General features: G+C 61.7%; 96 protein-coding genes (1 of these 96 only partly in view). 36 read left to right on the top strand and 60 right to left on the bottom strand.

Annotated elements, in window-relative coordinates; all coding sequences use genetic code 11:
* The coding region (locus tag CIW50_RS29375; RefSeq protein ID WP_207105015.1) for a hypothetical protein at positions 1-198 on the top strand (198 nt) is incomplete at its 5' end.
* A gap of 1,229 nt (positions 199-1,427) precedes the next feature.
* Complete coding sequence (locus tag CIW50_RS15325) at positions 1,428-2,255, top strand: NAD-dependent protein deacetylase (RefSeq protein WP_149532068.1); 828 nt, start codon at positions 1,428-1,430, stop codon at positions 2,253-2,255.
* 16 nt (positions 2,256-2,271) lie between these two features.
* Here CIW50_RS15325 and CIW50_RS15320 read toward each other — a convergent pair whose 3' ends face one another.
* Positions 2,272-2,493: a hypothetical protein gene (locus CIW50_RS15320; protein WP_092139391.1), complete on the bottom strand. Its 222-nt coding sequence runs from the start codon at positions 2,491-2,493 to the stop codon at positions 2,272-2,274.
* 319 nt (positions 2,494-2,812) lie between these two features.
* On the opposite strand from CIW50_RS15320, the gene CIW50_RS15315 reads away from it, so the two are divergent.
* Positions 2,813-3,691 carry a putative bifunctional lysylphosphatidylglycerol flippase/synthetase gene (locus CIW50_RS15315; RefSeq protein WP_149532067.1) on the top strand — a complete coding sequence of 293 codons (879 nt, stop codon included), beginning with the start codon at positions 2,813-2,815 and terminating at the stop codon, positions 3,689-3,691.
* A 2-nt stretch (positions 3,692-3,693) separates the two neighbouring features.
* On the opposite strand, the gene CIW50_RS15310 is transcribed toward CIW50_RS15315, so the two are convergent.
* Complete coding sequence (locus CIW50_RS15310) at positions 3,694-4,386, bottom strand: class I SAM-dependent methyltransferase (protein ID WP_149532066.1); 693 nt, start codon at positions 4,384-4,386, stop codon at positions 3,694-3,696.
* A 169-nt stretch (positions 4,387-4,555) separates the two neighbouring features.
* Between CIW50_RS15310 and CIW50_RS15305 the strand changes: the two genes are divergently transcribed.
* Positions 4,556-5,764 (top strand): BtaA family protein, encoded by a 1,209-nt coding sequence (locus CIW50_RS15305; protein ID WP_149532065.1) that lies wholly within the window; start codon positions 4,556-4,558, stop codon positions 5,762-5,764.
* Between the two features lie 58 nt (positions 5,765-5,822).
* Here the strand turns inward: CIW50_RS15305 and CIW50_RS15300 are convergent, their stop codons facing one another.
* The 5 genes from CIW50_RS15300 to CIW50_RS15280 all read right to left on the bottom strand — a co-directional run bounded on the left by CIW50_RS15300 (position 5,823) and on the right by CIW50_RS15280 (position 10,413).
* Entirely contained in the window at positions 5,823-6,530 is a 708-nt protein-coding gene (locus tag CIW50_RS15300) for an ABC transporter ATP-binding protein (RefSeq protein WP_089262171.1), read from the bottom strand.
* Complete coding sequence (locus tag CIW50_RS15295; protein WP_149532064.1) at positions 6,517-7,278, bottom strand: ABC transporter ATP-binding protein; 762 nt, start codon at positions 7,276-7,278, stop codon at positions 6,517-6,519. The genes CIW50_RS15300 and CIW50_RS15295 overlap by 14 nt, the downstream gene beginning before the upstream one ends.
* A complete protein-coding gene (locus tag CIW50_RS15290; protein WP_149532063.1) occupies positions 7,275-8,204 on the bottom strand; it encodes a branched-chain amino acid ABC transporter permease in 930 nt (309 codons plus the stop codon). The genes CIW50_RS15295 and CIW50_RS15290 overlap by 4 nt, the downstream gene beginning before the upstream one ends.
* A 1-nt stretch (position 8,205) precedes the next feature.
* Positions 8,206-9,060, bottom strand: coding sequence for a branched-chain amino acid ABC transporter permease (locus CIW50_RS15285; protein WP_149532062.1), 855 nt, complete (start codon positions 9,058-9,060; stop codon positions 8,206-8,208).
* A 129-nt stretch (positions 9,061-9,189) separates the two neighbouring features.
* A complete protein-coding gene (locus tag CIW50_RS15280) occupies positions 9,190-10,413 on the bottom strand; it encodes an ABC transporter substrate-binding protein (protein ID WP_149532061.1) in 1,224 nt (407 codons plus the stop codon).
* A gap of 265 nt (positions 10,414-10,678) precedes the next feature.
* Here CIW50_RS15280 and CIW50_RS15275 point away from each other — a divergent pair, with 265 nt between their 5' ends.
* Positions 10,679-11,092: a VOC family protein gene (locus tag CIW50_RS15275; protein ID WP_149532060.1), complete on the top strand. Its 414-nt coding sequence runs from the start codon at positions 10,679-10,681 to the stop codon at positions 11,090-11,092.
* Positions 11,093-11,405: 313 nt separating this feature from the next.
* Here CIW50_RS15275 and CIW50_RS15270 read toward each other — a convergent pair whose 3' ends face one another.
* The gene (locus tag CIW50_RS15270; protein WP_149532059.1) at positions 11,406-11,813 is read right to left on the bottom strand and encodes a hypothetical protein; all 408 of its coding nucleotides are present in this window, start codon (positions 11,811-11,813) and stop codon (positions 11,406-11,408) included.
* A gap of 230 nt (positions 11,814-12,043) precedes the next feature.
* Between CIW50_RS15270 and CIW50_RS15265 the strand changes: the two genes are divergently transcribed.
* A complete protein-coding gene (locus CIW50_RS15265) occupies positions 12,044-12,445 on the top strand; it encodes a hypothetical protein (protein ID WP_149532058.1) in 402 nt (133 codons plus the stop codon).
* Positions 12,446-12,500: 55 nt separating this feature from the next.
* Here CIW50_RS15265 and CIW50_RS15260 read toward each other — a convergent pair whose 3' ends face one another.
* The 4 genes from CIW50_RS15260 to CIW50_RS15245 are packed head-to-tail and all read right to left on the bottom strand — an operon-like array spanning position 12,501 to position 16,871.
* Entirely contained in the window at positions 12,501-13,790 is a 1,290-nt protein-coding gene (locus CIW50_RS15260; protein WP_149532057.1) for an ArgE/DapE family deacylase, read from the bottom strand.
* A 26-nt stretch (positions 13,791-13,816) separates the two neighbouring features.
* Entirely contained in the window at positions 13,817-15,094 is a 1,278-nt protein-coding gene (gabT, locus tag CIW50_RS15255; protein WP_149532056.1) for a 4-aminobutyrate--2-oxoglutarate transaminase, read from the bottom strand.
* 47 nt (positions 15,095-15,141) lie between these two features.
* Complete coding sequence (locus CIW50_RS15250) at positions 15,142-16,167, bottom strand: histone deacetylase family protein (RefSeq protein ID WP_149532055.1); 1,026 nt, start codon at positions 16,165-16,167, stop codon at positions 15,142-15,144.
* Positions 16,164-16,871 (bottom strand): GntR family transcriptional regulator, encoded by a 708-nt coding sequence (locus tag CIW50_RS15245; protein ID WP_149532054.1) that lies wholly within the window; start codon positions 16,869-16,871, stop codon positions 16,164-16,166. Before CIW50_RS15245 ends, CIW50_RS15250 begins: the two co-directional genes overlap by 4 nt.
* Before the next feature lie 129 nt (positions 16,872-17,000).
* On the opposite strand from CIW50_RS15245, the gene CIW50_RS15240 reads away from it, so the two are divergent.
* The 6 genes from CIW50_RS15240 to CIW50_RS15215 all read left to right on the top strand — a co-directional run bounded on the left by CIW50_RS15240 (position 17,001) and on the right by CIW50_RS15215 (position 23,857).
* On the top strand, positions 17,001-17,774 hold the full coding sequence (locus tag CIW50_RS15240; protein ID WP_092139360.1) for a class II aldolase/adducin family protein: 774 nt from the start codon (positions 17,001-17,003) through the stop codon (positions 17,772-17,774).
* Positions 17,775-17,840: 66 nt separating this feature from the next.
* Positions 17,841-19,388 carry an ABC transporter substrate-binding protein gene (locus CIW50_RS15235; protein ID WP_149532053.1) on the top strand — a complete coding sequence of 516 codons (1,548 nt, stop codon included), beginning with the start codon at positions 17,841-17,843 and terminating at the stop codon, positions 19,386-19,388.
* Between the two features lie 84 nt (positions 19,389-19,472).
* Positions 19,473-20,444, top strand: coding sequence for an ABC transporter permease (locus CIW50_RS15230; RefSeq protein ID WP_149532052.1), 972 nt, complete (start codon positions 19,473-19,475; stop codon positions 20,442-20,444).
* Complete coding sequence (locus tag CIW50_RS15225; protein ID WP_149532051.1) at positions 20,441-21,280, top strand: ABC transporter permease; 840 nt, start codon at positions 20,441-20,443, stop codon at positions 21,278-21,280. Before CIW50_RS15230 ends, CIW50_RS15225 begins: the two co-directional genes overlap by 4 nt.
* A complete protein-coding gene (locus CIW50_RS15220) occupies positions 21,280-22,899 on the top strand; it encodes an ABC transporter ATP-binding protein (RefSeq protein ID WP_149532050.1) in 1,620 nt (539 codons plus the stop codon). The genes CIW50_RS15225 and CIW50_RS15220 overlap by 1 nt, the downstream gene beginning before the upstream one ends.
* 4 nt (positions 22,900-22,903) lie before the next feature.
* Positions 22,904-23,857, top strand: coding sequence for a 2-hydroxyacid dehydrogenase (locus CIW50_RS15215; protein ID WP_246664279.1), 954 nt, complete (start codon positions 22,904-22,906; stop codon positions 23,855-23,857).
* A gap of 2 nt (positions 23,858-23,859) precedes the next feature.
* Here CIW50_RS15215 and CIW50_RS15210 read toward each other — a convergent pair whose 3' ends face one another.
* The 5 genes from CIW50_RS15210 to CIW50_RS29755 form a co-directional block, all read right to left on the bottom strand.
* Complete coding sequence (locus CIW50_RS15210) at positions 23,860-24,441, bottom strand: sarcosine oxidase subunit gamma (protein ID WP_172980339.1); 582 nt, start codon at positions 24,439-24,441, stop codon at positions 23,860-23,862.
* A complete protein-coding gene (locus CIW50_RS15205; RefSeq protein WP_149532048.1) occupies positions 24,434-27,400 on the bottom strand; it encodes a sarcosine oxidase subunit alpha family protein in 2,967 nt (988 codons plus the stop codon). The genes CIW50_RS15210 and CIW50_RS15205 overlap by 8 nt, the downstream gene beginning before the upstream one ends.
* Positions 27,397-27,657 (bottom strand): sarcosine oxidase subunit delta, encoded by a 261-nt coding sequence (locus CIW50_RS15200; RefSeq protein WP_149532047.1) that lies wholly within the window; start codon positions 27,655-27,657, stop codon positions 27,397-27,399. The genes CIW50_RS15205 and CIW50_RS15200 overlap by 4 nt, the downstream gene beginning before the upstream one ends.
* Before the next feature lie 6 nt (positions 27,658-27,663).
* The gene (locus CIW50_RS15195; protein WP_149532046.1) at positions 27,664-28,914 is read right to left on the bottom strand and encodes a sarcosine oxidase subunit beta family protein; all 1,251 of its coding nucleotides are present in this window, start codon (positions 28,912-28,914) and stop codon (positions 27,664-27,666) included.
* A gap of 109 nt (positions 28,915-29,023) precedes the next feature.
* Complete coding sequence (locus tag CIW50_RS29755; protein ID WP_283808840.1) at positions 29,024-29,149, bottom strand: hypothetical protein; 126 nt, start codon at positions 29,147-29,149, stop codon at positions 29,024-29,026.
* Between the two features lie 108 nt (positions 29,150-29,257).
* Between CIW50_RS29755 and CIW50_RS15190 the strand changes: the two genes are divergently transcribed.
* A complete protein-coding gene (locus CIW50_RS15190) occupies positions 29,258-30,076 on the top strand; it encodes an aldo/keto reductase (RefSeq protein ID WP_149532045.1) in 819 nt (272 codons plus the stop codon).
* 198 nt (positions 30,077-30,274) lie between these two features.
* On the opposite strand, the gene nikR is transcribed toward CIW50_RS15190, so the two are convergent.
* The gene (gene nikR / locus CIW50_RS15185; protein ID WP_149532044.1) at positions 30,275-30,715 is read right to left on the bottom strand and encodes a nickel-responsive transcriptional regulator NikR; all 441 of its coding nucleotides are present in this window, start codon (positions 30,713-30,715) and stop codon (positions 30,275-30,277) included.
* Positions 30,716-30,811: 96 nt separating this feature from the next.
* Here nikR and CIW50_RS15180 point away from each other — a divergent pair, with 96 nt between their 5' ends.
* Both CIW50_RS15180 and CIW50_RS15175 read left to right on the top strand, forming a co-directional pair.
* Positions 30,812-33,106 carry a TonB-dependent receptor gene (locus CIW50_RS15180; protein WP_149532043.1) on the top strand — a complete coding sequence of 765 codons (2,295 nt, stop codon included), beginning with the start codon at positions 30,812-30,814 and terminating at the stop codon, positions 33,104-33,106.
* A gap of 91 nt (positions 33,107-33,197) precedes the next feature.
* On the top strand, positions 33,198-34,364 hold the full coding sequence (locus CIW50_RS15175; protein WP_149532042.1) for a lactonase family protein: 1,167 nt from the start codon (positions 33,198-33,200) through the stop codon (positions 34,362-34,364).
* Between the two features lie 47 nt (positions 34,365-34,411).
* On the opposite strand, the gene CIW50_RS15170 is transcribed toward CIW50_RS15175, so the two are convergent.
* The 6 genes from CIW50_RS15170 to CIW50_RS15145 all read right to left on the bottom strand — a co-directional run bounded on the left by CIW50_RS15170 (position 34,412) and on the right by CIW50_RS15145 (position 41,220).
* A complete protein-coding gene (locus tag CIW50_RS15170; RefSeq protein ID WP_149532041.1) occupies positions 34,412-35,344 on the bottom strand; it encodes an MBL fold metallo-hydrolase in 933 nt (310 codons plus the stop codon).
* A 119-nt stretch (positions 35,345-35,463) separates the two neighbouring features.
* On the bottom strand, positions 35,464-36,363 hold the full coding sequence (locus CIW50_RS15165; RefSeq protein ID WP_149532040.1) for an NAD(P)/FAD-dependent oxidoreductase: 900 nt from the start codon (positions 36,361-36,363) through the stop codon (positions 35,464-35,466).
* Positions 36,360-36,827 (bottom strand): RrF2 family transcriptional regulator, encoded by a 468-nt coding sequence (locus tag CIW50_RS15160; protein ID WP_149532039.1) that lies wholly within the window; start codon positions 36,825-36,827, stop codon positions 36,360-36,362. Before CIW50_RS15160 ends, CIW50_RS15165 begins: the two co-directional genes overlap by 4 nt.
* Positions 36,828-36,948: 121 nt before the next feature.
* Entirely contained in the window at positions 36,949-38,160 is a 1,212-nt protein-coding gene (locus CIW50_RS15155; protein WP_149532038.1) for an acyl-CoA dehydrogenase, read from the bottom strand.
* Positions 38,161-38,299: 139 nt separating this feature from the next.
* Entirely contained in the window at positions 38,300-39,376 is a 1,077-nt protein-coding gene (ribB, locus tag CIW50_RS15150) for a 3,4-dihydroxy-2-butanone-4-phosphate synthase (protein WP_149532037.1), read from the bottom strand.
* Between the two features lie 116 nt (positions 39,377-39,492).
* Positions 39,493-41,220, bottom strand: a complete 1,728-nt coding sequence (locus CIW50_RS15145) for a cation:proton antiporter (RefSeq protein ID WP_149532036.1) — start codon at positions 41,218-41,220, stop codon at positions 39,493-39,495.
* Between the two features lie 173 nt (positions 41,221-41,393).
* Between CIW50_RS15145 and CIW50_RS15140 the strand changes: the two genes are divergently transcribed.
* The gene (locus tag CIW50_RS15140) at positions 41,394-42,638 is read left to right on the top strand and encodes an aminotransferase-like domain-containing protein (protein WP_149532035.1); all 1,245 of its coding nucleotides are present in this window, start codon (positions 41,394-41,396) and stop codon (positions 42,636-42,638) included.
* An 84-nt stretch (positions 42,639-42,722) separates the two neighbouring features.
* Here the strand turns inward: CIW50_RS15140 and CIW50_RS15135 are convergent, their stop codons facing one another.
* On the bottom strand, positions 42,723-43,568 hold the full coding sequence (locus CIW50_RS15135; RefSeq protein WP_149532034.1) for a DUF1499 domain-containing protein: 846 nt from the start codon (positions 43,566-43,568) through the stop codon (positions 42,723-42,725).
* Positions 43,569-43,768: 200 nt separating this feature from the next.
* On the opposite strand from CIW50_RS15135, the gene CIW50_RS15130 reads away from it, so the two are divergent.
* The gene (locus tag CIW50_RS15130; protein ID WP_149532033.1) at positions 43,769-45,379 is read left to right on the top strand and encodes an acyl-CoA synthetase; all 1,611 of its coding nucleotides are present in this window, start codon (positions 43,769-43,771) and stop codon (positions 45,377-45,379) included.
* Between the two features lie 82 nt (positions 45,380-45,461).
* On the opposite strand, the gene CIW50_RS15125 is transcribed toward CIW50_RS15130, so the two are convergent.
* The 3 genes from CIW50_RS15125 to CIW50_RS15115 are packed head-to-tail and all read right to left on the bottom strand — an operon-like array spanning position 45,462 to position 46,750.
* Positions 45,462-45,980 (bottom strand): SRPBCC family protein, encoded by a 519-nt coding sequence (locus tag CIW50_RS15125; protein WP_149532032.1) that lies wholly within the window; start codon positions 45,978-45,980, stop codon positions 45,462-45,464.
* Positions 45,981-45,990: 10 nt separating this feature from the next.
* Positions 45,991-46,443: an SRPBCC family protein gene (locus CIW50_RS15120; RefSeq protein ID WP_149532031.1), complete on the bottom strand. Its 453-nt coding sequence runs from the start codon at positions 46,441-46,443 to the stop codon at positions 45,991-45,993.
* A complete protein-coding gene (locus CIW50_RS15115; RefSeq protein WP_149532115.1) occupies positions 46,436-46,750 on the bottom strand; it encodes an ArsR/SmtB family transcription factor in 315 nt (104 codons plus the stop codon). Before CIW50_RS15115 ends, CIW50_RS15120 begins: the two co-directional genes overlap by 8 nt.
* Before the next feature lie 109 nt (positions 46,751-46,859).
* Here CIW50_RS15115 and CIW50_RS15110 point away from each other — a divergent pair, with 109 nt between their 5' ends.
* Both CIW50_RS15110 and CIW50_RS15105 read left to right on the top strand, forming a co-directional pair.
* Positions 46,860-47,477 carry a LysE family translocator gene (locus tag CIW50_RS15110; protein WP_149532030.1) on the top strand — a complete coding sequence of 206 codons (618 nt, stop codon included), beginning with the start codon at positions 46,860-46,862 and terminating at the stop codon, positions 47,475-47,477.
* A 69-nt stretch (positions 47,478-47,546) separates the two neighbouring features.
* A complete protein-coding gene (locus CIW50_RS15105) occupies positions 47,547-48,521 on the top strand; it encodes a DUF3592 domain-containing protein (RefSeq protein WP_246664278.1) in 975 nt (324 codons plus the stop codon).
* 48 nt (positions 48,522-48,569) lie between these two features.
* On the opposite strand, the gene CIW50_RS15100 is transcribed toward CIW50_RS15105, so the two are convergent.
* A complete protein-coding gene (locus CIW50_RS15100; RefSeq protein WP_149532029.1) occupies positions 48,570-49,373 on the bottom strand; it encodes an N-formylglutamate amidohydrolase in 804 nt (267 codons plus the stop codon).
* A 102-nt stretch (positions 49,374-49,475) separates the two neighbouring features.
* Between CIW50_RS15100 and CIW50_RS15095 the strand changes: the two genes are divergently transcribed.
* On the top strand, positions 49,476-50,384 hold the full coding sequence (locus tag CIW50_RS15095; protein ID WP_149532113.1) for a transglutaminase family protein: 909 nt from the start codon (positions 49,476-49,478) through the stop codon (positions 50,382-50,384).
* Positions 50,385-50,392: 8 nt separating this feature from the next.
* The gene (locus CIW50_RS15090; protein ID WP_149532028.1) at positions 50,393-50,788 is read left to right on the top strand and encodes a gamma-glutamylcyclotransferase family protein; all 396 of its coding nucleotides are present in this window, start codon (positions 50,393-50,395) and stop codon (positions 50,786-50,788) included.
* Here CIW50_RS15090 and CIW50_RS15085 read toward each other — a convergent pair.
* The 4 genes from CIW50_RS15085 to CIW50_RS15070 all read right to left on the bottom strand — a co-directional run bounded on the left by CIW50_RS15085 (position 50,785) and on the right by CIW50_RS15070 (position 53,566).
* Positions 50,785-52,002, bottom strand: a complete 1,218-nt coding sequence (locus tag CIW50_RS15085) for an MFS transporter (protein WP_149532027.1) — start codon at positions 52,000-52,002, stop codon at positions 50,785-50,787. The genes CIW50_RS15090 and CIW50_RS15085 overlap by 4 nt on opposite strands.
* A gap of 298 nt (positions 52,003-52,300) precedes the next feature.
* Positions 52,301-52,621 (bottom strand): BrnA antitoxin family protein, encoded by a 321-nt coding sequence (locus CIW50_RS15080; RefSeq protein ID WP_149532026.1) that lies wholly within the window; start codon positions 52,619-52,621, stop codon positions 52,301-52,303.
* Positions 52,563-52,892 carry a BrnT family toxin gene (locus CIW50_RS15075; protein WP_149532025.1) on the bottom strand — a complete coding sequence of 110 codons (330 nt, stop codon included), beginning with the start codon at positions 52,890-52,892 and terminating at the stop codon, positions 52,563-52,565. Before CIW50_RS15075 ends, CIW50_RS15080 begins: the two co-directional genes overlap by 59 nt.
* Before the next feature lie 116 nt (positions 52,893-53,008).
* A complete protein-coding gene (locus CIW50_RS15070; protein WP_149532024.1) occupies positions 53,009-53,566 on the bottom strand; it encodes a chlorite dismutase family protein in 558 nt (185 codons plus the stop codon).
* A 265-nt stretch (positions 53,567-53,831) separates the two neighbouring features.
* Between CIW50_RS15070 and dnaG the strand changes: the two genes are divergently transcribed.
* The 3 genes from dnaG (at position 53,832) to CIW50_RS15055 (ending at position 59,038) form a co-directional block, all read left to right on the top strand.
* Complete coding sequence (dnaG, locus tag CIW50_RS15065) at positions 53,832-55,868, top strand: DNA primase (RefSeq protein WP_149532023.1); 2,037 nt, start codon at positions 53,832-53,834, stop codon at positions 55,866-55,868.
* Positions 55,869-56,114: 246 nt separating this feature from the next.
* Positions 56,115-58,244 carry an RNA polymerase sigma factor RpoD gene (rpoD, locus tag CIW50_RS15060; RefSeq protein WP_149532022.1) on the top strand — a complete coding sequence of 710 codons (2,130 nt, stop codon included), beginning with the start codon at positions 56,115-56,117 and terminating at the stop codon, positions 58,242-58,244.
* A gap of 383 nt (positions 58,245-58,627) precedes the next feature.
* Entirely contained in the window at positions 58,628-59,038 is a 411-nt protein-coding gene (locus CIW50_RS15055) for a DUF4345 domain-containing protein (RefSeq protein WP_149532021.1), read from the top strand.
* Positions 59,039-59,368: 330 nt separating this feature from the next.
* On the opposite strand, the gene CIW50_RS15050 is transcribed toward CIW50_RS15055, so the two are convergent.
* A complete protein-coding gene (locus CIW50_RS15050) occupies positions 59,369-59,605 on the bottom strand; it encodes a hypothetical protein (RefSeq protein WP_149532020.1) in 237 nt (78 codons plus the stop codon).
* Between the two features lie 784 nt (positions 59,606-60,389).
* Between CIW50_RS15050 and CIW50_RS15045 the strand changes: the two genes are divergently transcribed.
* Both CIW50_RS15045 and CIW50_RS15040 read left to right on the top strand, forming a co-directional pair.
* Positions 60,390-61,214, top strand: coding sequence for a lytic murein transglycosylase (locus tag CIW50_RS15045; protein WP_172980338.1), 825 nt, complete (start codon positions 60,390-60,392; stop codon positions 61,212-61,214).
* 286 nt (positions 61,215-61,500) lie between these two features.
* Positions 61,501-62,730: a GGDEF domain-containing protein gene (locus CIW50_RS15040; RefSeq protein WP_149532019.1), complete on the top strand. Its 1,230-nt coding sequence runs from the start codon at positions 61,501-61,503 to the stop codon at positions 62,728-62,730.
* A gap of 18 nt (positions 62,731-62,748) precedes the next feature.
* On the opposite strand, the gene CIW50_RS15035 is transcribed toward CIW50_RS15040, so the two are convergent.
* Positions 62,749-63,255: a hypothetical protein gene (locus tag CIW50_RS15035; protein WP_149532018.1), complete on the bottom strand. Its 507-nt coding sequence runs from the start codon at positions 63,253-63,255 to the stop codon at positions 62,749-62,751.
* Positions 63,256-63,421: 166 nt separating this feature from the next.
* Between CIW50_RS15035 and CIW50_RS15030 the strand changes: the two genes are divergently transcribed.
* Positions 63,422-63,949, top strand: a complete 528-nt coding sequence (locus CIW50_RS15030; RefSeq protein WP_149532111.1) for a DUF4112 domain-containing protein — start codon at positions 63,422-63,424, stop codon at positions 63,947-63,949.
* A 40-nt stretch (positions 63,950-63,989) separates the two neighbouring features.
* Here CIW50_RS15030 and CIW50_RS15025 read toward each other — a convergent pair whose 3' ends face one another.
* The 6 genes from CIW50_RS15025 to CIW50_RS15000 form a co-directional block, all read right to left on the bottom strand.
* Positions 63,990-64,286, bottom strand: coding sequence for a hypothetical protein (locus tag CIW50_RS15025; protein ID WP_149532017.1), 297 nt, complete (start codon positions 64,284-64,286; stop codon positions 63,990-63,992).
* 245 nt (positions 64,287-64,531) lie between these two features.
* Positions 64,532-64,912, bottom strand: coding sequence for a hypothetical protein (locus tag CIW50_RS15020; RefSeq protein ID WP_149532016.1), 381 nt, complete (start codon positions 64,910-64,912; stop codon positions 64,532-64,534).
* A 166-nt stretch (positions 64,913-65,078) separates the two neighbouring features.
* Positions 65,079-65,492, bottom strand: a complete 414-nt coding sequence (gene msrB, locus CIW50_RS15015) for a peptide-methionine (R)-S-oxide reductase MsrB (protein ID WP_149532015.1) — start codon at positions 65,490-65,492, stop codon at positions 65,079-65,081.
* A gap of 91 nt (positions 65,493-65,583) precedes the next feature.
* Positions 65,584-66,243, bottom strand: coding sequence for a peptide-methionine (S)-S-oxide reductase MsrA (gene msrA / locus CIW50_RS15010; RefSeq protein WP_502707490.1), 660 nt, complete (start codon positions 66,241-66,243; stop codon positions 65,584-65,586).
* 274 nt (positions 66,244-66,517) lie between these two features.
* Positions 66,518-66,910, bottom strand: coding sequence for a BA14K family protein (locus CIW50_RS15005; RefSeq protein WP_149532013.1), 393 nt, complete (start codon positions 66,908-66,910; stop codon positions 66,518-66,520).
* A gap of 119 nt (positions 66,911-67,029) precedes the next feature.
* Complete coding sequence (locus tag CIW50_RS15000; protein ID WP_093759443.1) at positions 67,030-68,139, bottom strand: ATP-dependent DNA helicase; 1,110 nt, start codon at positions 68,137-68,139, stop codon at positions 67,030-67,032.
* Positions 68,140-68,329: 190 nt separating this feature from the next.
* Between CIW50_RS15000 and CIW50_RS14995 the strand changes: the two genes are divergently transcribed.
* Together CIW50_RS14995 and CIW50_RS14990 are read left to right on the top strand one after the other, a co-directional pair.
* Positions 68,330-68,716, top strand: coding sequence for a DUF4345 domain-containing protein (locus CIW50_RS14995; RefSeq protein ID WP_172980337.1), 387 nt, complete (start codon positions 68,330-68,332; stop codon positions 68,714-68,716).
* Positions 68,713-68,895, top strand: coding sequence for a hypothetical protein (locus CIW50_RS14990; protein ID WP_149532110.1), 183 nt, complete (start codon positions 68,713-68,715; stop codon positions 68,893-68,895). Before CIW50_RS14995 ends, CIW50_RS14990 begins: the two co-directional genes overlap by 4 nt.
* Here the strand turns inward: CIW50_RS14990 and flbD are convergent, their stop codons facing one another.
* From flbD to CIW50_RS14950, 8 genes are all read right to left on the bottom strand, one after another.
* The gene (flbD, locus tag CIW50_RS14985) at positions 68,896-70,281 is read right to left on the bottom strand and encodes a sigma-54-dependent transcriptional regulator FlbD (RefSeq protein WP_149532011.1); all 1,386 of its coding nucleotides are present in this window, start codon (positions 70,279-70,281) and stop codon (positions 68,896-68,898) included.
* A 53-nt stretch (positions 70,282-70,334) separates the two neighbouring features.
* Positions 70,335-70,679 carry a flagellar motor switch protein FliN gene (gene fliN / locus CIW50_RS14980; protein ID WP_149532010.1) on the bottom strand — a complete coding sequence of 115 codons (345 nt, stop codon included), beginning with the start codon at positions 70,677-70,679 and terminating at the stop codon, positions 70,335-70,337.
* 21 nt (positions 70,680-70,700) lie between these two features.
* The gene (locus tag CIW50_RS14975; RefSeq protein WP_149532009.1) at positions 70,701-71,321 is read right to left on the bottom strand and encodes a FliH/SctL family protein; all 621 of its coding nucleotides are present in this window, start codon (positions 71,319-71,321) and stop codon (positions 70,701-70,703) included.
* Positions 71,321-72,412, bottom strand: a complete 1,092-nt coding sequence (gene fliG, locus CIW50_RS14970; protein ID WP_149532008.1) for a flagellar motor switch protein FliG — start codon at positions 72,410-72,412, stop codon at positions 71,321-71,323. The genes CIW50_RS14975 and fliG overlap by 1 nt, the downstream gene beginning before the upstream one ends.
* A 5-nt stretch (positions 72,413-72,417) precedes the next feature.
* Positions 72,418-74,031, bottom strand: a complete 1,614-nt coding sequence (gene fliF, locus CIW50_RS14965; protein WP_149532007.1) for a flagellar basal-body MS-ring/collar protein FliF — start codon at positions 74,029-74,031, stop codon at positions 72,418-72,420.
* A gap of 171 nt (positions 74,032-74,202) precedes the next feature.
* Positions 74,203-74,478, bottom strand: coding sequence for a CtrA inhibitor SciP (sciP, locus tag CIW50_RS14960; protein ID WP_002714638.1), 276 nt, complete (start codon positions 74,476-74,478; stop codon positions 74,203-74,205).
* 145 nt (positions 74,479-74,623) lie between these two features.
* Entirely contained in the window at positions 74,624-75,337 is a 714-nt protein-coding gene (locus CIW50_RS14955) for a flagellar hook assembly protein FlgD (protein ID WP_149532006.1), read from the bottom strand.
* A gap of 10 nt (positions 75,338-75,347) precedes the next feature.
* A complete protein-coding gene (locus CIW50_RS14950; protein ID WP_149532005.1) occupies positions 75,348-76,856 on the bottom strand; it encodes a flagellar hook-length control protein FliK in 1,509 nt (502 codons plus the stop codon).
* Positions 76,857-77,173: 317 nt separating this feature from the next.
* On the opposite strand from CIW50_RS14950, the gene mnmA reads away from it, so the two are divergent.
* From mnmA to CIW50_RS29525, 3 genes are read left to right on the top strand one after another with little or no spacing between them, the layout of a single operon-like run.
* Complete coding sequence (mnmA, locus tag CIW50_RS14945; RefSeq protein ID WP_149532109.1) at positions 77,174-78,370, top strand: tRNA 2-thiouridine(34) synthase MnmA; 1,197 nt, start codon at positions 77,174-77,176, stop codon at positions 78,368-78,370.
* A 17-nt stretch (positions 78,371-78,387) separates the two neighbouring features.
* Positions 78,388-79,026: a class I SAM-dependent methyltransferase gene (locus CIW50_RS14940; protein WP_149532004.1), complete on the top strand. Its 639-nt coding sequence runs from the start codon at positions 78,388-78,390 to the stop codon at positions 79,024-79,026.
* A 51-nt stretch (positions 79,027-79,077) separates the two neighbouring features.
* On the top strand, positions 79,078-79,449 hold the full coding sequence (locus tag CIW50_RS29525) for a hypothetical protein (protein WP_149532003.1): 372 nt from the start codon (positions 79,078-79,080) through the stop codon (positions 79,447-79,449).
* Between the two features lie 14 nt (positions 79,450-79,463).
* On the opposite strand, the gene CIW50_RS14930 is transcribed toward CIW50_RS29525, so the two are convergent.
* The 8 genes from CIW50_RS14930 to CIW50_RS14895 all read right to left on the bottom strand — a co-directional run bounded on the left by CIW50_RS14930 (position 79,464) and on the right by CIW50_RS14895 (position 88,024).
* A complete protein-coding gene (locus CIW50_RS14930; protein ID WP_149532002.1) occupies positions 79,464-81,323 on the bottom strand; it encodes a bifunctional sugar phosphate isomerase/epimerase/4-hydroxyphenylpyruvate dioxygenase family protein in 1,860 nt (619 codons plus the stop codon).
* Positions 81,320-82,060, bottom strand: a complete 741-nt coding sequence (locus CIW50_RS14925) for an ABC transporter ATP-binding protein (RefSeq protein WP_149532001.1) — start codon at positions 82,058-82,060, stop codon at positions 81,320-81,322. The genes CIW50_RS14930 and CIW50_RS14925 overlap by 4 nt, the downstream gene beginning before the upstream one ends.
* 10 nt (positions 82,061-82,070) lie before the next feature.
* A complete protein-coding gene (locus CIW50_RS14920) occupies positions 82,071-82,814 on the bottom strand; it encodes an ABC transporter ATP-binding protein (RefSeq protein WP_149532000.1) in 744 nt (247 codons plus the stop codon).
* On the bottom strand, positions 82,811-83,806 hold the full coding sequence (locus tag CIW50_RS14915) for a branched-chain amino acid ABC transporter permease (protein ID WP_149531999.1): 996 nt from the start codon (positions 83,804-83,806) through the stop codon (positions 82,811-82,813). Before CIW50_RS14915 ends, CIW50_RS14920 begins: the two co-directional genes overlap by 4 nt.
* On the bottom strand, positions 83,803-84,678 hold the full coding sequence (locus CIW50_RS14910; protein ID WP_149531998.1) for a branched-chain amino acid ABC transporter permease: 876 nt from the start codon (positions 84,676-84,678) through the stop codon (positions 83,803-83,805). The genes CIW50_RS14915 and CIW50_RS14910 overlap by 4 nt, the downstream gene beginning before the upstream one ends.
* Before the next feature lie 209 nt (positions 84,679-84,887).
* Positions 84,888-86,030: an ABC transporter substrate-binding protein gene (locus CIW50_RS14905; protein ID WP_149531997.1), complete on the bottom strand. Its 1,143-nt coding sequence runs from the start codon at positions 86,028-86,030 to the stop codon at positions 84,888-84,890.
* A gap of 60 nt (positions 86,031-86,090) precedes the next feature.
* Positions 86,091-86,981, bottom strand: coding sequence for a shikimate dehydrogenase (locus CIW50_RS14900; protein ID WP_149531996.1), 891 nt, complete (start codon positions 86,979-86,981; stop codon positions 86,091-86,093).
* Between the two features lie 104 nt (positions 86,982-87,085).
* A complete protein-coding gene (locus CIW50_RS14895; RefSeq protein WP_149531995.1) occupies positions 87,086-88,024 on the bottom strand; it encodes a LysR family transcriptional regulator in 939 nt (312 codons plus the stop codon).
* 266 nt (positions 88,025-88,290) lie between these two features.
* On the opposite strand from CIW50_RS14895, the gene CIW50_RS14890 reads away from it, so the two are divergent.
* A complete protein-coding gene (locus tag CIW50_RS14890) occupies positions 88,291-89,502 on the top strand; it encodes a glycosyltransferase (protein WP_149531994.1) in 1,212 nt (403 codons plus the stop codon).
* 10 nt (positions 89,503-89,512) lie between these two features.
* On the opposite strand, the gene CIW50_RS14885 is transcribed toward CIW50_RS14890, so the two are convergent.
* Together CIW50_RS14885 and CIW50_RS29750 are read right to left on the bottom strand one after the other, a co-directional pair.
* Positions 89,513-89,935, bottom strand: coding sequence for a hypothetical protein (locus CIW50_RS14885; protein ID WP_149531993.1), 423 nt, complete (start codon positions 89,933-89,935; stop codon positions 89,513-89,515).
* A 95-nt stretch (positions 89,936-90,030) separates the two neighbouring features.
* On the bottom strand, positions 90,031-90,159 hold the full coding sequence (locus tag CIW50_RS29750) for a hypothetical protein (RefSeq protein ID WP_283808839.1): 129 nt from the start codon (positions 90,157-90,159) through the stop codon (positions 90,031-90,033).
* Between the two features lie 237 nt (positions 90,160-90,396).
* Here CIW50_RS29750 and CIW50_RS14880 point away from each other — a divergent pair, with 237 nt between their 5' ends.
* Positions 90,397-91,419: an NAD(P)H-dependent flavin oxidoreductase gene (locus CIW50_RS14880; RefSeq protein ID WP_149531992.1), complete on the top strand. Its 1,023-nt coding sequence runs from the start codon at positions 90,397-90,399 to the stop codon at positions 91,417-91,419.
* Here CIW50_RS14880 and CIW50_RS14875 read toward each other — a convergent pair.
* Positions 91,416-92,423, bottom strand: coding sequence for a helix-turn-helix domain-containing protein (locus CIW50_RS14875; protein ID WP_149531991.1), 1,008 nt, complete (start codon positions 92,421-92,423; stop codon positions 91,416-91,418). The two genes, CIW50_RS14880 and CIW50_RS14875, sit on opposite strands and share 4 nt — an antisense overlap.
* Before the next feature lie 205 nt (positions 92,424-92,628).
* On the opposite strand from CIW50_RS14875, the gene CIW50_RS14870 reads away from it, so the two are divergent.
* Together CIW50_RS14870 and CIW50_RS14865 are read left to right on the top strand one after the other, a co-directional pair.
* Positions 92,629-93,828, top strand: a complete 1,200-nt coding sequence (locus CIW50_RS14870) for a serine hydrolase domain-containing protein (RefSeq protein WP_149531990.1) — start codon at positions 92,629-92,631, stop codon at positions 93,826-93,828.
* A gap of 35 nt (positions 93,829-93,863) precedes the next feature.
* Positions 93,864-94,725 carry the 5' portion of an ABC transporter substrate-binding protein gene (locus tag CIW50_RS14865; protein WP_149531989.1) on the top strand. 731 nt of this gene lie beyond the right edge of the window, so only the first 862 of its 1,593 coding nucleotides appear in the window; its start codon is at positions 93,864-93,866; its stop codon lies off the right edge, out of view.

The raw sequence follows: 94,725 nt of genomic DNA, 5'->3' as shown, positions 1-94,725 counted from the left end.
CCGTGGCCGCCCACAGCCACCGCAAAAGCGTGCATCCAATTGCATCGTGAATCCGCAATACGCGCATTGGTTCGCGGTATCGTCCAGCAGGTTGTGCCCTTCTTTGGATGCCACCTTTCACCCTTTCTGGTGGAGCAGCAATCTATCCAATTGCGCGATCATGGCAATGTCGGGAGCTATGTCTATGTCTCAGGCTAGGGTGAGCGCGGTGTGATCTGGAAGGCATCGGCCAGTTGCGCCTATTACCAATCGGACGGTTCGATATCACCGCTGTATCAGCACCTGACGTTTACCGGCACAAGCTCCTGTTCGCGCGCCCCGACCAGCATGTCGCGTGGCGTGGCGACCAGATCCCTGCGGATCCGGAGGCGCTTGTCAACGCAATCCGAGGGGCAGGCAACATCCACGCCACTGAGTGACCGCTATTGGCGCATCGGACCCCCCTGGTAGATAAACGTCCCTTGCACGCAATACGGGGCGCCGACGTTCCACGCAGGTGTGCGACCCTGATCTGCGTCACCGACGATCACACGCCCCGTGGTACCACGCACAATGCGCCTTCAGCTTCGCACTGGAGACGTCACGACCTTGCCGACTGCAATTGAGATCGCTTCGATCTCAGGCAATACACCCTCGATCAGTCCGCCAGCCCCGTGGCCAAGCGCATGCCTCACTACGAGCGTGACGATTACACGAACCTCGGCGGTTGTGAGTGAAGCTCGTTCGGGAGATTTGGACTCGAGTTAAGCTGATAGAATGTCGGTCTCGATGTGCTCGGCGTCAAGCTCGCTGCCCTTGATCTGGCTCCGTAGCGCCCTCGCAGCTGCTTCTTGATTCGCGTCACAGCCATTGCAAGATCTGGGTAATGTCGGCGTTCGGTGGCATTTGTCAGCGCGGACCAATTGCCATCCCCGACTGGAATAATCGCAATCCGGGTATTGGGGAAGTTAGAGCCTGCAAGCTTCTCGTGAAAGAGCCAGATCAGCTCGTCGGCGGTCGCATTCTTTTTGGGCATGAAGTTCGGAAGTCTGGGAGCGTCCCAATGGACCGAGGCGACTGCCGCCGTTCTCTCTGAGAACGGCGCAACGAATCGGGTGAAACGACCGTGAACAAAACGTGGCGGCAGCACCTGTCACAGCGAGAAAAATCAATAACTTAAAGGATGTACACTGCGTTCGGGACCCAGGGGTCGCAGGTTCGAATCCTGCCACTCCGACCATAATTTCAATGGCTTAGCGCTCACTGGCAGCGCCCCCATAGGCCAGAATCTCCCGATTTTCATCGGGAAACGACCAGTGACCAGCGATGTCCGACGCGGCAGCGTGATCGCGCGGTGGAATCGCCGAGCTCCACCCCCACATATGCAGTCCCATGCGTCGCGCCGGCGCGCGCTTGGGATCATTTCTCGCCGAGATAAGCCTTCCCTGATGACCCGACCCAATGCCCTCCGCGATTTCGTCGATCGCCATGAACGTCTTTTTGTCCTGACCGGTGCGGGCTGCAGCACCAATTCCGGCATCCCCGATTATCGCGACACCGATGGGAACTGGAAGCGGACGCAGCCCGTGACCTTTCAGGCCTTCATGGGCGAGGAATTGACGCGCCAGCGCTATTGGGCGCGCAGTCTCATTGGCTGGCGGCGATTTGGCCAGGCGCGGCCGAACGATGCGCATCGCGCGTTGGTGGGCCTCGAGAAGCTCGGTAAATGCGAGATGCTGCTTACGCAGAATGTCGATCGTCTGCATCAGGCCGCTGGCAGCAAGAAGGTCATCGACCTCCATGGCCGACTTGATCTCGTTCGGTGCATGGGCTGCGAACGCCGGATCCAGCGCGATGACTTCCAGCGCGAGATGGGCCGCTTGAACACAGGTTGGCTGGATCTCGATGCGGCCGTTGCGCCCGATGGCGATGCCGATCTGGAGGGCGTCGATTTCGCATCCTTTGTCGTGCCGGCCTGCGAGATCTGCGGCGGCATCCTCAAGCCGGATGTCGTGTTCTTCGGCGAGAACGTGCCGCGTGAATTCGTCGATGCCGCGCTCGGTCACCTGCAGAAGGCCGACGCCATGCTGATCGCCGGTTCGTCTTTGATGGTCTATTCCGGCTTTCGCTTCGTGCAAGCGGCGGTGTGCGCGGAGATTCCGATTGCCGCGGTCAATCTCGGCCGCACGCGCGCCGACGAGTTTCTCAGCTTCAAAGTCGAAGATCGCTGCGAGGACGCGCTCGCATTTTTGCTTCAGCGGGCCGATGCGCCCTGACGGCGAAAGCCTCGGTTCAGGCCGCCAGATCCCACAGTCGCGGACAGCCGCGCAGAACCACGGCGCGGCCCGTGGGTGTCAGCGCCGGATCAGTGTCCGATAGCGCAACCAGCCCCATCGCAACCAGCTGATCGAGAACGTAACGGTTCAGCTTGGCCGGTGGCAGGATCGCGGGGCGAAGCATCCGCAATGTGTCCCACTGGTTTTCGGTGAGCTGATATTCGGTCTCGGTCGACATGGTGTCCTGCTTGGATGAATCAGTGCATTCAGTGCGCATGGCTTACGGAACCCGCATGACCTTGATGCGACATGGCGGGGCGAAATCTGGAAATCACCGGATTGTTGGATGACGCCAAAACGCTGCTTTTGCGCAGCTGTCACATGGACGTGCAACAGAACGCGCGAACACATGCGCGAATCATGGCGTGCTCAGACCTAATGAAAAGTAGAACAATGTGCCACCCGCATTGAAAAATATCATGCAGCTGATGCGTACGCGCCTCAGCTGGAGGTGGCTTGGCGCGCTCTTTAGCATAGCAATTGCTACGATTGCGTTTATGGCGCTGACTAGGGCGCTCAAGGGCGTGGATTTCGCCCACGTACTGCCTGCCATGCAAATGGTACCGCCGGGCAGCATCGCGCTCGCGCTGGTGTTGGTGGCGATCTCCTATGGCAGCCTGACGCTGTATGACTGGCTGGCCCTGCAGATGATCGGACGGGGGGACATTCCCTTCAGGATTGCAGCGCTGGCCAATTTCACCAGCTATCCGATTTCACACGGAACCGGCGCCGTGCTGCTGGTGTCATCGGCGGTGCGCTACCGAATCTATGCACCGCACGGCATCGGTCCTGCCGGCGTCGCCCGCATCTGCTTCCTGACGGGTCTGACCTTCTGGCTCGGCAATCTCACCGCGCTGGCGCTCAGCACCTTGCACGAGCCGGGCGCCATCAGCCGGATCGATCAGCTCTCGCCCGAGGTCAACCGGTTCATCGCGGTGGCCATTCTGGCGGGCATCATCGCCTATGTCAGCTGGACGTGGAACGGTATGCGGACACTCGGCGGTCGCAACTGGTCGGTGCCGGTGCCGAGCGGTCGCAACGTGTTCTTCCAGATCGGCATCGGTCTCGTCGATCTCGGAGCCGCGGCGCTGGCGATGTATGTGCTGATCCCCGAGACGATGGATGTCGGCGTCGCGCAGGTGATCGTCGTCTTCATCGCCGCTACGCTGTTGGGGTTCGCCAGCCATGCACCCGCCGGCATCGGCGTGTTTGATGCGACAATTCTGGTCGGGCTTGGCGGCGAACATACCGAGCAGCTACTGGCTGTGCTGCTGCTGTTCCGGCTGTTCTATCACCTGATCCCGTTCGTGCTGTCGCTGACGCTGTTCGGCGCCGTCGAAGCCTATCGGAACGTGAACAGACGCAAACTCGCCTGAATTTACTTCGGCAGCGTCAACACCGCAGACTGCGCGTAGCCGCGGAACGGGCGATTGAAATCGAGATTGGCGTGATGACGCTCCGCGAGCGCCTTCAGCACGTCGAGAAGCTCGCGGCGCGGCGTCACGTCGAACAGCGTCAGCCAGCGCAACAGCAGCTTGCTCGCGATCTTCGGTAGCCGCTCCTGATGGCCGAAATCGACAATGTGTAGTTTCCCGCCGGGTTTGAGCTGGGAGACAGCATGATCGAGCACATCCTGCCAGCTCGGAATCATCGAGAGGCTGTAGGAAATCATGACGTGATCGAATGACGGAACGGCGAAAATGCGCGCCGGATTGAAATTCGTCGCATCGCCATGGGCGACGCGGACGGTATCCGTGAGATCATTGCGGGCGATCGAGGCAATCGCTGTGGTCAGCATCTCGGTCGAAATATCGATGCCGTAGAATATCGCTTGTGGATATTTGCGGGCGGCCTGAACGAGGTTGCGACCGGTACCGCAGCCGATCTCCAGTACCGTCGCACCCGGCGCGGGTGCCAGTTCAGCGATGAGCTGGTCACGGCCGAGAAGATAGTACCGGCGCGTCGCGTCATAGATGAAGCGCTGCCAGCGATACATCCGGTTCATGCGATGCGTGGCTTCGTTCGACCATGCGGGCTGACCGCCGTCTTCGTATTCGGAGACAATCGTCATGGCGCACCTCGTCGCATCCGGATGAGCGATCCATTTCATCGCAACACGACAGCGGTGTGACAGTAGTTTCGTCGCGAGAATCGGCCGAAATTTAGAATGACTGTCGCAAAACCGCAGTCTGCGCTTGATAAAAATTTCAGATTGTCGATTCGAAGGGTCCAAGAAGCCGATGAATACGCATCTGATCGCCGACGCCGTTCGCAATAGCCGTGGTCGCGAGGAAACGACGATTTGGGACAGGCTGTTCGCCTTCTGGTTCCGTCGGCTGGTCTATACCCAGATCTGGGAAGATCCCGAGGCGGATATGGCGGCGCTGAAACTGGCGCCTGGTTCGACGATTGTCACCATCTCCAGCGGCGGCTGTAACGCGCTGTCCTATCTGTCGGCGAAGCCCGAGCACGTCTACGCGGTCGATCTGAATGAAGCGCATCTATCGCTGCTCAAGCTCAAGCTTGCCGGCTTGCGCGCACTGCCGAACTATCAAGACTTCTGGAAATTCTTCGGCGAAGGCGCCTCGGACACCAATGTCGGACTGTATCGCGAGCGGCTGCGCCCGCTGCTCGATGCCGACGCGCGTGGCTATTGGGACGAGCGCGATATCCAGGGCCGCCCACGCTACGGTTACTTCAGCGACGGCTTCTATCGTCATGGCGCGCTTGGCCGGTTCATCGGCTTCGCGCATACCCTGGCGAAACTTGCCCGGATCGATCTCAAGGCTCTGCTGCATGAAGATGCGCAGTCGCCGGCGCGCAAGCGCGCGCTGGAACGCCTGCACTGGCTGTTCCACTCCCGGCTGGCCCGCCTGATGACGAAGACGCCTGCTTTGCTGTTCAGCCTCGGCATCCCGCCGCAGCAGCGCACGCTGCTGGGTGGCAACCAGCCGCTTAACGAAGTGCTGCATCAACGTCTGCTCGCTCTGATCGACGTGCATCCGAACGCCCACAACTATTTCGCCTGGCAGGCGCTGAGCCGCAGTTATGTCGGCCCCGGCGATAAATGCCTGCCGCTCTATCTGCAACAGAGCCGTTACGCCGACACAGCAAGCCGTGCGGCCTTGGTCACGCCGGTCCACGTCAATCTGCGCGTGTTCATTGAGAGCCTGCCGGCTCGCCAGATCGATGCGGTTGTGCTCTTGGATTCGCAGGACTGGATGGCGCCGGATGAAATCCGTGCGCTGTGGGACGCGATCGACCGCGCCGGCAAGGATGGCATCCGCGTGATCTTCCGCACCGCCGGAGCTGAATCGCCGCTGGACGATCCGGAGCATGCGTCGCTGCGTCAGACATGGCAGCGCGATGAGGCGCGCAGTGTTGAAGGTCTGGCTGCAGATCGCTCGGGCATCTATGGCGGATTTCATCTGTATACGCGGAAGGCGTAAGCGCTGTGAGTCACCTCTCCCCGCTGGGGAGCGGTGACTCACACTGTCCGGCGGGCAGCTACACGCCCAGATAAATCTGCTGGATATACTTGTCGCCAGCAATCTCTGCGGACGTTCCCTCACGGATTGTCCGCCCATGTTCCAGCACATAGACCCGATCCGCGATCCGCAACGTCGATGTCGCGTCCTGTTCGACGATCAGGATCGCAGTGCCGTCTCTCCGGATCTGCTGGATCGAGTCGAAGATCAGCCCCTTCAGCCGCGGCGCGATGCCGACCGAGGGCTCATCCAGAAGCAGTAGCTCGGGTCGGCCCATCAGCGCACGGCCGATGGCCACCATCTGCTGTTCGCCGCCGGACAGCGTGCTCGACTGCTGCCATTGCCGTTCGCGCAGCACCGGGAATAGCGTGAAGACGCGCTCCAGGTCCTTCTCGACGTCGGCATTATTCTTGCGGAGGTAAGCGCCGAGCTGCAGGTTCTTCAGCACCGAGAGTTCCGAGAACAGCTTGCGCCCCTCGGGACAGTGGCAGATGCCCTTGGCGACGACGTTATAAGGCTCGATCGGATGCAGCGACGCATCCTTGAAATTCAGCGTCCCCTGGGAAGCAATGCTGCGCGAGATGGCCTTCAGCAGTGTGGTCTTACCGGCGCCGTTGGGGCCGAGCACGCCGATCAGCTCGCCCTTCTCGACCCTGATGGAAACGGATTCGATCGCCAGCGCCTTGCCATAGCTGACCTTGAGATCGGCGACTTCAAGCAGAGGCATGGGCTTCCTCCGTCTTGCCGATATAGGCTTCGATCACCTTCTCGTTCTTCACGATCTCTTCCGGTGGGCCGACGGCGATGATCTCACCGAAATTCATCGCGATCACGCGCGACACCAGCGCCATGAATTCGCGTAGCTTGTGCTCGATCAGAAGGATGGTCAGGTTCTCCTCGCGGTGCAGCCGGCGAATCAATTGCGCCAATTGTTCGATCTCGCTGCTCCCGAGGCCCGCGAAGGGTTCGTCGAGCAGTAACAGGTCCGGTCGGGTCGCCAACGCGCGGGCGATCTCGAGCCGCCGGAGGTCGCCGTAAGGCAGCGTCTCGACCGGCTCCTTGTCGCGCCCGCCGAGGCCGACCTGCGCGAGCAGATAGCTGGCGCGCTCCTCCTTGTTCTTGTCCTCGCTGGCGCGCGGCGACATGCAGGCGACCAGCACGTTCTCCAGGAGGTTCATGCCGACGAAGGGCCGCGTGAGCTGGAAGGTGCGCGCCATGCCGCGATTGACGACCTTATAGGGGGCGAGTTCTCGGACGAGATCGCCGTTGAAATGGATCGTGCCTGATGTCGGCTGCATGAAGCCGGTGAGGATGTTGAACAAGGTCGTCTTGCCGGCGCCGTTGGGGCCGAGAATGCCGGTGAATTCACCCTTCTTGAGCGTGAAGCTGGCGTTCTTGACGGCAGTGAGGCCGCCGAAGCGTTTGGTCACGCCATCTACTTTGAGCAAGTCGTGGACTTCCAGCGGATCAGTCATCGCAGGCGCTCCGTCAGCCGGCGCCAGAGCGGCGCGATCAGTCCATTGGGCAGGAAGAACAGGATCAGCATCAGCGTGAGCGTGTAGATCCAGAGGCGATACTCGCCGAAGCCGCGCAACATCTCGGTGAGCAGCGTCAGCAGGATCGCGGCCACGGCAGCCCCATAGATCGAGCCGATGCCGCCGACATAGACCATGATGATGACCGTGATGGAGACCACGACAGAGAATAGTGGCGGCGAGACCTGCAACTGGTAATGCGCATAGAGCGCGCCGCCCAGGCCTGCGAAGCCCGCGGATATCATCAGCGACACGATCTTGTAGAAGGTGACATTGATGCCGGCGGCCTGGCAGGTCGCCTCGTCGCCGCGGATCGCGCGTAACAGCAGGCCCCAATGGGACCGGGCCAGCAGGGTCAGTGTGATCACGGTGACCGCGAGAATCGCCAGCACGAACCAGTAGTAATGCAGCGGATTCTTCATGAGGGGATCGAGGCCGTAGATACCTTCCTCGCCGCCGGTATATTCCCAGAAGATCAGGCACAGCCGCTGCAGGATGGCCGAAGCGGAGAGCATCGCCAGCGCGAAGTAAGGTCCACGCAGCCGCAGCGTCGGGAAGCCGACCAGCAGGCTGAAGGCGATGGCGATCACCACGCCGAGCGGCAGGCTGACCCAGGGATTGGCCGACCAGATCGAGGACAGGAAGCCGGCAGTATAGGCGCCGGCGCCTATGAACAGCGAGTGGCCGAAGTTCTCGCGCCCCGTGAGGCCGGACATGAAGTCCCAGCTTGAGGCCCAGATGCCGTAGATCACGCAGACGGTGAGCACGCCGGTGAGATAGTTGCTGGCGGCGAACATGGGCAGCAGAGCGAGAAAGGCGACGACGAGGATGCCGCCTGCGATGTCGATGGGGGCGATGCGTTTCATGTCAGAATGCCGCCCGTCGCCCGAGTAGTCCCGACGGCCGTATCATCAGCGTGATGACGACGGCGACCAGCGACACCAGCTCGGTCCATGACGACGAGATCAGATAGGCGACGATGGTCTCGGAATAGCCGAGGATCAACGACGCGATGATGCTGCCGGGGATCGAGCCAAGCCCGCCGACGATGACGATGGCAAAGGCCTTCACCATCGGCAGCAGGCCCATGGTCGGCTGTACCGTGAGGAACGGCGACACCAGTACGCCGGCCAGCGCCGCGGTGCCGGCGGAGATCGCCATCACGATGGAAAAGATGCGGTTGGTCGGGATGCCCATATACTGCGCGGCTTCCGGATCTTGCGACACCGCGAGGATGGCGGCGCCGAGCCGGGTGCGCTGGATGAACAGCCAGAGGCCGAGCAGCACGAGGACGCCAGCAACGAGTGCCAGCAAGCGTTGGCCGGAAATATCCACGCCGCCGATCGAGAGCTTGTCAGCCACGAAAGAAGGAACGTTGCGATATTCGGATCCGAAGGTGATGAACAGCGCCTGTTCGACAGCGAGCGAGACGGCGAGGGTGATCATCAGTACGGCGAGCTGTGAGGAGCGCAGCGGGCGCACCAGAAATCGCTCCATCATCACGCCGAAGCCGGCAACGATCAGCACCGCCAGTGGAGCGGCGATGAACAACGGAACGCCAAGCAGCGAGGTGAGGACATAGGCCGCGTAGGCGCCGAGTGCGTAGAACGAGCCATGGGCGAGATTGAGGATGCGAGCGACGCCGAAGATCAGGGTGAAACCAACGGCGAGCATCGCATAGATGGCGCTGGAGACCGCGCCGTAGATTAGAATCTGAAGCATGAGAACCCGCTGTTGAGGACCGGACAGAAGAAGGCGAACGCCTGAAGGTTCGCGCCTTCCTTTTTCCGGCCGGCGAAAGGATCGCCGGCCGTGCGGTTACGCTGCGATCATAAAATCGCGATCAACAGGTCAGTTGCTCATCCAGGGCGGAGCGATCATCGGGCCGGTGGCGGCTTCCTTCGGCCACACCACGACACGTGCACCATCCTTCTGCCACTGCACAAACAGCAGGTTCTGCAGGCCGGGCCCGGTCTTCACGTCATGCAGTTCGTCGAAGACAAGTTTGCCCGCGATACCGACATGGTCGGTCTTTTCGAGCTCCTTAATGACCGCATCGGGTTCGACGGAGTTGGCGCGCTTGACGGCGTCTGCATAGACGTAGACGGAGTCATATGCGCCGATACCTGTATAGACAGGCGCTGTGCCGAAGCGCTTCACGAATTCATCCCAGAACGGAATGGTCTTTGGTGTAAGCGGCGCGCGGATCGCGAACATGCCGACGGTTTCGGCATTTGCCTTGCCGCTGACGCGGGTGAAGAAGTCGGCGTCCTGGCTCTTCACGTCGATGCCGCCGATCGGGATCGGCACCTGCGCGTCATGCCACTGCTTGACGAAGATGTCCGAAGAGGCATGCGAAAGCACGACGATCAGATACTGCGCACCTGAATTCTTCACTTTGGCGAACAGCGGCGAGAAGTCTGAGGTCGAGGTGTCGAAGAATTCCGCCAGCGTCACGTCGGTGCCGCCGTCGGTTGCGCCCTTTTTCAGGATCGGAACGAGATCCTGCACCCATTTGGCGTTCTCGCCGACAATGGCGATCTTCTTCAGGCCCATTTCGCCCTTCAGCTTGCCGTTGATGAAGTCGACCAGCGCGCGGGCCTGGTGGGCGGCGTTGATCGGGAAGGCGCGGAAGATGTATTTGTAATTATCGTAGTCGGACTTCACCTTGGCGGTGATCGCCGGCGATGCAGCACCGACGCCGATATAGATCGTCTTGGCGTTGGAGATGTGGGGCAGCTGGGCCAGCGTCACGCCTGACGTATAACCGCCGATCAGCACATTTACTTTGTCGTCTGCCGTGAGCTTCTTGATCGCAGCGATGCCCTGTTCGGGATTCTCTGTCTCGTCGGCGACAACCATTTCGAGCTTGCGGCCGAGCAACCCGCCCTTGGCATTGATCTCTTCGATCGCCAGCTTGGCGGCGTTCTGGGTGTCGCGGCCGACCTGCAGCTGGACTGAAGTCGGAATTCCGATCTTGATCGGTGCTTGCTGGGCAGATGCCGGAGCAGTGGAAGCAAGGGCGCCAGCAACAATCATACTCGCAGCCGCAAGCGGTCTCAGAAATGAGTCCATGGTGTCTCTCCCTAGGTGCATCTGGGTCGTTGCCCGATGCTTTTTGTGTGACGTCAGACTGCCAAGTGCGGCGAGAGCAAGTCAAGGAAGATTGCGCACAGCAACACTGTGTCGCGGATTAAATTGCGAGCATTCGCAACGCGTACTTCTGCTGCGTTGCGGTGACGCGCATGCGCAATTTGCCCTGCAGTTGTAGATGCGCAGCCAGCTGTGCGAGGCTTGATGCTGATAGATCATCTCGCCGGATGAGCATGGAGAAGCCGGGATGGATGAACAGGGTGCAGACACCAAGTCAGCCTTTCAAGCCATTCGCGCCATCGACTACACGGTCATCTTCGTCCGTAACATGGACGCGATGCGTCGCTTCTACGAGACGGTGCTCGGCTTTTCGCTGCAGCGCGTGCTGTCGTCCGGCTGGATAGAATTTCGCATCGGCTGCAACACGTTAGCTCTGGCCATACCAAGCCGCACCGCGTCGGATCATCCGGTCCCGGTTGGCGGTGCAGCACTTCAGCTTGCCTTTAAGGTTTCCGCTGCGGAAGTCGATGCCTGTGCCAAGGAGTTGGCGCGGAAAGGTATCGACCTTGTGTTACCGCCGACCGATCAATCCTTCGGACACCGCACGCTGTTCTTTCGCGATCCCGATGGAAATCTGCTCGAGGTGTTCGCCGATATCTAGGTGTCACAGCTGTTCTGCACGTTATCGGGCGCACGCAGGCGCAACATGACGCAGGTCGCGTGACGCGCTGCGATCACGCATTGTGTGGTCGGAATTGTCTGCCAAGGGGTGGGACCGCCGACGCAGGTAATAACGGCGGTCCCGTGCCGAGCATTGAAATTAGGAGTTGGAAAGCGACTTCCGGACTCCACTGCGCGACGCGTTTGACGGTATCGCAGCCCGGGTTCGTCGCAACTTAAACCAAATCTTAACCTAACCGATTAGGCTTACCTGGCCGGCTTTTCGGGCAATTTCGGCGAGGTTGGAGAATAATCTACTCCCTAGCCCGGGCCAGCAGTGCAATATCGTTGGCATTGGCACAATAGTTCTCGTAATTCGCCGCCGCCGTCTTGGCCGCGAGGTCGGTGCCGCAGGCCCGTTTGTGCGCGCAACTGGTGCAGGCGTGGCGCATCTCCATCATGTCAGGCGGCCGGATCTTCGCAATGGCGGTCTCGTCAAAACCGAGCGCACGGAGCAGCTGCGGCAACTCCTCCGCACCGTTCACGCCTCTGCGTACGATCGCATCGAGATCGCTTGGCGCAAGGCCAAGCTCATGGGCCATGCGCTTGAACTCGCCGCTGTCCAGCGCACCGAGTTCGTGGAGCTGGCGGCGCTGGATCAACCAGTCGCCAATGCGTTCGATGAGATTGCTGACGACGGGATAGGGCTGGACGGATGTCATGGCGGTCTCCGCTGAAAAATGTGATCGAGCAGAGGGTCTACGCGGCAGCGCGGCGTTGCATTGTGATGGATCAATCAGAGACGGGGGCCGTAGGTGGTTAGTCTTACCGCCAGAAATGCCTGCGCTGCAGGCACTTCCGGCGGAAACACAGGGCTGGATTCAGCGTTATCTGTGCTTAGGTTAGGGACATTGTTAGTCCAGAAGCCGGGAACCGGCCTCAGGAGGCGTAAATGAGTTTGAGACATCTGATTGCGGCTTTGACCGGTATTGCTCTGCTGGCGAGTTTTGGCGCCGCGCAGGCTGATACTTACAAGCCCGGCGAGTTCTTGCTGCTTGACCTGCAAAGGGCCGTACTGTCGCCAAAACTGCTTGGTCCGCCTGCGTCGTTTGAGCAGGTGCAGATACAGGCCAAGACTGATGTGAAGGCCGATGCAAAGACGAATGTGAAAGCTGATCCGGTGAAGGCTGCGCCGCGTGTTGCGCGTGGGCAGGCTGGGAAGCCCGTGGCGCAGCGCGCCGCCGCCCAGAAGAAACTCGCGCGTCGCGGCAATCCGCTCGATGCCAACGCGGCGGATACGCGGGTGCAAGTCTGGCCGTGCCGCAGCGGCGGTATCTGTAGTTGGCGGAAATGAAAAAGGCGGCGGATTGCTCCGCCGCCCATTCGTCTTCAGGCTGAAGCCTGTGTGACTAAGCCTTGATCTCTTCCACGCCGCACCATTCGGCGATGAACAGCGCCAGTGCCGTCGTCGTCTTCTTGAGCGAGGGCAGGTTGACGCCTTCGTCGAAGCCGTGGACGCCGCGCGAGATGCAGCCGTAGTTCAACGTCGGCACATTGTCGAACAGCGCATAGACGCGGCTGTCGAGATAGGCGAGCGAGATTTCCGGCTTCGGCTTCTGGCCGAACACCGCTTCATGCGCCGCTGCCAGCGTGGCTTCTGCATCCGAACCCGGCTTGAGTTCGTAACCTTCGGCCTGGAAGCCATTGAAGGTCACGGTCGGCGGGATGTTCGACAGGAACGGATCCTGATGGGCGAAAGCGGCGACGCAGTCGGTGATCTCCTTCTTCGCTGCTTCGGCCGTCTTGCCGGGCAGCAGCGAGATGCGGAAGTCCACCTTGCACCAGGCCGGGACCGATGACGCCCAGTCGCCGCCGGCAATCTTGCCGATGTTCAGGTTGACCGGCTTCTCGATATTCTTGAAGTGCTTGTGCTGGTCCTTGGTCGCATTCCACTTGGCTTCCAGCTTGCGCAATTCACCGATGATCCGATAGGCGCCGTCGATGGCATTGGCGCCGGTGCCCATACGCTGCACATGCACCGGCACGCCGCGGACTTCGACCTGGAACCAGACCACGCCGATATTGGCGCGGGTGATTGTCTCATGCGACGGCTCCGACACCACCACCGCATCGGCCTTGTAGCCGCGCAGATGCGTCATCAAGGCGCCGTCGCCGGTGGACTCCTCTTCCACCACCGACTGCAGATAGACCGTTGCCGCCGGCTGCAGGCCGAGGCTCTTCAGCGCGTCGAGCGCGAAGATGTTGGAGGCGCAGCCGGCCTTCATGTCGCCGGCGCCGCGGCCCTGCATCCAGTCGCCCTGGATCACCGGATCGTAGGGCGGCGTGGTCCACATGTCGTGCGGGCCTTCCGGCACCACGTCGACATGGCCCTGCATAATCAGCGAACGGCCTTTTTCCTCGCGGGGATAATGCGTAGCGACGACGATCGGTGCGGTCGAATGCAAGTCGTCCCAGGCGCCGGCGCCAGGATGGTGCCCGAGCGCAGCGCGGTCCATCTCGAAGCGCTCCATCTTGTAGCCGCGCTGCTTGAAGGCGCGGAACATGAAGTCCTGCATCGTGTGTTCGTTGCCGCGGGTCGAGACGTGGCGAACCATGTCCTGGGTGAACTTGACCTGGGCGTCGAAGCCCTTGTCGACGGCGGCGATGATCTTGTCGCGGAGTGTGGGATCGAGAGCCATTTTGTTTTTCCTTTTTGTGAGAGGGCTCAGGCAGTCAGCGCGCGTTCGAGCTTTTCCATGCCTTCGTCGAGGATTTCGTCCTGCGCCGTCAGTGGCACCAGCACGCGGATGGTGTTGAAGTTGACGCCGCAGGACAGCAGGATCAGACCTTCTTCGGTGGCCTTCTGCGTCACCTTCTTGGTCATCTCCGCATCCGGTGCGTCAGAGCCGCGCTCCTTGACGATGTCGAAGGCGATCATGGCGCCGACATTGCGGATCGAAACGATAGGCACGAGATCGTTACGCTGCTGCATCTTCTTCAGGCGCGTGGTGATGCGCTCGCCGATGTGGTTGGCGCGCTCGACCAGCTTCTCCTTCTCGAACACGTCGAGTACGGCCATCGCTGCTGCAATCGCCAGCGGATTGCCGGCATAGGTGCCGCCGAGGCCGCCCGGATCGGCGGCGTCCATGATCTTCGCCTTGCCGATCACACCCGACAGCGGGAAGCCGCCGGCCAGGCTCTTCGCCACGGTGATGAGGTCGGGCATCACGTCGTAATGTTCCATCGCGAACATCTTGCCGGTGCGGCCATAGCCGGTCTGTACTTCGTCGGCGATGAAGACGATACCATTCTCGTCGCAGATCTTGCGCAGCGCGCGCATCAATTCCGGTGGCGCCTGGTGGAAGCCGCCTTCGCCCTGCACGGGTTCGATGATGATCGCTGCGACGCGGGCCGGATCGATGTCGGCCTTGAACAGGAAGCTAAGATACTTGAGCGATTCCTCAACGGTGACATCAAGTGGCGCGGCTGGGAACGGCACGTGCCAAACTTCCGGCATGGCTCCGCCAAAGCCCTTCTTGTAGGGGAACACCTTGCCGGTCATGGTCATGGTCATGTGGGTGCGGCCATGGAAACCGCCGGTGAAGGCGATGACGCCGGCGCGGCCGGTGGCGGCACGGGCCATCTTGATGGCGTTCTCGGTGGCTTCTGCGCCGGTGGTGAAGAACGCGGTCTTGGTGGCGCCGTCGATTGGCGCCAGCTTGTTGAGGCGCTCGGCCAGGGTCACGTAGGATTCGTACAGCAGCACCTGGAAGCAGGTGTGGGTGAAGTTCTCCATCTGCTCGCGCACGGCAGCCATGATGGTCGGATGGCAGTGGCCGGTGTTGAGCACGGCGATGCCGCCGGCGAAGTCGACATAGCGCTTGCCTTCGACGTCCCAGACTTCCGCATTCAGCGCGCGCTGCGCCGAGATCGGGGTGGAATGGCCGATGCCGCGGGGAACGGCGGCTTCGCGGCGTGCGAAGATTTCTGCATTGGTCGACATAACGTGTCCTTCGAGTTTGATCGCGTTTCGTGTTGTTGGTGGTTTGGTTAGCGCGCGGCTTCGAAGCCGGCGAGGGTGGAGGTGAGGTTGGCGCCCAGGATGTCGGAGAGATATCCGCCTTCCTGAACGAGGACGGTGGGCAGTCCCATGCGCGCAACGGCTTCGCCGATGCGTTTGAAGCCCGGGGTGGTAACTTTCAGGGCTGCCAGAGGATCTTGCTCGGACGCGTCGAGGCCGAGTGCGAGCACCAGTGCGGTCGGAGCGAAGGCCTTGATGGTCTTCTCGGCCAGAGTGAGTGCGTCGATAAAGCCGTCATCACCGGTGCCGTGGGCAAGCGGGATGTTGAGATTGGTGCCCAAACCATTCCCTTCACCCTTTTCGTCGGCGAAGCCCCAGACGAACGGGTAGTAGTTGCCGGGATCGGCGTGGATCGACACCGTCAGCACGTCCGGGCGCGAATAGAAGATGCCCTGGGTGCCGTTGCCGTGATGCACGTCGACGTCGAGAATGACGACACGTTCGTGTTTAGTGCGGAGATGTTCGGCGGCAATCGCCGAATTGTTCATGAAGCAGAAGCCGCCGGCCATGTCGCGATAGCAGTGATGGCCGGGCGGGCGACAGAGTGCATAGACGGCACTCTCGCCGTCCATCACCATTTGAGCAGCGGTGACGGCAACGTCGGTCGAGGCGCAGGCGCCCGCATATGTACCCGGACCGATCGGGCAGGCGGTGTCTGCGGTGTGCCAGCCGAGTTTACCGATGATGCTGGTCGGATAGCTGCCCGCGACGCGGTTCGGATGGAAGTTGGCAATCATCTCCGGGCCGTAATCCGGCAGTTTCGTCCATTCGTCCCAGGCGCCTTCGAGAAAGCGCAGATATTCCGGCGAATGCACCCGCGCGCGCGGGCCCTGGCCGAACTCGGTCGGCGCCACGATGGTGTGCTTGCCGTCGTTCAGGCCCTTGAGCAGACGCACCGCGCGCTCCGGTTGTTCGGTGGTGCGGCGGATCTGGCCGCGCACGAGAAAGAACTGCGGATCGTGGCTCGCATGCTTGTCTGAATAAACGGCCTTCACGTGGCGACTCCATTCGTTGAGGAGGGAAGTTCGCGGACCAGCTTGCCGACTTCGCGCCAGGCAGCGCCGATGTGATAGTCGATCCGCGCGGTGATGATATCGGGATGGCCCTGTTCGAGGACTTCGAGCAGCGCCTCATGGGTCTGCGCAATACGGTGCGGATCGTCATAGAGCCGGCCGATCAGGCCGATCGTCATCCGCAGCTCCGACGCGAGATCGTCGAACAATCGCAACAGACGTTTGCTGCCGGCAATTTCGCAGATCATGCGGTGAAATTTGTAGTCTTCCTCGATCTGCCGCGCATGATCGTCGATCGCCGCAGTCTCATGCATGACGTCGATCTGTCGGCGCAGCATGTCGCGATTGGCAGGCGTCATGTTCTTCGAGGCGAGTACGCCGGCATGACATTCGACGCAGATGCGCAGGTCGTAGATCTCGTCGATATCCGTCGCTTCGAGCTTGCGTACGAAGAAGCCGCGGCGCGGATGCGAGACCAGCAGACCCTGTTGCTCGAGCAGCCGTGCAGCTTCGCGGACGGGGGCGCGGCTGATGCCAAGCTCGCGGGCGATGCCTGCCTCGACGACCTTGGCGCCGGGCAACAACTGTCCGTTGATGATGGCCTGGGTCAGGATGCGCGCGACCTGCCCGACAAGATCGGTGTCGGCGAGGGCGGTCAGACCAACTGGAGGGGTAATCAAACGCATGCGGGGGACCCGTTTCTTCCCCTGTACAAGAATTAATCGTCGATTGTCGACAGTTTAATCTTGCGAGCTGCCATGCGATTGTGTTTCCTGCCCGCACCTTAAAAAAAGCCGGGAACCGCGCCTGTGAATATGCATGCAAACATTACGCCGACCCTCGATGCTGCCAAGCAGGTCCGTATTGATCTCGCCGCGGCCTATCGTCTGATCCATCGCCTCGGCCTCGATGACAGCATTTACACGCATATTTCGGTACGCGTCCCCGGTACGCAGGACCGCTTCCTGATCAATCCCTACGGCATGCGCTTCGAGGAAGTGACGGCAGGCAACCTCGTCACCGTGGACGTCGACGGTAAAGTCGTCGACGATCCGCTCGGCCTCGGCATCAATCCAGCCGGCTTCACCATTCACAGCGCGGTTCACGCAGCCCGCCATGATGCGCAGTGCGTGCTGCACACGCACACGGTTGCCGGCGTCGCCGTGTCCTGCCTGAAGGATGGTCTGCAGCCGCTGAACCAGTGGTCGATGCAGTTCACCGACCGCATCGCCTATCATGACTTCGAAGGTATCGCGCTGGACCTGTCCGAGCGTGAGCGCCTGGTGGCCGATCTCGGCGACAAGATGGTTCTGATCCTGCGCAATCACGGCCTCCTGACCTGCGGACGTTCGGTTGGCGAAGCCTTCAAGCTGATGTTCAACATGGAGCGTTCGTGCCGCGCGCAGCTCGCTATCCTTTCAACCGGAGCCGAAGTCATTCGTCCGTCCCACGCCATTGCCGCGCACACCGCCGGCCAGTATGACCGCGGTTACGACAAGGTGCATGGCACCGAAGGCGGCAAGCCGGACAGCGAGTGGGAAGCCTTCAAGCGCATGCTCGAGCGCACGGACGCCGATTACAAGAATTGATCCGGCTTCCGCTACACATCGTCAACTGATCTGGGTTACGTGCCTGCAGGCACTAAGGGGAAAGATATGTTGAAGAAACTCGTACTGGCTTTGGCGCTCAGCAGCGTGAGCACTCTCGCGATGGCGCAGGAGCCCAAACTGGGCGGTACCATCAATGCGGTGATCCAGCCTGAACCGCCGGGCCTGATGCTCGCACTCGTTCAGAACGGCCCGACCCAGATGGTCTCGGGCAACATCTATGAAGGCCTGCTGCGTTACAGCAAGACACTGGAGCCGCAGCCCGGTCTCGCCGAGAGCTGGACCATCAGCCCGGATGCCAAGACCTACACTTTCAAGCTCAAGCAGGGCGTGACCTGGCATGACGGCAAGCCGTTCACCGCGGCCGACGTGCTGTTCTCCATCGAGACGCTGAAGGTCACCCACGCCCGTGCGCGCAACAACCTGGTGCAGCTCGACAAGGTCGAAGCGCCGGACGATTACACGGTCGTCTTCACGCTGAAGCAGCCCTTTGGCCCCTTCATCGGCATCTTCGAAGTCGGCTCGATGCCGATCATCCCAAAGCACATCTACGAAGGCACGGACGTCAAGACCAATCCGGCGAATAACGCGCCGATCGGTACCGGCCCGTTCATGTTCAAGGAATGGAAAAAGGGTTCGTTCATCCAGCTGGTGAAGAACCCGAACTATCACGTCAAGGGCAAGCCCTATATCGACGGCATCTACTGGCAGATCATTCCGGACGCCGCTGCGCGTTCGGTGGCCTACGAGACCGGCAAGGTCGACGTTCTGCCGGGGGGGTCGATCGAGAACTTCGACGTGCCGCGCGTCAGCAAGCTGCCGAATACCTGCGTCACCGGCGACGGCTGGGAGTTCTTCTCGCCGATGGCCTGGATGTGGCTGAACAACCGCAACCCTGTGCTCGCGAACAAGAAGGTGCGTCAGGCGATCATGTATGCGGTGGACCGTGAATTCGCCAAGGACGTGATCTGGAACGGTCTCGGCAAGGTGGCCACCGGCCCGTCCTCGTCGGCAATCAAGTTCTACACCGACAACGTGCCGAAATACCCCTACGATCCGGCCAAGGCCAAGGCGCTGCTGAAGGAAGCCGGCTACAAGGGCGAGAAGATCCGCCTGATGCCGCTGCCTTACGGCGAGACCTGGTCGCGCTGGGGTGAAGCTGTGAAGCAGAACCTCGTCGACGTCGGCATGAATATCGAGACCATCGCGACCGACGTGCCCGGTTCGAACCAGAAGAACAGCGAATGGGATTACGACATCTCGTTCACCTATCTCTACCAGTACGGCGATCCGGCGCTCGGCGTTGGCCGCAACTACGTGACGAGCGCGATCCAGAAGGGTCAGCTGTTCAACAACCTCGAAGGATATTCCAATCCTGAGGTCGACAAGCTGTTCGAAGAAGGCGCTGTTGCAACGCCGGATTCGAAGCGCAAGGAAATCTACGACAAGGTCCAGAAGATTCTCGTCGAAGACGTGCCTGTGGCTTGGCAGCTTGAATTGCAGTTCCCGACTATCACGAATTGCAAGATCAAGAATCTGATCACGACCGGTATCGGCGTCAATGACGGCTTCCGCGACGCCTGGATCGACAAGTAAGCTTTCAGCCTGATGCCCGTGACGATCCCTGCGATCGTCACGGGTTTTCCTTGTGTACTCTGACCTGAATGCGATGGACCTCTGATGCTGTCATTCGTTGCCCAGAGGATCGTGAAGGGCGTGTTCGTCCTGCTTGCGATCATCGTGATGAACTTCTTCCTGATCCGCCTTGCGCCCGGCGATCCCGCAGCGGTGATGGCCGGCGAGGCCGGCGCCAGCGATGCGCAATTCGTCCAGCAGCTGCGCGAAAAGTTCTCACTGGACAAGCCGCTGCCCGAGCAGCTGTTCATTTACGTGAAGGGTGTCGTCACCCTCGACCTCGGTTTCTCGTTCCGCCAGCAGATGCCGGTGGCGAAGCTGATCGCCGAGCGTCTGCCGGCGACGCTTCTGCTGACGCTGACGGCGTTCGGCATATCGCTGTTACTCGGCATCACTTTCGGCACGCTGGCCGCAAGATTTGCGGGGACGTGGGCGGACACCGCCATCACTGTTTCGGCGCTGTTGTTCTATGCGACGCCCATTTTCTGGGTCGCGCTGATGTCGATCCTGCTGTTCTCGGTCTATCTCGGCTGGTTGCCGAGTTTCGGCTACGAGACGATTGGCGGAAACTATACCGGATGGGCGCATGTCAAGGACGTGGCCCTGCACCTGGTGATGCCGGCGATGACCATCGGCCTGTTCTTCATGGCGACCTATACGCGCATGACGCGGGCTTCGATGCTTGAGGTCAAGCGCCTCGACTTCGTCAAGACCGCGCGCGCCAAGGGCCTGCGCGACAACATCATCCAGCGCCGTCACGTGCTGCGCAACGCGCTGCTGCCGGTGGTGACACTTGCCGGCGTTCACTCCGGCACACTGGTTGGCGGCGCCGTGCTCACCGAGACGGTGTTCGCATGGCCCGGCATCGGCCGCCTGCTCTATGAGGCGCTTTTGCAGCGTGACTACAACCTGCTGCTTGGCGTGTTCGTGGTCTGCTCGGCAATGGTGCTGATCTTCAATCTTGTCACCGACCTGGTCTATCGGCTGGTCGATCCGCGCATCGAGTTTGCATCATGAAGAAGTTCTGGAAAGCCATGCTGCGCAACCCCGGCGGCTTGATCGGGCTGGTCATCATTTTCATCGCGATCTTCATCGCGCTGTTCGGCCAGATGATCTTCCCGAATTCACCCTGGCGCATGGTGCAGCGGCCGTTCCTGCCGCCCTTCACCAATCCGATGGTGACGCTCGGCACCGATGCGCTCGGCCGCGATGTGTTCGCCGGCCTGATCTACGGCGCGCGCGTGTCGCTGCTGGTCGGTCTGGTGTCCACGACGGTGGCGCTGACCATCGGCGTGCCCGTAGGCGCCATCGCCGGCTACTTCGGCGGCAAGGTCGATGACGCGCTGATGCGCTTCACCGAATTTTTCCAGACCATTCCGAGCTTCCCGCTCGCTATCGTGCTTGTGGCGATCCTGCAGCCGTCGATCTACTCCATCGTCGGTTCCATCGCCATCGTCTCCTGGCCGCCGGTAGCGCGCCTCGTGCGCGGTGAGGTGCTGTCGCTGCGCACGCGCGAATATGTTCAGGCGGCCATCGTGACAGGCCAGAGCAACACCTGGATCATCTCGCGCGAAATTCTGCCGAACGCACTGTCGCCAGTGATCGTGCTGGCCTCGCTGATGGTGGCCAATGCGATCCTGCTGGAATCCTCGCTGTCGTTTCTGGGGCTCGGGGATCCCAACCTGATGTCCTGGGGCTACATGGTCGGCGCCGGCCGGACGGTAATCCGTCAGGCCTGGTGGATCACCGTATTCCCCGGCATCGCCATCCTGATCTCGGTGCTTGGCATGAATCTGATTGGCGAAGGTCTCAACGACGCGCTCAACCCGCGCCTGGCGAAGGATAGCCGCTGATGACCGTCGCGCCTGCCGTTTCGATCAAGAACCTCAAGATCGCTCTGCCGAAGAGCGCCGAACGTCCCTATGCGGTCGATGGCGTCTCCATCGATCTCATTCCCGGTGAGATCGTCTGCGTCGTCGGCGAATCCGGCTCCGGCAAATCCATGTGCGCGCACGCGCTGATGGGTCTGTTGCCTGATACGGTGACGACCGAAACGGGCGAAGTTCTGTTCGAGGGCCGGAATCTCCTGAAGCTCGACGAAAGCGGCTGGCGCGAAGTGCGCGGCCGTGGCATCGCCATGGTGTTCCAGGAGCCGATGACCGCGCTCAATCCCTTGATGCGGATTGGCGAGCAGATGATGGAGATGTTCGAGGCGCATAATCTTTTGACGCCGAAGGAGCGCCGCGCCAAGGCCCTCAGCCTCGCCAAGGAAGTCGGTCTGCCCGATCCCGAGCGCATCATCCGCGCCTATCCGCACCAGCTCTCCGGTGGCCAGCGCCAGCGCGCGATGATCGCCATGGCGCTTGCGCTCGAACCATCGGTGCTCGTCGCCGACGAGCCGACGACGGCACTCGACGTCACCACCCAGGCGCAGATTCTCAAGCTGATCCGCAACCTGCAGCGCAGCCGGAACATGGCCGTGATGTTCATCACCCATGACTTCGGCGTCGTCGCCGATATCGCTGACCGCGTTGTGGTCTTGCGCCATGGCAAGATCGTTGAAGAAGGCTCGATCGACGCCGTCTTCAAAAATCCGCAGCACGATTACACCAAGGCGCTTCTGGCTGCCGTGCCGTCGATGCATCCGCCGGTGCGCGCGCCGCTGGATGAAAATGCTCGGGCGGTCGAAGTCATCGGCCTCGACAAGACCTATGTAACCTCGGGCGGCTGGTTCAAGCCGGACCGCCGCGTGCAGGCAGCGAACGAAGTCACGTTCTCCATCATGCAGGGCGAGACCGTCGGTCTGGTCGGCGAGTCCGGTTCGGGCAAGTCGTCAGTGGCGCGTCTGGTGATGCGGCTGATCGAGGCCGACCGCGGGACCGTGCGCATCGGCGATGTCGATCTCACGGCCCTTGAAGGCAAGGCGCTGCGCGCGCAGCGCCACCGCATCCAGATGATCTTTCAGGACCCGTTCGCCTCGCTCAATCCGCGTCGCCGGGTCGGCCAGATCATCACCGATGGCCCGATCGCCCGCGGCACCGATCCCAAGGTCGCGATGCAGCGTGCGCGCGATCTGCTGGGGATGGTCGGCCTCGATGCCGGCTCGCTCGACCGTTATCCGCACGAATTCTCCGGTGGCCAGCGCCAGCGTCTTGGCATCGCCCGCGCGCTTGCGATGGATCCGGAGATCATCGTCGCCGACGAAGCCGTCTCCGCGCTCGACGTCTCCGTTCAGGCGCAGGTGTTGAAACTGCTTGAAGACCTCAAGGCGCGCCTTGGGCTGTCGATGCTGTTCATCACGCACGACCTTCGTGTCGCCGCGCAGATCTGTGATCGCATCGCCGTGATGCAGCGCGGCGTCATCGTCGAGCTGAAGCCGACGGCGCAATTGTTCGCGTCGCCGGAACATCCCTACACCCGCGAATTGCTCGGCGCCGTTCCCGGCCAGAGTTCGCCATCCCAGGCCGCCTGATCCTATGCCGACGTTTCCCGTGACCTGCGTATTCCTGAGCAGGACCATCGACCTGCGCAAATACCTCACCAAGGAAATCGCTCGGCTCGACGGCATGGTGACGTTTGTCGATCATCTCGACGGCACGGATCCCGACCAAGTTGATATGGCGGTGAGCTGGCATCCCCATGCTGACGGGTTCGATCACTATCCGAACCTCAAGGCGGCCTGTTCGATCGGCGCCGGCGCCGACAGCATCCTGAACTGTCCGAGCCTGCGCGACGGCATCGACGTGGTGCGCGTGGTCGAGCCGGCACAGGCACAGATGATGTCGGGCTTCGTGATCTGGAACGTGATCTATCACCAGCGCCAGTTCGGCACCTATCTGCAGAACCAGCGCGATCACGTGTGGAAGCGTCTCGGCGGAGGTCGTCGCCCGTCCGAGGTTCCGATCGGCATTCTCGGCTACGGCGCCATCGGGGCGCGTGTCGCGTCCGATCTCGCCATGCTTGGTTTTCCCGTCCGGGTCTGGAGTCGCTCGCCTAAGCCGACGACACCGGGTGTGACCGGATTTCATGGTAGCGACGGGCTCGATGCCATGCTCGCGGGCGCCGAGGTGCTGGTGAACCTGCTGCCGCTCACCGAGGAAACCCGCGGCATCCTCGATGCGAACCTGTTCGCCAGGATGCCACGTGGCAGTTATCTGATCCAGGTTGGCCGCGGCGAGCATTCGGTCGAGCAGGATATTCTCGATGCGCTCGCCAGCGGGCAACTCTCCGGCGCGACACTCGATGTCTTCCACACCGAACCGCTGCCGAAGAACCATCCGTTCTGGTCGCATCCGCAGATCGTGCTGACGCCGCATGATGCCTGCGAGGTCACCATGACCGCCATCGGCGACACCATCCTCGCCACCGCCGAGGCGGTGCAGGCCGGTGTGCAGCCGAAGGATTCGGTGGACCGTAGCCGCGGCTACTGAGCTTAAGCGTCCACCACCAGCCCTGTCACCGCCGCCGACGCTTCCAGCCAGTGCAGGAAACTGCCGGCCATGCTGCGTGCGGCTGCGATATGAATCGTCGCCGTCTCGTCGACCTTCCACAGCGTCACGCCCATATGCGCGATCTGCGTGACCGCAACGCTGCCGGCTGGAAACGCCGTTGCGCTGAGATCGACGGCCACGCCCTTGGCCAACACGTCGAGCAGGGCCGGACCCGACAGCCGGAGCAGGCCAACGCTGTCGGACTGATCGACGACGGAGGCGAGGCCATCGAGCTGCTGCGCAAGGCTATCGACGAAACGCGGCCTACCCGCATCATGCGTCACCAGCCAGCGGCCCGGACCGGTGCCGAGAAATGACGTCGCATCGCTGCCGGAGCCGTGCGGTCCCAGTGGCAGGTTGATATCGAACTGTTCCTTGACGGCAGCAGCGAGCGCGGCACCGCGGCCTTTGCGCGCCATGACGGTGGCAATGGCGATGCCGCGACGCTCGCGTGCGATGACACCGCGGCCATCGCCCATGGAGCGCAACTCAGCGAAGGCAGAGATAAGAGCGAGATCAAGCACGCAGCCGCGCTCCTTCTGCATCGATAAAGACGGGATCGACGACTTCGAGTTCAAGATCGCCGGAGCGTACGGGGTCCCAGGCGCGGATGATCTCGCCGTGCCGTTCCGGTCCGCGCGCCAGCAGGCCAAGGCCGATCCAGTGATTGTTGCCTGGGCTGAACGCCGTTGAGGTGATGAAGCCGGCATTGGTGTCCGGTGCAGGCGTCACGCCGCGCGCGAACAGCAAAGTGCCATTACGCAAACGCTGACTGCGATCGACGGGGCGCAGGCCGACCAGCGTCGGCCGATCCGGATCGATCAGCGCCTCACGCGCCGCCATGGTGCGGCCGATATAATCCTTCTTCACCGACATCATCCGGCCGAGCCCGAGATCGCGCGCCACGGTCTGGCCGTTGAGTTCGGAACCGGCGACATGGCCTTTTTCGATGCGCATCACGGACAGCGCTTCGGTGCCATAAGGCATGACGTCGAACGTCTTGCCGGCGGACATCAGCGCATTGAACAGCGCTTCGCCGTAGCCCGCGGGTGCGGCGATCTCGTAAGCGAGTTCACCTGAGAATGAAACGCGAAACAGCCGTAGCGGGATGTTGCCGACATGGAATTCGGCACAGGCCATGTACGGAAAGGCTTCGTTGGAGATGTCGCAAGCGTCGCCGAGCAGCGCCTGCAGCAGCTCGCGCGACGTCGGCCCGGCGACGGCAATCTGCGCCCATTGCTCGGTCACCGAGACCATCTGCACGTCGAGTTCGGGCCACAGCACCTGATGGCAATATTCCAGATGCTGCATCACCTTGCCGGCATTCACCGTGGTGGTGGTCATCACATAATGATCGGCGGCGAGACGCGCGGTGGTGCCGTCATCCATGACGAAGCCGTCTTCGCGCAGCATCACGCCGTAGCGCACCTTGCCAATGGGCAGCGTCGAGAAAGTATTGACATAGACGCGGTCGAGGAATGCGCCGACATCCGATCCGCACAGCGCGATCTTGCCGAGTGTCGAGACATCGCAGATGCCGACGCTGGAGCGCACAGCCTTCACCTCGCGGGTGACGCTTTGCAGCCAGTCAGTCTCGCCGGGCGCATTGAACCATTGCGCACGCATCCATTGGCCGGCTTCAACGAAGGTGGCGTTCAACGCTGCAGAAGCCGCGTGGCTCGCCGTCAGCCGCGTCGGCTTGAAATGCTTGCCGCTGTGGAGACCCGCAAAAGCACCGATGGCGACCGGCACATGCGGCGGGCGTGCCCGCGTGGCGCCGGTCTCGGCGATGGTCTTCCTGATCTCGCCGGCGAGGATCGCGAGCCCATTGACGTTGGATGTCTTGCCCTGATCGGTCGCCATACCAAGCGTCGTGTAGCGCTTGAGCTGTTCGACCGAGCGGAAACCTTCCTGCGCGGCGAGGGCAACGTCCGTCGCCGTGACGTCGTTCTGCAGATCGATGAAGGCCTTACGGCGTGATCCCTTGAACAGCCAGACCGGATTGTTGCCGGACGCCTCGTCGCTGGCGATGATCGGCTTTTGTGTCTGCAGACCAAGCCCGACATGCGCGGCAGCTTTCGCACCGGCGAGCGCACCATGGTGTAACGCGTCTGCCAGCGTCCATTGCGCGGCCGCGGCGCCGGCGATCTGCATGCCAGGTGGCGTGTCTGTGCAAAGAAACGCCGATCGCTCCTCCGACCAGTTGCCCTTGCTGCCGAGATGCGTGGCGATGCCGATGCTGGGCGACCAGCCTCCGGAAACACCGAGCGTGTCCACGGCAACGCTGCGCGTCTTGCCGGTACTATCTGTGATCTCGATATTCGTCAGCCTGCGATAGCCCGACGTGTCCGAGACATGCGCGCCGAGAAACTGCGGCGCATTACCGGCGAACTTGCGCACCTCGGGCGCGACCTCCGCGCGGGCGTCGACCACCACGGCAATCTCCGCACCGGCCTTCTGCAGCTCGAATGCGCTGCGCCAGCCATCGTCCGATGTCGTGAAGATAGCGATGCACTGGCCCGGCGTGACGCCGAAGCGGTTGGCATAGATGCGCAATGCCGAGGCCAGCATGATGGCTGGCCGGTCATTGCCGGGAAACACCAGCGGGCGTTCAGCGGCGCCGGCGGCGAGTACGCATTGTCTCGCAACGATTTTCCACAGCCGCTGGCGCGGCGCGAAAGGCGGCGGCACCGGCAGATGATCGCTGACGCGCTCGATGGCGCCGTATTCGCCGTCATAGGCGCCGAACACGGCGGTACGCTTGAGGATGCGGACATTCGGCAGCGTACCGAGTTCGGCTTCCGTCAGCGCTGCCCATGAGGCCGCCGAGACGCCATCGATCTGTGCGGTATCGCTGAGCAACCTTCCGCCAAGCACGAAGTCCTCTTCGGCCAGGACGACCCGCGCGCCGGCACGGCCCGCGGCGAGCGCTGCGGCAAGGCCCGCCGGGCCGGCGCCGATCACCAGCAGATCGCAGAAGGCGTGGGTCTTCTCATACGTGTCGGGATCGTCGAGACCGCTCAGCGCACCTAACCCGGCCGAGGCGCGGATGGCGGGTTCGTAGAATTTCTCCCAGAATGCCGCTGGCCACATGAAGGTCTTGTAGTAGAAGCCGGCATTGAGCAGCGGCCCGGCGAGCTGATGCACGGCGCGCAGATCGAAATTCGGCGACGGCCAGCAATTCTGGCTCGATGCGGCTAGGCCGTCAAACAGCTCGACCGTGGTGGCCTTGGTATTCGGTTCGGCGCGCGCGCCCGAGCGCAACGTTACCAGCGCATTCGGCTCTTCCGGTCCGGCCGAGAAGATGCCACGCGGGCGGTGATATTTGAACGAGCGGCCGACCAGCATCGTGTCATTGGCGAGCAGCGCAGAAGCCAGCGTATCGCCGGCATAACCACCATAGGTCTTGCCGTCGAAACTGAAGCTGATCGGCTTGGAGCGATCAATCAATCCGCCGGAGGCAAGGCGACGCGAGATGCTCATGATTCGGCCTCATCATGAGCCAGCACGGCGTCGATCACTTCATGCGTGGAGACGTTGCGCGTCACCTTCACCCAGGCATGGCAACCGGCGGTGTGATACCAATGTTCCTGGTGCACGCCGACGGGATTGTCGCGCAGATAGACGTAATCGAACATGGCATCGGTACTGTCGGGCGCGGGCCGCGTCAGCGTGGCGTCGCCGGAATAGGAAAATTCCGAAGCATCACGTGATCCGCAGTAAGGGCAGGGGATGCGCATGGGGCCTCAGTGCAGGTTCGGTTGGGCGCCCTGGCCCTTTTCATCGACGATATGGCCCGAGCGAAAGCGACCCAGCAGCAGGCGATTGGCGGCGGGATGCGGCTCGTCCTTTGCGAGCAGATGTGCGAAGACGAAGCCCGAGCCCGGCGTCGCCTTGAAGCCGCCATAGCACCAGCCGGCATTGAGATAGAGCCCTTTGACGTGGGTGCGGTCGATGATCGGCGAGCCGTCCATCGACATATCGACGAGGCCGCCCCAATTGCGCAGCATCCGCGCCCGGCCGATCGCTGGCATCAGGGCCATGCCGCCCTCGCAGACATCTTCGACCACGGGCAGGTTGCCGCGCTGGGCATAGGAGTTGTAGCCGTCGATATCGCCGCCAAACACCAGTCCGCCCTTGTCGGACTGGCTGATATAAAAATGGCCGGCGCCGAAGGTGATGACCCCCGGGATGATCGGCTTCAGCCCTTCGGAGACGAAGGCCTGCAGCACATGGCTTTCGATCGGCAGTCGCATCCCGGCCAGCGCTGCCACGCGCGACGACGAGCCGGCAACGGCGATGCCGATTTTCTTTGCCCTGATCGCGCCGCGCGAAGTCTGCACACCCACCGCGCGACCATCGACAATATCGATGCCCGTCACCTCGCAATTCTGGATCACGTCGACGCCGCGATCGCTGGCGCCGCGCGCATAGCCCCACGCCACCGCATCGTGGCGCACGGTGCCGCCGCGCTTCTGCAGCAGCCCGCCCTGGATCGGAAAACGCGCCGCATCGAAATTCAGGAACGGATAGAGTTTTCGCACACCCTCGCGATCCAGCAATTCGCTGTCGGCGCCGTTCAGCCGCATCATGTTGCCGCGCCGGGCATAGGCGTCGCGCTGGCCGTCGGAATGATACAGGTTCAGCACGCCGCGCTGGCTCACCATGGCGTTGTAGTTGAAGTCCTGTTCGAGGCCTTCCCACAGCTGCAGCGACAGCTCATAGAGCGAGATATTCTCGGAGAGCAGATAGTTGGAGCGGATGATGGTGGTGTTGCGGCCGATATTGCCTGACCCGATCCAGCTTTTCTCAAGCACGGCAATATTCTTGAGGCCGTATTCCTTCGCCAGGTAATAGGCCGTCGCCAGCCCGTGGCCGCCACCACCGACGATGATAATGTCGTACTCAGCCTTGGGCGCAGCATCGCGCCATTGTGGCGTCCAGCCTTTATGGCCGGTGAGGGTCTGCTTCAGCAGGGACGTCAGCGAATAGCGCATGAAAAATCCGGGTCGCGATCAGGCCCGGAGTGTGGCGTATTTCGGGGATCGGCACCAGTCCATGAGCGACACCGAGAAGCCCATCAGCGACATCGCGAGGGTGTGCTGTTTAGCGGGCCAGCCAGAAGCCCCCAAGCACCAGCGTCATGGCCAGCAGGCTGATGATCCCGAGGACCGCCGCAGTGATGGCGAGCAGGCCGTGGGAGTCGAGCCATCCGCGCAGTGCTTTTTCCATGGTGCTGAAACTCTCCCGTTGATTTGAATTTATCGTTGCAGGCTGGCACCGTATCAAACACTTCTGGCGCCGTCGTCTCGGGCGGTTTCGCCATATTGAGGAATTGACATGGACAATTTGAACACCCAGGGCATTCGCGTGCCGAAGCTCGGCCTTGGCACTTTCAAGCTCACGGGCGAGGGTTGCGTGACCGGTGTGGCCAGCGCCATCGGGCTCGGTTATCGCCACATCGACACCGCCGAGATGTATGGCAACGAGGCCGAAGTCGGGGCCGGCATCAAGGCCTCCGGCATCGCGCGCGAGGATCTGCATGTCACCACCAAGGTGTGGCACGAGAATCTCGCGCCGGAGGCCATCAAGCGCGCCTTCGACACTAGCCTGAAGAAGCTCGGGCTCGATGTCGTCGATCTCTATCTGGTGCATTGGCCGTCGAAGGGAATGGACCTGCCGGCGATCTTCGAGACGCTGCTCAAGCTGAAGGACGAGGGGCGCGTCCGCGCCATCGGAGTCGCCAATTTTCCCGTCAAGTTGATGAAGCAGGCCGTTGAGGAGATCGGCGCTCCGGTCGCCTGCAACCAGGTCGAATATCACGCGCTGCTCGACCAGACGAAGCTGCTGACCTATCTGCGGTCGAAGTCGATCCCGCTGGTGGCCTATTGCCCGCTCGGGCAGGGCCGGCTTGCGGACAACGATGTGATGAAGACCATCGCGGCCAAGCACGGCGTATCGGCGGCGCAGGTAGCGCTGAAGTGGCTGCTCGATCAGGACGGCGTTGCCGCGATCCCCAAGGCATCGCGCAAGGAAAGCCAGCAGGCCAATCTCGATGCGCTGAAGGTGACGCTGGACGACGACGACCGCAAGGCGATCGCGGCGCTGCCGAAGGCGCAGCGTCTGGTGAATCCGGGTTTTGCGCCGGATTGGGATTGACGCGCTCTCTTATCCCTCCCCCTTGCGGGGAGGGTGGCCGCGCGTAGCGCGGTCGGGTGGGGGTGCCACAAACTCCGGCCTGAGTGTGGGGCTACCCCCACCCCGGCCTCCACTTCGTCGATGCTTGCGCATCGCCTCGCTCGGCCGACCCTCCCCGCAAGGGGGAGGGATTCCCGCAGCTTGTCGCGCAACTCCACATCACCCGTGGCTGTGCCCCTTCTTCTTTCCTTCCGCCTTCTTCCCCGTCGGCATCATCACCACGCGGCCATATTTCACGCCGCGCTCCGCAATGATGTGATCGGCGAAATGCTGTACCTCGCTGCCCGAGCCACGCAGCGCCGTGACTTCCATGCAGTTGTCGCCGTCGAGATGCACATGCAGCGTCGCCAGCGAGAGGTCATGGTGATGGTGATAGGTATCGACCAGGCGTCGTGAGAGATCGCGCTGGGCGTGATCATAGACATAGACCAGCGCGGCGACGCATTCGCCGGCCTTGCCCTTCTCTTGGGCGGCCTGCTGCATGCCGGCGCGGGCGAAATCGCGGATCGCTTCGGAGCGGTTCTGATAGCCGTGTTCGGCGATCATCGCGTCCAGCTCTTCCATCAGGTCGTTGTCGAGCGTGATCGTAATGCGCTGCATCGGTCCTCTCAAGAAGTATGACGAATCTTTGACTTTGTCATACTTGGCATGTCAGTGTGTTCCGGTTGAACCCAGCATAGCCCGGCCGACTGACCGATGCATCGCTCTCTCTTTTCATCGGCCGGAATCGCCCTGGCTTCGCTCGCAGCCGTCACGCCGTCGGCTGCGCAGCCGACGACAGTGCTGTCGCCGGTCGAAGTCGAGGCGCCGCCGCGGCCTGCGGCCAAACCACGTGTACCGCGCAGCGGGACCGAGCCGAATCGTCCGGTCGCGCACCGCGCCGCTGCGCCGACGGCAGCGGCCGGCGGCGCAGGCGTCACGCCCGGGTTCAGCGCAGAGCCAACACCGCCCGCCTCCGCAAGCGAAAAGACGATCAGCGGCGCTGACGTCAATGCGCGGCCGCTGTCGCGTCCGGCCGAGGCGCTGGAGGTGGCGCCGGGTCTGATCATCACCCAGCATTCCGGTGACGGCAAAGCCAACCAGTATTTCTTGCGTGGCGTAAATCTCGATCACGGCACCGATCTCGCCATCTCCATCGACGGCATGCCGGTGAACATGCGCACCCATGGTCACGGCCAGGGTTATGCCGATGCCAACTTCCTCATCCCCGAACTGATCAGTTCGGTGAATGTCCGCAAGGGACCGTATTTCGCCGATGAAGGCGACTTCTCGTCCGTCGGTGCGATTCATGTCAGCCTGATCGACAGCGTCGCGCGCACCATGGCGTCGATCACATCGGGCAGTTTCGGTTACAACCGGGCCTTCGGCGTGACGTCGGGCAAAGTCGGCAAAGGCACGCTGCTGGTGGCCGCCGAGGCCAATATCTATAACGGCCCGTGGGACAATCCCGATAAGCTCCAGAAGCTCAATAGCGTGATCCGCTACAGCCAGGGCACCGCCGACAACGGCCTGTCGCTGACCGGCATGGCCTATAGCAACAAGTGGAATTCCACCGATCAGGTGCCACTGCGCGCGATCACTTCCGGCGAGATTGGCCGCTATGGCGCGCTCGATCCGAGCGATGGGGGCAATTCGGAGCGTTTCTCGCTGTCCGGCCGTCTCCGGCAGACCGATATGGACAGCGCGACCAAGCTCGATTTCTACGTCATCAAGAGCAAGCTCAATCTGTGGAACAACTTTACGTTCTTCTTGAGCGATCCGGTCAATGGCGACCAGTTTCACCAATATGACGATCGCGTGCTCGGCGGCATCAATGCCTCGCATACATTCAAGTACAATATCGCAGCACTCCGCAACGAAACCGAAGTCGGCATCCAGAGCCGCTACGACGATATCAATGTCAGTCTCGGCAACACCATCAAGCGGCAATATCTCTCCACTACCCGTAGCGATGGAGTGAAGGAAGGCAGTATCGGCGTGTTCGTCCAGAACACCACATTCTGGACTGACTGGCTGCGCACCAATATCGGCTGGCGCGGCGACTATTACGACACCACGGTCAATTCGTTCTTCAATCCGGTGAACTCCGGCAGCGCCACGGCGACCATCGGCAGCCCCAAGGCAGGTCTGGTAATTGGTCCCTTTGCGAAGACCGAGCTGTTCCTGAATGCCGGCGAGGGGTTCCACAGCAACGATGCGCGCGGCGTGACAATCAAGGAATCGCCGTCCGATGGTTCGCCGGTGGGTAGCTCGCCGTTCCTGGTGAAGACCAAAGGCGCCGAGATCGGATTGCGTACGAAACTCGTGCCAGGCCTGACCAGTTCACTCGCCTTCTTCATGCTGGATTCCGCCTCCGAAATCCTGTTCGTCGGTGATGCTGGCGATACTGAACCGAGCCGTCCCAGCCACCGCGTCGGTTTCGAGTGGACCAACGACTACAAGCCCACGTCATGGTTGAGCCTCGAAGCCGATCTCGCGATGACGCGTACGCGCTTTCGCGGCAGCAATGCCGATCAGGCGGCGGCCTATGCGGAGCTCGATGGCTATCCGGCCTCGCAGATCGGCAACGCGCCCGGCAATTTCATTCCCGGCGCCCCCAACATGATCGCCTCGGCCGGCATTCGGCTGGGCGAAACGACCGGCTGGTTCGGCGTGCTGCGCTATCGCTATTTCGGTTCGCGTCCGCTGACGGAAGACGCTGCGTTTATTTCTCCGGCGACGGGATTGCTGAACGGCCAGCTCGGCTATCGCTTCGACAATGGCTGGCGCATCCAGCTCGATGCCTTCAACATCCTCGATAGCAAGTCGGACCAGATCACCTATGCCTATGGTTCACTGCTGAAGACGGATTCGCTGTTCGCCGCGTGTTTCCCGGCAGGCGGCGGCGCGCCGACAGCGCCTGCTGCCGTGTGCCAGACCGGCATCATGGATCGCGTGCTACATCCGGTCGAGCCGCTGGCCTTGCGCGTGACGCTGGCCGGGCGGTTCTGATTTCGCGTTCCGGCTTTGCCGCAGCGCAGCTTGCCTATTCCGGAAGGCGGTAGCATCATCCCTTCCAATTAAAAGAGGCAGGGAGGCGTTGATGCTCGCACGGGTTCGCTCCGTTTCGCGTCGTTGGCCGTTCAAGCATGTCGGAGCCCGCTTAAAGGCGCTGCTGGCGATCGTGTCGCTTCCCCTAGCAACAGGGCTCATCATGTCATCGGCCAGTGCCGCCACCTATGTTTATGTCGGCAATGCTGACAGCCAGAACATCAGCGTTCTCGAATTGAAGGCGAATGGCAATCTCGCTGCGATCGATACGGTGGCGGTGCCGGGGCCGGCAAAGCCCGGCGGCTCGCTGCCGCTGGCCATCAGCCCCGAGAAGCACCGGCTCTATGCTGGCCTGCGCAACGAGCCCTATACGGCGGTGACCTTCGATATCGATGCCAAAACTGGAAAACTGAAACTGGTCGGCCCCGGGCCGCTGGCGGATTCCATGGCCTATATCGCAGTCGATCGCACCGGGCGGTTTCTGCTCAGCGCGTCCTATGGCGGCAACAAGGTGGCGGTGAATGCCATCGGGCCGAATGGCGTGATCGCAGCGGCACAGCAGGTGGTCGCCACAGAGCCGAACGCCCATTGTATCATCGTCGATCCCACCAATCGCTATGTGCTGCATACGAGCCTCGGCGGCGATGTCATCTATCAGCAGAAATTCGACGCCAAGACCGGAAAGCTGACGCCGAACGATCCGCCGACCGTGAGCGTGAAGGCCAAGGGCGGGCCACGCCATCTGGTGTTCTCGCCGGACAAGAAGTTCGTCTATCTGATCAACGAGCTCGACGCCGCGATCTATGTGTTTCCATGGGACGCTGCCACCGGGACGCTGAAGAAGGAAACGCAGGTTGCCTCTGCGTTGCCCAAGGGCTTCGACGGCAAGCCTTTTGAGGGAAAGCCCTGGGCCGCGGATATCCACCTCACGCCGGATGGCAAGTTTCTCTATGCGTCGGAGCGCACCAGCAACACGATCGCCGCCTTCCGTGTCGATCCGAAGACGGGCGCGCTGACATCGCTTGGCTCCACGGCTACGGAAAAGCAGCCGCGTGGATTCAACATCGATCCGTCGGGCCGCTATCTGCTGGCGGTTGGGCAACTATCGAACAGCATGACGGCCTATGCCATCGACAAGTCGAAGGGAAATCTGACCAAGCTGGGCGAAACACCCGTGGGCAAGAATCCGAACTGGGTCGAGATCGTGAATCTGCCGTAGCCGCGCTGCAAATGCTGACTCTCCCCGTATTGTGCGGGGAGAGGTCGTTACGCCATCCGATAGCTGCCGCCGATGACTGGATCGCCTGATGTCAGCACGAGGCCGCGGGCGACGAGATCTTCCAGATGTGCCAGCACCGAATAGCCGGCCGCATTGGTCAGGCGCGGATCGAGGCCGATATAGATCGCGCGCACGATGGTCGGGATGTCCGCTTCGCCCTTGCCGAGGCGATGCAGGATCGAGGCCTCGCGGGCGCGGCGGTGGCGAATGAGAAATCGCACATAGCGCTGTGCATCGGGAATGTCCGGGCCGTGGCCGGAGAAATACAGGTCCTCGTCGCGCGCCGCGAGTTTGTCCAGCGAGGCCATGTAGTCGATCATCGAGCCATCGGGCGGCGCTACGATGGAGGTCGACCAGCCCATCACGTGATCCGCGACAAAGAGATACTTCTTCTCGCGCCAGGCGAAGGCCATGTGGTTGGCGGTATGGCCCGGCGTCGCCACGCCTTCAAGCGCCCAGCCGTCGCCTTCGATTACGTCGCCATCGGCGACCAGCACGTCCGGCTGGAAGTCGCGGTCGGCGCCTGACTCCGGCGAATGTTTCTCGCTCTCGAAGCGCGGCCGTGAGGCGCGGTGCGGACCTTCGGCATAGACCGTGGCCCCGGTGGCGGCCTTGAGCGCCGCGGTATTTGGCGAATGGTCGCTATGGGTGTGGGTGACGAAAATATGCGTCACGGTCTCGCCCTTCACCGCATCGAGCAACGCCTGTAGATGGGCGTCATTGGCCGGGCCGGGATCGATGATCGCGACCTTGCCGGTGCCCACGATGTAGCTGTTGGTGCCGGTAAAGGTGAAAGGCGAGGGGTTGTTGCAGAGAACCCGGCGCACGTTTGGGCGGACCTGATCGACGACGCCAGCCTTCAGCGGATAATCGCGATTGAACGGGACGTCGTCATTGGCGTTGTTGTTCTGGTCGCTCATGGTCGGTCCTTCCCAGCATGTTCTCGGTATTGCTTCGAATGACTAGCAACATGACCGGGGAAATCAAACAGCGCTAACTCGCGCCAGCCATGCGCTGGAAGCGTCGGGCGTCGCAGACCCTAAGCATGACCGGGGCCAAACATCAGCGACCGGTGCGCGCCGACCCCGGCCATGGCGCCGTCGCCCACCGCAAGCGCGACGGAGCCGGTCGCGCGCGCCATGTCACCGCAGGCGAACACGCCGGAGACGGTGGTTTCCTTGAACATGTCGGTCTGCAGGAACGGTCCCATCGGGCCGTCTTCCACGGCGCAGCCTAGCTGTGTGCCGAGCGGCGACGCCAGGCTGGTGCGCGTCAACGTGAACATGCCATCGAGCGGAATGATGCGACCATCCGTGAGTTCGATATCGATGGATGCGCCGGAGAGCTGCCTGATCGGTTCGCGCTCGACGGTGACGCCGCGCTGCATCAGTTGCATGAGCTGGTCCGCGTCCGGCGTGAACGCTCCGTTGAGGAACAGCGTGGTCGATCCCCAGTCCGGCAGCATCAAGGCGTGATGCATCGACATCTCCGACGACGCCAGCACACCGATGCGGCCCTGATCGAGTTCGTAGCCGTGGCAATACGGACAGTGAAACACGTGCTTGCCCCAGCGCTCGGCGAGACCGGGGAGATCCGGCAGTGCATCGACCACGCCGGCGGCGAGGATGATGCGCCGGGCCTGATAGCACTCGCCGCTCTCCGCACTGACGGTGAAATCGTTCATCTCACCCGAGCCATCCGTGGCTGTCGCATCGACCCATTCGACAGTGGGATAGGCCATCAGTTGCGCGCGTGCGTCCGCAGCAATCGCGCCGGGGGTGCGGCCGTCCTGACCGAGAAAGCCGTGCGAGTGCTCAGCGAAGCGATTACGGCGCAGGCCGGAATCCATGATCAGCACCTTGCGGCGCGCACGCGCCAATTGCAGCGCCGCGGAGAGGCCGGCATAGCTGCCGCCGATGACGATGGCATCGAAACTCATTTTGTTTTCCTTGAAATCTTGATCTGAATTTTGCTGCGATGATCCTCTGCCCGCGCGTGAAAATCCGCGGCGAGCTGCGCCAGCGTGACGTCCGCAAGGCGGCCGATCAGGACTGCCTCCGCTTCCGCGAAGGCCGATGTGAGCGAGTGATTGACAGCCTGTTCGACGAGGCAGGTCGGGCTTTCCAGATGAATGCCCATGGCCATCAGGCTGGGCTTGCCCAGCGCGTCATAGATGTCCTTCAGCGTCACGCTTGAGAGGTCGCGCGCGATCTCCCAGCCGCCGCCATGGCCCTTTTCGGAACGCACCAGACCAACGTCTCGCAGCCCAGCCATGGTGCGGCGGACGACCACGGCATTGGTGGTCATGCACATGGCCAGTTCGGCCGAGGTCATCGGGCGGTTCTGCTCGGCCATGTGCAGCAGCGCGTGCAGCGTGGCGGAAAGGCGGTTGTCTCGTCTCATGTAACTTATGATGATACATGAAAGGGCGAGCGTCAACCCGCCCGGTTTTGAAGCCCGCAAACGAAAAATGCCCGGCGCGAGGCCGGGCATTTCGAAGCGGTTGATTTAAAGCGCGAGCGGCTTAGCCGAACGCCTGGATGCCCGTGATGGCGCGGCCGAGGATCAGCGCGTGGACGTCGTGCGTGCCCTCATAGGTGTTCACGGTTTCCAGGTTCTGCGCATGGCGCATCACGTGGTATTCGGCCTGGATGCCGTTGCCGCCGTGCATGTCGCGGGCCATGCGGGCGATGTCGAGCGACTTGCCGCAATTGTTGCGCTTCACCACCGAGATCATGTCCGGATGGAAATTGCCTTCGTCCATCAGGCGGCCGACGCGCAAGCTGCCCTGCAAGCCCAGCGAGATTTCGGTCAGCATGTCGGCGAGCTTCTTCTGCACCAATTGGGTGGCAGCGAGCGGGCGGTTGAATTGCTTGCGGTCCAGCGTGTACTGGCGGGCGCGGGCCATGCAGTCCTCGGCGGCGCCGAGCACGCCCCAGGAGATGCCGTAACGGGCGCGGTTGAGGCAGCCGAACGGACCCTTCAGGCCCGACACGTTGGGCAGCAGATTCTCTTCCGGAACGATCACGCCGTCCATCACGATCTCGCCGGTGATCGAGGCGCGCAAGGAGAGCTTGCCGCCGATCTTCGGCGCCGAGAGGCCCTTCATGCCCTTCTCGAGGATGAAGCCACGGATCTGGTTGTCATGGGCGGCGGACTTCGCCCACACCACGAACACGTCGGCGATCGGGGCGTTGGAGATCCACATCTTGGAGCCCGACAGCTTGTAGCCATCGCTGACCTTTTCGGCGCGGGTCTTCATGCCGCCGGGATCGGAGCCGGCATCGGGCTCGGTGAGGCCGAAGCAGCCGACCCATTCGCCGGTGGCGAGCTTGGGCAGGTACTTCTTGCGCTGCTCTTCGCTGCCGTAAGCGTAGATCGGATACATCACCAGCGACGACTGCACCGAATTCATCGAGCGATAGCCGGAGTCGACGCGCTCGATTTCACGGGCCACGAGGCCGTAGGCGACATAGCTGGCATTGGCGCAGCCGTAATCTTCCGGCAGCGTGATGCCGATCAGGCCGAGCTCGCCCATCTCGTTGAAGATTTCGCGGTCGGTATGCTCGTTGAGATAAGCGTCGTTGACGCGCGGCAGCAGCTTGTCCTGGGCGTAAGCGCGCGCGGTGTCGCGGATCATGCGCTCGTCTTCGGTGAGCTGGCTATCGAGCACGAACGCATCGTCCCACTGAAAATTCGCAGCAGGCTTGTCCTTACCCTTGGGGGCAACGCTCATCGAAATCCCTTTCATATCGTGGCTGATTAGTGCGCAGGCTTTTTGGTTTCCTTGCCTGCGCATCTACGTCTCACATAGGCCATCGCCGCAAGAGGTGACCTTGGCCTATATGGAATGCGGCATTTTAGGTCTTCGACCTCTAGCCATCAAGCTGTTCGTTGCAGGCGATCTCGATGCCGAAACCCGACAGTCCCTTGTAGTCATGGGTCGTCGAGGTCAGGTGACGGATCGAGGTAACGCCCAGATCGCGCAGGATCTGTGCACCGACACCGATTTCACGCCACTGCCGGTTGCGGTCGGCTTCGGCTGATTTCGGCGTGGCCAGCGGCTCGACGGGAACACCTGCAGCGCCATCGCGCAGGTATACGAGAACGCCGCTGCCGTTTTTCTTGAAGCGCTCCAGCACGACATTCATCTTCGCCGGGCCGCTGAACATGTCGCGGACGATGTTCGGCTTGTGGAAGCGCGTCAGTACATTCTTGCCGTCGCCGACGCTGCCGTAAACGAAGGCAACATGGTGGATGGGGTCGAAGGGCGAGCGGTAGGAATAGCCCTGCAGCGTGCCGATCGGGCTTTCGGTGGTGAAGGTCGAGACGCGCTCGATCAGCTTCTCGCGCGCCTGCCGATAGGCGATCATGTCGGCGATGGTGACATGCTTCAATTTATGCTTGGCAGCGAAATCGACGACTTGCTGGCCCTTCATCACCGAGCCGTCGTCATTCATCAATTCGCTGATGACGCCGACTGGCGACAGATTGGCCATCTTGCAGAGATCGACGGCGGCTTCGGTATGGCCGGAGCGCATCAATACGCCACCGTCCTTGGCGATCAGCGGGAAGATATGGCCCGGGCGCGCGAAGTCGTTGGCGCCGGCATTGGGATTCGTTAGCGCGCGGCAGCAGGAGGCGCGTTCTTCGGCCGAGATACCGGTACCGTTATCGGGCTTGTAATCGATGGAGACGGTAAAGGCGGTGGTGTGATTGCTATCGTTGTTGACGACCATCGGGTCGAGCCGCAGCCGGCGCGCATCCTCGGTGGTGATCGGCGCGCAGACGATGCCCGATGTATGCCGGATGATGAAGGCCATCTTCTCGGCGGTACAGAACGACGCGGCGACGATGAGGTCGCCTTCGCCCTCGCGGTCGTCATCGTCGGTTACCACGACCATTTCGCCGGCGGCAAAGGCTTGCAGAACGTCTGAAATCGGGTCGGCCATAAGATTCGCCTCGGATGCACGCTTGCTCTGTGTGAGGTCCATATGGCGCAGAGCGGGGGGCGGTGCAACCCGCGGAAATGGGGGGCGGTATGCGGGTTCGCAGTGCGGAATAGGCCCTACGGCAGCACTTCCCGCCGTTCGGCCAGCTCCGCGTCGGTTTCGGCCCGTTTGGCGTCCAGCAGGCCCTGATCCGCGGCCTCGATCACCTCGTACAGCGCATGGGCGTCGCTGAGCCGGGGCACGGTGACGTAGTCGGCGCCGGCCGCGTAAATATCGCTCACGTCGCGGAGCACGTCCGCGGTCGAGATGATCTTGGCGGAGGGGTTGATCGAGCGGACATGCCGGACCAGCTTCTCGTTGTTCGCGCCCTTCAGCAGCGAGTCCGGTACGCTGAGGATGATGATCTCGGCATTGCCGACGCCGGCATGGACCAGCGTGTCGACATTGCTGATATCGCCATAGATCACGTGCTGGCCGCGCCCGACCAGGGTGCGGAAGACGTTCGGATTGAAGTCGACGACGCTGATCTGGTCGAGCAGCTCCTTGTTCTGGCGTTCGATCTCGGCGAGCAGGGCAGAGGCCGTGCGAAAGAAGCCGAGAATGACGATGCGGCGGGCGTCGCCATGGCCGGCTGCATGGTCGGCCTCGCCGCCCTGGCCATGATCGAGGTCGCGCAGTCCTATCCGCTTCAGCGGGCCGATCAGCATGCGGGTGATCTGGTCGCTACGCATCATGGTGAAGGTCGAGAGCACCGCGAGAATAACAAAGGCAAAGGATGCGGCGCTCGATGTCTGGGTGGTGATGTGGCCGGCGGCGATGCCCGTTTGGAGCACCACCAGCGAGAATTCGCTGATCTGCGCCAGATTGAGCGCCGGCAGCAGGCTGGCCCGCAGGCCCTGCTTCATCAGATAGAGCGGCGTGAAGGTCGTGAGGATGCGGCTGACCACCGTGAACACGGCGATGATCAGCGCCAGTCCGATCACCGATCCGGTCGGGATCGGGATCGTCATACCGACGGCGACGAAGAACAGCGTGATGAAGAAGTCCCGCAGCGTCGTCACTTTGGCGGTGACGTCGAGCGCGTAGGGGAAGGTCGAGAGCGACACGCCGGCCACCAGCGAGCCCATTTCGCGGGACAGATGCAGCCGCTCGGCGATCTCACCGATCAGGAAGCACCATGCCAGCGCGCCCAGAAGTACCAGTTCCGGGCGCCGTGCGATCTGGTGGAATAGCGCCGGTAGCACATAGCGGCTCAGGATCAGCGCGGTGGCCACCAGCACGCCGACGCGGGCGATCGACAGCGCGATGACGCTGACCTGCAGATCGGCGAGACTCGGCTGCACCGCCAGAAACAGGATCGCGAAGATGTCCTGCAGCACCAGGATGCCGAGCGTGATGCGGCCCGGCAGCGTGTCGAGTTCGCGCTTCTCATAGAGCACCTTGACGATGACCACCGTCGAGGACAGCGCACATGCGACGCTGAGATACAGCGCGTCGAACCCGCCGCCACCGAGCTTGAGCCCGAGTGCCATGAAGAAGGCGGCACCCAGCACGCAGCCGCCGATCAATTGGCCGCCGGCCGCAAACAGAATGACCTTGCCGGCGCGGATGATCTTCTTCAGGTCGATCTCGAGACCGATCATGAACAGCATGAAGATCAGGCCGAGTTCGGAGATCGTGCTGATGGATTCGTCCGACTTGACCCATCCGATGCCGAATGGCCCAATGATGAAGCCGGCGATCAGATAAGCAAGGATCAACGGCTGCCGGGTGAAATGCGCAACGAGCCCGATGCCCCACGCAAACAGGATACATAGCGTGATATCGCGGATTAAGTCGTGCATGCACCTGCCGGAAAAAGCTCATCTTTGCGGCGGCACTCTAATGGTGCGGCGCGTGAGGGCAAAGGGGTAAATCCGGCATTCAAGGCGCGATACACGCGGAGGGCGGTCCAACGAGGCGGCCTTCATCATAAAAACGGCCTTCACCACGAGAAGGCTTCAGGGAGACGACGTTCATGACTACCGCCACACGGTTCGATTATGCGCCATTGCTGCCTCCGGGCCTGCCCGCACCTGCGGCAAAATGGACCGGTCTTTCCAAATACAGCTTCGTCGGCGGGAATAATGACATGGACCAGGTGCCGGTGGAGGGCCTCACCGCTGCCGCCAATGCTGTGATGCTGCGCGAGGGACGCACGCTGGCAACCTACGGTCTGGCGAGCGGCCCGCAAGGTTATCTGCCGCTGCGCGATTTCATCGCATCCAAGCTGAAGCGCGATGCGAGCATCGATTGTACCGCCGATGACATCCTGGTCGTCTCCGGCTCGTTGCAGGCCCTCGATCTTGTCAATCACAGCCTCCTGGCCAAGGGCGACACCGTCATCATCGAGCGCGACTGCTACCAGGGCTCGATCAATCGGCTGACCCGGCTCGGCGTCAACATCGTCGGCATTCCCCTGGATCAGGACGGCATGCAGATGGACGCGCTGGCCGCCGCCTTGGAAGACCTGAAGAGCAAGGGCATCCGTCCGAAATATATCTACACCATCCCGACGGTGCAGAATCCGACCGCTACCATCATGCCGGAGAGTCGCCGCCGCGAATTGCTGGCACTGTCGGCCAGATACTGCGTCCCGATTTTCGAGGACGACTGCTATGCCGACCTGATCTGGAGCGGCGAGCGTCCCCCGGCGCTGCATGCGATGGATAAGACCGGCAGCGTGATCCATATCGGTTCGTTCTCGAAGTCGATCGCACCAGCCTTGCGTGTCGGCTACATCGTCGCGCCCTGGGAGATCATGTCACGCATGCTGGCGCTGAAGACCGATGCCGGATCCGGCGCGCTGGAGCAGATGGTGCTGGCCGAATATTGCGTGCCGCATTTCGCCACCCATGTGCCCAAAGCCACGCGCGGTCTGCGCGCCAAGCTGGACACCCTGATGGACGCGTTGAACGAACAGTTCGGCACGGCGGCGGAGTTCGCCGATCCCAAAGGCGGCATCTTCCTGTGGGTCAAACTGCCCGACAATGTCGACGCGATGAAGCTCTATCAGGCCGCACTGAAGGCCGGCGTGTCGATCAATCCGGGTCCGGAATGGTCCGTCGATAAAGCCTATGCCGGCAGCCATATCCGGATCTGCTTTGCCAGCCCGACGCATGATGAAATCCGCGAAGGCATCGCGGTTCTGGCCGATGTGTGCCGGCAGGAGTTCGGCGTGCCCGAGCGGATCGCGAATGTGGAGAAGCGGGCGCGGAGCTGAGCGCTCTTCCTTAACCTCTCCCCGCCTAGCGAAGCTTCGCTTCGCACGGGGGCGGGGGTGAGGGCTGGTCGGAGAGGCGAGGGCCTACTTCTTCACGCCCTTCACAGCGGCCTTCGCCGGCGTCGCCGCCTTCTTCGGCGCCGGCGCGCTGTCGACGGCGGTATTGATATCGTCGATCAGCTTGGTGATGCGTGCTGCGTTGCTGCCGAGATCGCCTTCGAAATAGCGCGACGACGAGCGGATATCGACGCGCGAACCTTCGCCGTCCGGCACCACTCGGATCGAGACGTCCTCGCGAAAGCCCATGATCGGCGTCCGCGCCACGGCCTCGATGCGGCCGATGCGGCGCGGCGGCTGCGGCGGACGCTCGTCGATGATCGTCCACTTGCGCTTGTCGACCAGCGCGCGTGCCACGTCATAGGCACGCTGTACCGGCACTTCGAGTTCGACCGGCTCGATATCCGGATAGGCAGCGCGCTGCTGTTCGGCGGAGTAGAGGCCGGAATAGACGGCGGAGTTGGTGTCGTCGCCGATACGCAGCCGTGCTAGCGCCTCAAAGCGCGGCGGGTCGATCGGGTCCGTGGTGATGTCGTGGATCTTCGGCAGCTTGCGGTATTGGTACGCAAGGTAACCGGGATAGGCCAGGATCACCGCGTCGAGCATCAGCGCCACCAGAATCACGCTCATGCCGCGCGAGCCATTCTGCCAGATCGCGGCAAAGCCGGCGAGCGCGACCAGGATCGACAAGCCGGCAAAGCCCAATGCCCCAAAGAAGGTCATCAGCGCTGGTTTCACTTCGAGGAACCCGAAGCGAACGATGATGATCGAGGTGAGGGCGGCAATGGCGGCGAAAACCGCGAGGCGCCGCGCCCACAGTGCCAGGCTGGACACGGGTTCCGACTGGTAGGCGGCCGAAAACCTGCGTGCCATGGGAATTTCTGCCGGATTAAGCTTGCGAAGGCGCTGATAGCGCCGGGTTCCGAATAGGGTGCTTGAGACCATGCCAAGCGGGGAATTTCAAGGCACTTTGGCGGGCGCGACTCCTCGTTTAAGAATAGGACTGCGGCCGTTCAGACTTCTCCCCTGGAATAACGAGAAGAAGCAAGCGAGGCCGCAGGGAGCCGCCTGCCATGCTGGTCGAAACCACGGATTATGAGACGCTCGCCCGCAATTTCCGCTGGGATGTGCCGGAGCGATTCAACATCGCGACGGTGGCCTGCGACCGTCATGCCGACGGCAGTGGGCGGCTGGCGCTGATCTATGTGGATGAGGACCGCGGCACGCATCGTTTCTCCTTCGACGAGATGCAGGCTTTCTCCCGCAGCTTCGCCAATGTGCTGAAGGCAGATGGCCTGCAGCGCGGCGACCGCATTGCGGTGTTTTTGTCGCAATCGGTGGAATTGCCGATCGTGCATCTCGCCGCGTTCCGTTCGGGTCTGGTCTCGGTGCCGCTGTTCACGCTGTTCGGCGAGGACGCGCTGGAATTCCGCCTTGCCAATTCCGGGGCCAAGGCCATCGTCACCGACGCGAGTGGTTGGGACAAGTTGTCGAAAATCCGCGAGCGGCTGCCTCATTTACAAGATATCTACGTCACGGACAGTGCACCGCATGCCGGCGCCAAACCGTTCTGGTCGGCAATCGAGGCGGCGTCCGAAGACTTCACCACGGTCGATACGTCCTGCGACGATCCCGCGATCATCATCTACACGTCAGGCACCACAGGAAATCCCAAGGGCGCGTTGCATGCGCATCGGGTGCTGCTCGGTCATCTGCCCAATGTGGAGATGGTACACGGCTTCTTCCCGAAACCGGGCGATGTCTACTGGACGCCGGCGGACTGGGCCTGGATCGGCGGACTGTTCGATGCGCTGTTCCCGGCCTGGTATCATGGCGTGCCCATCGTCGGCTATCGCGCCAGGAAATTCGAGCCGGAGGCGGCGATGCAGCTGATGGCCGATCACAAGATACGCAACGTGTTCTTGCCGCCGACGGCGCTGAAGCTGATGCGCCAGGCAAACGTCAAACATGATGGCGTGAAGCTGCGCAGCATGCTCACCGGCGGGGAGTCGCTCGGCGCCGAATTGCTGGACTGGGTGCGCAACACGTTCGGCATCGACGCTCATGAGATCTACGGACAGACCGAGTGCAATCTCGTGGTCGGCAACAATGCCGATCTGTTTCCGATCAGGCCGGGATCGATGGGCAAGCCGACGCCGGGCTTCGATGTGCGCATCGTCAACGAGCAGGGCGAGGAGCTGCCGCGTGGAGAGCGCGGGATTGTGGGCGTGCGCCAGCCCAATCCCTGCACCATGCTCGGCTACTGGCAGAACCCCGAAGGCACCGCAAAGAAATTCGCGGGCGAATTCTTGCTCACCGGCGATCTCGGCATCCAGGATGACGACGGTTACTTCTGGTATGTGTCGCGCGAAGACGACGTGATCACCTCCGCCGGCTATCGCATCGGCCCGTCGGAGATCGAGCACACACTGCTGAAACATCCGGCGGTGGCGCTGTCGGCAGTGGTCGGCATTCCCGATCCGATCCGTACCGAAGCCGTGAAGGCGTGGATCGTGCTGCGCCCGGGCTTTGAACCGAGTGACAAACTGGCGCGCGAGCTGCAGGACTTTGTGAAGTCGCAACTCGCTGCGCACGAATATCCGCGCTACGTGCAGTTTGCGGAGAGCCTGCCGATGACGGCAACGGGCAAGGTGCTCAGGCGGGAGTTGCGGGCGCTGGGGTAGTTCTTAACCTCTCCCCGCCCCCGTGCGAAGCGAAGCTTCGCTAGGCGGGGAGAGGGAGCGCACGACCGGCGCACGTCGCCACTCACATCCCCGGCATTTTGATCCCCATCTCCTTCAGTGCCGCCAGCAGTTTCAGCGGCGGCTCCATCTGGATCGCGGGGACCTTGCCCGTTTCCAGCAAACTCTTCAGGCTCGACAGGATCGCCGGCCAGCCTGCGCGTCCGCCCGACAGGATGTCGTCGCTGAGTTCGCGATCATGCGATTGCGTCAGTGTCAGCTTCACAGCTTCGCCGGTTGGCTCGATGTCGTAACTCACCAGCGTGGAGCCCAGCGCCTCGATAAGTCCCGGCCAGTTGACGTCCCAGGTGATGACAAGTTTGCGCGGCGGATCGCAGATAATCACCTCGCCTGAGATATGCAGTGATCCGTCCGGCATCAGCACCCTGAACGTGCCGCCGACTTTCTCCTCAAGCTCCACGGCAAAGCCGGAAAAATACTGCCGGCTGAATTCCGCCGAGGTCAGCGCCTGCCAAACTTTCTCCGGTGTGGAGGCGATATAAATCGTGTAGACGAACGCGGGTTTGAACGTGCTGATATCCATCGGCTACTCCTTACGTTTCGCTCGTCGGGTCGAGCGACAGTGGTTGCCCGGTTTCGAGGAAGGTCTTCAGGCTGGCGAACACCATCGGCCAGCCACCGGAGATGCTCGGCAACACTTTGCTCTGCTCCGCAAAGTCCTGATGTGTGACGGTGAGTTTGACCACCTTGCCGCGCGGTTCGAGATCGAGCGTGACGCGAGACGGCTTCTCCCTGGCCATGTCGTCGTCATAGATCGGATGCCAGCTATATGAGATCCGGCGCGGTGGATCGGATTCCAGGATCACGCATTCATCCATCACCACGCCACCCTTGCCGAGCGTCATCGGCGAACCGACTTTCCAGTCGCTATCGAGGCGGTAACCGAACCAGTAGCGCTCGGTGAAGTCGCCGTTCGTCAGTGCCTGCCAAAGCTTGTCAGGCGTGGTCTCGATGAAAGTGACGTAAACAAATTCCGGCTTACTCATCACGCGTCTCCAACTGTCGTTTTAACTCGCTGAGGGCGGCGAGCTTGCCGCGCTCGAATTTTCTGATCCACCGCTCGCCGATCTCGTGGATCGGGACGGGATTGATGTAATGCAGTTTCTCGCGGCCATGCCTGATGGTGGCGACGAGATTGGCCGCTTCCAGAATTGCAAGGTGCTTGGTCACGGCTTGCCGTGACATCTCCAGTCCGTCGCAGAGCTCGTTCAGCGTCTGGCCGTTCTTTGCATGAAGCCGGTCCAGCAATGAGCGCCGCGACGCGTCGGCCAGTGCCTTGAAGACCTCATCCATGTCAGGATAATAGGCAACCAAATGGTTGCATGTCAAGCGGTGCCTTTGTTTACCCTGCTGCGTGGGCTAGGCTGCGCCAACCAACAAGCCGCCTCGTGAGAGAAACGCCATGTCGCTTCAGGTCTATCTCGCCTTTGTCGCTGCCTGCATCGCGCTGGCGCTGCTCCCCGGCCCGAACGTCACGCTGGTGATCGCCAACGGGCTGCGTTACGGCACGCGCGCGGCGATGATCAGCATTGCCGGCACGCAAGCAGGGCTTGCCGTGGTGATCGGCATCGTCGCGCTCGGGCTTGCGACACTGATGGCCACCATGGGCTACTGGTTTGACTGGGTGCGCTTTGCCGGCGCTGCCTATCTGGTGTGGCTCGGCATCAAGATGGTCCGCGCGCCGGTCGAGGGCATCGACGCGGATACGCCGCCGGCGCCGCCCCGCGGCGGGTTCTTCCTGCAGGGCATGATGGTGCTGCTGAGCAATCCGAAGGTGCTGGTGTTCTTCGGCGCCTTCATTCCGCAATTCGTCGACATGGAAAAGAACCATATCGTTCAGGTTGCGATCCTTGGCGCGACTTTCATGGTGACGGCGGCACTGACGGACATGGTCTATGCCGTGGCGGCTGGCCGCGCGCGACAATTCTTCTCGGCGCGGCGGACGCGTTTGCTATCGCGCATCTCCGGCGGCTTCATGATCGGCGGCGGTGTCTGGCTGGCGCTGACGCGAGCCCGCTGAACCTTACGCCGCGTCCGCACGTCCAACGATCTGAGGGCGCCGCCGGCGTTCGTGCCGCAAGGATCCGCCGTGCCCGACATTCCCTGGTTCGTCTATGCAATGTTGCTGGCGCCGTTCGGCCTGATCCTGGTCGCCGCCGGCTATAAATATCTGCAGGTCCGCGCCGCCAGCGACTGGCCATCCACCTTCGGCAAGGTGATCGTCTCGACGTCCGAAGTGCGTAACGTCGAGGTGCTCGACGACACGCGCGAGGAGCGCAAGCGCACCGAGCAGCGCAACTTCGCGAATATCGTTTACGAATACACCGTCAGCGGACAGAAACTCACGAACAACCGCGTCGAGATCGGCGAGAACCGCGGCAACTTTGAAGTCGCCGAGACGATCGCCCGCTATCCGGTTGGCACCGCGGTGATGGTCTATTACAACCCGCGACATCCGCGCGATGCCGTACTCGATCGCGAGATGCCGAAGGGCATTGGCGGCTGCCTTGGCATCGCTGCCATCATCGTGCTGGTGATCGTGGTCGGCGGCGTCTTTGGCGCCGCCCGCATTAACGAACTCATTGCCGCACATCTTGCCGATCCGAAAGTGTCCCCGATTGTGACGGCGCTTTGCGGGTTCGGCTTCCTCGTTGCCTTGTTCGGGCTGGCGCTACACCGGCAGGCGTCGCTGGCGCGGAAGTGGCCGGTGGTGCCCGGCATCGTCAAACTGGGAGCGCCCGAGACCTATGTGAGTCGGGATAGCGACAGCGGTCGCAGCGGGGCGGTGATGCAGACCCGGAACGTGCAGTACAATTATCGTTTCAAGCACGTCGCCTATATCGGGTCCGCCGGAAGCCTGAGCACCAGCAATCCGAATCCGCCGCCATGGCAGTTGCGGCTGTTCGGAATGGACTACAAGAACGGCGACGCGGTGAAGGTCTTCGTCAATCCCGACAATCCGTCCGATTCGACACTGCGTCCCGGTGGTGGTGCGGCCTATTTCCTGTGGGCGGTCGCAGCGGGATTTGTGGCGGTGGCTTATTTCATCGGGACGCACGGCTAGGCACCTCATGCCGCGCAGATGCATTGGCAGCTACGGCGGCATCAAAGCCTACAGATGCGACGTGCGCGGCGTGATCAGCGTCGCCTCGATCTCGGTGAAGATGCGCGTGAGCCGCTCCGCCCATTCGGTCTGGCCGCCCGGGTCGGTGATCAGGTCCTGCCGGATCTCGATGCCTGTGTTCATCAGCCCGCGCTTCTCGCCATGGACGGGGATCGTGTAGTCGGTCGCATCCGACACCGCATAGGGTTCGTTGTCGCCCACCACCAGATCGGCTTCGGCACGCAGATGATGCAGCAACAGCGGCGGCAGTCTGGTGTCGCGCTGATACAGCGTGCCGATATGCCAGGGCCGGGGAATGCCGGCATAGACCGGCGTAAAGCTATGCAGCGACACCAGCACTGTCGGCTGGCCGCTCGCCAGCCTGGCATCGATCACCTCATCGATGCGCCGATGATACGGATCGAAGATCAGTTCGCGCCGGCGCGCTTTGTTGTCCTGCGTGAGGCCGTCATTGCCCGGCACCGTGGTCGCTTCGCTGATCAGCGGAATCGAACTCACTGCGTCCGGCGGCCGGTTGCAGTCGATCACCAGCCGTGAATAACGCTGCGCCACGAGATGCGCGTTCAGCGCCCTGGCCATCTGCTCGGTGACGCCGGCGATGCCGATATCCCAGGCGATATGCCGTGTCAGCTCACTCTCGGGCAGGCCGAGATCGCCGAGCATGTCGGGAATCAACCGGCCGTAGTGATCGCAGGTCAGGAGAAAAGGGGACGTTCCCCGGCTGTTGAGCTCCAGTACCGGAGGAACCTCCTCTGGCCCGAGGCGTAGAACTGTGTCCTGATGGCTGTCCAAGGCTTTTTCCCAAATCTGCCTAACGATGCGGCATCCCGGCCTTCCGCAAAAGATTCTTCCGTATAAATTACTCGGGACAAATCACGCATGAACGATCCATTGATGCCCCTGCTCACGATTCATCACAAGACCGAATATCGCTACGCGCATCCCGTCGCGTTCGGCGAACACCGGATCATGCTGCGGCCGCGCGATGGCCACGATCTGCGCATGCTCGATGGCAAGCTCGAGATCACGCCGGAGCCGCTGTCGTTGCGCTGGATCCATGACGTGTTTGGCAATTCGGTGGCGATTGCGACCTTCGACGAGCACGCGCGCAAACTGACCTTCGTATCCACCGCGACCATCGAGCATCTGCCGTCGGACGAGTTCGCGCTGACGGCGGACGACAAGGCCTATTTCTATCCGTTCCTGTATGACGCCGAGGAACTGCCGGATCTGCAGGAGTTCATCCGCCCGCAATATGGCGATCCCGATGGCGAACTCGCCGCATGGGCGCGCGGGTTTCTCGATCCGCAGGGCCGCACGCCGACCTTCAACATTCTCTCCGGCATGACGCTCGGCATCCGCAAGCAGTTCGCCTATCGCAAGCGCTATGAACACGGCACGCAGCATCCGCTGGATACGCTGCAGACCAAGTCCGGCACCTGCCGCGATTTCGCGCTGTTCATGATCGAGGCGCTGCGCCGGCTTGGCATCGCCGCGCGGTTCGTGTCGGGCTATCTGTTCATCCATGGCGACCGCGAGCACAATTATGTGGGCGGTGGTTCGACGCATGCCTGGGTGCAGGTCTATCTGCCGGCCGCGGGCTGGATCGAATTCGATCCGACCAACGGCATCATCGGCAGCAAGGATCTCATTCGCGTCGCCGTGGCGCGCGATCCGCGCCAGGCGGTGCCGCTGCACGGCACCTATATGGGCTCGGCCGATGCGTTTCTCGGCATGGATATCAGCATCAATGTTGTCTCTGCCGGCGACGATATCGCCGCAGCGCTGGCCGAGAAAGCTTAGCTGACGTCATGCCTGATCTTGTTTTTGTCTATGGCACACTGATGCGCGGCTTCGATCATCCGATGTCGAAACTGCTGTCATCCGGTGCGGATTTTCTCGGCGAAGCCTCGTGCCGCGGCAAGCTGTACATGGTCGCGCATTATCCGGGCTTGCTGTATTCCGACGATGCGAATGACATCGTGTTCGGCGAGCTGTTTCGGCTGCGCAAGCCGGATGAACTGATGGCCGCGCTCGATGACTATGAGAGCGTCGGCCCGGATCATCCGCAGCCGACGCTTTATCTGCGCGAGCGGATCGCTGTGACGCTCGCCGATGGCAGCACCAGCGAAGCCTGGACCTATATCTACAACAAGCCGGTCGATGAAACGAAGCGCATCAAGTCGGGCAGATTTCTCGCGCCCTAACCAGCCTGCTTGCGGCTCGCCACTTCCAGCCCGAATAACGCGAGCGCCACCAGCGATGCGCAGATGCCGATGATCGCGATCATCGACGTGCCGCCTGATGCCACCGCGAACCCGCTGAAGCCCGAACCGACCGCGCCGCCGAAAAACGCGCAAGCGAGAAACAGCGCGTTGAGCCGGCTGCGGATATGGCCGGCGAGGGCGTAGATCGCGCGCTGTCCGGCCACGACATTACCCTGTGTGCCGGCATCGATCAGGATGCCTGCGATCACGAACAGCGTCACGGCCGTCGCGCCGCCGGTGTGGCCGCCGATCCAGGTCAGGACAAAACTCACCAGCACCAGCAGCATGGCCGTGACGGTCACGAGATCGCCGCGGCCGCGATCGGCGAGGCGTCCCGCAAGCGGCGCCACCAGCGCGCCGCCGGCACCGGACAGCAGGAAGGCAGACATGGCGATATGGCCGAACGAAAATGGCGGCTGGTCCAGCACCAGCGGCATCGCCGTCCAGAACAGGCTGAAGGACCCGTAGAGCAGGCATTGATAGGCCGAGCGCTGTTGCAGCACCCGCGTGGTCAGCATCAGGTCCCACAGCGAGTGGATCAGCGTCGTATAAGTCAATTCATGCTTCGGTTGCCGACGCGGCAGCGCGACCACCATCAGTGCGAACACGCCGCACATCAGCACCGCGGACATTACGAACACGGCGCGCCAGCCGAACGAGCCGGCTACCATGGTGGCCAGTGGCCGTGACAGCAGGATGCCGAACAACAGCCCGCTCATCACGGTGCCGACGATCTGGCCGCGAATGCGCTCGGGCGCGAGATGCGCCACGACAGGCAGGATCATCTGCGTGCCCACGGCGGCGACGCCGAGCAGCAATGTCGAGGCGATGAAGATACTTGCGGTGGGTGCGGCGGCCGCGATCAGCAGGCTCACGATCAAGCAGCCCAGCGTGATCAGGATCAGCCGCTTGTTTTCGACGAGATCACCGAGCGGCACGAGAAACAGCAGCCCGAGCACATAGCCGAACATCACCATAGTGAGCATGATGCCGGCGGACGACAGGTCGAGCCCGAAGCTCTCGCTGATCTGTCCCACCAGCGGCTGCGCGTAATAGATATTGGCGACGGTGACGCCGCAGGCGACGGCAAAGGAAAAAATCAGCCAGCCGCCGGGACCGGAGTCGCGTGCGGCGTGTTCGGACGATGAGGGCATGAAGGCTTTCAGGCGGGCGGGGCGGTGGGAGATATATGGCGCATGCGATGCCATGCCAGAAGTGCGGCGTCTTGAATGGGAGCCATGCAGGTTGGATGTTTGGGCCTCGCCGGGCGGTTGACGTGGCGAATAACCCGCCGTCATTCCGGGTGCGTGCGCGCAGCGCAGGCGAACCCGGAATCCCGATATGGCCTGGCGCTGCCGGAGACTCCGATGTCAAGATTCCGGGTTCGGCCCCGCCGTTTTCGGCGCCGGTCACTCAGCCGCTCCTATGTAGTGGCGGGGAATGACAGGAAAGCTATGCCCGTTTCTTCGGCTTCGGTTTTGCCATCTGCTGCATGTAGGACCGCAGCACCGCGTTCATACGGCCCTGATAGCCGTCGCCCTCGCTCTTGAAGAAATCCAGCACGTCTTCATCAATGCGGATGGAGATGGCCTTCTTCTTGGCGGGTATAACGAGAGTACCTTTGGACCAGTCTATATCAATGGAAGCTGCGTCGGGATCATCCGCAACAGCCTTCGCGATGTCTTCATCGGTGAGCTTGTCGACACGGGCCCAGTCAGTCTTGCCCTTGCGACGATCGCCCCATTTCCTGGTTACGATATTCTCTTTCTTCATTTTTCCTCGCGCGCCGCGCTGAGATAATTTGGATAACGCTGCCGCGTCGCGTGAAGACGACGGCAATCAGTCTGTTTTCCGCTTCTCCAATGGCAAGCCAGCGCTCTTCATCATTTCTGTTTGACTGACGAACCACGACAGGTCCGTAGAAAACTTCGCTGGCATCGTCGAACGCGATGCCGTGCTTGGCTAGATTTGCTGTGCTTTTATTGTCATCCCATTCGAAAGAGTCGGGAGCGATGAACTCGCCAGCTGGTTCTTCGTCAGCCATGTTGTGGCACCCAAACTAGGTTTCCTACACATCTGGATGTTTCCTAATAGGTGGTCACAATCGACCGGGTTTAACTAAGTGGATTGTATATACAATCGTATACCCGTGATGTCAATTTAAACCGCCACCTTCACCACCCGCACATCCATCTCGCGCTCCACATAGCTCCACTCTTCCGTCTCGCGCAGGCCGCCGACGAGATCCTCGAAGCTCTGCGCATGTTCCGGCGCATATTCGAACCAGGTGAGGAAATCGAAGGGCTCGCCGAGATCGCGGGAATGGTAGAGCTGCCGCGCGATGGCGGGCAGGTATTTGAGGCTGTCGGCGATGTGGCGGGATTTGTCCTCGAAAATCCGGCGCCGCTCGTTCTGGGTCATGTCCCACCACGCCGCGTTCTTTTTGATCGGGATCAGCGCGCCGTGCGTGGCTTCCGGGCGGCCGAGGCCGGCCTGTGCCGCAACCAGCGCGATCTTCTCGGTGCGCTCGACATAGCGGACATGACTGGTGACGCCGGCGAGGCGCCATGATGTCTGCGAGGGCAGCAGGGGGAGCGAGATGGCGTCGGCATGGGTGATCGAGAGCGCGGCCACAGGTTTCAGCGTCTCGCCTGTGACGGGCGAGATCGAAATCACCTGCCATGCACCGGTATTACCGCCTCGGAAGGTCGTGAACATGGGATATGAGAGCGTGGAACCGGGGTGAGTTCAAGCGGCTTCTGTGCGCCACGCACTCGCCATTCCCGGTTCGCCCGCGCGAAGGGGCGCGTGCGCCCCGGAATGACGAGCTTATTTTCGCCTGTGAATAGCGGGCGCAAGAACCGCAGGTTCAAATCTGCTCCCGGAAAACCTATATCCATGGTCGGCTGGGCCAAGGCCCAGGACAGGCTCAAATCTAGGCCGGCAATACCGATTTAACCCGATCGACCCATAACAACACTCCATGCGCTTCACGCCTCAATTCCTCGACGATCTGCGTGCCCGGCTTCCGGTTTCGGAAGTCGTGAGCAAGCGCGTCAAGTTGAAGAAGGCCGGGCGCGAATGGAAAGGCCTGTCGCCGTTCCAGCAGGAGAAGTCGCCGTCGTTTTTCGTCAATGACGAGAAGGGATTTTATCACGACTTCTCGTCGGGCAAGCACGGCGACATCATCAATTTCGTGATGGAAACCGACGGCTGCGCGTTCCCGGAGGCCGTGGAGCGGCTGGCGCAGATGGCTGGCGTGGCGCTGCCGGCGGCGACGCCGGATGCCGCGCGCCACGAGCAGCGCCGCAAGACGCTGTATGACGTGATGGATCTCGCCGCAAAGTTCTTTGCGGAGACGCTGGTGGGGCGCGATGGCGCGCGGGCGCGGGGCTATCTGGCCGATCGCAGCATCACGCCTGCGGTGCAGTTGCAGTTCGGCATGGGCTTTGCGACCGAAAACCGTTTTGCGCTGAAGGAATATCTCGGCGCCGCCGGCATTCCCGTGCCCGATATGATCGAGGCCGGCTTGCTGATCGCAGGCGACGATATCCCGGTGCCCTATGACCGGTTCCGCGATCGCGTGATGTTTCCGATTGTGGACGCCCGCGGGCGTGTCATCGCCTTCGGCGGCCGTGCGATGAAGAAGGATGCGCCGGCGAAGTATTTGAATTCGCCGGAAACCCCGCTGTTTCACAAGGGCGACAATCTCTACAACCTGCCGATGGCGCGAAAGGCCGCGCATGACGGCGCGCCGCTGGTGGTGGTCGAAGGCTATGTCGACGTCATCGCCATGGTCGGCGTCGGCTTTCCCGGTGCGGTTGCGCCGCTCGGCACGGCGCTGACCGAGAACCAGTTGCAATTGCTCTGGCGCATGGCCGACGAGCCGATCCTGTGTTTTGACGGCGACAAGGCCGGGCAGAAGGCGGCGTGGCGCGCGGCGGAGCTGGCGCTGCCGCATCTCAAGCCCGGCAAGAGTTTGCGCTTTGCGCTGCTGCCCGAAGGGCAGGACCCTGACGACCTCGCACGCTCGGGCGGGCGCGCGGCGATCGAGGATGTGATCGCTGCATCCGGCTCGCTGTCGGATCTGATCTGGGGGCGCGAGATCGGCGCCGGTGACTTCCGGACGCCGGAGCGCCGCGCGGCGCTGGAAGCCCGCATCAACGAATTGTCCAATGGCATCCGCGACGATGTCGTGAAGAAATACTACCGCCAGGACATGACCGAGCGGCTGCAGCGCGCCTTCGGCGGCGCCCCAAGAAACTTCGGTGGCAACTTCGGCGGCAATTATGCTGGTGGCGGCGGTTTCCGCGGCGGCGCCGGTGGTGCCGGCGGTGGTTTCGCCCGCGGGCCAAAGGCGTTCACGCCGGGGCCGGCCGGGCGAATCAGTGGCGGCGGGCGCGGTAATGCCTCTGCGGCGAGCCAAACCATCCACAGGGGCCCCTATCAGGTGGTCAGTCCACAGCTCGCGACCTCCTCGATCATGCGCGGCCAGCGCAGCGCCATTTCCCGGCGCGAGGCGCTGATCGTGCAGTCGCTAATCAACCACCCCTGGCTGCTGCATGACCGGCTGGAGGAGGTGGCGGCGCTGGAACTCGCCCATCCCGAGATGCACAGGCTGCGCGCCGGCATCATCGCGGCCTTTGCCAACGAGCATCATCACGGCGATGAAGCCGAGCAAAGTGCGGAAATGCGTTCAGATCTGGTTAAAGCCGGATATTCCGAGCAATTACAACATGTTGAGCAGGCGGTCACGACCCAGGCGGTGTGGGCGGCGCGGCCCGGTGCGGCCCGCGAGGACGTTCTTTCCACCTGGACCCAGCTCGTTGCCTTGCATCGCCAGTGGCACTCATTACTTAGGGAGCTTAAAGACGCGGAGCTTGCTCTGGGCGCGGAGCAGAACGACACCAACTACGGCTGGTTGCGCGATGTGAAGGCCCGACTGGCTGAAGTGGACGGGATCGAGGCCCTGATCGAGGGTTTCGGGGAGTCATCAGGACGGTTCCAGCGCAACACATGATGCACTTTGCTGCGGATGGTGCTTGGGCATGCCGCGAAAAGACTCGCCAAACCCATGGTTTGGCTGCAGAAACAGGGTTAATCCGGGCTTAAGGCTCTCTCGTTAAGGGTCTGGGCTAGTGCGAAAACCGTGAAGACGACATCGGGGTGGCGAAAGACAAGCGCCGCCCTTTGTGCGTCAACCGGTGACGATGAATGATAGCGGGGCGGTGACGCCCCCGGCGTGAGCGCGTTTCAGGAGCATTGAATGGCCACCAAGGCAAAGACGCTGCAGACCAAGGACAAGGAAAAAGACGACAAGGCAGCTGATGCCCCGGAGAAGGACTCTGCTGAAGCGCCGTCGCCTTTGCTCGACCTGTCCGACGCTGCCGTCAAGAAGATGATCAAGCAGGCCAAGAAGCGTGGCTTCGTGACCTTCGATCAGCTTAACGACGTCTTGCCTTCTGATACCACCTCGCCTGAACAGATCGAAGACATCATGTCGATGCTCTCCGACATGGGCATCAACGTCTCCGAGAACGAAGACAACGACGGCGAGGAAGAGAGCAAGGACGACGACGACGATACCGACAACGAACTCGTCGAAGTCACCCAGAAGGCCGTCACCGAAGTCAAGAAGTCGGAGCCCGGCGAGCGCACCGACGATCCCGTCCGCATGTATCTGCGCGAGATGGGCACCGTCGAGCTGCTGTCGCGCGAAGGCGAAATCGCCATTGCGAAGCGCATCGAGGCCGGCCGCGAGGCGATGATCGCAGGTCTCTGCGAAAGCCCGCTGACCTTCCAGGCCATCATCATCTGGCGCGATGAACTCAACGAAGGAAAGATCTTCCTTCGCGACATCATCGATCTCGAAGCGACTTACGCCGGTCCCGACGCCAAGAACAACATGAACCCGGCGCTGATCGCCCCGCCCACCGGCGATGGCGAAGCTGTGGCCGAAGGCGCCGAAGCTGTCGCCGCGCCGCCCGCTGCGCCGCCGTCCGCCACCCCGTTCCGTCCCGCCCCGCCGCGTTCGGCGCCTGCTGCGGCACCCGCCGGTGAGAGCACGTCGGAAAGCGCTGCTGACGGCGACATGGACGACGACGAGTTCGAGAACCAGATGTCGCTCGCCGCCATCGAGGCCGAGCTGAAGCCGAAGGTGGTCGAGACCTTCGACAAGATCGCCGACAGCTACAAGAAGCTGCGCAAGCTGCAGGAACAGGACATCGCGAACCAGCTCGAGAGCGCCTCGCAGGGTCCCTCGCTGTCGCCGTCGCAGGAGCGCAAGTACAAAAAGCTCAAGGACGAGATCATCGTCGAGGTGAAGTCGCTGCGCCTCAACCAGGCGCGTATCGATTCACTCGTCGAGCAGCTCTACGACATCAACAAGCGCCTCGTGTCGTTCGAAGGTCGCCTGCTGCGCCTCGGCGACAGCCACGGCGTCGCGCGCGAGGACTTCCTGCGTAACTATCAGGGTTCGGAGCTCGATCCGCGCTGGCTCAACCGCGTCTCGAAACTCTCGGCCAAGGGCTGGAAGAACTTCGTCGCCATCGAGAAGGACCGCATCAAGGAACTGCGCGGCGAAATCCAGCAGCTCGCAGCCCTCACGGGTCTTGAGATCGGCGAATTCCGCAAGATCGTGCACGGCGTGCAGAAGGGCGAGCGCGAAGCCCGCCAGGCCAAGAAGGAGATGGTGGAAGCCAACCTCCGTCTCGTGATCTCGATCGCCAAGAAGTATACGAACCGCGGCCTGCAGTTCCTGGATCTGATCCAGGAAGGCAATATCGGCCTGATGAAGGCCGTCGACAAATTCGAATATCGCCGCGGCTACAAGTTCTCGACCTATGCGACCTGGTGGATCCGGCAGGCAATCACGCGTTCGATCGCCGACCAGGCCCGCACCATCCGCATTCCCGTGCACATGATCGAGACGATCAACAAGATCGTGCGTACCTCGCGCCAGATGCTCAACGAGATCGGCCGCGAGCCGACCCCGGAAGAGCTCGCCGAAAAGCTCGGCATGCCCTTGGAGAAGGTCCGCAAGGTTCTCAAGATCGCCAAGGAGCCGCTGTCGCTCGAAACCCCCGTGGGTGACGAGGAAGACTCGCATCTCGGCGACTTCATCGAGGACAAGAACGCGATCCTGCCGATCGACGCGGCGATCCAGTCTAACCTGCGCGAAACCACCACGCGCGTGCTGGCCTCGCTCACCCCGCGCGAAGAGCGCGTGCTGCGCATGCGCTTCGGCATCGGCATGAACACCGACCACACGCTGGAAGAAGTCGGCCAGCAGTTCTCGGTGACTCGTGAGCGTATCCGCCAGATCGAAGCCAAGGCGCTGCGCAAGCTCAAGCACCCCTCGCGGTCGCGCAAGCTGCGCTCGTTCCTGGATAACTAACAGTCGCTTTCGATCGTTTGATCCTTCTGATGATGCCCGGCCAGCGCGAAGCAAGCTTCGCTAGATGCGCCGGGCATTTTCGTTGGTGCGTGCCGTACGTCTGTACGCCGCCGGCGACCCTGACCCGCCTTTCAGAAAGGGCGTTGCGACGAAACAGGTGATGTCGGCCATGACGCGCTCGTCGTTTGAGGTGTATGGCTGCAAGTATGTTCTTGTTTTGTTCTTAATGTCAAGAGGCTTCGCGGCCCCGCTTCCTTCACCGCGCCCCGCCGCGTGCAGCGGCACGTAGGGGTGCGCGGCCGGTGCGCGACACGCCCTTTGATGGAGGCTCACCGCACGCTAGCGTCGCGCATTGCTCTATTCATTTTCAAAAGGACATTGCCATGACGTCGCTCGCCCCGATGCTGCTCAGTCAGCGCGTTGCCCAGGTCTGCCTGTTTCTGGTCGGTGCCATCGCCATCTTCGGCGGCTCGCTGCAGATGTATCTCGGCCAGCCCGAGACGGCGCCGCGGCTCGACAACGTGCATCGCTTCATGGGCGGCATCTATCTGATGTCGGGCGTCATGGGCCTGTGGGCGGCCTCGACCATTCGCGACCACAACACGCTGATCTTCCTGATGGCGGCGACGGTATTTGTCGGCGGCCTCGGCCGCGTGCTGTCTATCTCGAAAGTCGGCCTGCCCGAACCGCATGTCGTGTGGATCACCTATCTCGTGCCGGAGCTGGTGCTCCCGTGGATCATCATCGCGGCGCAGGTGATGACGAACAGGCAGATGGCGGGTGGGGCGGGGTGAGGATGGCTCAGAGTGGGTGAATCGAATGTGGAATCCCGTCCCATAATACTGCGCTATTTCCCATGCGCTGACGCTTTCCGTGGCAGTACATGCCAATTTCTCGCTGCAAAGAATTGGTCACAGCTTATGATTTTTGTAGCGAAGCGATGAATACGTCGGCGCTACCCGTAAAGCTGCTTACAACTTTTGACTTCACTTCAAACTTTAGAAAGTAACCATCTCTAGATGCGCGACGATAAAGACATGCTTCCTAGTCGCAGTCTCCCCAAACGGAAAACGGCCGGGACAAGCCCGGCCATTTCAAATTCAGATGCAGATAGAGCGAAGTCCCTACTTCTTCTTCGCGCCCACCCGCTCGACGCTCTTGATCTCCAGCGCCGGACGGCCGGACTTCTCGGCGATCTCGCGGTCCTGCTCGGCGATGGCGGCCTTGGCCGGCTCATCCCCCTCGAGGCCGCCCAGCAGTTCGCTGGGCACGCGGCGGTTGGAGCGCTGCGAGCCGTCTTCATAGAAGACGTTGAAAAAGGCGAATTCGCCTTTGGGATTGGTACCGGGTTTCTTGGCCATGGCGGTTAAGTGGGCGATGGCGCGGCCGAAGTCAAAGCCTCATCGCGCAAAGCGTGCATGCATCTGTGGGCAAAGCGGGCAGGGGTTACCGGCGAGACGCGCCGCCGCCGGCCGAGCCTGAATGTTCACTTTTCGTTCTTGACGATTTCGGAACAAGGATTATTATCCCCTCCGTCCTGCCCCACCGAGAGGGGCGATCGCGATCGTCACGTTCGCGGGGTGGGATGCGGTGGGCGCCGGAGATGCGGCGTCACGCGGTTCATGGGGGACGTCTGTCTTCGGGCAGGACGGATCTGCGCCAGCACTGCCACTGGCAAGGAGACGGCCGGCCTTGAGATGGAAAGACCCTCTGGACAGTGTGACGGACGACTTCATCCGAGGCGTTCGGTTCTTGGCTGCGCTAATCCGACTTCATCGCAATGGAGTCTAATAATGATGGGTCTGAGGGTTCATCTGGAAAGCCGGGCAACCCGTCAAACACCGCGTGCGGAACGCCGGGCACTTTCTTGCCCTGCGCCTCCGAAAGTCCTGATGCATTATCCTTGCGGAAGACCGCATCGCATCAGGCCCAAGGGTGCAACGGGCACCCGGCGTTCCGCGCGCCCTCTCAACAGAGGGCGGGAATGCAGGAGACGACGGCGCCCCCGCGCCGCAAACAACAGGGGCGATGTCGCATGTCTGCCGCTATGTCCGTTGCAGGAGATCCGGCGCAGCAGAGCAGGCGCCGTTGTTCGGACACACCGGTCATGCCACACTCCGGTATCGCCAACCCAGCAGGTTTTTCATGACTCGTATCACCGCCATTGCCATTGCCGCTGTGTCCTTTGCCGCACTCGCGCTCTCGCCCACGGCCTCGCAGGCCGCCAAATGCGGCGGCGATTTCCAGGGTTTTATCGCGGCCATGTCGCAGGAGGCGGCCGCCGCCGGCGTGTCGCAGGGGGTGATATCGCAGGCCTTTGCCGGCGTGACGCAGGACCCCGCGGTGCTGTCGTTCGATCGTCGCCAGCGCGGCACGTTCAACAAGACTTTCGAGCAATATGTCTCGACCCGCGTCGGCCAGGGCCGCATCTCGATGGGCCTGCAGATGATGCAGCGCCACGCCTCGCTGCTGTCGCGCATCGAGCAGCGCTTCGGCGTGCCGCCGCAGATCGTGGTGGCGATCTGGGGCCTCGAGTCGGATTTCGGCAAGGGCGACATCGGCAAGATGCCGGTGATCCGCACGCTCACCACCATGGCGCATGACTGCCGCCGCACCGAACTGTTCCAGGGCGAGCTGATCGCGGCGCTGAAGATCCTGCAGCGCGGCGACCTGCCGTTGCGCGACCTGATCGGTGCCTATGCGGGCGAGCTCGGCCAGACGCAATTCCTGCCGTCGAGCTACATCAAATACGGCGTCGATTTCGACGGCAACGGCCATGTCGATCTCCGCCATTCAGTGCCTGACGTGCTGGCCTCCACCGCGAACCTGCTGCACACGTCGGGCTTCAAGGGCGGCCAGCCCTACGGCGAAGGCACGGCGAATTTCGAGGCGATGCGCGAGTGGAACAGGGCCACGATCTATCGCAAGACTATCGGCTATTTCGCCGATCGCCTGGCGGCCGGCCGATAGGCCACGGGGCGCCAGGCTGAGGGGCGCGCGGCGTTAAGGTTTCGTTAAGCCGCGCGGTCGCTGGGCGAACCTGGGGAACCTTGATGGTGAAGGTCGGATTAACCCATTCCCTTTCACTCTTTCAAAACCACACTGGGGATTATCCGCCGCGAGTCAGCTTCCGTTAAGCGTCACCGCTGCATTTTACGTCCCGGCGGGACTGAGTGGTGGACTTGGTGGTGGACGTGATGACGGGGATCAACAGCAGCGCACAGACGTCCGACGCACTGCGTGGCGGGGTCGACCCATGTTGAACGTCGGCACGCTGTTCACGGTATTCACCGTAAACTTTTTGGCCCTCGGCGTGGTCTGGGCCTATGTGGCCACCAGCTATCCCAACCTGCGCGCCGCGCGTTACTGGACCGCAGCCGCGTTGACCGCGGCGCTCGGCACCGGCGTCTCGGTGCTGCGCAGCACCGATGTCCATCCGCTGATCCCCATCATGCTCGGCGGCGGTCTTTTGCTGTTCGCCACCAGCCTCGCCACCATCGGCATGAACCAGTTCTACGGCCGCCCGGCCGGATGGCGTCTGCAAGTGGCGATCGTCGGCGTCGCCGTGGCCGGATTGCTGCTGTTCACGCAGTGGCACGACAACATGGCGATACGCGTGCTGATCTATTCCGCCGGCCAGTCGATCACCGTCGCCATGACCGTGCCGCTGTTGTTGTCGCGCAAGGACGGCGGCGGCAATGCCGGCGCCCGTCTGGCCGGCTGGCTCGCCATCTCGCTCGTCGTCGCGCATGTCATGCGTTCGGCCGCCGCGCTGGCGCAGATCGGCGGCGGCATGACCTTTGCCAATTTCAACAGTGTCCAGGCCATGATGGTGCTTGTGCTGGTGTTCCTGGCGATGTCGTGGAATTTCGGATTCCTGCTGATGGCCATCGATCGCCTGCGCGGCGAAGTCGCCGAACTCGCGCTGGTCGATGATCTCACCGGCGTCGCCAATCGCCGTCATCTGGTGCAGCGTCTCACCGAGGAATGCGCGCTGGCACGCCGCACGCAGAAGCCGTTCGCGCTGCTGGCGATCGATCTCGACGGCTTCAAGGAAATCAATGACGGCCACGGCCATGCCGCCGGCGACCAGTGCCTGCAGCACTTCACGCTGATGACCCAGAGCAAGCTCCGCCCCGGCGATCTCCTGGCGCGTTCCGGCGGCGACGAGTTCTGCATCATCCTGCCGTCCACTACGCTCAATGAAGCGGCCGCCATTGCGCGCCGTATCCTCGAGACCTGCCGCCTCGATGCTGCGGCTTGTGCACCCGGCGATATTCCGATTGCGGCGTCCATCGGCGTTGCGCAGTGGCAGCCGCAAGTCGGGCAATATCCGGAACGGCTGATCGCCGCCGCCGACCAGGCGCTCTATGCCGCCAAGAACGACGGCAAGAACCGCTTCGCCGTCTGCGATCTCGAAGCGCCGTCGATGGTGCCCGATCTCGACATGGATGAAGCGATCGATCGCGCCCGCAAGCTGGCGTGATCGTCCCGCAACCTCAGTTCATGGCCTTGTCGTGGGTAATGTCGATGATCGCGCCGGGCAGGCGAACCGGGCGGCCATGGCGATCCAGCGTGCAGTTGCCGCGCGCGAGGACCCAGCTGATCCGGTCGTTTTTGACCAGCCGATATTCGCATTCATAGGCGCCGCCGCGACGCTCGACTGATCGATCGCCGCCAGCACCCTGGCAATGTCGTCGGGATGGACCGCGGCAAGACACTCCATGCAAGGCAAGCCGCGCGCCGCTACGGTGGGGTCGATATTGAAAAAGTTCGCGCTGCCAGTGTCGAGATAGCTGCGGTCGTTGCTGATGTCCCAGTCCCAGATTCCGACGATCAGCTCCTTGGCCGCCAGCCGGCGCGGCATCGGAAGTTCGAATGCATCCTCGTCGGCCGTGGTCTTGTAGGCCTCCGCCGCGGCCAGTCGCAGGATGTAGGACAGGAATTCGTGCTTCCGCTCCCGGGCGAAGCTCGCAATATCGAGGCACGCGTCACCCAAGGGTCGTCGCATTCGTCCCATCCCCAGCCGGTTCCCGGCGGCGGAGAATACATTGGGTTCCCGGCATTGTAACCGGCGGTTGGGTGCTTTAGCGACGCCGCTCAATCGCGGGGCGTGCCCGACAGGGCGTGACGCGATGTCGCTTGCGAATTCCGCGTCCAGCCCCCATGTCACGGCCATGGTCAGCACAGGTCAATCAACCACTTACGACGCCGGCCGCCCGCGCACACGGGCGTCATCGGCGCATGGTCCGATCATCGATCAGGATGGTTTTGAGGTTCGGCCGGAGCAACTCCGGCCGGATATGAAGGGCTTCCGGTTCGATTTCGAAGCGGGCGCTAATAATCCATTTGCCAATCTCACGCGCGAGCAACGGCTGGCGCGGCTGGATGCGCTGTCGCAACTGCTCGACGTCGCCTTCGTTCTGCCGGGCACGAAGATCCGCTACGGGATCGATGGTCTGATCGGATTGATTCCGGTGATAGGCGACATCATCACCACGGCGATCTCGCTGTGGGTAGTGCGCGAGGCGCGGGCCCTTGGGGCACCTTGGCACCTCACGACGCGAATGCTGGGCAATGTCGCGCTCGATGGCGCAATCGGCATCGTGCCGTTCGTCGGCGATGCGTTCGACGTCATGTTCCGGGCCAATGTCCGCAACGTCAAAATGCTGCGGAAGTGGCTCGAAAAACAGCCCAGACTCTGATCCAGAGGCTGGGCTGTCTTTAGCTTAACCGGGAAAGATATTACGCCGCGTCTGCGTCTGCGTCTGCGTCGTCGGTCTCAGGCTCGTCGGCGCGCACGCGGCGCTCGAGCGGGAAGTCCTGGCTCTCATAGAGTGAGCGGATGCCGCTCTGATCGAAGCGGGCTTCATCAACCTGGAGATAAGCGCCGTTCAGCGAGTCCGCAGGTAATTCCTCGATCGCAAACTGCACAGCAGCGGCGGCCGTGTCGAAACGACGATAAGCGAAACCAGCGCGCTTTTTCTTGCGGATCGCGGCGGGGAAGAGTTCGGCTGCGGTGTTGTAGCTGAAAGCTGCCATGGTCGGGGACCTCATCTGAATACGCAACGAAACGACGCTTCATTCGCAATGCAGCCGATCCGGCGGCGCGCGGAACATCATTTCAGGACAGACCCTGATATAAGCACGTTTTGGCCGATTGCGACACCTGCGATACAGCATGATGAATCGCAGGCCCGGGCGGTATGGTTGTAATAACTTTGTAATTTAAACAGGTTAGCCGGCGCTCAAGGCATGGGCACCGGCATTGGGCCGCCAATATTTGCCTATTGTCCGGTCATGTCCGGCAGCGGCACGATTTTGAGGGGGGTCGTGTAGGGCTCGACCCGCAGCGCGTCATTCGACATCAGGCCGACCTGCCGCAGCGGGGCCTGTTCGAGCGCACCGGCTTCAGCCTTGCGGACGCTGTACTGCCACGCCGTGAGGGTGCCCTTCTGGACCAGATGCTTGGCAACGCCGCCAGCGTTCTTGGTTTCGAAAGTGGAGAGCTGGTCATCGTTAATGCCGATGATGATCTCGTCCTTGGCGGTGATCACCTTGAACAGCGACACCTTGTCGGTCGCCAGTGCGGGGTGGGACACCAAGCTTTCGAGAATGAGACCCGCAAGTGCAATGCCGAGTAACAAACGGTTCGAACGGGTAGACATCTTGGTACTTTCTTATTCTTCGTCGCAAACGTGCATGCCGCTGAGGCATGTTCAAGTAACAGGCAGTGAGCAAAGCCGCCTATAAAGGAAGTATTGGACAGAAATGCCCCGCGAGACTTCGATGAGTCGCGCGGGGCATGGAAACAGTTCGATACCAGATACGTATTTATTTAGGCTGAAGTTTCAAGGCCGCGGAGTTGATGCAATAGCGCAATCCCGTCGGGCCCGGACCATCGTCGAACACATGTCCGAGATGGCCATTGCACTTGGAACACAGCACTTCCGTGCGGACCATGCCGTGAGTCACGTCGCGTTCTTCGTCGACATGACTTTCTCGTGAGGGCTGCGTGAAGCTCGGCCAGCCGCAACCGGAATCGAACTTGGCATCGGATTCGAACAGCGTCTGGCCGCAGCCGGCGCAAACGAAGGTGCCCGGCGTGTGGTCATGCTCGTACTCGCCGGTGAACGGACGCTCGGTCGCCTTTTCGCGCAGCACCGCATACTGCATGGGGGTCAGTTCGCGGCGCCATTCGGCTTCGCTCTTCTCCACCTTGCCGGGCGTCGTCTTGGTATCGGTCATTGTCTCTCCTTCCCGTTCGGCGTGGCTGCAAGCGCTCAGGTCAGTTGGTGACCTCGGTTAATATATTGACCCGGTCAATTCATTAACCAGGTCAATTCGTGACCTTCGACGCGCTCACCAGCGTCGGCTTCTCGATATAGTTCTGGGCAAAGATCTTCTTCAGGTTCTCGACCTTCGGAATATCGTTATAGGCAATATAGGGCTGGTTGGGGTGCAGCGTCAGGTAGTCCTGATGATAGGCCTCCGCCGGGTAGAAGGCTTCGAGCATTCCGAGCTTGGTGACGATCGGCTTCTTGTAGACCTTCGCGGCATTGAGCTGGGCGATATAGGTTTCGGCCACCTTCTTCTGCTCCGGCGTGGTCGCGAAGATTTCCGAACGATATTGCGTGCCGGAATCCGGTCCCTGGCGATTCAGCTGGGTCGGATCATGCGCGACCGAGAAATAGATCTGCAGGATCTTGCCGTAGCTGATCTTCTGCGGGTCATATTTGATCTCGACCGCTTCGGCATGCCCGGTCGAACCGGTGCTGACCGCGGTGTAATTGGCGGAGCTCTTGGAGCCGCCGGCATAGCCGGACACGGCGTTGACGACGCCTGCGGTGTGCTGGAATACCCCCTGAACGCCCCAGAAGCACCCACCCGCAATCACCGCAGTCTGGATCCCCGTGGTCGCCGATGCGTCAGCCGTCGGTGCGGGAATGATGACGGCCTCTTCGGCAGCGAACGTGGGGGCAACGAGGGAGGTCGACATCGCCAGTGCGCCGGCAACGGCACAGAGCGAGAGGCGGCTGAACAGGGAGCGGCGCATAGCAGGTCCTCTTGGATGATCGATGGCCGGATGGCCGGCAGTCTAGACCGGGCCGCGTGGTTCGCAATCGGCATTTCCGGTCGGCATATCCCAGATACGAAAGAGGATGCCGCTTGTTACGCGCTACCGCACACGAGTTCGTGAGGGTGGACGAGGGATACAAAAAAGCCGCGGAACACATATCCGCGGCTTCCTGTTGGGTGATGACGCTGTCCGCTTATGGGCAGGGATAACGGTTGCCGTCGTTGTTCAGATAGGTGCCTGACGCTGGATCGTAGGAGCGATAGCGCCGCGAGCAATAGGCTGCATTTTGCTGGGCCGCCGCGTTGGCCTGACTGGCGGCAATCGCGCCGCCGATGATCGCACCCGCTGCGAGGCCGCCGATCACGGCGCCGGCGTCGGGTCCCCGGCGATAGCCATAGCCCGGACCGTAGCCATAACGCGGGCCATAACCGTAGCGGCGATAATACTGCACGTTCTCGGTGGCCGACGGTACGGCGCTGGCGAGGCCGGGCTGCGTGATCAGTGGCGCCGACGTCGCCGGCGCCGAAAACGCCAGCGCGCTTGCGCCGATCATCGTGGCCATCGTCAGGATTTTCGCGGGATGCATATCGAACTCCTTCTTATGCGTAAGTGGCCCAAACGTTCGAGTGGCCATATGGTTCCACGATGCATGATGGTCGGAAATGCGTCAGATCAACACATGCGATGGATTGCACAATACGCGCGCTACACCACGATGCTCAAGCGCTTCGCGGCACGGGTGATGCCGGTGTAGAGCCAGCGGGCGCGGCTCTCCTGAAATGCAAAGCTCTCGTCGAACAGGACGACATCATCCCATTGCGAGCCCTGGCTTTTGTGCACGGTCAGCACGTAACCGTAATCGAACTCGTCATAGGGCTTACGCTGCTCCCAGGGCAGCGTTTCGACACCGCCCGAGAAACAGTCGGCGCGCACCGAGACCTTGGTGACCTTGCCGCCGAAGTCCTCGTCGGGGGAAATCCGCATGGTGATGATCTGCGATTTCGACGCCGCGCGCGCCTTCACGCGCCACAGGCCGCCATTGAACAGCACTTTCTTGCGATTGTTGCGTAGGCAGACCAGCTTGTCATTGGCCACCGGCAACAGGTCCTCGATGCCGAGCTTCTGACGCACGCGCATGTTGTAGGCGCGCCGCGTATTGTTGCGGCCGACCAACACCTGATCGGCAGCCATGACGCGGTCCGGATCGAGCGCCTTGCGTGAGACGATTTCGCTCAGACCGTATTGCCCGGGCTGCAGCGAGCGACCCTCGCGCACATCCATCGACATCCGCACGATCGGATCGTGTTCGGCCTGGCGATGCACTTCCGTCAGCATCACGTCGGGTTCGGTCTCGGTGAAAAAGCCGCCGCCCTGGATTGGCGGCAACTGCGCGGGATCGCCGAGCACCAACAGCGGGCAATCGAACGACAATAGGTCGCGGCCGAGTTCGGCGTCCACCATGGAGCATTCGTCGATCACGATCAGCTTGGCCTTCGAAGCCGGCGCATCATCCCACAATTCGAAATTCGGCTGTTCCTCGCCGCTTTCACGGGCGCGGTAGATCAGTGAATGAATCGTGGACGCGCCGTCGCAGCCCTTGTTGCGCATCACCAGCGCGGCCTTGCCGGTGAAGGCCGCAAATTTCACCTCACCATCGACATTATCGGCGACATGCCGCGCCAACGTGGTCTTTCCCGTGCCGGCAAAGCCGAACAGCCGGAACACCTGCGGTGTGCCGTTGCGGCCGGGCTTCGCTTTTAGCCAGTCATCGACTGCTTTCAGCGCGGCATCCTGATGCGGGGTAAAGGTCGGCATTGAGCTATGACTGGCGTCTCGGGGAAGCGGTTCGCAGCCCAATTTGCCGCGACTCACAGGGGCAAGCTAACCATTCGCGCGGTCGGTGCAAGCGGGCCGAAGCACAGGTCCGGCTGCGCCACTGTGGCCGGTTGCTCATTGTCGCCCCATGACGCAGTTATAAGGCTGCTTGAGCCTCGGGAGACCAGCTTTGGAACGCAGACTGCTTCAGATCGCGCTGGCGATTGTCGGCCTTGTCGCCATCACCTTCGGCCTGACCGGCGTGCTGTTCGGCACCAGCCTGTCGGGTGTCAGGCTCGGCGTGACGATGGAAGGCTATGTGCGCTTCATCAAGGGCGTGCTGGTGGCGGTCGGGCTGATCTACTGGTCGGCGATCCCGCAGATCGAAAAGCGCTTTGAGCGGATTTCGATCGTGACCTTCATCCTCGTTTTCGGTGCGGGTGCGCGTTTGCTGGCGGTGATCGGTCACGGCTTTCCGACGGTGGGACTCCTGATCAGTCTGCTTGGAGAACTCGTGGTCGTGCCGCTGATCTGGCTATGGCATCGCCATCTGGTCCGAAGGGGTGCTTCGGTATGAAGCTGATCGGCACCTGGGTCGTCTATGTGATCGGCGCGATATCCATCGGTTATCTCGCGCTTTATGCTTATGCGATGTTCACCCGGCAGGAATTGGCGCCGGGCGATCCGATCAAGATTTTTCGCAAGCAGGACGCGCCGAGCTATTCGCGGGGCGCGTCGTTGTCATTCTTCGCGTAATTACATCGCGCCCATGGCGGCACGATAGTCGCCGGCACCTGCTCCCGCAGGGGTGATCGGCAGACCGCCATCTGCATATTCGTTCAGCTTGTTGCGCAGCGTGCGGATCGAGATGCCGAGAATGTTGGCCGCATGGGTGCGGTTGCCGAGGCAGTGCTTCAACGTTTCCAGGATCAGATCGCGTTCGACATCGGCGACGGTGCGGCCGACCAGCGCGCGGGTCACCGTCTCTGCTGCCATGGTGGCATGGGCCACGGCTGGCACCGTCTTGGCGAGGTCGAGGCGATCGCCATCCGGGGTCAGGATGGCATCCGCGCCGATCTCGTCGCCGTTGGCCATCAGCACCGAACGGTGGATGGTGTTTTCGAGTTCACGGACGTTGCCCTGCCAGCGATTGGTGGTAAGCACACGCCGCGCCTCGGCGGAGATCGGGCGCACCGGCACGCCATTCGCGCCGGCATATTTTTTGGCGAAATGCTGCGCCAGTTCGAGAATATCGGCCGGCCGATCGCGCAGCGGCGGGATCTTCAGATTGACGACGTTGAGACGGAACAGCAGATCTTCGCGGAACGTGCCTTCGCGCACGGCGTCGGACAGATTGCGGTTCGAGGTCGCAATGATGCGGATATCGACCGGTACGGGGCGAGTGCCGCCAACGCGGTCGATGACACGCTCCTGAATCGCGCGCAGCAGCTTCGACTGCAGGCGGACGTCCATTTCGGAGATTTCGTCGAGCAGCAGCGTACCACCAGTGGCTTCTTCGAACTTGCCGATGCGACGTGCGATCGCGCCGGTGAAGGCGCCTTTCTCATGGCCGAACAGTTCGGACTCCAGGAGATGCTCCGGGATCGCGGCACAGTTGATGCTGATGAATGGCTTCTTGGCGCGGTTCGAGCGGGTATGGACGTAACGCGCCAGCACCTCCTTGCCGGTGCCGGATTCACCGGTGATCATCACCGAAGCGTCGGAACCGGCGATCTGCTGGGCCAGCTTGACGACCTTGCCCATCATTTCGTCGCGATAGATCAGTTCGCGGGAGTCGTTGGCGACGGCGGCCAGAACGGCGGCGATCAGTTCCGGGTCCGGGGGCAGCGGGATGTATTCCTTGGCGCCGGCATGGATCGCGGCGACGGCTGCGCGGGCATCGGTGGTGATGCCGCAGGCGACGATCGGCACATGGATGTGTTCGGCCTCAAGGCGCATCACGAGGTCGCGGATATCGAGAGCAACATCGACCAGCAGAAGGTCTGCGCCCTTGCCGCTGCGCAACACGCCCATCGCCTGTTCGTGACCTTCGGCGTGAACGACGGAGGCCCCGTTATCCATGGCGATCTTGGTGGCGGTGGTGAGCTGGCCCTTGAGGGTACCAACGATGAGAAGCCGCATGGTGATCTCCTGTTATATCCTGGTCGCGCCAGTGAGGCGCCGCTTGTTCGGCACTAGCCGCGTTCGGCCTTGATGATTTCTGTCATGGTGACGCCGAGTTTTTCCTCGACCAGCACGACTTCGCCGCGCGCCACCAGGCGGTTGTTCACGTAGATGTCGATCGCTTCACCAACGCGGCGGTCGAGTTCGAGTACGGTGCCGGGGCCGAGTTTCAACAATTCACCCACGCCCATCTTGGAGCGGCCAAGCACGGCCGATACCTGAACCGGAACGTCGAAGACCGCTTCGAGATCGGCGGCAATGCGTGTGACCTGTTCCTCGTCAGCATAGCCCACGTCTCCCATCGCGCCGGGGTCGGTGGCATCGAGATCGGGAAGCGGTACCTGTGGATCGCTCATGTTCTAGTCCTCACAGCCCTGTCAGGCCTGATTGCGCGACGCCATGTAGCGTCCGACAAGTTCGTTGATCTTGGCGTCGATGGTTGCGCGTTCCAGCACGACGCCGCCATCTGCCCATTCGATTCTGCAGTCGCCATTTTCGATGTCCGGCTCGGCGAGAATGACAAGGCGGCCGGCGAAGCCGCTTTGTTTGGCCTGTTTCTCGATGCGTTCGCGTGCTTCGTCATAGAGCTGGTCGTTAATGCGCACCACGAGATGCGGTGTCGACACCAGATTCTTGAAACAGTCGTGCACCAGGGCCATCACCTCGGTGAGCGGCTCGACGGCGATCAATTCATTGCAGAGCTTGCGCGCCACCGACACCGCGACATCGACTGCCTCGGTCTCCATCTTGGATTCGATGGCCCCGAAGCGCGACGAGATCGACGAGATCGCCACGCCGATCTGTTCCAGTGCCAATGCAGCGCGGCGGTCAGCCTCGGCTTTGGCCTCGCGCTGCGCGGCATCGAAGCCAGCGCGATAGGCTTGGGCTTCGGCGGTGGCGAGCCTCTCGGCGATCTCGGCCGGCGTGATCGCGGGTGCACGCGCCTTGTCGGGCGCCGCGAAGTCCATATCGAACAGGAATTTTGCGGGGGCCGCCATTAATACACCAGCTCGTCGTCGGCGCGGTTCTTCGTCAGCACGATTTCGCCCTTGGCCGCGAGATCCTTGGCGAGATTAACGAGAAGTGCCTGTGCTTCGTCGACGTCGCGCAGGCGGACCGGGCCGAGCGCGGCCATATCGTCGGTCAGCATCTTGGCTGCGCGGGACGACATGTTGCCCATGAAGAAGGCGCGGACTTCCTCGTTGGCGCTCTTCAATGCGATGCCGAGCTTGTCCTTGTCGATGCTGCGCATCAGGGTCTGTGCCGAGCCGGCATCCAGCTTGATGAGGTCGTCGAAGGTAAACATCAGCGCCTTGATGCGCTCTGCCGCCTCGCGATTGTCTTCTTCCAGCGAGGTGATGAATCGCGTTTCGGTCTGGCGGTCGAAATTATTGAAGATTTCCGCCATGACTTCGTGCGCGTCGCGACGACGGGTCTGCGAGAGGTTCGACATGAACTCGACACGCAGCGTCTGTTCGACGCGCTCAATGACCTCTTTCTGCACCGCTTCCATCTTCAGCATGCGGTTGATGACGTCGAGCGCGAGATCTTCTGGCAGGATACCAAGCACCCGGGCGGCATGCTCAGGCTTCAGTTTCGACAGCACTACGGCGATGGTTTGCGGATATTCATTTTTGAGATAGTTCGCGAGAACTTCTTCCTGCACGTTGGAGAGTTTTTCCCACATGTTGCGGCCGGCAGGACCGCGGATTTCTTCCATGATACCGCTGACGCGCTCGGACGGCAGATACTGGGTCAGCAGACGCTCGGTGGCATCGAAAGTGCCCATCAAGGCGCCGGAGGCGGACATCCGTGACACGAATTCGAGCAGCAGATCTTCGACTGTCTCCGGCTCGATGGTGCCGAGCGACGACATGTGAACTGAAAGCTCGCGCACTTCGTCGTCGTCGAGCTGCGCCCAGACCTTGCCGCCATACTGTTCGCCCAGCGCCAGCATCAGGATGGCAGCGCGCTTCGGGCCGCTCAATGGCTTCGCCGGCGCGCGGCCGCCCTGGCGCTGTGCCAGCGAGGCTACGACGCTGGCGATGTCGCTGCTGTTGTCGCCGGTGGTTTGCGGAACGGATGCCATTCAGATCACGCCGGTTCCTGCAGCCATGCGCGAACAATGGCTGCGGTTTCGTTGGGGTTACGATCGGCCAGTTCGCCCACGCGATGCACGGATTGTGCGTGGACCTGACCCTGGATGGTAGCGACGTCGATCATATTGGGGCCACCAGCAGGAATGACGGTCTGTCCGTCTGCGCTAAGGGCCACACCGTCGGGAAGAACGAGGGCGTTGGCTGCAGGGAGCGCCGGCACAGGCTCAGCGGCGAGGACGCGGCGGACTAGCGGGCGGATGACCATGAACATCACGACCAGGCCGAGCAGCATCATGACCGCGAGCTCGATGACGCGCATCACGTCATCCTTGGTGAACTGCATCATGCTGAGCAGACCTGTCGGCTCCGGCGTCGGAACGACAGTTGGGCCCTCGGCGAATTTCAGGTTGACGACCTCGACCTGATCGCCGCGCTTCTGGTCAAAGCCAATGGCCGAACGGACCAGCGCTGCGATGCGATCGAGTTCTTCCTTGGGGCGTTGGGCGTAGACCTGCTCGCCCTTCTCGTTCTTGGTGTAGCTGCCGTCAACCAATACCGCGACCGAGATGCGATTGACACGGCCCGCTTCGGTTACTTCGGTCTTGGTGATGCGGGAGATTTCGTAATTGTTGGTTTCTTCCGACTTCTTGCTTTGATCCTTCGCCGTCCCCGTGTTGCCCGCCGCCTGATTGCCTGGCAGTTCGTTGTTGACGGTGACTTGGCCATCCCGCTCGCCGACTGCGGAGGATTCTTCACGGCTCTGGCTGGAGCGCAAAACCCGGCCTTCCGGGTCGAATTTGTCGGAGGTCTGCGTGACCTTGTTGTAATCGAAGTCGGCCGTGAGCTGGACCCGGGCCCGACCGGCGCCCACCACCGAGGAAACGATCGCTTCGACCTGGCTACGCATCCGTTTCTCGAAGCCGGCGCGGCGCTCGTCACCGGTGGCACCGTCCATGGTCGGGTCAGCGGCGCCGTCGGCGAGTAACTGTCCGGCTTCGTCGACGATCGAAACCCGGGCCGGCTTCAGGCCGTTGACCGCCGAGGCGACGACATGGCGGATCGCCCGAACCTGCTGCGGGTCGAGCGCACCGCGGACACGGACCACGATCGAGGCTGAGGGCTCGGGCGCTTCGCGGGAGAACAGGGGGCGTTCGGGAAGCACGAGGTGAACGCGGGCGAACTGTACCCGGTCGATCGCCCGGATGGTTCGTGCCAATTCACCTTCAAGAGCTCTTAAGTGATTGATATTTTGAACAAAACTCGTCGTTCCGAGGGCGTCCGACTTGTCGAAGATCTCGTAACCGACGCCGCCGCCCTTGGGAAGGCCGCCTTCGGCAAGCTTCATGCGGAGGCGGGTGACCTTGTCCTTCGGCACCATGATGGCGGCGCCGTCGTTCTTCAGCTCATAAGGAATGGCCTGACGTTCCAGGTCCTTGATGATCGCCGAGGAGTCCTCGACGCTGAGGTCCGTGAACAGGGTGGTCATCTGGGGCGTGGTGACCCGCATGATGACGAAAGCAAAGAAGCCGATGAGCGCGGCCGTCACCGCAACCATCGCCATCAGGCGCGCCGCGCCGAGACCCTTAAGGAAACCTAGAAGACTCTGCACGAACCAGCCCCTGAGATTCGGCCTCAAAGACCGACTGGGCAAATTTTGCCGGGGTATGGTTTCGATATGGTTAACGTCGGTTAACGGGTGGCAAAAATATGGCGAAATGACGAAAGCCGACTTCCCGTGAGGGAGCCGGTTTTCATCGAATTGGAGATATTAACGATTCGTTTACTGACGATACTGCTGGATACGGGTGGTCCGCAGCCCAGCCAGACCGTGCTGGTCGATCGAGAACTGCCAGGAGAGGAATTCGTCGACTGTCAGCGTATAACGGCTGCAGGCTTCCTCAAGAGACAGAAGGCCACCGCGCACAGCGGCGACAACTTCGGCTTTGCGGCGGATGACCCACCGTTTAGTTCCGGGCGCGGGCAGATCCGCAATTGTTAACGGACTGCCGTCAGGCCCGATGACGTATTTGACCCTCGGGCGATGGGGTTCTGTCATGGCGTACTCACAAACTCTCAACCACTGAACTCACTTCAATAATCTACGCCCAGCGACTTAAAATTTGCCTAAGCCTACAACTCCAATGCGAATAGAACTGAATTTGGTTCGAAATATCGTCCCGAGGAGATGATGCGTTGCAGCGTCAGGTTGTCGGTGTGGTCGGCGGCGTTGTCGTCGGACGCACGACACGCTTGATCTTGTCGACCGTGTAGTTGGTGCCGTTGATCGAGAGCAGAGCGGGGCTCGCTGACAGATCGACGGAATCGACGATACCCTGGACTTCCGTGGAGACGGCTACGTCGCGGCCGTTGTCGTCCTTGCCCGTTGCAGTCAGCGTATAGGCCCCTTCGGGATACTGAACGCCGTCATTGCCTTTGCCGTCCCATACGAAAGTGCCGTTGCCGGACTTCAACGTATACTTGCCGGTGTAGACAACGTTACCAGCTGAGTTCGTAATGTTGACGGTGGCTGTAGAGTCCTTATCGGCGAGCAGATTCCATGTCGCCGACGTCTTGAACTGCGCCGTGCTGCCGTCGACCGCAACGTTGTTGCCGACATAGATGAGCGCCTGCGTCGCTTCTGTAGCTTTGCCAAGATCGACCAGGGATTTCAGCTGGTCGTTCGACTTGAGCTGCTGTTCGACGCCCGCGAACTGTACCAGCTGCTGTGTAAACTGATTGGTGTCTAGCGGATCGAGCGGATTCTGATTCTGCAACTGTGTCGTCAGAAGTGTCAGGAACGTCTGGAAGTTATCCGCGATGCCCGTGGTTGAGCTCGACGAGCTTGAGCTGTTGCTCGAGCTGGAGACCGTGGACGTCCCGGATACGACCGGGTTCACTACTGTATCGACTGCCATGGTTTGCTCCTCAGATACTGATGTCGACGCCGCTGCTGGATCCCAGCATGCGGCCATAACCGCGGCCCGCAGCAATTGCAGGCACGGACTCGTCTTCGTGAATGACAAGGCGCTGGGCGTTACGGCCCGAATTCTCACTACTGTTCTGTTGCTGGCCTTGCGACTGATCGCGCAGGCTGAACTGTAATCCACTGTCGCTGGTCTTGAGGCCGGCCTGTTCGAGCGCCCGCTGCAGTTGCGGTGCATCCTGGCGCAGCATGGTCAGGGTTTCCGGCTTCTCGACGGTGAGGTGCGACGTCACATTGCCATGCTTGTCGACTTCGAGCCGGACGTCGATACGGCCGAGCTCGGCAGGGTCGAGCCGGATGTCGAAGCTGCTCTTTCCCGATTTGGCGTTCTGTGCGATCTCGACGGCGACACCGTTCAAAGGCACGGGAGCGTTGGTCGCCACGGTCGCAGTCAGCTGTGGGGCCGCCGCCGCCGGCGCGGTCTGCAACGGCTGCTGCAAGGCGTTGCTGACCGGCGTGTTCACATCCGGTGCCGCAGGCTGAGCGGCATGTTCGGTGCGATGGTCCTGAGATGCGGCGATGGCGGCCTTGTTAGGCTCTGGCGTTGCCGCTTCAGGCTTAGCGCCGTCCGCCGAAGTTCCGTCCGGCTTAACATCCTTCGCAGCGGTCTGAGCTGTCGCCTTTACGTCGGTCGGCTGCGTCGATGCCGTAGCGTCGGTTGCTGTCTTGTCGTCGGATTTGACAGCGGTCGTTGCGGTCGTGGTCGCGTCGGAAACGCCGGTCTTCTTCGCGCCCGTCTTGCCGGCAGCGGGAGTTGCCGATGCAATCAACGCTGCGAAATTTTCCTCAGCTTCCGGTGCGGTGGTCGCCGGCACTGTTTCAGCCCCTGTTGCGGTCGCTTCGGTGGCTGCGGCCTGCGCCTTCAATACGGCGGCTGCGATCGCAAGCGGCTGGGCAGCGCCAGCGGTTTCGGGCGTTGTCGCCGTCACGGCGACGTCCGTAGCGATCGGGACCGGAATGGCGACAGCAACAGCCGCAACAGCGACAGGCTTGTCGGTTACCGCCGTGGCGTCGGCATCCGTTGCTTTGGTGGTGTCGGTACCCTTGGACGAGGCGTCCTTGGTGTCACTCTTACTGTCGGTCTTCGCGTCGGATTTGGAATCGGCCTTCGTGTCGTTCTTGTCGCCCTTCTTCACCTTGCGGCCGTCGTTCGCGGTGCCGGCAGCCTGAGCGTCGCGGTCCCGTGCATCAGCGGAGGCTGCCTGATCGGTTCGGTCGTCGCTCGGCCGTGCCTTGTCGTTGCTGACCGAGCGATCGTCGCGCCGGGCCGGCGTCGGCAGATCCTGCTGGGTTGCAGCCGCGGCGCGGTCACTATTGGCGCTGGCAACGATGTTGCTGTCGACCAGCGAGCCGAAGCTACCGGAGTCCGACTGCTGATCATCGCGGGACGAGGTCGAACGCGCGCTCTGAAACGAGACGGTTGAGGCAATATCCTGCGTAACGCTAACCACGGGCGGCCTTTCCAGAAGAGTTCTATCCTCCTTTCAGCAAGGACCGGGCCAGCCAGTCTGAGTTTTAAAGTCGTTATAATTCAATATGTTAGTCCGGACGTCGCCTGTCGTGACGGGGAACATGGCCACTTCTTTTCTGCCCGGCGGCAAGAATTGCCGTTCCCGGCGCGGTGCCGTGATTGATTGAGCGCAAGGCGGCCTATATTAAAGAGCCATACCCCAACCATTGTCGGATCTACCTTAAGTTCCGGGATTTGGCTCCGTTTTCCTGATCGCGACGGTTTGCAGCCAGCGCGGTCGCATCAGTGACCGAAACCATGCTCAACAGTCTCGATCTCGAAGGCCGTCCGCAGGACACCAGGGTCGTGGTCGCCATGTCCGGCGGCGTCGACTCCTCGGCGACGGCTGCGCTGTTGAAATCGCAGGGCTACGACGTCGTCGGTATTACGCTGCAACTCTACGACCATGGCGCCGCGACCCATCGTAAGGGCGCCTGCTGCGCCGGCCGTGACATTCACGATGCCCGGGACGTCGCCGAGCGTATCGGGATTCCGCATTACGTGCTGGACTACGAAAGCCGGTTCCGCGAGTCAGTCATCGACAATTTTGCTGCAAGCTATGCTTCCGGCGAAACGCCGGTGCCGTGCATCGAGTGCAATCGTTCCGTCAAGTTCCGTGATCTGCTGGCCACCGCGCGCGATCTCGGCGCGCAGGCGCTGGCAACCGGACATTATGTGGCGTCGCGCCGCTTGGCCGACGGCTCGCGTGCTATGGTCTGTGCCGCTGATGCGGATCGCGACCAGAGCTATTTTCTGTTCGCCACCACGCAGGAGCAGCTCGACTACCTGCGCTTCCCGCTCGGTGACATGAGCAAGCCGCAGACCCGCGAGCTGGCCCGGCAGTTCGATCTGTCGGTTGCCGACAAGCAGGACAGCCAGGACATCTGCTTCGTGCCGTCTGGCCGCTATACCGACGTGATCGAGCGTCTGAAGCCGAATGCTCTGGAACCGGGCGAGATCGTCGATATGGAGGGCCATGTCATCGGCCGCCATGACGGGATTATTCATTTCACCATCGGGCAGCGCCGTGGCCTTGGCATCGCTGCCAGCGCGCCGCTCTATGTGATCAAGCTCGACGCCGTCACCCGGCGCGTGATCGTCGGCCCACGCCAGGCGCTGCGCATGCATCGCATCGTGCTGCGCGACCTTAACTGGATTGGCGGCGGGACGCTCGATCGCGCGGTTGGCGACGGTCTCGAACTGTTCGTCAAGGTTCGCTCGACCCGTGGACCACAGCCAGCCTGGCTGCGCGCCGTGAACGGCGGCTACGAGATCGAACTGGTTGGCGGCGAGGAGGGCGTGTCGCCCGGTCAGGCCTGTGTGTTCTACGACGCGCCGGACGGCCAGGCCCGCGTGCTCGGCGGCGGCTTCATCAAGAGCGCTGCGGCGAAAAGCCCTGTCAGCACGTCCCCACGCGATGCTAATGTCTCAACTGTCGCAGCGATGCGTGTGTAAGAGTTCAGGGTAGGGGCATGGCTGGCGATATCGACCGCGCGGGGGTCGCGAAGGCGTACGGATTATGGGCACCTGTCTATGATCTGGTATTCGGCAAGGTTTTTGACGCCGGGCGACAATCCACCATCATCGAGGCAGACCGGATCGGTGGCCGCATTCTCGATGTCGGCGTCGGTACAGGCCTGTCGCTTGTCGACTACAAGAGCACGACCAAAATCTGCGGCGTCGATATCTCCGAACCTATGCTGCGTAAGGCGCATCAGCGCGTGCGTAACGAAGGCCTCACCAACGTGGAAACGCTGGCGGTGATGGACGCCAAGAATCTGGCTTTTCCGGATTCCTTCTTCGACGCCGTCGTGGCGCAGTATGTCATCACTGCTGTTCCCGACCCGGAGGCCACGCTCGACGATTTCGTTCGCGTGTTAAAGCCCGGTGGCGAGCTCATTCTGATCAATCACATCGGCGCCGAAAGCGGTCCACGCAGGATTTTCGAAATGGCCTTTGCGCCCTTGGCGCGTCGCCTCGGCTGGCGGCCGGAGTTCCCGTGGAAGCGGCTGGTGGATTGGGCTGCGGTGCATGGCGGGATCACGCTGGCTGAGCGCCGGCCGATGCCGCCGATGGGGCATTTTTCGCTGATCCGCTACGTTAAATCCTGATCGGTGCATCTTCAGACTGGAACCTCCGTTCGCGCCGGTGGTTTGCTTCAGATGCAGATCAAAAAGTCGCTCGTCACTGTGGGTTTTGTCGTGGCCTGTTCCAATGCAGCAATTGCGCAGGCGCCGCCGATGGCCGCTACCCCTCCAGCACAGACCGCGCCACCCGCGGCGGAGCGTGCAAACGCCAATTGTGCGCCGACACAAACGACCCCGCGGGGGACGATTTCTCCCAACGGCACGACGACCGGCCAGAGTCCGGAGACGTTGGGCGACAAGCTCGCGAAATCAGATGGTGTTCTGTGTCCGCCGAGCAATATCGATCCCGCGATGCGGGCGCCCGCTCCGAATTCGGATAGCAGCAATACGCCTGTCATTCCCCCGCCGGGCAGTCCAGGTGGCGATCAAAGCATTCGGCCGAAGTAAGTTTTCGCCCGCTGTCAGATGCGCGGCAGTGATACCGGCCGCGCGTCACGGGTCTGCGCAGCAAGTCGAATGCCGGCATTGGCCGCGCCAAATCCTTGATAGTTGCGGCGCTCGACGATCTCGAAGAAGAAACGCTCGTCGAAGCTCGGCGTGTAGATCTGGAAGAATTCGCCGTCGTTTTCACGGTCGTAGAGAATCTGGTTGTCCCGCAGTGCAGCCATCAGTTCGGCATCGAGCCCGTATTTCGCTTCAACGTCATCGTAATAGTTCTCGGGAATGCGCAGGAATTTGGCGCCGCGTTTGCGCATCTCAGCCACAGCCGCGAAGATATTACTGCATGAGAACGCAATGTGCTGTACGCCCGAGCCGAAAAATTCTGAGATGAAGCGGTTCGACAGCGTGCGCGTTGCGGACGATCCGTTCAGGATGATGCGCAGCGACTGATTGGCTGATATCAGCGCCTGGCTTTGCACGAGGCCGACTGGGTCCGGAATTTCCATCTGCGGCAGGCGCTGCAGGTCGAGAATACCGGTGTAGAACAGAAGCCACGATAACATCTCGTCGTAGGGCATCGATTGCGAGATATGATCGACGACGGAGAGATGATCTGTACCGGCATCGCTCTTGAGCGGCTCGAAATCGATATCCCAGTTCTTCCCGGCCGCTTCGAGAAAATACAGCAGGCTGCCGCCGACACCGTGAATCGCTGGAATCTCCAGCTCGCCGGGTCCGACTGGCTGATAGAACGTCCGCGCCCGCAGGGCTTCCGCGCGCGCCATGGCTTGCTTGGTATCGCCGACATCGAGCGCGATGGCGCAGACGCCGGCGCCATGGGTGACGTAATGCGAATGCGCGAAACCGTCTGGCTCCGAATTGACCACGAGCTCAATCGCACCCTGGGACCAGCGTTCGACGTCCTTGCTGCGGTGGGCGCCAGTCTTGTGAAAACCAAGTTGGCTGAGCAGTGTTGCGAGGTCAGTCGCCTTGGTCTCATTGACGGCGAATTCGATAAAGCCAACACCGCGGGTGGATGTCTTCGGCTGCAGGGCGTCGGCCGGTGCCTTCGCCAGTTGATCCTGCAGCAGGATCAGTGAACGCAATCCGTCAGTGGCAGTACGGACGGCGGAGCCTGCGCGGAACTGGTCGTTGAAAATCTCGAGGGACCACGCGCCACTATAGCCAGTGGCTTGCACGGCCTCCATGAACTTGGCTACGGGCAGGTCGCCCTGACCGGGAAAGCAGCGGAAATGCCGGCTCCAGGACAGGACGTCGAGGCCCAGCTTCGGCGCATCGGCGAGCTGTACCAGAAAGATCTTGTCGGCCGGAATGGATGCAATGGCGCTGACGGGAAATGCCGGAGCCAGTGCATGGAAGCTGTCGAGGATCACGCCGATGGACGGGTGATTGGCGCGGCGCACGATCTCCCAGGCATCGCGGTAGTCGTTGACATGAGCGCCCCATGCGAGTGCTTCGAAGCCGACACGCATGCCATGCTTGGCGGCGAGGTCTCCTAGCTCACGAAAATCCGCCGCTGCGCGGTCGATACCGCCGAGCGAGGCCGGCGAGATGTTGCTGCAGATCAGCATCAAATCCGTCTGCAGCTCCTTCATCAGGTCGAACTTGCGCGCCGCGCGCGCGAAGTTGCGGCTGCGCTGCGGCTCATGCATGCCCTCGAAGTCGCGGAACGGTTGGAAAGCGCAAATGGTCAGGCCTAGGTCGCGGCACATCTGGCCGACATCCCTGGGGCTGCCATTGAAGGATAGAAGGTCCGCTTCAAAGATCTCGACCTCGTCGAAGCCGGCAGCCGCGATGGCACGGAGTTTCTCATCCAGTGCCCCTGATAGCGAGACGGTGGCGATCGAGAGCTTGTTCATGCCGCGGTCTCCGTCATGGCGCCGCCGAGGAACAGTTGCCCGATGCGCGGATCTTTGAGCACACGGTCGGCCTTGTCCATCAAACGGGTTTGGCCGAGTTCGAGCACGATGCCGAAATCGGAAATCTCCAGCGCCGATCGCGCATTCTGTTCGATCATCAGGATCGAGACACCGCGGTCGCGCAGCTCTTTCAAGATATTGAAGGTCTGCAGCACCATCAGCGGCGACAGCCCGATGGAGGGCTCGTCGATTAGCACAAGCTGCGGATTGAGCAGCAGGCCACGGGCGATTTCGAGCTGCTTTTGCTCGCCGCCCGAAAGGGTCGAGGCCTGTTGCTTGGCCTTGGTGCGCAACACCGGGAATTTGTCGAGCGCGGCTTCGATGCGGGCCGGCAGATCGGTGATGTCACGACCAGCGGCGACGGCGCCGAGCTCGATATTGTGACGGACCGTGAGTTCCGGGAAGATGTTGCGGCCTTGCGGGACGTAGCAGATGCCTGCGGCCAGCAGTGCGCGCTGGCTCAGACCGGTCACGTCCTTGCCTTTGAATGTGACTTTGCCCTCGCGCAGCTTCAGCAGGCCGAAGATCGCCTTGAACACTGTCGACTTACCGGCGCCGTTCGGCCCGATGACGGTGGTGATCGATCCGGCCGGCACCGAGAAGGTGGTGCCGTTGAGAATCGTCGTCTTACCGTAGCCGCCGACCAGGTTCTGAACGTCCAGGATTGCATCGCTCATGGCATTATCCTCAATGTCCCAGATAGGCTTCGATCACGGCGGGGTTGGCGCGGACTTCGTCAGGCCGGCCCATCGCCAGCACTTTGCCTTCGGCCATCACCATCACGCGCGTGCACAGCGACATCACGAATTCCATATTATGCTCGATGACCACGAAGGTTGCGCGCTTCTCGCGGTTGATTGCGGTGAGGCGGTCCTTGAGGTCGGCCAGCATGGTCAAGTTGACTCCGCCGGCCGGTTCGTCGAGCAGCACGAGCCGCGGCCCGCCCATGAAGGCCATAGCGGCGTCGAGCAGCTTCTGCTGGCCGTAGGAGAGGCCGCCTGCAGGTTCGTTGGCGAGATGGTCAAGCTTGAAAAAGCCGATCATCTGATTGGCTGCCTCAGTGAGACCGGCGTCCGACGGGCCGAGCAGCCGCGACAGCATGTTGCCCTGATGCTCCTGGCCCGCAAGGATCAGGTTCTCGCGCACCGAGAGTTTTGGAAAAACCTGCAAAAGCTGAAACGTGCGGCTGACGCCGAGGCCGTTCAGCTCCGAGGGCCGCATACCGGTGACGATTTTGCCATCGACCTTCACTTCTCCGGCGCTTGGTGTGAGCTGGCCGAGGATACAGTTGAACAGTGTGGATTTTCCGCAGCCGTTCGGGCCGATCAGGCCGAGAATTTCGCCTTCCTGCACATCGAAGGAGACACCATTGACGGCTGCGATGCCGCCAAAGCTCTTGCGGATGTTGGTAACTTCGAGAACCGCGGTCATGGCGCCGTTTCCAGTTTTGCTTTTGCCACGGCGCGCAATGCGGAGGCTGCTTTGGTCCGGCGTTCCGAGATGAAGCGATCGAGGATGCCGAGGATTCCGGTCGGCGAGTAGATCAGTAGTCCGATCACCGCGATCGCATAGAGCATCAGGTAATAGCCCTGCGTGAAGCGCAGCCATTCCGGCAGCAACACGGCGATCATCGCGCCAAGGAACGGTCCGAAGAAGAAACCAGAGCCGCCGACGATCACCATCATCAAGAGATCAAGCGACAGCGACAAATGGAACGGCACGGGATCGACATATTGCGTTAGCGGCGCATAGAGCGTGCCGGCGATACCGCCGAGTGCGGAACCGATTGCAAAGGCCATCAGCGTATAGCGCCGTGTGTCGATGCCGAGCGAGAGCGCACGAACGGGATTTTCGCGCAGTGCGATGAAAGCGCGGCCCCAGGGCGACCGGATCAGCCACCAGACTGCGAGCGAGACGATGCCGAGCGAACCGAGGCAGACATAATAGAAAGGCAACGGTCGCCGCGTCGGATAGCCGAAGATCTCGGGGCGCGGGATATTGCTGATACCGTAGATGCCCTTGGTCAGCCAGTCCTCGTTGCGGAACACGAGGAAGGCGAGCGTCGAAAAGGCGAGGGTGACGAAGGCGAGATAATGATGCTGCACGCGGAGTGCGGGATAGCCAAGGATCCAGCCTATGACGAAGCACAGCACGATGGCGACGCCCAGAGCCGCGATCAGCGGCAGGCCGTTCGATGTCATGATCGCTGCGGCATAGGCGCCGATTCCGACGAACGCGCCCTGCGCCAGCGAGACCTGTCCGGCGTAGCCCAGCGTGAGGTTCAGCCCCATGGCGGCGATGGTCATGACAGCCCACTGGCTGAGAATGAACAGACCATAGCGGTTGAAGTTCATCGGGACGATGATCAGCGCGGCAATAACGACGATGCCGAAGCCGATCTTGGGATACTTCGCCGCGGTCATACGGTGCGCTCCTCGGGGCGTCCCATCATACCCTGCGGACGGAACAGAATGATCGCGATCAGCAGGACCAATGGCACCGCAGCGCGATACTGGGTTGAGACATAGGCGGCGGAGAGATTGTCGACGACGCCGATCAGCAGGCCGCCGGCTATGGCGCCACGGACCTGGTTGAAACCACCGACAATGGCGGCGATGAACGCAGCCTGACCCAGCACTTCGCCGTTGGAGAACTTGGCGAGATAGATCGGCGTGATGAGCAGCGACGCCAGTGCGACGAGGAAGGCGTTGATCAGGAAGGTCAAGAGGATCATACGCTCGACCGGCACGCCGACGATGCGCGCCACCGTCGGGTTCTGCGCGGCCGCCTGCATCTGGTGACCGATCGATGTCCGGTTCAGCAGCGTCGTCAGACCGAGCACGGCGAGGATCGCAAGCACCAGCACGCCGATGCTCTGCAGGGCGACAATACGGCCGAAGATCGTGATGTCACCGCCCGGGATGATTGAAGGAAATGGCGAGGCTTCGGCGCTCCAGAACTGTTTGGCGGCTTCCTTGATACCGATAGCCAGCGCCATGGTCGCAATCGCCAGGGGCAGTACGCCATGGCGCAGCATCGGATCGACCAGCAGCAGCTTGAACCCGAGGCCGAGCAACAGCAGCGACAGCGCAATACCGATCACGATCGCCACCCAGAACGGTGCGCCGGCATGCATCACGGCCAGCATCAGGAAGGCCGGCAGCATGACGAATTCGCCCTGCGCAAAATTGATGGTCTGCGAGGTCTGCCACAGTAGGGTGAAGCCGACGGCGACGATCGCGTAGATCGCGCCGGTCGCGAGGCCCGCAATAAGAAGGTCGAGAAGATTGGACATGGCATTCTCCGAATGGCTGGCGCTTCGACGCACCGGCCGTGCGCTCCCTCGCCCCGCCGTTCGGGGAGAGGGTCGAGGTAAGGGGCTCTTGCGAGCAAAGCACTGGCCCTCTCACCCGACTTCCACGCGCTTCGCGCGTTCCAGTCGACCTCTCCCCGCCCGGCGAAGCAGAGCTTCGCCAGGCGGAGAGAGGTTAAGGAGAAGCAGCCTCAGTTACCCAGCTTCGGCAGCACCTGCTTGACGACCTGCTTGCCTTCCACGATCTCGACCAGGAAACCCTGACGATCGATGTCGCCATTGGCGTCGAAGGTTGCATCCATCAGGATGCCTGGCTCCTTGGCGGCAGTGATGGTGAAGCCGTGCAGGGCGTCAGCGAAGCCCTTGGAGTCGACCTTGCCCATCTTTTCGGTGGTGGCCTTGATCATGTAGATCGCGAGCCAACCCTTGAGGCCGTTATGGTCCGGCACGTAGTTGTACTTCTTGACGAACTTGTCACGGAACGCCTTGACCAGTTCGACCGGCGCGTCGGTGGTGAGACCGACATGGCCGCGTGCGCCATTGGCCGCGTCGCCGGCGAGTTCGACAACTTTTTGTCCGACAAGCGTGGTTTCGCCGACCAACGGTACGGTGACGCCCTGGCGCTTCAGCTCCTTGAGGATGCGCGCACTCTCTTCTTCGTTGACATAGACGAATACTGCGTCCGGCGCGGCAGCCTTGATCTTGCTGACGTCGGCGGCAAAGTCGGCCTGACCAGCTTCGGTGGAAAGGTCGGCTGCGACCTTGATGTTGTACTTGGCGAATTCCTTGCTGATGGAATCGCGCCCGCCTTTGCCGAAGTCGTTATTGACCCAGACGATAGCGACAGACTTCGCCTTCAGATCGTCATTGATGTATTTGGCGACTTTCGGCATCGAGGACTGCTGGCCAAACGACGTCCGAAACAGAAACTTGTTGCCGGCGGTGGTGAGTTCGGCGGCTTCGCCACCCATGATCTGCGCGATGCCGGCTTCGGCAGCGAGCGGCGCGGTCACCTTTACGGAGCCAGAATAGCCGGGCCCGAGCAGGACGTAAGGCTCGGCGTCGAGTGCCTTCTGAACCTGCGCGCGGGCGACGCCAGGATTGGACTGCGAGTCCGCGTGGGTCACTTCCAGCTTGCGGCCAAGCACGCCGCCCTTGGAATTGATCTCTTCGATAGCGAGATCGATGCCGTTCTTCCAGTTGGTGCCGACGGTGGCGCCGCCACCGGAGAGCTCGGCGACGTTGGCGAGTTTAATGGGGGCTCCGGACTGCGCGATGGCAGCACCGGTCAATACAGTCGCGAGCAGGGCGCTCGCCAAAAACACTGGCTTCATGGAATCCTCCGGTTGCTATTGTTGTGTTTGTGGGCGCGGCCTTGTGAGCGGCCGCTTCATTCAGGCTGCGTTTGGTGTCGGGTACCTTTTGACCATGACGGCGTCGAAAGCAATTCCCATTTCGATCGTTGAAGGCTCGAATCCTGTAAACAACTCAAAGGCATCGGCGGCCTGATAGATCGCCAGATCGCGGCCGGTCATGACCGGTGCTCCCTTCGCCTTGGCCGCGTTGAGCAGCGGCGTCCACAGCGGGGAGTACACTGCATCCGCGACCCACGCTTCCGCATGCAGCAGCGAATCGGGCACCGGCGTGCCGCGGCTGGGCAACATGCCGATCGGTGTCCCGTTGACGATGCCGACCGCACCGCGAACGGCGTCGTCGACGCTGTCTGCCACGCGAATGCTCTGCTTGTTCTGAAGCAGCGAGACGAGATGCTCGGCTTTGGCCGTGTCCGTATCGAAGATCCTGATCTCGGAAACGCCGAGATCGGCCAATGCAAAGGCGATCGCCTTGCCGACACCACCGGTGCCGATGACCGCGACCGGGCCGTGGTTAGAATTGGCGACGAGTTGCCTGGCGGCTCTTGCAAAGCCCGTGGTGTCGGTGTTGTGACCAGTCAGCCTGCCGTCGTGGACCACGACCGTGTTGACGGCGCCGATGGCCTTCGCTCCGGGCGACAGATCGTCGAGCAGATCGACCACGGCTTCCTTATACGGAAAGGTTACGTTGATACCGGCAAAGCCGAGGCGGCGGACGCCGTCCAGGATGGTGCGCAATTCTCTGCGGTCGGCACCGGCGATCTCGATGAGCTGATAGTAACAGCGTGCGCCCATGGCGTCGGCGGCGCGCTCATGCATTGCCGGCGACGCCGAATGCGCGATCGGTGCACCAAGCAGGCCGGTAAGGAAACGTCGGCCCGTCGCCGGGGTATGGGGCGTCGAAGAGGTCATGAACGGATGGCCAGTACTGTCAATCATCATCAGAAGCGGGGCAGAAGATAGCGCGGCGGCGATCTAACACAATTACCCTGTTATACAACAAACATAACATGATGTTATTTTTTACGGACACGCGGGGCCGGCTTAGCTGCGGCAATCTTGTGAGAGCCGACTGCGCGCATCTCGGCGCGCAGGCAGTCGATGAAATGCTCGATATGCAGTGACAGCGGTGCGCCGCGTTTCACGGCGACATAGGTATCGAACCGGGTGGGCTCGACGATGCGGATCAGCTCGACGCCGGGATAGCCGCCGTGGGCCACCGTAAACTGGTCGATGACCGCGATGCCCAATCCTGCCTTCACCAAGGCACAGACCGTGGTGCCGAACCTCGCCCGGATGGTGATGTCGTATTTGAGTTTATTGCGGGCGAATATCTCCGCCATGATCCGACCGTACGGATCATTGGGATCGATGCCGATGAGGGGGTATCCGATAATCTCCTTGGCCGATACCTGCTTGCGACCTGCGAGTTCGTGCCCCTCCGGCACGATGCAGAACAATTCGCCGGATGCCAGCGGCATGAAGTCGAGACCCGGATGTTCGAGCCGATAGCTCATGGCGACGCAGTCGCCGCGCCCGAGCAGCAGATAATCAATCGCTTCCTCAAGCTTGAGAATGTTAATGTCGATCCGCAGGCCGGGGTAACGACGCCGCACCTGCTCGATGGCGCGCGGCACCATCACCTGCGAGATACTGGGAACCGACCCGATGCGCAATTCCGACAGCGTTCCGTGGCCGATTTTGGAGATGATCTCGCTGAGATCGTCGACTTTCTTGTAGACACCGTTGATCTGCTCGAAAATATTCTGCGCTTCGGGCGTCGGGAAGTAGCGTCCGTTCTGGCGCTGGAAGAAGCGGATGCCGAGCGACTTCTCGGTGTATTTCACCAGGCGGCTGATACCGGGAGCAGATACATTCAGGAGTTTGGCAGCGCCGCCAATGGTGCCCGTCACCATGACAGCGCGGATCACTTCAACCTGGCGTAACGTCATCATGCGCAAAACTCTCGTTATGCTGAACGGCGCGAATGGTGCGCCAGAATGCGCTTTTCTTCCGTCCTGGATGGAATATGGGCGCGGACCGCGTCCTGCGAACCGGGTAGCATCTTCCCCAGAGGTTATCAGAACACATCAGAATTGATTCAATTTTTACCGATGGTTCGCAATCGAATTAACGCAAGTTGTAGGAGTGGATTGTAGAAGGGGCGCATTGGTCTATTTTCAGGTCAGCCCACATTCGTCGTTTTCGCTATTGAGGTCCTATGCGCGTCGCCGTCGTCCACGATTGGCTCTACACGTTGGGCGGTGCCGAGCAGGTGCTGCGCGAGATATTGCAGTGCTATCCGGAAGCGGATGTGTTCACGCTATTCGATGTATTGACGCCGGAAGATCGCGCCAAAATCGGCTTCAAAAAGGCGCGCACCAGCTTCCTGCAGAAGATGCCATTCATCCGCAAGCGTCATCGCTCATATCTGCCGCTGATGCCGATCGCGATCGAGCAGTTCGATCTGTCCGGCTACGACCTCGTCATTTCCAGCAGCTATGCGGTGGCCAAGGGGGTCATCACCGGGCCGAACCAGCTTCACGTATCCTATGTGCATTCGCCGATGCGTTACGCGTGGGACTTGCAGCACGCCTATCTGAACGAAAGCGGCTATACCGCTGGCATCAAGAGCGCGTTGGCGCGGGCGCTGCTTCACCGTATCCGCATCTGGGACGTGCGTACGGCCCACGGGCCGGATGCCATGCTGGCGAATTCCAATTTCGTCGCCAAGCGGATCAAGAAGGTCTATGGCCGCGACGCCAAGGTGATCTATCCGCCTGTGACCATGTCGAAACTGCCGGCCGATCTGCCGACTGGAGACCACTTCCTCGCGGCAAGTCGTCTGGTGCCATACAAGAAGATCGAAGCCGTGATCCAGGCCTTTGCCGAACTGCCGGATCAGAAGTTGATCGTTGCAGGCGACGGCCCGGATGCGGAGCGATTGAAGGCAATCGCCGGCCCGAACGTGACATTTGTCGGCTTTGTCAGCGACGAGAAGCTGCGTGAGTTGATGGCGACGGCGCGTGCCTTTGTCTTTGCTGCCGAGGAAGACTTCGGGATTATCGTGGTGGAAGCCGAATCCGAGGGCGCACCGGTCCTGGCGTTTGGCCGCGGTGGTGCGCGAGAAACGGTGTCGGCCTCGCCCGAGTTACGCACGGGCATGTTCTTCGATTCCAACGAGCCGAAAGCGATTGCGGAATGCGTTCGCGCTTTCGTGGCCAATGAAAGTTCGTTCTCACGTGCCGATTGCCGCATGCAAGCCGAGAAATTCTCGGCTGAGCGTTTCCGCAACGAACTGATGTCGTTTGTGAATGATCACATGCGGACATTCAGCGGTGAGCGGCGGCGCAATCGCGATGGCGGCCCGCGGGATACGGCGGGCTTCAAGCGGCGCTGGAGCGATGCCAAGGATTCCGCCCAAAGCGAATAGGCGTCTGCGGTTACGAGGATGCCCGCGACCCGGGCCCTTTGTAATCTGGAAAACGCGACAGCATGGCGGTCTTCAGAAATTTGAAATGCGAGATGCTGACGGAGAGATCGCGCAACCGGCGCTGGCCGTTTGAGATCTCGGTCTCGAACAAGTCCAGATGGTCGCTGTCGAGCTTCTCCCGTGTCAGATACTCGTCGTCGCCATTGCCGAAGGTCACGGCTGCGCGCGCCAGCACATCGTCGACGCGCCGGGTAAGGCCAGCCTGTTCGGCTTCGGCATTGCCGAGTGCGCTATCAAGCGCAGAGAGCACGAAATCCAGCCGCTCGCGATCGGTCTCGGCATCGCGCTCGGCTGAGCGCGCCCTGAACTCACGCTCGCCGACAAGGCTGCGGAGATAGTTCTGGGCGCGGGCCCGCAGGAACATCTGGAACATGCCGTATCCGGTCCAAGCGCGCGCAGCGGTATGCCGCGCAATGGCGCAGGTTGGCCGATTATGGTGATCAATCGGTTAAGAAATCGGAAGCGGGATCAGGCGGGTTCGCAGAACATAGCGATGCCGAGGTCGATCCGCGTGTTCAGCATGCGCCGGTTGAGGCGATAGCTGTCGTCGGTCATCAGCCTGAAATGAACATTGGCAAACACCATGCCGAGCAACATTTCGGACACCTGCTTGCTGGGCTGATCACGCAGCTCGGCATCTTCTTCGTGCCGGTTCTTTACGTGCTGGTGCGGTGCCTGTTTCCGGCCGCAAGAAGGACGAAAAGGCCAAGCGCAGGAGCATGCAGTGGCATCGCCCGCGGAGTAACCGCGTCATGCCGGGCATTCTGTCCAGCTTATAGCGGTCACCCGATTTTTCCGGTTATCCTCCCGACAAAATGAGAGGGATGGAAACAAATGCCGCTGTCTTCGGGCGACTGCCACGTGATCAACGACCCGAGCGGCAAAACGAGTGCATCCCGTTTTGAGAAAATAATCCGCCCGCGACTGTCGGTGCCGTTGGTCGCTGCGCCGATGTTTCGCGTGTCGGGGCCCGATCTCGTTATTGCTGCGTGCAGGGCTGGTGTGATCGGCTCGTTTCCGACGGCCAATTGTCGAACCGATAATGAACTCGATAGCTGGATAGCGCGCATTCTCGGCGCACTCGCGCCGGACGACGCGCCGTTTTGTCCGAATCTCATCATCCGTCGCGAGAGCTTGCAGGACGATCTTGCCACGGTGATACGACATCGCTGCGAAATGGTGATCACCAGCGTGGGTCCACCGGATGTGGTTGTCGGTCCGCTGCACGAGGCGGGCTGTATGGTTTTCGCCGATGTCGCGTCGATCCGCCATGCGAAGAAGGCCATTGCAGCCGGTGTCGATGGTCTCGTTTTGTTGACAGCGGGGGCCGGCGGGCAGACCGGCTGGGTTAATGGCTTTTCTTTCGTGCGTGCGGTTCGCTCGTTCTATGAAGGGCCCATCGTTCTGGCTGGCGGCGTGTCGGACGGGCAGGCGGTGTTTGCCGCCGAGGTGCTGGGTTGCGATCTCAGCTATATGGGCACCAAGTTCATCGCCACCGAGGAGAGCATGGCTGTGGACGAATACAAGCAGATGCTCGTCACGTCCGAACTCGATGACGTGCTGTTGTCACGGGCCTTCACCGGTCTGGAAACCAATACGCTGGTTCCCTCGATTGTCGCGGCGGGGCTCGATCCGAAAGATTTGCCGTCGGACATGACCAAAGAACGCGCCGATGCGCTCTATGGCCGGCAAGCCACGTCAGGGGCCAAGCGATGGCGCGACGTCTGGAGCGCAGGCCACTCTGTCTCAGGTGTTGCTGCAATCGAGCCCGTAGCGACGCTGGTCGCCCGCACGCGCGACGAATATGAGACTGCGCGTGCAGCGACACGGCGTTCGCCCGCGAGGGTGGGGCGCTAGGAGTGAAGCATCCGCGCCCGGCGCAAGGTTTCGGACGGCAGTTCCGCAAAGTGGCGCTTGTAGTCGAGCGAGAACTGGCTGAAGTGCCAGAAGCCCCACTTCACCGCGATATCGTACACACCGATCTGCTCGTCGATGCATTGCTTGAGTTCGCGGCGCACGCGGTTGAGCCGGACTGCACGTAAATAATGGATTGGATTGCTGCCGAGCACGTCCTGAAAACAGTAGTTCAGCTTGCGGCGGCTGGCGCCGACGCCCTTGCAGACATCGAGGATCGACATCGGCTCGTCCGGCCGCGCGAGCATCAGGGTGCAGGCGCGCTCGACCAGACGCTTGCGCGCATTGCCGCCTCGCAGGTCGTCGCAGGGCTGGAGCGTCGGCAACAGGTCGATGACTTCGGTGAGCAGATTGTCTTCGAGATGCTGACGTGCGTCGACATCATCGAGAATTTGCGGTGTCTGCTCGACGATCTGGTGCACGCAGGCCAGCAACTGCCGAACGCGGTCGATAGCGCTGGGGTCCGTCTTCAATTCCCTTAGCTGATGCCAGAGACCGTCGGGCAGTTCGATCTGCAAGGCAGCCAGTGTCTTTTCCATCAGCGCCGCGTCCATCACGACGCCGCGCAACTCGAATTCCGGCGGCGTGCACATGTCGACTTCTGCATCGAAGCACGTGATGACGTTGCCCGGCGACATGCAGGCGCCGTTGAAATTGATGTCGGTCTGGGTATTCCACGGTAGCGCAATGCCGAAGCTGTCGGAGCCGAGCAGTCCGTATTGGCGCACTTTCTGGCTCGTGGTTTCCCTGAACACCTGAAGTCCGGGCAGGCGCACTTCGGTGAAAGTGCCGCGAAAAGCGCCGCAACTGATCTGATCGTAGTCCAACCGCCAGCGGCCGAGATTGGCGCAATGGGTATCGACATCATCGCTCGCAGCGTCGAATAGCCAGGAATTCTCAGCTATTCCGGCGCTTCCACCAGCGGAGACATCAGGAGACAACAACATGCCGGATCCACTCTTGGCCGTTCAATCAGTGTGCAGACGTCAATCTAAGCAAAGCCTATGCCAGTCCCGCCGGAAAGGCATGTGCTGATTTTCGGAAGAATTGCCGATTCTTGATAACGGCCGAACCGACCTCCGCAGATGATCCCGCATCCGAACTGCCTGCAAGGTGGTTCGCCATCATGTTGCGGTGCCATGCGAGGTCGAGATGAAGCCAAGTGACGTCATGAAGGGTGCGCCGCCTTCGGCTGAAGCGCTGGTGACCCGTTTCAACTGGCGGAAATACCCCCACAGCCAGTGGAGCTTCCGCAATACGCGGCAGGTGCTGCCGACGGCGGATATTCGGCGGTCATCGACGCCGAGCGCGCTTACCTCTTCAGTCTGCGATTTGAGCGCAGTAGCCTTTGTTGCCGACGGAAAGCGGACGACCCTCGCCGAAACGCTGGCGCAGACTTACGCCGATGGATTGCTTGTGATGCAACGCGGCAAGATCGTCAGTGAATGGTACGGCGAGGGCATGACGCCGCATACGCCGCATCTCGTCTGTTCGGTGAGCAAGTCGATCTGTGGCACGCTGGGCGGGATTCTCGTCGAGCGCGGCTTGCTCGATGTTGACAAGCCGATCACCCACTACGTTCCGGAAATGGCCTCGTCGGTCTATGGCGGCTGCACGGTTCGCAATCTGCTCGACATGACAGTCGCGATCAAGTTCGAAGAGGATTACGATGATCCTGAAGGCGACGTCGTCAAATATCGCCTCTGTAATGGCTGGGACGTGCTGCCGAACGGCACCGCGCAGGGTGATCAGCGCAGCTTCCTTGCGACGCTGCGGCCGAGTGGAGGGCCTCATGGCAAGGTATTTCACTATGTATCGACCAATACCGACGTGCTGGGTTGGGTTTATGAGAAGGCCTGCGGTAAGCCCTATGCGCAGATTCTCTCAGAATATATCTGGGCGCCGATGGGGGCGGAAGACGATGCCTATATCACGCTCGATACACACGGCGCGTCGCGTTCCGCAGGCGGCATCTGTGCGACGTTGCGCGATCTCGGCCGGTTCGGCGAGATGATCCGCAATCGCGGTCTGGTCAATGGCACGCAGGTTGTACCCGGCAGCTGGATCGACGACATCCATCTCAATGGCGATACGCGGGCCTTTGCGAATGGCGATCTCGCTTTCGTTTTCCCGAGCGGCCGTTATCGCGCCTGCTGGTACACCGTCGATCCCGCGCGTCTCGATCTGGCCGCCGTCGGCATCCATGGCCAGTGGATTTATATCGATCCCACCACCGACACGGTGATCGTCAAGGTCGCCTCGCAGCCCAATCCGATGGATATCCCGATTGATCATCGTTGGCTCGCGGCCTTCCGCGGCATCGGCGAAGCGCTGTCCAAATCTTTCATCTGACATTTTCGCACTACGCTCATTGCCTGGAGACCACCATGTTCAATGATTTCAGTCGTCGTTCGTTGCTTAAGGCCGGCGCCGCCGGTCTTGCCGCAGGCATGATGCCGCGTATCGCGCGCGCGCAATCAAGCAAGGTCATTCGCGCCGTGATGCATGCGCCGCTACGCGCCACCGATCCACTGATCAACACCGCATGGACCGGGCGTAACCACGGCCTGAACATCTATGACACACTGTTTTCGACAGACACAAAATTCCAGATCCGGCCGCAGATGGTGGAGGCCTATGAAGCTTCCGCCGATAAACTGACCTATACGTTCAAGCTGCGTTCCGGCCTGAAGTTTCACGATGGTGCGCCAGTGACGTCGGCTGACGTCATCCCGTCCCTGCAACGCTGGGCCAAGCGCGACACCATGGGCTCGCGCATGATGAGTTTCGTCGCGGAGTTGAAGCCGATAGATGAGCGCACTTTCCAGCTGGTGTTGAAGTCACCTTACGGTCAGGTGCTGCAGACGCTGGCCAAGCCGTCGAGCATCATGCCTTTCATCATGCCGGCGCGCCTCGCCGCGCAGGCGCCGGATCAGCCGGTCACCGAGTTTGTTGGCTCTGGCCCGTTCCGCTTCATCGCGTCGGAGTTTCGCCCGGGCAACCGTGCCGTCTATGAGCGCAACGCGGATTACGTCTCGCGCGACGAGCCGTCCGATGGCCTCGCTGGCGGCAAGATCGTCAAGATCGACCGCTATGAATGGATCAGCATGCCGGACTTCCAGACGGCGGCAAATGCGCTGATTAACAAGGAGATCGATTTTCTCGAAGCTGCACCGCACGACATCCTGCCGTCGCTCGCCGCGGCGAAGGATGTCGTAGTTGCCGACTACAATCCGCTCGGCTTCATGT

Source organism: Tardiphaga sp. P9-11 (assembly GCF_008329525.1).
In the GTDB taxonomy this organism is placed as follows: Bacteria; Pseudomonadota; Alphaproteobacteria; order Rhizobiales; family Xanthobacteraceae; genus Tardiphaga.
The sequence above is the reverse complement of the archived record's forward strand: the minus strand, read 5'-3'. Positions and strand labels throughout refer to the sequence as shown.

Coding starts and splice junctions, on each gene's coding strand:
- CIW50_RS15325 (WP_149532068.1), top strand. CDS start 1,428: ATGACCCGACCCAATGCCCTCCGCGATTTCGTCGATCGCCATGAACGT.
- CIW50_RS15320 (WP_092139391.1), bottom strand. CDS start 2,493: ATGTCGACCGAGACCGAATATCAGCTCACCGAAAACCAGTGGGACACA.
- CIW50_RS15315 (WP_149532067.1), top strand. CDS start 2,813: ATGGCGCTGACTAGGGCGCTCAAGGGCGTGGATTTCGCCCACGTACTG.
- CIW50_RS15310 (WP_149532066.1), bottom strand. CDS start 4,386: ATGACGATTGTCTCCGAATACGAAGACGGCGGTCAGCCCGCATGGTCG.
- CIW50_RS15305 (WP_149532065.1), top strand. CDS start 4,556: ATGAATACGCATCTGATCGCCGACGCCGTTCGCAATAGCCGTGGTCGC.
- CIW50_RS15300 (WP_089262171.1), bottom strand. CDS start 6,530: ATGCCTCTGCTTGAAGTCGCCGATCTCAAGGTCAGCTATGGCAAGGCG.
- CIW50_RS15295 (WP_149532064.1), bottom strand. CDS start 7,278: ATGACTGATCCGCTGGAAGTCCACGACTTGCTCAAAGTAGATGGCGTG.
- CIW50_RS15290 (WP_149532063.1), bottom strand. CDS start 8,204: ATGAAACGCATCGCCCCCATCGACATCGCAGGCGGCATCCTCGTCGTC.
- CIW50_RS15285 (WP_149532062.1), bottom strand. CDS start 9,060: ATGCTTCAGATTCTAATCTACGGCGCGGTCTCCAGCGCCATCTATGCG.
- CIW50_RS15280 (WP_149532061.1), bottom strand. CDS start 10,413: ATGGACTCATTTCTGAGACCGCTTGCGGCTGCGAGTATGATTGTTGCT.
- CIW50_RS15275 (WP_149532060.1), top strand. CDS start 10,679: ATGGATGAACAGGGTGCAGACACCAAGTCAGCCTTTCAAGCCATTCGC.
- CIW50_RS15270 (WP_149532059.1), bottom strand. CDS start 11,813: ATGACATCCGTCCAGCCCTATCCCGTCGTCAGCAATCTCATCGAACGC.
- CIW50_RS15265 (WP_149532058.1), top strand. CDS start 12,044: ATGAGTTTGAGACATCTGATTGCGGCTTTGACCGGTATTGCTCTGCTG.
- CIW50_RS15260 (WP_149532057.1), bottom strand. CDS start 13,790: ATGGCTCTCGATCCCACACTCCGCGACAAGATCATCGCCGCCGTCGAC.
- gabT (WP_149532056.1), bottom strand. CDS start 15,094: ATGTCGACCAATGCAGAAATCTTCGCACGCCGCGAAGCCGCCGTTCCC.
- CIW50_RS15245 (WP_149532054.1), bottom strand. CDS start 16,871: ATGCGTTTGATTACCCCTCCAGTTGGTCTGACCGCCCTCGCCGACACC.
- CIW50_RS15240 (WP_092139360.1), top strand. CDS start 17,001: ATGCATGCAAACATTACGCCGACCCTCGATGCTGCCAAGCAGGTCCGT.
- CIW50_RS15235 (WP_149532053.1), top strand. CDS start 17,841: ATGTTGAAGAAACTCGTACTGGCTTTGGCGCTCAGCAGCGTGAGCACT.
- CIW50_RS15230 (WP_149532052.1), top strand. CDS start 19,473: ATGCTGTCATTCGTTGCCCAGAGGATCGTGAAGGGCGTGTTCGTCCTG.
- CIW50_RS15225 (WP_149532051.1), top strand. CDS start 20,441: ATGAAGAAGTTCTGGAAAGCCATGCTGCGCAACCCCGGCGGCTTGATC.
- CIW50_RS15220 (WP_149532050.1), top strand. CDS start 21,280: ATGACCGTCGCGCCTGCCGTTTCGATCAAGAACCTCAAGATCGCTCTG.
- CIW50_RS15215 (WP_246664279.1), top strand. CDS start 22,904: ATGCCGACGTTTCCCGTGACCTGCGTATTCCTGAGCAGGACCATCGAC.
- CIW50_RS15205 (WP_149532048.1), bottom strand. CDS start 27,400: ATGAGCATCTCGCGTCGCCTTGCCTCCGGCGGATTGATTGATCGCTCC.
- CIW50_RS15200 (WP_149532047.1), bottom strand. CDS start 27,657: ATGCGCATCCCCTGCCCTTACTGCGGATCACGTGATGCTTCGGAATTT.
- CIW50_RS15195 (WP_149532046.1), bottom strand. CDS start 28,914: ATGCGCTATTCGCTGACGTCCCTGCTGAAGCAGACCCTCACCGGCCAT.
- CIW50_RS29755 (WP_283808840.1), bottom strand. CDS start 29,149: ATGGAAAAAGCACTGCGCGGATGGCTCGACTCCCACGGCCTGCTCGCC.
- CIW50_RS15190 (WP_149532045.1), top strand. CDS start 29,258: ATGGACAATTTGAACACCCAGGGCATTCGCGTGCCGAAGCTCGGCCTT.
- nikR (WP_149532044.1), bottom strand. CDS start 30,715: ATGCAGCGCATTACGATCACGCTCGACAACGACCTGATGGAAGAGCTG.
- CIW50_RS15180 (WP_149532043.1), top strand. CDS start 30,812: ATGCATCGCTCTCTCTTTTCATCGGCCGGAATCGCCCTGGCTTCGCTC.
- CIW50_RS15175 (WP_149532042.1), top strand. CDS start 33,198: ATGCTCGCACGGGTTCGCTCCGTTTCGCGTCGTTGGCCGTTCAAGCAT.
- CIW50_RS15170 (WP_149532041.1), bottom strand. CDS start 35,344: ATGAGCGACCAGAACAACAACGCCAATGACGACGTCCCGTTCAATCGC.
- CIW50_RS15165 (WP_149532040.1), bottom strand. CDS start 36,363: ATGAGTTTCGATGCCATCGTCATCGGCGGCAGCTATGCCGGCCTCTCC.
- CIW50_RS15160 (WP_149532039.1), bottom strand. CDS start 36,827: ATGAGACGAGACAACCGCCTTTCCGCCACGCTGCACGCGCTGCTGCAC.
- CIW50_RS15155 (WP_149532038.1), bottom strand. CDS start 38,160: ATGAGCGTTGCCCCCAAGGGTAAGGACAAGCCTGCTGCGAATTTTCAG.
- ribB (WP_149532037.1), bottom strand. CDS start 39,376: ATGGCCGACCCGATTTCAGACGTTCTGCAAGCCTTTGCCGCCGGCGAA.
- CIW50_RS15145 (WP_149532036.1), bottom strand. CDS start 41,220: ATGCACGACTTAATCCGCGATATCACGCTATGTATCCTGTTTGCGTGG.
- CIW50_RS15140 (WP_149532035.1), top strand. CDS start 41,394: ATGACTACCGCCACACGGTTCGATTATGCGCCATTGCTGCCTCCGGGC.
- CIW50_RS15135 (WP_149532034.1), bottom strand. CDS start 43,568: ATGGCACGCAGGTTTTCGGCCGCCTACCAGTCGGAACCCGTGTCCAGC.
- CIW50_RS15130 (WP_149532033.1), top strand. CDS start 43,769: ATGCTGGTCGAAACCACGGATTATGAGACGCTCGCCCGCAATTTCCGC.
- CIW50_RS15125 (WP_149532032.1), bottom strand. CDS start 45,980: ATGGATATCAGCACGTTCAAACCCGCGTTCGTCTACACGATTTATATC.
- CIW50_RS15120 (WP_149532031.1), bottom strand. CDS start 46,443: ATGAGTAAGCCGGAATTTGTTTACGTCACTTTCATCGAGACCACGCCT.
- CIW50_RS15115 (WP_149532115.1), bottom strand. CDS start 46,750: ATGGATGAGGTCTTCAAGGCACTGGCCGACGCGTCGCGGCGCTCATTG.
- CIW50_RS15110 (WP_149532030.1), top strand. CDS start 46,860: ATGTCGCTTCAGGTCTATCTCGCCTTTGTCGCTGCCTGCATCGCGCTG.
- CIW50_RS15095 (WP_149532113.1), top strand. CDS start 49,476: ATGCCCCTGCTCACGATTCATCACAAGACCGAATATCGCTACGCGCAT.
- CIW50_RS15090 (WP_149532028.1), top strand. CDS start 50,393: ATGCCTGATCTTGTTTTTGTCTATGGCACACTGATGCGCGGCTTCGAT.
- CIW50_RS15085 (WP_149532027.1), bottom strand. CDS start 52,002: ATGCCCTCATCGTCCGAACACGCCGCACGCGACTCCGGTCCCGGCGGC.
- CIW50_RS15080 (WP_149532026.1), bottom strand. CDS start 52,621: ATGAAGAAAGAGAATATCGTAACCAGGAAATGGGGCGATCGTCGCAAG.
- CIW50_RS15075 (WP_149532025.1), bottom strand. CDS start 52,892: ATGGCTGACGAAGAACCAGCTGGCGAGTTCATCGCTCCCGACTCTTTC.
- CIW50_RS15070 (WP_149532024.1), bottom strand. CDS start 53,566: ATGTTCACGACCTTCCGAGGCGGTAATACCGGTGCATGGCAGGTGATT.
- dnaG (WP_149532023.1), top strand. CDS start 53,832: ATGCGCTTCACGCCTCAATTCCTCGACGATCTGCGTGCCCGGCTTCCG.
- rpoD (WP_149532022.1), top strand. CDS start 56,115: ATGGCCACCAAGGCAAAGACGCTGCAGACCAAGGACAAGGAAAAAGAC.
- CIW50_RS15055 (WP_149532021.1), top strand. CDS start 58,628: ATGACGTCGCTCGCCCCGATGCTGCTCAGTCAGCGCGTTGCCCAGGTC.
- CIW50_RS15050 (WP_149532020.1), bottom strand. CDS start 59,605: ATGGCCAAGAAACCCGGTACCAATCCCAAAGGCGAATTCGCCTTTTTC.
- CIW50_RS15045 (WP_172980338.1), top strand. CDS start 60,390: ATGACTCGTATCACCGCCATTGCCATTGCCGCTGTGTCCTTTGCCGCA.
- CIW50_RS15040 (WP_149532019.1), top strand. CDS start 61,501: ATGTTGAACGTCGGCACGCTGTTCACGGTATTCACCGTAAACTTTTTG.
- CIW50_RS15035 (WP_149532018.1), bottom strand. CDS start 63,255: ATGCGACGACCCTTGGGTGACGCGTGCCTCGATATTGCGAGCTTCGCC.
- CIW50_RS15030 (WP_149532111.1), top strand. CDS start 63,422: ATGGTCAGCACAGGTCAATCAACCACTTACGACGCCGGCCGCCCGCGC.
- CIW50_RS15025 (WP_149532017.1), bottom strand. CDS start 64,286: ATGGCAGCTTTCAGCTACAACACCGCAGCCGAACTCTTCCCCGCCGCG.
- CIW50_RS15020 (WP_149532016.1), bottom strand. CDS start 64,912: ATGTCTACCCGTTCGAACCGTTTGTTACTCGGCATTGCACTTGCGGGT.
- msrB (WP_149532015.1), bottom strand. CDS start 65,492: ATGACCGATACCAAGACGACGCCCGGCAAGGTGGAGAAGAGCGAAGCC.
- msrA (WP_502707490.1), bottom strand. CDS start 66,243: ATGTCGACCTCCCTCGTTGCCCCCACGTTCGCTGCCGAAGAGGCCGTC.
- CIW50_RS15005 (WP_149532013.1), bottom strand. CDS start 66,910: ATGCATCCCGCGAAAATCCTGACGATGGCCACGATGATCGGCGCAAGC.
- CIW50_RS15000 (WP_093759443.1), bottom strand. CDS start 68,139: ATGCCGACCTTTACCCCGCATCAGGATGCCGCGCTGAAAGCAGTCGAT.
- CIW50_RS14990 (WP_149532110.1), top strand. CDS start 68,713: ATGAAGCTGATCGGCACCTGGGTCGTCTATGTGATCGGCGCGATATCC.
- flbD (WP_149532011.1), bottom strand. CDS start 70,281: ATGCGGCTTCTCATCGTTGGTACCCTCAAGGGCCAGCTCACCACCGCC.
- fliN (WP_149532010.1), bottom strand. CDS start 70,679: ATGAGCGATCCACAGGTACCGCTTCCCGATCTCGATGCCACCGACCCC.
- CIW50_RS14975 (WP_149532009.1), bottom strand. CDS start 71,321: ATGGCGGCCCCCGCAAAATTCCTGTTCGATATGGACTTCGCGGCGCCC.
- fliG (WP_149532008.1), bottom strand. CDS start 72,412: ATGGCATCCGTTCCGCAAACCACCGGCGACAACAGCAGCGACATCGCC.
- sciP (WP_002714638.1), bottom strand. CDS start 74,478: ATGACAGAACCCCATCGCCCGAGGGTCAAATACGTCATCGGGCCTGAC.
- CIW50_RS14955 (WP_149532006.1), bottom strand. CDS start 75,337: ATGGCAGTCGATACAGTAGTGAACCCGGTCGTATCCGGGACGTCCACG.
- mnmA (WP_149532109.1), top strand. CDS start 77,174: ATGCTCAACAGTCTCGATCTCGAAGGCCGTCCGCAGGACACCAGGGTC.
- CIW50_RS14940 (WP_149532004.1), top strand. CDS start 78,388: ATGGCTGGCGATATCGACCGCGCGGGGGTCGCGAAGGCGTACGGATTA.
- CIW50_RS29525 (WP_149532003.1), top strand. CDS start 79,078: ATGCAGATCAAAAAGTCGCTCGTCACTGTGGGTTTTGTCGTGGCCTGT.
- CIW50_RS14930 (WP_149532002.1), bottom strand. CDS start 81,323: ATGAACAAGCTCTCGATCGCCACCGTCTCGCTATCAGGGGCACTGGAT.
- CIW50_RS14925 (WP_149532001.1), bottom strand. CDS start 82,060: ATGAGCGATGCAATCCTGGACGTTCAGAACCTGGTCGGCGGCTACGGT.
- CIW50_RS14920 (WP_149532000.1), bottom strand. CDS start 82,814: ATGACCGCGGTTCTCGAAGTTACCAACATCCGCAAGAGCTTTGGCGGC.
- CIW50_RS14915 (WP_149531999.1), bottom strand. CDS start 83,806: ATGACCGCGGCGAAGTATCCCAAGATCGGCTTCGGCATCGTCGTTATT.
- CIW50_RS14910 (WP_149531998.1), bottom strand. CDS start 84,678: ATGTCCAATCTTCTCGACCTTCTTATTGCGGGCCTCGCGACCGGCGCG.
- CIW50_RS14905 (WP_149531997.1), bottom strand. CDS start 86,030: ATGAAGCCAGTGTTTTTGGCGAGCGCCCTGCTCGCGACTGTATTGACC.
- CIW50_RS14900 (WP_149531996.1), bottom strand. CDS start 86,981: ATGACCTCTTCGACGCCCCATACCCCGGCGACGGGCCGACGTTTCCTT.
- CIW50_RS14895 (WP_149531995.1), bottom strand. CDS start 88,024: ATGATGACGTTACGCCAGGTTGAAGTGATCCGCGCTGTCATGGTGACG.
- CIW50_RS14890 (WP_149531994.1), top strand. CDS start 88,291: ATGCGCGTCGCCGTCGTCCACGATTGGCTCTACACGTTGGGCGGTGCC.
- CIW50_RS14885 (WP_149531993.1), bottom strand. CDS start 89,935: ATGTTCCAGATGTTCCTGCGGGCCCGCGCCCAGAACTATCTCCGCAGC.
- CIW50_RS29750 (WP_283808839.1), bottom strand. CDS start 90,159: ATGTTGCTCGGCATGGTGTTTGCCAATGTTCATTTCAGGCTGATGACC.
- CIW50_RS14880 (WP_149531992.1), top strand. CDS start 90,397: ATGCCGCTGTCTTCGGGCGACTGCCACGTGATCAACGACCCGAGCGGC.
- CIW50_RS14875 (WP_149531991.1), bottom strand. CDS start 92,423: ATGTTGTTGTCTCCTGATGTCTCCGCTGGTGGAAGCGCCGGAATAGCT.
- CIW50_RS14870 (WP_149531990.1), top strand. CDS start 92,629: ATGAAGCCAAGTGACGTCATGAAGGGTGCGCCGCCTTCGGCTGAAGCG.